This window comes from Sphingomonas kyeonggiensis, assembly GCF_030812785.1.
Lineage (GTDB): Bacteria > Pseudomonadota > Alphaproteobacteria > Sphingomonadales > Sphingomonadaceae > Sphingomonas > Sphingomonas kyeonggiensis_B.
Map to the genome: position 1 here is coordinate 949102 of NZ_JAUSTJ010000002.1, position 112113 is coordinate 1061214.

Below are 112113 nucleotides of genomic sequence, written 5' to 3' on the forward strand. Positions count from 1 at the left end.
CGTTCTGCGCGGTCGAGAAGGCCTGGGCCTGCGCGGCCATCCGGGTGCGATAGTCGCCGCCCCAGGTCGGCTCCTCGGCATGGAGCGAGTCCATCGCGCGCTTCCGGTCGAACAGGAAGGTCATGATGTCGCGCCCGATCATCGGGGTATCGAGGTTGCGGATCGTGTGGCCGTTATGCTCGAGCACGATGCCCGCGGCATATTTGGGCTTGTCCGCCGGTGCGAAGCAGACGAGCAGTGCGTGGTCGCGCAGCTTGAACGGCAGCGAGGCGTTCTTGAGCACGCCCGATGCGCGCTCCGCCATGGTGATGCGCCGCACCTGCGCGGTGCCGGTCTTGCCCGCCAGGGTGATGCCGGGCACCTGGATGCGCGCCGCGCCGCCGGTGCCGCCCGAATTGATCACGCCGAACATCGCATCGCGGATGATCGCCAGCTGCTCGGGCGTGGCGGCGAGGGGCGGGGCCTCCTGGCGGGGCGTGTCGGCGAGCAGCCGGGGGACGAGCTGGCGCCCCGAGGCGAGCCGGCTCGCCATCACCGCCAGCTGCAGCGGATTGGCGAGCACATAGCCCTGGCCGATCGAGGCGTTGAGCGAATCCGCCACCGTCCAGGCCTGTTTGTAGCGCTTCAGCTTCCAGGCACTGTCGGGCACGGTGCCGAAGCGCTGGGTGGAGAAAGGCAGGTCGAACTTCTGGCCGAGGCCCAGCGCGCGCGCCATCGGCGCCACCGCGTCATAGCCCACGCGGCGCACCATCTCGTAGAAATAGATGTCGCAGCTCTGCATGATCGCGTTCTTGAGGTCGAGCGGACCATGGCCACCGCGCTTGTGGCAGTGGAACACGCCATTGCCGACGCGCATCGCGCCCGAGCAGACGACGCGGGCATGCGGATCGACGCCGGCATGCATCAGCGCCAGCCCATTCATCGGTTTCACGGTAGAGCCGGGCGGATACAGGCCCTGCAGCGCCTTGTTCATCAGCGGGACGTGGTCGTCCTCGCTCAGCATCTTCCATTCGTTGCGGCTGATGCCGTCGGAGAAGCTGTTGGGATCATAGGCCGGCATCGAGACCATGGCGAGGATGTCGCCATTCTCCACGTCGATCACCGTCGCCGAGCCGGAGTTGGTGCCCAGCCGCCGTGCGACATATTCCTGGAGCAGCGCGTCGATGGTGAGTTTCACCGTCTCGCCGGGCTGGTCGGGCCGGGTGGCGAGCTCCTTGACCAGCCGGCCATGGGCGGTGACCTCGACGCGCTTGGCGCCCGGCGTGCCGCGCAGGCGATCCTCCAGCGTCTTCTCCAGCCCGTCCTTGCCCAGCTTGAAGCCGGGGGCGACGAGCAGCGGGTCCTTTTCCTTCTGATACTGCTCGGCCGAGGCCGTGCCTACATAGCCGACCAGATGCGCCACGCCCGCCGCCAGCGGATAGTTGCGCGAGAAGCCGCGGGTCGGCTGCACGCCCGGCATCTCGGGCACGCGCACGCTCACCGCGGCGAAGCGCTCCCAGTCGAGGCTGTCGGATACCTGCACCGGCTGGAAACCCGAGGCGCGCTTCAGGTCGGTGCGGATTCGCGCCATCTCCTCCTCGGAGAGGCTCAGGATCTGCTGGAGCAGGCCCAGCGTCTTTTCCTTGTCCTCCATCCGGTCGGGGATCATGTCGACGCGGAACGCGGTGCGGTTGTTGGCGATCGGGATGCCGTTGCGGTCGACGATCCAGCCGCGTCGCGGCGGGGTGAGCGTCAGGCGTACGCGGTTGCTCTCGGCGGTCAGCCGGTAGCGCTCGTTCTCGAATACGGCGAGCCAGGTCATCCGCCCGGCCAGCACCAGCGCGGCAGCACCCTGGATCCCGCCGAGCACAACTGCGCGGCGGGAGAAACTGTAAGCCTGCGCTGCTTCGGTGATCCGGACCATCAGTTCTGTTTCTTATCCCGATCCAGCCACGCGCAGAACCGGGCAATTACGGGAAATAATGCCGCCGAGACGACGATCTGGAGCAGCAGCGCCGTATCGACATGCGCGCTGAACGGTACCGCGATCAGCCGCCCGCCGACCAGCACCATGGCGATCGCCCCGCTGGCGATCAGCCAGTCCTGCCAGAAATCGCGCCACACCAGCCGCGTGTCGAGCACGTCGACCATCAGGATCGCCAGCGTCCACAGCACCATCGCGCTGCCCGGCGGCTGCCCGCTCAGCATGTCGTCGACAAAGCCCAGCGGCACCGGCATCCACACCTTCATCGCGTCGCCGCGCACCAGCCGCCAGCCGAGCAGCATCATCAGCCCGAACGGGGGCAGGAAGGGCACGGTGGCGACGACCGGGAGCAGGGTCATCATCGATCCCAGCACCACCGAGAGCGGCGCGAGCCAGATGCTGCGCGGCAGCTTCTCGCTTCGGCCGAGGGGAATGAAGTCGGTCACCGCTATTTCTTCGCGGAGGCCGGCTTGGCGCTGGACGAAGGGGAGGGTGTCGGGCTGGGTGCCGGCTCGGGCAGGAAGGTCTGCTGGACCAGTGCGAAGTCGAGCGCGTCGGGATTTGCCGATGGCTCGGCAACGGCAATGTCGCGCGAGGTGCGGATCACCCGGGCCACCGGGATGTTCGGCGAGAAGATGCCGCCGGTGCCCGAGGTGACGAAGGTGTCGCCCGGCTGGAAGATCATCGTCGCCACGCTTGCCGAGCGGATGTCGAGCAGCCCGTCGCCGCGGCCGGTGGCGATCGCGGGCAGGCCGTCGCGGGTGCGCCGCACCGGCACGATGCTCTCGGGATCGACGATCAGCAGCACGCGCGCGGTATTGGGGCTGGTCTCGGTCACCTGGCCGATCAGCCCGTCGGGCTGGCGCACGGGCTGGCCGCTCTTTACGCCCTGCCAGTTCCCGGCGTTGAGCGTGGCATAGCGCCGGGTGCTGCCGAGCGAGCTCGCGACCAGCCGCGCCACCACCACCGCGTCGGTGGAGACGTCACGCAGCTTGAGCATCTCGCGCAGATGCCGGTTTTCCTGGTTCAGCGTCCGTGCGCGGCTGACCAGCAGCTCGTTATCGGCGATCTGCTTCTTCAGCCGCGCATTCTCGCCGCGGACGTCGACATAGCTAGAGACGCCGCCGGGCACTCCGGCCACGCTGGTGCGGATCCAGGTGAAGCCCGAGGCGATGGGGGTGGTGATCTCCGAGAAGAAACCCCGCACCGCCGCGAAGGCCGGCGGGTTGAACGTCGAGAGCAGCAGCAGGGCCACGCCGATCAGCATCCCGCCGACCGCGCCCACGTAACCGAGGAAGAGCCCGTATTGCGCCCGTCGCGAAAAACCCGAGCGCCGGTTGCGTGGCGGCGCCATTGCCCCCTGCCTTCCGAATTAGACCGAGATGAGCACGCCGCGGAACACCGGATCCTCGAGCGCGCGGCCGGTGCCGAGCGCCACGCAGGTCAGCGGGTCCTCGGCGATCGTGACCGGCAGGCCGGTCTCGTCGCGCAGCACTTCGTCGATCCCCTGCAGCAGCGCGCCGCCGCCGGTGAGGACGATGCCCTGATCGACGATGTCCGCGGCCAGTTCCGGCGCGGTGTTCTCGAGTGCGATACGCACGCCCTCGACGATCGTGCCGACCGGCTCCGAGAGCGCCTCCGCGATCTGGCCCTGGTTGATCTGGATTTCCTTGGGCACGCCATTGACCAGGTCGCGACCCTTGATGTGGATCGTCTGGCCGATGCCGTCCGCCGGCGGCTTGGCGACGCCGACTTCCTGCTTGATGCGCTCGGCCGTGGCTTCGCCGATCAGCAGGTTGTGGTTGCGGCGCACGTACGAGACGATCGACTCGTCCATCTTGTCGCCGCCGACGCGGACCGAGGTGGAATAGGCGAGGCCGCGCAGCGAGAGCACCGCGACTTCGGTGGTGCCGCCGCCGATGTCGACGACCATCGAGCCGATCGGCTCGGTCACCGGCATGTCGGCGCCGATCGCGGCTGCCATCGGCTCCTCGATCAGCCACACCTGCGAAGCGCCGGCGTTCGACGCGGCGTCGCGGATCGCGCGGCGCTCGACCGAGGTGGAGCCCGAGGGCACGCAGATCACGATCTGCGGCCAGCGCATGAAGCGCCGCTGGCCGTGCACCTTGCGGATGAAGTGCTTGATCATCTCTTCGGCGATGTCGATGTCGGCGATCACGCCGTCGCGCAGCGGGCGGATCGCCTCGATGCTGCCCGGGGTCTTGCCCATCATCAGCTTGGCGTCGTCGCCGACTGCCTTGACGCGCTTGACGCCGTTGAGCGTCTCGACCGCCACCACCGACGGCTCGTTGAGGACGACGCCCCGCCCGCGGAGATATACCACGGTGTTCGCCGTGCCGAGGTCGATCGCCATGTCGTGGGACATGAAATTGAACAAGCGGGAAAATGCCATCTATGGTTCCGTCCTGCGGCGCGGGCGCCCGCCGCGCAGCTCTTCAAAAATCTAGTCCTGCCCCTTCCGGGACGGACTGAAGAATCCGGCCTGGTGCGATGCGGTTGGGGTCGCGGGATGCCGTCGCTTGGGCTAGAGCAACGACCATGTCAATACGCCGTCTGCCCGAACATCTTGTCAACCGAATTGCAGCGGGAGAAGTGGTCGAACGCCCTGCCAGCGCGCTGAAAGAACTGGTCGAAAACGCCATCGACGCCGGAGCCACCCGGATCGCCGTCAAGCTCGCCGGTGGCGGCACCGATCTGATCGAAGTGACCGACGACGGATGCGGCATGTCGCCCGCCGAGATGGCGCTCGCGCTGGAGCGCCATGCCACCTCCAAGCTGCCCGACGACGAGATCGACCAGGTCACCACCCTGGGCTTTCGCGGCGAGGCGCTGCCCTCGATCGCCAGCGTCGCGCGGATGACGCTGGAGAGCCGGGTGCGCGGCGCCGAGGGCTGGCATCGCATTGTGGACAATGGCGCGGTCGTCTCCGAAGGTCCCGCGCCGCTGCCGCCGGGCACCCGGGTGCGAGTCGAGGCGCTGTTCGCCCGCGTCCCTGCGCGCCGCAAGTTCCTGCGCTCGCCGCGTGCCGAGTACGCCGCGAGCCTCGACGTGATGAAGCGCCTCGCCATGGCCCGGCCCGACATCGCCTTCTCGGTCGAGCATGACGGCCGCAAGGCCTTCCATGTCCAGGGCGGCGAGAGCGGCCCCGAGCGCGTCGCCGGCCTCACCGACCGTGCGCTCGCCGAGAACAGCGTCGCGATCGACTTCGAGCGCGAGGGGCTGGTGCTCGGCGGCGTCGCCGGCCTGCCGACCTTCAACCGCGGCGTGGCCGATCACCAGTATCTGTTCGTCAACGGGCGTCCGGTGAAGGACCGCCTGCTGATCGGCGCGCTGCGCGGCGCCTATGCCGAGATGCTGGCGCGCGACCGCCACCCGGTGGTCGCGCTCTTCCTCGACGTTCCGCCCGACCAGGTTGACGTCAACGTCCACCCTGCCAAGACGGAGGTCCGCTTCCGCGACCCGGCGCTGGTGCGTGGCATGATCGTCTCGGGCCTGCGTCGCGCCCTGGATGAAGCGGGGCACCGCAGCGTCCAGCGCCCTAGTGAAGCGGCCTTGGGGATGTGGACCAGCGAGACGAGCGCACCGGTGGCCCCCGCGCCGCAGCTCTGGGATGCCGAGCCGGCCTTCACCCCGGCGCCGCAATACAATCCCGCGCCGTCCTACAACTACACCAGCGTCCAGGATCGCCGTCCGAGCTTCGCCGCCCCGCCGCCGCTGGCCCGTGCCGAGCCGGCGGTCGCGCCGGTGCCGCAGAGCGTCCAGCACCCGCTTGGCGTCGCCCGCGGGCAGGTCGCCAAGACCTATATCGTCGCCGAGGCCGAGGATGGCCTGGTGCTGGTCGACCAGCACGCCGCGCATGAGCGCCTCGTCCTTGAGCGGATGCGCAAGGCGATGGCCGAGGGCGGCGTCGCCAGCCAGGGGCTGCTGGTGCCCGAAGTCGTCGAGCTGGACGAGCCGGCCTGCGACCGGCTCGAGGCGCGGATTGCGGAGCTGTCCGAGTTCGGTCTCGACCTCGAACGCTTCGGCCCGCACGCGATGCTGGTCCGCGCAGTGCCGGCAGCGCTCGGCAAGGGCGACGTCCATGCGCTGGTCACCGACCTCGCCGACGAGCTGGCCAGCTTCGACGAGGCGCTGAGCCTCAAGGAAAAGCTCGACCATGTCGCCGCGACCATGGCCTGCCATGGCTCGGTGCGCGCGGGCAGGGTGCTCTCGGTCGCCGAGATGAACGCATTGCTCCGCGAGATGGAAGTCACGCCGCACTCGGGCCAGTGCAACCACGGACGCCCGACCTGGGTGAAGCTGGCGCACGGCGATATCGAGAAGCTGTTCGGGCGGAAATAGCCCGGGTTATCGCGGTGTCGGGCCCTCGCGGCGTGCGCGAAGCGTCGCGTCCGCTTCGTCCGGCGATGGCAACGGGCGATTGGTGCGCATTACGTGGAAGGCGCCGCAATTATCATCCGGACAGCCGCATGAAATGGTATCCACATGATATCGCGGCCCGCCGCTACGAGCCTGCAGGCTGTTCATCTTCTCTTCGCTCCTGATCGTGTCGATGATCGCGTTGCGTTTGAGAAATTTTCCAACCACTTGCAGTTCCTTCGCTGGATCAGTTCAGGGCAATTACCGCCGAACCTTCCCGAAATACCAGGCGATATAGCTCCCCAGCGCCAGCCATCCCGCGATCACCGGCCATACGCCATAGTCCCGCAGCGAATAGCTGAGCAGCGCCGAGATGCCGATCAGCAGGTTCGCCGATCCCCAGTAGAAGTTCATCAGCGGCGAAGAGCGGCTCACCCCGCGCGGCCTTGCAAAGGGAGTGGGAAAGGGCTCGCCGCGCAGGCCGGCGGCAAGATGCGGGATCGCGTTGCAGAGCAACGCCCCGGCGAGGAACAGCACGACATAGCCCATCGGGCGCGATCCTCACCGATATGGCGGTATCTGGCAATGCGGCTTCTGGCGGGCGCCTCAGCGCTTGGTCGTCGCCGGCATCCGGAAGACCTGGCCGCCGCGTGCCTTGGCCCAGCCCGGCAGCACCGGCGAGCCGTCGGCGGTGCCGCTGAAATCGACCACGCAGATATTGCCGAAGCGGCGATGCGCGCCGCAGCCGACGCCGGCGTAGCGGAAGTCCGCCTGGAACAGCAGCGCGCGGTGCCCGCGGCCGCGCACGCCGTCATCGACGATCAGGCTGCGCACCACTGCGCCCGCATCGCCATTGCCGTACCAGATGCCTTCGCCGACATAGATGTCGCCGCCGCGCCGCTTCACCCGGTCGCCCGGGCTCGACCCGTCGCGCGAGACGTGACCGCTGCCGCCATAAGCGCCCTGGTCGTCGGCATGGTCCTGCGCCGCCAGCACGAGCAGCTCGGCGCGGCTCAGCGGCGGCAATGGCGCCTGGCGCTCGAGAAAGTCGATCGCCTCGTCGACGGCCGGAATGCCTTCATTGGTGATCACGCCGTTCGGGTCGCCCGGCAGGAACAGCACGCGGCCGTCGAAGAACTCGCGATATTCGCGCAGCATCTCGGCATATTCCTGCGGATGCTCGCGGGCATAGTTGATCTCGGTGAGCACGTCGCGCTCGAGGCGGGAGACGTCGTTGGCGCGCTCGCCAGCATGGGCGGCGGCATTCGTGAGGAACATCGCACACGCGCCCAGCGCGGCGGTCCAACGGGCGGTCTTGGCAATACGCACGTACACGCTCCCCCCGGAGCCGGCCCGGGCCCCGCGCCCGTCCGTCATTTCACCGGTAGCGATACACGCTTAACCGGCTGAGAAGGCAAGCGGATATTCGGGAGTTAACCGTATGAGGCTCAGGGGTGCCCGTCGGCCTTGCGGCCCAGATCGGCGACGCACATCACCCGGTAGCCGCGATGCGGCCCGCAGGCGACGCCGGCATAGCGCATCTCGGCGGCGAACAAGGTCTTGCGGTGGCCGCGCCCGGGAACCGCATCGTCGACGATCAGCTGGCGCACCACCTCGACGGCGCTGGGCGGGCCATAGGTGATCACCTCGGCGACATAGCTGCCGCCGCCGCGCCGCTGCACCCGGTCGCGCGGATTGGCGCCATCGGCCGAGTAATGGCCGGTGCCGCCGCTCGGTCCCTGCTCGCGGACATGGTCGCGCGCGGCCCGGGCGAGCAGGGTGGCGGGCGCGATCGGCTCCAGCGGCGCCTGGCGCTCGAGGAAGCGGATGGCCTCGTCCACCGCACGCACGCCTTCCTCGGTGCGCAGCCCGTCGGGATTGCCGGGATACCAGACGATCTTGCCCTTGAAGAACCGGCGATAGGCGCGGAGTTGCTCGGCATAGTCGCGCGGTCTGGTGCGGGCGAAGTTGATCTCGGCAAGCACGGCGGCCTCGATGCCCGACTGGGCGGGCATGGCGAGCGCCAGGGCAAGGGGCAGGAAAGGCGGCATCGCGGCCCTATAGACCAGATCGAGGTGAACGCTTCCCGAACAAAAGATTAACGCTCGCTGCAACCTTGCTCGGCTGGGCTCGTTTTATGCCCCGAGCGACAAACAAAGGTTCGGGTTGAGATGAACAAGGTTCTGCCAGTTGTCCTGGCCCTGATCCCGCTGGCCGCGGTGATCGGCGCCTGTGTTTCGTGTCCGTAACGCGATTGGTTTGACTCGCCAGGTGCGGCGGATGGATCCAAATTACTTGCCCCGGGTTACGGATACATCGGAATACTGAAACCCCCAGCGGGTCGCGCAAAGAAAAGGGCCGCTCCGAAATGTCGGGGCGGCCCTTTCATTTTTCCGTGCGGAGGCTGGATCAGCCCTCGGCGGTCTCGCCTTCGTCGGCGGCCGGAGCTTCCTCGCGGACCTCGGCGGTCGCGCCCGGCTCGGCGTTGGGGTCGTATGCCTCGACGAAGCCCGCGGTGTCGCGGCCTTCCTCGAACATCGCGGCCATCACGTCCACGCCCTGCGCCTGCATGTCCGCCTCTTCCGGCGAACGGGCAACGTTGACCTTGACGGTCACGGCCACTTCCGGATGCAGCGCAACCTTGACCTCGTACACGCCGATCGCCTTGATCGGCTTGTCGAGGACGACCTGCGACTTGGTGACCTTGTGGTTGTCGGCGACGAGCGCCTCGACCAGGTCACGCACCGCGACCGAACCATAAAGCTGGCCGGTGTTCGAGGCCTGACGGATCAGGGTGACCGAAACGTCCTTGAAGCTGCCGGCTTCCTTCTCGGCATCCGAACGACGCGAAGCGTTGTCGGACTCGATGCGGGCGCGGTTGGCCTCGAAGACCTTCTTGTTGGCTTCGTTGGCGCGCAGCGCCTTCTTGCGCGGCAGCAGGTAGTTACGGGCGAAGCCGTCCTTGACCTTCACCACGTCGCCGATGCCGCCGAGCTTCTCGACGCGCTCAAGCAGAATAACGTCCATGGGGTGCGCTCCTTACTTAACGATGTAGGGCAGCAGGCCCAGGTGGCGGGCGCGCTTGATGGCCTGGGCCAGCTCGCGCTGCTTCTTGGCGCTCACCGAGGTGATGCGCGACGGGACGATCTTGCCGCGCTCAGAGACGAAGCCCTGGAGCAGACGGACGTCCTTGTAGTCGATCCGGGGAGCGTCCTTCGCGGAGAAGGGGCAGCTCTTGCGACGGCGGAAAAACGGGCGTGCCATGGTCTATATCTCCCTTATTCGCCGCCGAAACCGGTGTTGCCGCCGGCTTCGTCACGATCGCGACGGCCACGGCCGCGCTCACGGTCGCCCTTGCGCATCATCACGGTCGGACCCTGCTCCAGCTCGTCGACCTTGACGGTCATGTAGCGGATCACGTCTTCGTTGATCTGCGTCTGGCGCTCCAGCTCGGCGACCACGCCGGCCGGCGCGTCGATCTCGAGCATCACGTAGTGCGCCTTGCGGTTCTTGGCGATGCGATAGGCGAGCGAACGAAGACCCCAGGTCTCGGTCTTCACGACCTTGCCGTTATTGTCCTCGACGATCTTGGTGGCGGCTTCCGCCAGTGCGTCCACCTGCGCCTGTGCCAGATCCTGGCGCGCAAGGAACACGTGCTCGTAAAGAGCCATGCGTCTTTCTCACTGTTGGCCGATCGCTGACGCCACCCCGTGTGACGCCCCTCCGGCTGTCGTCTCGTATTCAATGGTCGCGCGAGCGGGAATCGCGTCCCCACGTCGAACGAAGGCGGGCCCTTAGCGGGAAGCGCCGCCGCTGGCAACCGCAATCGCTCCCAAAGGCGGGAGAGGATTGGAGCGGGCACACAAAGGCCGCTTACGGCATGGGAAGCCGAGTGGCCGATATTGGGTGGACAGCGGTACGGCCGCTTTCTCACCAAGATGCGAGTTTCTGGTACCGGTCACGCTAGGGGAGCATGGCCTTCTTGGTCTTGCGCCGCGGATCGGTAATCGAAAGGCTGGCCATCATCATCCGCGGATATTGAAACATAATGGCTGATAATGCCATTAGGTACACCGAATATCGCGACCCGACTGAGGTCGAATGAGTGATCATCGAAATTTGTACCTAGTGGCTGGTTAGATCGATCGGCATCCGTGACAGCATAGGATCGGTCTTCCGCAAGCGGCATCGATAGCCAACCGCAATTCGAGCAATAAGCCGGACTCGAAAAGTTTCCCTTGCAGCCTGAGGTTACTAGCGCGTCACACTTGCCACACATGAAGTCCCAGTCGCCCCAACCAAGCTGCGGGCACGCGCGACGCTCTCTTGGATTGGCACGTCGCAAGGGGCGTAGCCGCTTAAAAAGGCGCTGCTGGCGCGGAGTACCACCAATGCCCGTCACAACCCGATATGCGGGAAAGCCAAGGTCGCCAAAGAGGCGAACGACGACCGTTAGAAATCTTCTACCGTTCGCCTGAGTGATTTCGCAGAAAAGCTCGTGCCTCTGAGCCGAGGACTCTAACGGTCCGAAGAAACCGCCGACTAGGTGATCCTCCGGGAAATCATCTCGGACCGCCTGGAAGACCGACTGCGGCACGACATCTCGGAAGCCCGGAAACTTGTTTCTTTGGGTCGCGGCAAAAGAATGCGCGATCTTGAGCAATAGGGCACCAAAGGCCGCATTGATGAAGACCGCCGCGGGGATATTCAGCCGTGTAGCCCCTAGAGAGTCCCGAAGATCATCGATTTCTTTGGGCCGTTCGCTGCCGAACACCCGAAACTTGTGCACTTTCCGGTCAGCCACCCGCCTAGCCAGGATGCGGGGTTCTTCAAGCGCGGGGAGCTGTACGATCACGGGAAACTCTTTGATCGACAGCGGGTGAACAACCCACTTTCCTTTGATCTTGGCAAAGACGTTTCTGGTTCGCGCCGCTTGCCGTTTCTTTCGTTTAGACTGCACACCAAACTGGATGCGAAACGGATCGAGCATCGCTTGGGCAATCAATCGCTCGATCTTCGATGTCTCCTTTGCGCAATTGGCGCAGCTGGCATTTTCGAGAATCAGCTTGCCGCCCAATGCCTCTGGGACGACGTGCTCATCCGACAGCTCTTCGCCATTTCGAAAGCGGTCGTCGCAGTAGATGCAGGCTCCCAAACCCGGCAATCGCAAAGGCTGAGACGCATCCATGACGGTCTTTATTCTCCACGCTTTGCGAAATTCTGAGCCTGACGAGCCTCCGCCATGCTCATTTTGCGAAATCCGGTAACCTTTTGCCGCGTGATCCTGAACGACCGCAATCGAGGCGATCACCGACAGGCAGCTATCATGAGCCTTCGACCTAGTACCGTTCGCCATTCCCCCGCGGTCGCGGCACCGGCCGCGTGTCGCTTGGCACGATCGGGGCGGGGCTGCGCGAGAGCCAGCCGCCGTCATCGTCGAGGCGCGGCTTGGGGAAGTCCGCAGGCGGATGGATCGGGCCGCAGCCCTCGTCGTCCCACTGGATGCAGCGGATCCGGTCGTTATAGACCACGCCGCGGACATTGCCGGTGCTGCCGTCCGGCCGCGTGTAGCTGCTGTCGAGATACCATTCGCGGTTCTTCTTCGGCTTGCCCGAGCGCGCCGGCTCGGAGACCCGCCCCATGTCGATGCCGCGGAAGTTGCGCGAGAAGCTGTCGAGCTCGATCGCGGCGCGGAAGCGGCTCTCGGGCGCGCCTGGCCCGTCGAGCCGCTGGGTCAGCCAGTTGATCCGCCGGTCGCGCCGCGCCTCTTCCTCGCCCAGCCGGGTGATCCAGCCGGTGTCGCGTACGAACATGCCAACGGTGGAGAAGGTCACCTCCGACTGTTTCGGGATGCCGCGCACCGAGACGATCTGGCCCTGGAAGCCCTTGGCGCCGCAGGTCGTGGCCTGCCACATCGTGCCGTCCGCCTCGTAGAGCTCGCAACCGACCGAGGTGCGCCGCCCGATCAGCGTGCCTTCGCGCAGGCCGTTCGGCCCCTCGAACCCGCCGACCGAATAATAGAAGCCGGTGACGTGCTCGCCGTCGAAGCTCAGCACCACCTTCACGCCGCCGCCGACGACCTGCTGGTAGCAGCGCTGGTCGGGATAGGGGCAGGGGGTCTGCTCGCGGCGGCGCAGGTCGGCGGTGACCGAGGTCTTGCCGGTGTAATTGCCGAAATAGGCGACCTGGCCTTCGAAATCGGGAGCGAGGCTGCCGTCCTCGCGGTCCGCGGCAAGCGCGGCGAACGGCATCAACACGGCCGCGGCAAGGGCCGTGAGGGCTGTTGCCCTGAACATCCTGCATTCCTCCCTGTCGACGCCCGTTAACCATAACACTAACGGAGCCGAAACGAGGAGTCGGATTCTTGCTGCGAATGTAAAACGGCAGGGCATGGCCCTGCCGTTTCATCACTGCTTTTGGCGTTCTGCTTAGCCGATCGCGTTGGCGATCACCGCCGCGATGATGCCCGAGGTGATGCCGACCAGCACCGCGTCATTGCCCGACTGGACATAGCGATAGCCGCGCGGCGGGGCCTTCAGGCCGCGATACTTGCGATAGTCGATCTGGCGATAGTTGCGGGCATAGCGGCTGTCGAAGCGATCGCCCTTGTGCCAGCTGCGATAGCTCGGCTTGGTGACGACCTTCTTCTTGACCACCACCTTCTGCACCGGCGGGCGGCGATCATGGTGCTGCGGGGCGGCGGCGAGCACCGGCGTGGCGACCATCGACATGGCGACGGCGGCGAGAATGAACTTCTTCATGACTGCACTCCTCTTTTCTCGTTGGCGCCGGCTTGTCTCCGGCGTTGATCTCAATCTGGGGGTGCCGTGTCGCAGAGGTTTGTCCCGCGGGTTGCGAAATGGTCGCAATGTTTCGCAATCCTGTCCGCAGCGTTCATGTCGGGCAGGGTTGCGTCGAAGAGGGCGCAGGCCTAACGCGCGGCCCCAATCGCACGCAGCCGCTATCCAGGAGAGACATATGCGCGCCTTCATCTTCCCCGGTCAGGGCAGCCAGGCCGTCGGCATGGGCAAAGCACTCGCAGACGCCAGCGCCACCGCCCGCGAAGTCTTCCAGGAAGTCGACGATGCGCTGGGCCAGAAGCTGTTCAAGCTGATGAGCGAAGGTCCCGAGGACGAACTGACCCTCACCGCCAATGCCCAGCCGGCGATCATGGCCAATGCCATCGCGGTGCTGCGCGTGCTCGAGAAGGAAGGCGGCATCCGCCTGGCCGGCAAGGCCGATTTCGTCGCGGGCCACAGCCTTGGCGAGTATACCGCGCTCTGCGCCGCCGGCGCCTTCGATCTCGCCACCACGGCGAAGCTGCTCCGCATCCGCGGCGACGCGATGCAGGCGGCGGTGCCGGTCGGCGTCGGCGCGATGGCGGCGATCCTCGGTGCCGACCGCGAAAAGGCACAGGCGATCGCGGATGCCGCGGCCGAGGGCCAGGTCTGCACCGTCGCCAACGACAATGATCCGTCGCAGGTGGTGATCTCGGGCCACCGCGAGGCGATCGAGCGTGCACTGCCGATCGCCAAGGAGATGGGCGCCAAGCGCGCGCTGCTCCTGCCGGTCTCGGCGCCCTTCCACTGTCCGCTGATGCAGCCCGCCGCCGACGCGATGGCCGAGGCGCTGGCGGCGGTGTCGCTGCAGGCGCCACTGGTGCCGGTCTACGCCAATGTCACCGCCGCGCCGGTCGCCGATCCGGACACGATCCGTACGCTGCTCGTCGAGCAGGTGACGGGCATGGTCCGCTGGCGGGAATCGGTCCTGGCGATGTTCGCGGCGGGGGTGACCGACTATGTCGAGTTCGGCGGCAAGGTGCTCGGCGGCATGGTCAAGCGCATCTTCCCGGACGCGGCACCCGTGAGCGTGGTGACGATGGACGACATCGAAGCGCTGGTGAAGGGACTGTAATAGGCAGAGAGTGGTTCACGCGGAGACGCGGAGGCGCGGAGATTGGGCTTGCGGGACCTTGAGCAGATCAGCGGTGACGTCGTGGATGTGGCACTGCGGCTGCATAGGGAGCTCGGTCCCGGCCTGCTCGAAAGCGTCTACGAGGCCATTCTTGCCAGCAAGCTGGCCTCAATGGGCTATGCCGTTGCGCGCCAGCGGCCGATCGACATCGAGTTTGATGATCTCCGCTTCGAAGCTGCGTTCCGCATCGATTTGCTCGTGGAAGAGCGATTGCTCGTCGAGATCAAGTCGGTCGAGCGGCTGACCGCTGCACATGGAAAGCAGCTTCTCACCTATTTGCGTCTGACCAAACAGCCCGTAGGGCTGCTGATCAACTTCGGCGGCGCAACGCTGAAGGAGGGGCTCAGGCGAGTCGTGAACGACTATTCCCCCTCCGCGTCTCCGCGCCTCCGCGTGAACCAATAACTTCTTTCTTCTGGAGACCCCAATGTTCGACCTCACAGGCATGACCGCACTCGTCACCGGCGCTTCGGGCGGGATCGGCTCGGCGATCGCGAAGGCGCTGGCCGCGCAGGGGGCTCGGCTCGCCGTTTCCGGCAGCAATGCCGAGAAGCTCGAGGCCTTCCGCGCCGAGCTCGGTGGCGACCATGTCGCGCTGCCGTGCAACCTGTCCGACGCCGCCCAGGTCGATGCGCTCGTGCCCCAGGCCGTGGAAGCGCTCGGCAAGCTCGACATCCTCGTCAACAACGCCGGCGTCACCCGCGACAACCTCACCATGCGGATGAAGGACGAGGAGTGGGACCAGGTCATCACGGTGAACCTGGAGGCTGCCTTCCGCCTGATTCGCGCCGCCGCCAAGCCGATGATGAAGGCGCGCTTCGGCCGCGTCATCTCGATCACGTCGGTCGTGGGCGCCACCGGCAACCCGGGCCAGGCCAATTACGCCGCCTCCAAGGCCGGGCTGGTCGGCATGTCCAAGGCGATCGCCCAGGAGCTCGCCAGCCGCAACATCACGGTGAACTGCGTTGCCCCGGGCTTCATCCGCTCGGCGATGACCGACGTGCTGCCCGAGGCGCAGAAGACCGCCTTGCTCACCCGCATCCCGGCCGGCGACCTCGGCAGCGGCGAGGATATCGGCGCGGCCGTCGTCTATCTCGCCAGCAAGGAAGCCGGCTATGTCACCGGCCAGACCTTGCATGTGAACGGCGGCATGGCGATGCTGTGAGCCGGTCCGGGGGCTGGAGTTTGAAGTCTATGCGTCTTTTCGGAATTGCAGCCCTCGCCACCCTGGTCGTCGCGGTCCCGGCCCATGCCGCCGATCTCGCGACGATCGATTGCGTGATCGGCAAGCTCAAGCCCGCGCTCCAGGCGCAGATCTCCAAGGACGTAACCCGCAACATGGGGGAGGGCGCCGGCGTGCGCCCCACCTATGATCCGGCGGTCGGAAGCGGCATCTCGGTCGCCGCCAGGGAATGCTCGGACGAACATAAATGGTCCGAAACGGCGCTGGAGGCGGCGCGGGTCTACACGCTCGCCAAGCTCGGCCAGCCGATCGCGGAGACCTTCGTCGCGGCCCAGGGCTTCGACGTCGGCGAGCTTGAGTCGCAGTTCGACGCGCTGCCCGAGGACGCCCGCAACCGCCCGCTCACCACCGAGGAGATGCAGAAGCTGGTGATCGCCTCGGTCACCGACGAAGCGAAACAGACTCGCGCCAACGCGGCGCTGCTCAACAAATATTTCCTCTTTCTCAGCACCGTCCGCTACGCGGCATGGCAGTTTTCGGAAGCCTGACCGTCGGCGCCGGTGCGCGCACCCTCTTGCAACGGCACCATGTGCGATCTAGGTGCGTTCCAACGATATTGAGCCCCTAGCTACAAAGGAAAACAGGGACCATGGCCACTCAGGAAGAGATCACCACCCGCGTGACTGCGCTCGTCGTCGATCACCTCGGTGTCGACGCAGGCGACGTTTCGCCGACGGCGAGCTTCATTGATGACCTGGGCGCCGACAGCCTCGACATCGTCGAGCTGGTGATGGCGTTCGAAGAAGAATTCGGTGTCGAGATCCCCGACGACGCGGCTGAGAAGATCAGCACCGTCGGCGACGCGGTCTCCTACATCTCCGAGCACCAGGCGGGCTGATCGCCCTCCAGGCGATCGCGCCCTTATGGGCCGAGCTTGAGAATCCAGCGGCTCCCCGTCCTTGGCTCGAAAAGAGTTGGGCGGGGAGCCGTTTTGTTTTGGCCATGAAACCCGGTATTTAGCCCGTATTCATGCGCGATATTTTGAAGTTTGACGGAGAAATCGGATGCGCCGTGTAGTTGTCACCGGCCTTGGCCTCGTCACCCCGCTGGGCGCGGATGTCGAGACCGCCTGGAAGAACATCATCGCCGCAAAGTCGGGCGCTGGCACGATCACGCGCTTCGACGCGACCGATTTCCAGAGCAACTATGCCTGCGAAGTGAAGGGTCCGGACCATGAATATGGCTTCGATCCCGGCAAGCGCGTCGACCACAAGGTCCAGCGCCAGGTCGATCCGTTCATCGTCTACGGCATCGATGCCGCGGGCCAGGCGATCGAGGATGCCGGCCTGCTCGACATGGACGAGGCGACCCGTTTCCGTGCCGGCTGCTCGATCGGCTCGGGAATCGGCGGCCTGCCGGGCATTGAGAGCGAATCGCTCGTCCTCGCCGAAAAGGGCCCCAAGCGCGTCAGCCCGCACTTCGTCCATGGCCGCCTGATCAACCTGATCTCGGGCCAGGTCAGCATCAAATACGGCCTGATGGGCCCGAATCACGCCGTTGTCACCGCCTGCTCGACCGGCGCCCACTCGATCGGTGACGCCGCGCGGATGATCGCGATGGACGATGCCGACATCATGCTCGCCGGCGGCGCCGAGAGCACGGTCTGCCCGATCGGCATCGCCGGCTTCGGCCAGGCCCGCGCCCTGTCGACCGGCTTCCGCGACGAGCCGTGGCGCGCCAGCCGTCCCTGGGACCAGGACCGTGACGGCTTCGTCATGGGCGAAGGCGCCGGCGTGGTCGTGCTCGAGGAATATGAGCACGCCAAGGCGCGCGGCGCGAAAATCTATTGCGAAGTCGTCGGCTATGGCCTGTCGGGCGACGCCTATCACGTCACCGCGCCGCATCCGGAAGGCTCGGGCGCATTCCGCTCGATGCAGATGGCGGTGAAGAAGTCGGGCCTCGCCCTGTCGGACATCGATTACATCAACGCGCACGGCACCTCGACTCCGCTCGGCGACGAGCTCGAGCTGGGTGCGGTCCGCCGCCTGTTCGGCGACGATATCGGCGGCCTGTCGATGAGCTCGACCAAGTCGGCGATCGGCCACCTGCTCGGGGGCGCCGGCGCGGTGGAGAGCATCTTCTGCATCCTGGCGCTGCGCGACCAGATCGTCCCGCCGACGCTCAACCTCGACAATCCGAGCGAGAATTGCGCTGGCGTCGATCTCGTCCCGCACAAGGCCAAGGAGCGCAAGGTGAAGGCCGTGCTGAACAACTCGTTCGGCTTCGGCGGCACCAACGCCAGCCTGGTGATGAAGGCTGTCTGAAGACACGCCAACGCCGGCACCGGCCGCGAAACCTGCCAAGCCCCGGAAACGGCGGCTTGGCGGTTGCGCGCTGCTCGTCGCTATCCTGGTGCTGGTCGCGCTCGGCATGGGCGTGCTCCAGCTTTGGGGCGGGGCGGGGCCTGCCCGGCAGAACATCTCGGTCCTGATTCCCGAAGGCTCCAGCCTGTCGCGCGCTGCGACCGAGCTGGAAAAGGCCGGCGCGATCGGTTCGGCCCGCCAGTTCCTGATCCTTGCGAAGGTGCTGGGCAGCAGCGATCCGATCAAGGCGGGCGAATATCGCGTGCCGGCGCGGCTCAGCCAGTCCGACATCCTCAAGATGATGCAGGGCGGCCGCACCCTCCAGCGCTTCGTGACCATCCCCGAGGGCACGCCCTCGATCCTGGTCTACGAGACGCTGATGAAGGCGCCCCAGCTCAGCGGCGAGATCCAGGTCCCGGCCGAAGGCAGCGTGCTGCCCGACAGCTATGCCTATAATCGCGGCGACACTCGGCAGGCGGTGCTCGATCGCATGCAGAAGGCGATGGCCAATTATCTCGCCAAGGCCTGGGAAGCCCGCAAGCCGGGCATCGCGGTCAGCAGCCCGACCGATGCGCTCAACCTTGCCGCGATCGTCGAGAAGGAAACCGGCAAGCCCGAGGAGCGCCGCACGGTCGCCGCGGTCTATTCGAACCGCCTGCGCCAGAACATGCCGCTCCAGGCCGATCCGACCTTCATCTACCCGATCACCAGGGGCAAGCCGCTCGGCCGCCGTCCGCTCTACTCCGAGGTGCACGCCAAGAACGCGTACAACACCTATGAGAAGACCGGCCTGCCGATCGGCCCGATTACCAATCCGGGCCGCGCCAGCATCGACGCGGTGCTCGATCCGGCGAGTGCCACGGCGCTGTACTTCGTCGCCGACGGCACTGGCGGCCACGTGTTCGCCGACACGCTCGAGCAGCACAATGCCAACGTGCAGAAGTGGTACGCCATCCGCCGGGCACGCGGCGAGATGTGATCCCAATCTCCCTCTCCCATCGGGAGAGGGAAGGGGCCCGCTCGCGTAGCGAGTGGGAAGGGTGAGGGCAGCCGATGCCCGCAACTCTCGACCCTCACCCTTCCGCCGACTGCGTCGGCTCCCTCCCTCTCCCAATGGGAGAGGGAATCGCCCAGCTTGCCTCCCCCATCCCCGCATGTAACATTGTTGCGCAATCGCCACGAACCGGGGGAATCGCCGCATGCATCGTCTCGTCCTGACCAGCCTTTTGCTCGCCACTGCTGCCCCAGCCTGGGCACAGGACAAGCCCGAGCAGCCGGCGAAGAAGCAGGACTATCGCGAGCAGATGAAGGCGGAGGCCGAGGCGGCCTGGGCTCGCCCGCCGGTCGAGGAAGCCAGCGCGGTCAGCCATGGCAATGTGACGGTGGGCGGGCAGGCCATCGCCTATACCGCCACCGCCGGCACGCTCACCATCCGCGACGACGAGGGCAAGCCGACCGCCTCCTATTTCTACACCGCCTATACCCGCGACGGGGCGAGGGGCGCGCGCCCGGTCACCTTCTTCTACAATGGCGGCCCGGGCTCGCCGACGATCTGGCTGCACATGGGCAGCTTCGCGCCGGTGCGCGTGACCACCGCCAATCCCGAATATATCCGCCCCGCGCCCTATGGCTTCGGGCCCAATCCCGATTCGCTGATCGACAAGACCGACATGGTGTTCATCGACGCGATCGGCGCCGGCTGGTCGCGGCCGCTCGGCGACAAGACCGGCAAGGACTTCTGGGGCGTCGACCAGGACGCCGACGGCTTTTCCCGGGCGATCCTGCGCTACACCAGCAAGTTCAACCGCTGGGCCTCGCCCAAATTCCTGTTCGGCGAGAGCTATGGCACGCTGCGCAACCCGGTGGTCGCCGCCAAGCTGGAGGCCGCCGGTCTCAGCCTGAACGGCATGGTCCAGTTCTCGACGATCATGAACTATGGCGTGCGTCAGCCGGGCTACGACCAGAATTACCTCACCCTGTTCCCGACCATGGCGGCAACCGCCTGGTATCATAACCGGCTGCAGAACCGCCCGGCGGACCTGCGCGCCTTCCTCGACGAGGTCCGCGGCTTCACCAGCGGCGCCTATGCCGCGGCGCTGGCCAAGGGGTCGACGATCTCGCCCGAGGAAAAGGCCGCGGTCGCGAAGAAGATGGCCGAATATACCGGCATCGGCGAGGCCTATATCCTGCGCGCCGACCTGCGCCTCACCCTGCCGCGATTCCAGACCGAGCTGCTGCGCGATCGGCGCCTGGCGGTGGGCCGGCTCGATTCGCGCTATCTGCTCAACGTCACCGATGCCAATGCCGACAGCCCCGAGGACGATCCCGCTTCGACCGCGGTGTCGGGCGCCTTCGTCGCGACGTTCCAGGACTATGCGACCCGCGTGCTCGGCTACAAGACCGACATGCCCTATCGCATGACCGCGCGGGGCCCGGGCTTCGACTGGGACTGGAAGCACCGTGCGCCGGGCGACGGCACGCATCTGGCGCCCGACAGCGCCGTCGATCTCGCCTATACGATGCGCACCAATCCCTATCTGAAGGTGCTGTTCATCAACGGCTATTATGATTTCGCCACGCCGTTCTACGGGGCGGAGTTCGACGTCAACCACATGCTGCTCGACCAGCAGCTCCAGAAGAACATCCGCTTCACTTACTATGACGCGGGGCACATGGTGTATCTGAACCCGGCCACGATGCCCGAGATGCACCGCGACCTTTCGACCTGGTATGACGACGCGCTGCGCGCCGCGGCCTCGAGCAGCCTGCCGGCCCGTCCGGAGGCGAAGGCCGGCAAGAACTGACGCGCCCGCTTGGCTGGGGCCTCAGGCGAAGCCTTCGCCGGGCTGCAGCCCCATCTTCCCGTGATGGTGGACCGCGATCCCGTTGAGGAAGCTGTTCGCGATCATCCGCGCGCGTTCATGGACATGCTCGGCGGCATCGCCGCCGCCGATCTCGGCCAGCGTCGCGGCGAACAGGTCGAGCCAGCGCGCGAACATCGGCTTGTCGAGCCCCGGTATGCCGAGATGGAGCGGCATCGGCCGCCCGAGATACTCGCCGCTGCTGAACAGCACCGAGCGCCAGAAGCGCTTCATCTGGTCGAGATGCGGGCCCCAGTCCTTGATCCGCTCGCCAAAGACCGGGCCGAGCACCGGATCGGCCTGGATCCGCCCATAGAAGCGCTCGACCAGCTCGGAGACGAAGGCATCGTCGATCCCCATCTCGGCCGCCGCCTGGCGCTTCTCCTTGCGCATCGCGGTGGCGTGGGGGGAGGGGGTACCGGTCTTTTCCATGGCGGGTATTTGGGGTGGGTGGCGCGCGATGGAAATGGGACATTCGGTCCCAGCGAGACCCCCGCTCCCTTTGGGAGCGGGGAGGGGCCCGCGAGGCGAAGCCGAGTGGGAGGGGTGAGGGCAGAATTGCCTCTCGACCCTCACCCTTCCGCCGACTGCGTCGGCTCCCTCCCTCTCCCAACGGGAGAGGGAATTAGGAATTACCGCCCCAGCGAAGCCGCCTCACGCGCCAGTGCCTCGACCTGCTCGTAGCTCGCGCCCTTCGGCGTGACCCACGACCCGCCGACGCACAGGATCGGGTCGAACGCCAGCCATTCCGGCGCGGTCGCCGCGGAAATCCCGCCGGTCGGGCAGAACTTGCACTGGTAGAAGGGCGCGGCGAGCGCCTTCAGCGCCTTGAGGCCGCCCGAGGTCTCGGCCGGGAAGAACTTGAAGTGGGTGAGGCCCAGGTCGAGCCCGCGCATGATGTCGCCGGCATTGGCGACGCCCGGCAGGTATGGCACGCCGCTGCGGGTGATCGCATCGCCCAGGCGATCGGTCAGGCCCGGCGAGACGATGAACTCGGCATCGGCCTTCATCACCTGCTCGAACTGCTCGGTGTTGACCACCGTGCCGGCGCCGACGATCGCGCCCTCGACCTTCTTCATCTCGGCAATGGCTTCGAGCGCCGCGCCGGTGCGCAAGGTCACCTCGAGCACGCGCAGGCCGCCCTTCACCAGCGCCTCCGCCAGCGGACGGGCCGTGGCGGCGTCTTCGATCACGAGCACCGGGATCACCGGCGCGGTCTGCATGATGGCTTCGATATTCAAAGGGCGTGCTCCTGCGCGAATGCCGCGGCGGCGCCGTACAGGCCCGGCTGCGGGTGCGTGATGAGCTTCACCGGGATGGAAGACATCAGGCCCTGGAACCGGCCCTTGGCGACGAACCGCTGGCCGAAGCCCGACTGCAACAGATGGTCCTTGAGTCGCAACCCCAGACCGCCCGCGATCACCACGCCCTTGGGGCCATGGCACAGCGCCAGGTCGCCGGCGACCGCGCCCAGGCTGAGGCAGAAGCGGTCGAGCGCGGCCACCGCCACCTCGTCCTTGCCTTCCAGCGCCAGCGCCCAGATCGCCTTGTCGTCGAGCCGGTGGACCGGCTTGCCCTCGAGCTCGGCCAGCGTCTCGTAGAGCGAGACGATCGCCGGCCCGGCCACCACGCGCTCCTTGGAGACGCGGGTATAGGTCTTGCGCAGCCGCTTCACGAGTGCGTCCTCGATCGGGTCGAGCGGCGCGAAGTCGCTATGGCCGCCTTCGGTGGCGATCACGTCATATCCGGCGCGGTGGCGGAACACCTGCGCCACGCCCAGGCCGGTGCCGGGGCCGCATACGGTGATCGCGCCCTTTTCGGGCAGCGCCTCGTCCGGCCCGCACAGATGGAGGAAATGTTCCGGGCCCATCTGGGCGACGGCATGGCCGATCGCCTCGAAATCATTGACCACCGTCCAGGTGTCGGCGCCCAGCCGGTCGGGGATCAGCGCGGGGCGGATGATCCAGGGATTGTTGGTGAGCTTGATGATCTCGCCGCCCACCGGCGAGGCCACCGCCAGCGCCGCCGCCTTGGGCAGCGGCCGGCCGAGTTCCTCGCCATAAGCCTGCCAGGCGAGCTGCAGGCTGGGATGCTCGGCGACCTTCTGGGTCATCGGCTCGCTGATCGAGACGACGCGGCCTTCCGCTACCTCGGCAACGGCAAAGCGGGCATGCGTGCCCCCGATATCGACCGCGACGACTTCCATTCGGGCTCCTGATCCTCTCGTCCGCCTGGGCCTGTCAACGTTGCCAGACCCGGCGTGGCCCTTCTTCCCGTGTGCGGCGCAGAAGTAAAGGGTAACCGTGATCCAGGGTCTTCTCCGTCATCCCCGCGAAAGCGGGGACCCATCTCCCGGGCTATCCTCCGCGAACTACCGCGGTTGTCTGGCCTGGCACGTGCGCGAGATGGGCCCCCGCTTTCGCGGGGGTGACGGTCTTGGTTTTTACAGCCCAGCTTCCGCCAGCATCGCCGACGCGCCCTTCTCGGCTTCGTCGCAATGGTTGCGCAGCATCGCGAACAGCTCGCGGCCGGTGCCGATCGCGGGCGGCGGCGGGGAGACGTGCTCGCGCGCTTCCCATTCCGCCGCATCGACCAGGGCGGTCAGTTCGCCGCTCTCGGCGCAGACCCGCACCACGTCGCCGTCGCGCAGCTTGGCGATCGGGCCGCCGCCCAGCGCCTCGGGGCTGAGATGGATCGCGCACGGCACCTTGCCGCTCGCGCCCGACATGCGCCCGTCGGTGACCAGCGCGACCTTGAAGCCGCGATTCTGCAGCACGCCCAGCGGCGGCGTCAGCTTGTGCAGCTCGGGCATGCCGTTGGCCTTGGGCCCCTGGAAGCGGACCACGACGATCACGTCGCGCTCCAGCTCGCCGGCCTTGAACGCCGCCTGCACCTCGGCCTGGTCGGCGAAGACGCGGCACGGCGCCTCGATCGTCCAGCGCTCCCGCTCCACCGCCGAGACCTTGATGCAGGCGCGGCCGAGATTGCCCTTGAGGATACGGAAACCGCCCTCGGGGGAGAAGGGATTGTCGGCGGTGCGCAGGATCGTGTCGTCGCCGCTCGCCGCGCCATGCTCGGTCCAGACCAGCGCGTCGCCGGCCATCTCGGGCTTGCGGCCATAGTCCGCCATGCCGCCCTTGCCGACGGTCAGCGTGTCGCCGTGCATCAGACCGGCCTTGAGCAGCTCGCGGATCACGAAGCTCGGCCCGCCGGCATCCTCGAAGCCGTTCACATCGGCCGAGCCGTTCGGATAGACGCGCGCCAGCAGCGGCACGATGCGCGAGAGCCGGTCGAAATCGTCCCAGTCGATCGTGATCCCCGCCGCCCGCGCAAAGGCCGGGACGTGGATCAGGTGGTTGGTCGAGCCGCCGGTCGCCAACAGCACGATCGCCGCGTTCACGATTGCCTTCTCGTCCACGACATGGCCGATCGGGCGGTAATCGTCGCCGTTCCAGCCGATCTCGGCCAGCCGGTGCACGGCGGCGCGGGTTAGCTCCTGGCGCAGCTTGGTGCCCGGATTGGCGAAGGCGGCGCCCGGCATGTGCAGGCCCATCGCCTCCATCATCATCTGGTTCGAATTGGCCGTGCCGTAGAAGGTGCAGGTGCCCTTGGAATGGTACGCCGCGATCTCGGCGTCGAGCAGCTCGTCGCGGCCGATCTTGCCCTCGGCATAGAGCTCGCGGATCCGTGCCTTCTCCTTGTTGGCCAGGCCCGAGCGCATCGGACCGCCGGGGATCAGCACCATCGGCAGATGGCCGAAGCGCAGCGCGCCCATCAGCAGGCCGGGCACGATCTTGTCGCAGATGCCGAGCAAAGCCGCGCCCTCGAAGGTGCGGTGCGAGAGCGAGACGGCGGTGGACAGCGCGATCGTGTCGCGGCTGAACAGCGACAGCTCCATGCCCTGATAGCCCTGGGTCACGCCGTCGCACATCGCCGGCACGCCGCCCGCCACCTGCGCGGTGGCGCCGGCCTCGTGCGCCCAGACCTTCATCTGCTCGGGATAGCGGTAATAGACCGCATGGGCCGAGAGCATGTCGTTATAGGCGGTGACGATGCCGATGTTCATCGAATGCCCGGCCTTGAGCTGGTCGCGCTGCTCGTCGGTGCCGGCATAGGCATGGGCGAGGTTGGCGCAGCCGAGCTTGGGCCGGTCGTTCCCCGATTCGCGCTCGGCATCGAGCAGCGCGAGATAGGCGCGGCGCTTGGCCTTGGAACGCTCGATCACGCGATCGGTGACGGCGGCGATTTCGGTGTGGAGGGTCATACGCTCATTCCATTTGCACTACCGTTCCCCGGCGAAAGCCGGGGCCCAGGGTTTCTCGGCTGAATCGCTTGTGACCCTGGGCCCCGGCTTTCGCCGGGGAACAGAAGAAAATTCTACGCCGCCCAGTGGATATCCACCGGCAGCTCGACATCGGCGAGCACGCGGCCGACCGGATAGCTCGACGACGCGCCCTGCTCGATCGCCGCTTCCAGCACTTCCTTCTTGGCCTCGCCGGTGATCGCGATCATCAGCGCACGCGCCGTGATGATCGCCGAACGCGACAGGGTGACGCGGGCGACGGGAGCCTCAGGCGGCAGCGGATCGGGCATCACGCCCAGCGCGCGGCGCTCCTTGGGGCCGTTCAGCGCCTCGTCGAAATCGGGCCCCGGGAAGATCGAGGCGCAGTGCCCGTCACCGCCCACGCCGAGCAGGCAGAGGTCGAGCGGCCAGTGCACGTCCTGCAGCAGCGCGTCGGCCGAGCGTCCCGCCGCCTTGTAGTCCGGCGCCTTGTCCGAGACGAGCGGGATCACCCGCGCGCCCTTGGGGATGAAGATCTTGCCGATCGCCGTGACGTTCGACAGCGGATCGCCCAGCGGCACGATGCGGTCGTCGCCCGGAATGATCGTCACGCGCTTCCAGTCGATCTTCGCCTTGGCGAGCTTCTCGTAGATCGGCAGCGGGGTCTTGCCGCCGGCCAGCGCGATAACCGCCGCGCCGCGGGCGTCGATCGCGCTCTCGATGATGAAGCCGATATCGCCGGCGACGGCCTCGGCCATCTCGTCGGCGTCCTCATAGTCCCACCATTCGATTTCGGTCGTCATGTTCGTTCCTGCTTCTTTCTCCCTCTCCCGCTTTTGCGGGAGAGGGCAGGGGTGAGGGCACTTCTTCTTCTAACGCACCGCACAGCAAGGGAGGGCCCTCACCCTCCCGCCTTCGGCGGGCCCCTCCCTCTCCCGCGAAAGCGGGAGAGGTGTGCAGGGCCTTATTCGTTCCACGTCACCCCGTCGCGCTCGGTCAGCGCGATCGCGGCGCTCGGGCCCCAACTGCCCGAGGCATAGGGCTTGGGCTTCACCGCGGCCGTCTTCCAGCCTTCGCGGATCGCGTCGATCCAGGCCCATTGCGCCTCCACCTCGTCGCGGCGGACGAACAGCGTGGGGTCGCCTTCGATCAGGTCGAGAAACAGCCGCTCATAGGCGATGCGGCGGCGGGTGCCGGCGAACTCGTGCTCGAGGCTGAGGTTCAGCGGCACTTCCTTCAGCCGGATGCCGTCGCGGTCGAGGCCCGGCTCCTTCGCCATCACCAGCAGCTGGATATATTCCTCGGGCTGCAGGCGGATCACCAGCACATTGGGCTTCAGCGCGCCGCCGCGCTCCTCGAAGATCGAGTGCGGCACCGGCTTGAAGGTGATCACGATCTCGCTGCGGCGCTCGGCCAGGCGCTTGCCGGTGCGCAGGTAGAAGGGCACGCCGTGCCAGCGCCAATTGTCGACATGCGCCTTGATCGCGACGAAGGTCTCGGTGTCCGAGCTCTTCTCCAGGTCGGTGTCGTAGGACCGCACGATCTCGCCCTTCACCGCGCCGCCGCCATATTGGCCGGTCACGGTCAGGTTGGGCACGTCGTTGCCCGCGACCGGACGGAGCGAGCGCAGCACCTTCACCTTCTCGTCGCGGATCGCAGTGCCGTCGAAGCGGGCGGGGGGCTCCATCGCGACCAGCGCGAGCAGCTGGAGCATGTGGTTCTGCACCATGTCGCGCAGCGCGCCGACATCGTCATAATAGCCGGCGCGGCCTTCCAGGCCCACCGTCTCGGAGACGGTGATCTGGACATGCTCGATGCCCTGGGCGTTCCACACCGGCTCGAACAGCGAGTTGCCGAAGCGCAGCGCCAGGATGTTCTGCACCGTCTCCTTGCCGAGATAATGGTCGATCCGGAAGGTGCGGTCCTCCGGGAAGGCCTCGGCGACGATGTCGTTCACTTCGCGGCTCGACTTGAGGTCGACGCCCAGCGGCTTCTCCAGCCCGATGCGGACGTTCGATCCGGTCAGCCCCGCCGATTCGAGTCCCTTGATCGTCGGGCCGAACAGCGACGGCGCGGTCGACAGGAAGATCGCCAGCCCGCCCGAGATGTCGCCCAGCTTCTCGGCCAGCGCGGCGAAGCCCTCGGTCTTCGAGGCATCGAGCCGCTGGTAGAAGACGCGCTCCAGGAAGCTCCCGACAGCGCTGTCATCCTTACGGTCAGCGGGAAGGAAATGGTCGAGCGCATGGCGGGCGAATTCGCGGAACCCTGCATCGTCGTAATCGGAGCGCGCGGTGCAGGTGATGGTCAACCCGTCGGGCAGCAGCCCGTCCGCGTGCAGGCCATAGAGCGAAGGAAGCAGCATCCGCTGGGAAAGGTCGCCGGTGGCGCCGAACAGGAGCAGTTTGCCCGCGGATTGTCGCATGCTTTGCCTCGCTATCTTCGTTTCGGCCTCGCGAGACACCAATGGCGCGCAAAGATCAAGGCCGGGCGGCGGGTTCTAGATAGGGTAACCGGTGGCAGCGGCAAGCGAAGCGGCGGGAGATTATTCGAGCGGAGGGGCGAGGAGGAAGAAGGACGAGGTTCGCGCAGAGGCGCGGAGGACGCAGAGGGGTTGGTCCCAAGGACTCCTAGGCGCCTTGCCCCATAGCCGTCATCCCGGCGAAAGCCGGGATCTCGTGCGGCTCCTTCCCGCGCCGTCGCCTGAGATCCCGGCTTTCGCCGGGATGACGGTTTGAGGCACGGACTGAGCACGCGATTCCTCTGCGTCCTCCGCGCCTCTGCGCGAACAAACTCTTCTTCGTCGCGCCGTTGCGTCGTCGCGCGAACAAAAAAGGCCGGACCCAAGGGCCCGGCCTCCTCAAAACCCAGAACCGAACCGGCCCCTACAGCACCAGCCCCGCGGTCTGGTCGAACCCCGCCATGATGTTGAGGTTCTGCACCGCAGCGCCGGCAGCGCCCTTGCCGAGATTGTCGAGCGTCGCCACCAGCCGCGCCTGGCCGGTCTCGGCATTGCCGAAGACCCGCAGGGAAAGCCGGTCGGTGCCCGCATCTTCCTCGATGCTCACCGTCGCCACGTCGCCCGGCAGCACGCGGACCAGCGGCGAATCCTTGTACGCCTCGCGCAGCGCGTTCTCGATCGCCTCGAGCGAGGGCCGGCGGGTAAAGGCGTGGAGGGGCAGGGGCACCTCGACCAGCATGCCGCGATAGGTCCGCACCACGGCGGGCTGGAAGATCGGCGGGTGCACGATGCGAGCGTGCTTGGTCATCTCGGGCACATGCTTGTGCGCGAGGCTGAGCCCATAGTTGCGGAACGCCGTCTCGGTATAGCCGGCCGCGCCCTGGTCCTCGAACTCGGCGATCATGCTCTTGCCGCCGCCCGAATAGCCCGAGACCGCGTTGACGCTCAGCGGATGGTCGTGCGGCACCAGCCCGGCACGGATCAGCGGGCGGACGAGTGCCAGGAAACCGGTCGGGTAGCAGCCGGGGTTGGAGACGCGCGTCGCCTCGGCGATCTGCGCCGCCTGGCCGGGCTCCAGCTCGGGAAAGCCATAGGTCCAGCCATCGGCGACGCGGTGCGCGGTCGAGGCGTCGATCACGCGGACCTTGGCCGCCTTGATCATGTCGACCGCCTCGCGCGCGGCGTCGTCGGGCAGGCACAGGATCACGAAGTCCGCCGAATTGAGCGCGTCCTCGCGCTTGGCCGGGTCCTTGCGGTCCTTGTCGTCCAGGATGATCTGCTCGATCCCGTCGCGGCCATCCAGCCGCTCGCGGATCTCCAGCCCGGTGGTGCCGACGGCGCCGTCGATGAACACGCGAATCGTCATGCCGCGGGGCGCTCCAGGATCGAGGCGGGGACATAGCCGACCAGCTTCTGTCCGGGCGCGACGCCCCAGGCATGGTCGCCGGCCAGCTCGAGCACTTCGAACGAGTCGCCGCCCGCAAGCTGGGCGAGCGTTTCCGAATCGGATTTGGAGCCGGCGCGCAGGGGCACGGACGAGGAGATCATGCGGAGCATAGGCGCCGCATAATGGGGTGCGAACACGCGATCCGCCAGACGTACGTCTGCCAGGTCACGACGAACCGCATCGACCCTGGGATCGATGGGAACCGAACGGCCCTTCAGCGCGAAACGCTTACGCGCTGGCCCTGCGGGCGACTGGTTCGGCGATGTGCCCCCCAGTGAGGAAATGCCCGAATTCTGCAAGAAACTCTGCCCCTTCCGCGGTCTTGGCGACGAAGATGTTCCGCTTGTCGGTGTCGTCGCGCTGGCGGCGCAGATAGCCGAGCGTGCCCAGTCTATTCAAGGCACGCGTGACGACGGGCTTCGATACGTTCAAAGCCCGGGCCAGGCCGCGTACGGTATGGGGGCCAGGTTCCAGATAGACGAGCATCAGCAAGGCCATCTGCCGGTTGGTCAGGTCCGGTTCTCCCGATCGCACATAGTCGATCAGCGTGTTCTTCCACGAAGAAAGCGAGCTGTCGGTCATTGCGTTCACGGCATCTACTCTGTTGTTACGCCCCCGATACGCCAGGGCCAAAGCTCATAACGCGCGTGAACCGATCCGGTTTCAGTCCGGATGCGAAATGTTACAGCTTTGTTGAGCATCTGAGATGGGCCGTTGTCGGAAATGCGCTGAAGCGCGCATTTCCGGGGCGGCACCGGCCCGCTCCCCCGCCCGGCCACCCATAAAATACTGCCGTTGGGTGGCCGGGCGGGGGAGCGGGCTGGTGCCGCAACGCGCCGTCAGGCGCGTTCGAACAGGTTGATCGAAGCGGACGGGTCCCCTATGTGCCGCCTTTCTTCAAGAGGTCCGCGCATTTCATGTTCACCTTCCTGCTCATCGTCCAGGCCTTCATCGCCGCGGGTCTCGTCGGCGTGATTCTCCTGCAGAAGTCGGAGGGCGGCGGCCTCACCTCGAGCGGCAGCCCGTCGGGCCTGATGTCGGCGCGCAGCGCGGCGGACTTCCTGACCCGCACCACCGCGATCCTCGCTACCGCGTTCATCGCCATGTCGATCCTGCTCGCCTTCCTGGCGGCGAATCGCCACGGCGCGACGATCGACGCCTCGCTGCAGCGCTCGACCCCGGCCGCGGCGCCCCAGGCACTGCCGACCACCGCCCCTCCGGGCGGCGCGGCGCCGTTCGCGCCGGGCAACGCGACTGCCCCGGCGGCTCCGGCCGCGCAGGGCAACAGCTCGGTCCCGCTGGCCCAGTAAATCCGCCGGTCCCGGCCTGGTCCGGGGCTGTCCACATAAATTTGTGCCCGGTTGCGTGATTCGCACGCTTCCGGCGCGCGTCCATTCACGTTAGGCGTTTTCTCCCATGGCGCGGTATATCTTCATCACCGGCGGCGTGGTCTCCTCGCTTGGCAAGGGTCTCATGGCAGCGAGCCTCGCGGCTTTGCTCCAGGCCCGTGGCTATCGGGTCCGCATCCGCAAGTTCGATCCCTATCTCAACGTCGATCCCGGCACGATGTCGCCCCACCAGCATGGTGAGGTCTATGTGACCGACGACGGCGCCGAGACCGATCTCGACCTGGGCCATTACGAGCGCTTCACCGGCGTCGCCTCGCGCCAGTCGGACAACATCACCTCGGGCCGGATCTACAAGACGATCATCGAGCGCGAGCGCCGCGGCGACTATCTCGGCGCCACCGTCCAGGTGATCCCGCACGTGACCGACGCGATCAAGGCGTTCGCCCAGGCCGACACCGAGGATCTCGATTTCGTCCTGTGCGAGATCGGCGGCACCGTCGGCGACATCGAGTCGCTGCCCTTCGTCGAGGCGATTCGCCAGCTGCGCAACGACCTCGGCCGCGGCAACTCGGTCAGCGTCCACCTGACGCTGGTGCCGTACATCGCCGCCGCCGGCGAGCTGAAGACCAAGCCGACCCAGCACAGCGTCCGCGAGCTCGCCTCGCTCGGCGTCCATGCCGATGTCATCGTCTGCCGCAGCGAGAAGCCGCTGCCGGCGAGCGACCGCGCCAAGATCGCGCTGTTCTGCAACGTGCCCGCCTCGTCGGTGATCCCCGCGCTCGACGCGAAGACCATCTACGGCGTGCCGCTCCAATATCATGCCGAGGGTCTCGACGTCGAAGTGCTCAAGGCCTTCGGCATCGACGTCACCGGCTCGCCCGACCTCACCCGCTGGGAAGAGATCGAGGACCGCGTCCTCAATCCCGAGGGCGAAGTCACGATCGGCGTGGTCGGCAAGTATATGGGCGTGCCCGACGCCTATAAGTCGCTCACCGAGGCGCTCACCCATGGCGGCATCGCCAACCGGGTGAAGGTCAACATCCGCTGGCTCGACGCCGAGCTGTTCGAGCATGGCGACGAGGGCGAGATCACCGCGCAGCTCGAGCCGCTGCACGGCATCCTCGTCCCCGGCGGCTTTGGCGAGCGCGGCAGCGAGGGCAAGATCGCCGGCGTCAAGTTCGCCCGCGAGCGCAATGTGCCGTTCTTCGGCATCTGTCTGGGCATGCAGATGGCCTGCATCGAAGGCGTCCGCGCCGGCGGCATCGCCAATGCCTCGACAACCGAATTCGGCCCGACCGAGGAGCCGGTTGTCGGCATGATCACCGAATGGATGACCAGCGAGGGCCTGCAGAAGCGCGAGGAAGGCGGCGACATGGGCGGCACGATGCGCCTCGGCGCCTATACCGCGAAGCTCGGCGGCAACTCGGTCGTATCCTCGATCTACGGCGCCGACGAGATCAGCGAGCGCCACCGCCACCGCTACGAAGTCAACACCGCCTACAAGCCGGTGCTCGAGCAGGGCGGCCTCGTCTTCTCGGGCATGTCCCCCGACGGCTCGCTCCCCGAGATCGTCGAGCGGCCGGACCATCCCTGGTTCGTCGGCGTGCAGTTCCACCCGGAACTCAAGTCCAAGCCCTTCGAGCCGCACCCCCTGTTCGCCAGCTTCATCGAAGCGGCGGTGCGGCAGAGCCGGCTGGTCTGAGCTACTTCCAGCGGACAACGAAAGAGCCGGGCCTGGCGCCCGGCTTTTTTTGTTCGCGCAGAGGCGCAGAGGACGCAGAGAAGTCTCGCGCAACCAAAGCCGTGATCCGGGCGCCATAGGCCCCCACACAGCCGTCATCCCGGCGAAAGCCGGGATCTCATGCGGCTCCTTCCCCGCGATACGGCCCGAGATCCCGGCTTTCGCCGGGATAACGATTGGGGAGAGTGCCGGCCAAGCGCGCGACATCTCTGCGCTCTCTGCCCCTGCGCGAACAAATCTTCCTCTTCGCGCCTCCGCGCCTTCGCGTGAGCAAATTCTTCTGCGTCGCGTCGTTGCGCGAACAATATTTGCCCCGCCCGAACCCGACACGCTACAGCCTCTCAAAAGGGGGCCATACATGTCGGATTTCGAATTCATCTTTTCGCTGTTCGGCCTGCTGCTCGGCCTCTCGCTCGCCGAAGTGCTGGGCGGGCTGGCGAAAGCGATCGAGGCGCGGCTGCGTCCCGGTTCCGCGATCCGCATCGGCTGGCTGACCCCGCTGCTCGGCGCCTTCGTGATGCTCGACCTGCTGTCCTTCTGGCAGGCCGCCTGGGTGGTGCGCGACGTCGTCCATGTCTCGGGCAAGCTGCTGATGGCGATCACCGTCTTCGCCGCCGCCTATTATCTCGCCGCGCATCTCGTCTTCCCCCGCGACATCGAGGAGCAGCCGGACTTCGACGCGCATTTCTTCCGCGTCCGCCGCGTTGTCATCGGCGTGATGTTCGGCCTGCTGCTCTGCCAGCTCGCCTTCTACGCCAGCATCCCCGCGATCGCGCCGCACCTGATCCGCCCGCTGGCGCTCGGCCTCACCGCGGTCCTCGCGCTGCTGATGGGCGCGGCGCTGTTCGTCCGCGGCGAGCTGTGGGCAAGGGTGGTGATGCTCGCCCTCGTGGCGCGCTATGTCGTGGTGTATCTGCTGTAGAAAAGGCGAAGGCGGGTTTCCTTCTCTTCGTCACCCCGGCCTTGTGCCGGGGTCCACCGGGAGGCGAGCCGTGGACAAGAGGTTCCAGCTTCAATCCAGGAGGCTTGGTGGACCCCGGCACAAGGCCGGGGTGACGGGGAAGGGGTGCTATCTCCCTGCCGCCATCTCCCGGATCCGCGCCGCCACCTCGGGCGCCACCGGATTGTAGATCATCATGTTGAGCTCCGGCCGGCCCTCCACCGCAAAGGTCGAGAATTCCAGCTCGATCGTGCCCAGCTCGGGATGCCGCAGCCTTTTCACCCCGTCGCCCTGCTGCCCGGCCACGTCATTGTCCCGCCACAGCGCGTCGAACTCGGCGCTGGTCCGCGACAATTCCTCGACCAGCGCGCTGATCTCCTGCGATGCGCCCGCCCGCGTCACGTCGGCCCGGAACGAGGCGACGACATAGCGCGCCACGCTCAGCCAGTCCTCCTGCGCCGCCTGCAGCCGCGAATCGGAGAACATCCGCCGCAGGATGTTGCGCTGTTCCACCGGCACCGCGCCATAATCGGTGAGCGCCACCGCCGCCGCGGCGTTCCAGGCGACCACGTCCCAGGTCGCGGTACGGATCATCGCCGGCACCGGCATCGCATCCAGGACCCGCTGTAAGCGCGGCGTGATCCCCTCGGCCCCGCGATACCTGGCTTCCGGCGGATGCCCGAAGGCGAGCATGTACATGTGCTCGCGCTCGGGCTCGGTCAGCATCAGCCCCGAGGCGATCCGGTCGAGCACATCGGCCGAGGGCGCGCCGCCGCGGCCCTGTTCCAGCCAGGTATACCAGGTCGGGCTGATGTTCGATCGCTGCGCCACTTCCTCGCGCCGCAGGCCCGGCGTGCGCCGCCGCCCGCTTCCGAAGCCAAAACTGGCCGGATCGAGCCTTGTGCGCCGGTCGCGCAGGAACTTGCCGAGCGGGGTAGCACTGTCCTGGGGCATAGCCTGTCAGTCTTTATACTAGGATAAGATCACTACTTTAACAGGAAACGGGCAGGGCCCACAAGCGCTCCGAACAATGAACGGAGTATCCCTCATGCGTGTCTTCCTCACCGGCGCCACCGGCTTCATCGGCTCGCGCATCGTCCCCGAGCTGCTGGCGGCAGGCCATCAGGTGCTCGGCCTCACTCGCTCCGATGCCGGCGCCGCCGCGCTCGCCGCCCAGGGTGCCGAGGCGCATCGCGGCACGCTCGAGGACCTCGAGTCGCTGCGCGCCGGAGCGGACGCCGCGGACGCGGTCATTCACACTGCCTTCGATCACGACTTCTCGAACTTCGTCGCCAATTGCGAGAAGGACGGCCGGGTGATCGCCGCGATGGGCGAGGCGCTCAAGGGCACGGGCCGCCCGCTGCTGATCACCTCGGGCACCGGCATGGGCAATGCCGTCCCCGGCCAGCCCGCCGACGAGGACGTCTTCGCCCGCGAGCATCCCAATCCCCGCATGATCTCCGAGCAGACCGGCCAGGCGTTGCTCGAGGCGGGCGTCGACGTCCGCGTCGTCCGGCTGCCCCAGGTCCACGACACGGCGAAGCAGGGCCTGATCACCCCCTATATCGCCAATGCCCGCGAAAAGGGCCTGGCCGCCTATGTCAGCGAGGGCGCCAACCGCTGGCCCGCCGCGCATGTCCTTGACGTCGCCCGGCTCTACGTCCTCGCGCTCGACCGGGGCGAGAAGGGCGCCCGCTACAACGCGGTGGCGGAGGAGGGCATCGCCGCGCGGGAGATCGCGGAGGTCGTCGGCGCCGGTCTCAACATTCCCGTCCGCTCGCTCACCTCGGAGGAGGCGGGGCAGCATTTCGGCTGGCTCAACATCTTCATGGGCCTCGACATGCTGGCATCGAGCGCGAAAACCCGCGCCCGCCTCGGCTGGGAACCGGTCGGCCCAGGCCTGATCGAGGACCTGAAGCGGATGGACTATTCGGCCGCCTAAGTTGGCACCCCTCCACAATCGTCATCCCGTCACAATTGTCAGCCCACCCCACGTCCGTCATCCCGGCGAAAGCCGGGATCTCAGGCGATGGCGCGGAAGGCGGGACAGGAGCCGCACGAGATCCCGGCTTTCGCCGGGATGACGATTTGGAGTGGCAGACGGCTCCACGGCGCTCCTCCGCGCCTCCGCGTCTCCGCGCGAACAATCTCTTCTACTTCTTCCGTCGCGTCGTCGCGTCGTCGCGCGAATCCAAGCCTTCCCTTTCCCCACCCGCATCGACTAGCGGGAACGCCATGCGTACCCTGCTTGCCGTCCTCGCCCTCTTCCTCACCGCCGCCGCGCCGCCGCAGGAGCCTGCAACGGTCCGCGTCCGGATCGTCACCTCGGCGGGCAACATCACCGTCGCGCTCGATGCGAAGCGGGCGCCGAAGACGGTCGCCAACTTCATGGCCTATGTCGATGACGGCCGGCTCGAGGGCACGCAATTCTACCGCTCCGCCCGCCGCAAGGGGAACCCGAGCCAGGGCTTCGTCCAGGGCGGCATCGGCACCGATGCGCGGCGCATGCTGCCCTCCGTGCCGCTCGAATCGACCGCGCAGACCGGCATCCACCACCTCGACGGCACGATCTCGATGGCGCACGGGCCGAACCCGGACGGCGCCAATTGCAACTTCTCGATCATGGTCGGCCCCAATCCCGGGCTCGACGCGCGCGGCCCGTTCAAGGGTTTCGCGGCGTTCGGCAAGGTGATCTCGGGGATGGACGTGGTGAAGCGCATGCTCGCCATGCCGACCGGTGGCGGCCGCGACGCGATGCGCGACCAGATGATCCTCAAGCCCGTCCAGATCCTCCGCGTCGAGCGCCTCGACGGCAAGGCCAAGCCCACCGGCTATGTGAAGCCCTGGCTGATCGGCCCGGCACGCTGAGGCGGGGCGGCGTCCCTCATCTCCCACGCCAAATAGCCGTCACCCGGCGCCCAAAGCCGTCTCCCGCCGCCCCTAACCGTCATCCCGGCGGAAGCCGGGATCTCGTGCGGCTCTTGTCCCGCGCCATCGCCTGAGATCCCGACTTTCGTCGGGATGACGGAGGGGCGCGCCTTATCGGCGGCGGTCTTCCGCTGCTGCTGGGCCCTCTCTCGCGTAGGTGGGGCTGTCCTACAATCCAATGTTCTGCTAATGTTCCAAGCAACTGCCGCAAGGCCGCTCTTTGAACCGGTGCAGAAAAGCGAAGCGCGAACTTCCGTGTCCGCGGGTGTCCGCTCGCGCGCCCTTCCGCTCTCCCCGGAGCGGAACGGAAACGCCGCGCAAGGAGAGGGACGGGCGTAAACGCCGCCAACTTCCGCGTCCGATGCGTCCGCTCGCGTGCGAATCGCGCGCAAACACAAAGGGCGCCCGAACCGAAGTCCAGGCGCCCCCCGCTGCGACGTCCAAAGGGAGGAAGACGTCGCGAGCCGTGGTGGGTCGGGTCAGGCCGCGTCGGCCTCGCGATGCACGATCGGGGTCGGCTGCGTGCCGTTCACCGCGATCTTCTTGGGCTTCATCGCCTCGGGCACCTCGCGGACCAGCTCGATCACGAGCAGGCCGTCGGCAAGGTCGGCGCTCTCGACGCGGACGAAGTCGGCCAGCTCGAAGCGGCGCTCGAAGCTGCGGGTGGCGATGCCCAGGTGCAGGTACGCGCCCTGGTTGTTCTCGTTCTCCTCGCGCTTCTTGCCGGCCACGAGCAGCAGGTTCTGCTGCGCGGTGATGTCGATCTCGTCGGCCTTGAAGCCGGCGACGGCGATCGTGATCCGGTAGCGGTCCTCGGCGACGCGCTCGAGGTTGAACGGGGGATAATTCTCGGAAGCCTGGGCTCGGGCGCTGGCCTCGAGCAGGTCGAACAGCCGGTCGAACCCGATGGTCGAGCGGCGGAAGGGAGTGAAATCGAACTGGCGCATATCAAGACCTCTATTCTTGAGCGAATTGATCAACTTAACCGGCGCCCGGAGGTCCGCGACGCCGCGGTTTTCGCGGCCCTTCACGGCGCCGCTTGACTCAGATCGTGTTGGAGATTGCGGCTTTCAAGATGCGTCGAAGCGGGGGCCGGAAGCGGCGATCAACCAGCGCTAGGCATGGCTAAACATCTCCTTGCTCGCTAATATCCATCAATTGAGTGGAGATTAAGCGCAACACGGCCAAAGGGGATGATGATGAGCCTTGCTTCGCTTTCGCTGCTACTTCTAGCCAGTACCGCGCCGGCACCCGCCGGGGCCCTGCGTGACGATCCGGTTGCCTCGACCTCCACCGACGATCAGCAGGCCAAGCCGGCCCAGCAGCAGAGCGGCAGCGGCGAGATCGTCGTCACCGCCCGCCGCCGCGAGGAACGGGCGCAGGACGTGCCGATCGCCATCTCGGTGATCGGCGGCTCGACGATCGAGAACAGCGGCAACACCAACCTCAACCGGCTCCAGACCGCGCTGCCGGCGGTGCAGTTCTATTCGAGCAACCCGCGCAATTCCGCCATCAATATCCGTGGCTTGGGCGCGCCGTTCGGCCTCACCAACGACGGCATCGAGCAGGGCGTCGGCTTCTATCTCGACCAGGTCTATATCGGCCGCATCGGCGCCTCGACCTTCGACTTCGTCGATGTCGAGCGGGTCGAGGTGCTGCGCGGGCCGCAGGGCACGCTCTACGGCAAGAACACCACCGCCGGCGCGATCAACATCACCACCCGCGCGCCCAGCTTCACGCCCGAGGCGAAGATCGAGTTCGGCATCGGCAGCTACGACCAGATCACGGCCAAGGCCTCGGTCTCGGGCCCGCTCAGCGACAAGGTGGCGCTGCGCATCTCCAGCGCGCTGACCAGCCGCGAGGGCACGATCGAGAATGTCCGCACCGGCGAGGACCTGCACAAGCAGCGCACCAGCAGCTTCCGCGGCCAGCTCCTGTGGAAGGTGAACGACGATATCGACCTCACCTTCGCCGGCGACTGGAACCTCCAGAACCCGCTGTGCTGCGTGCAATATTATGCGCGGGTCGGCGCCACCCAGCGCCCGCTCACCCGCCAGTACGCCGCGCTGGCGACGGCGCTCGGCTATGCGCCGCCGAGCACCGATCCGTTCGACCGCAAGACCGATCTCGATGCCGCGATCAACTCGCGCCAGGAGATCGGCGGCGCCTCGCTGGTCGCAAACTGGAACCTCGGCCCGGCGACGCTGACCTCGGTCACCGCCTGGCGCTATTGGGACTGGCAGCCGAAGAACGACCGCGATTTCATCGGCTTGCCGATCACCACCGTGTCGCAGAACCCGTCGCAGCAGAAGCAGTTCAGCCAGGAACTGCGCCTCAGCTCGAACGGCGACGGCCGGCTCGACTATACGCTCGGCGCCTTCTTCTTCCACCAGACGATCGACACCCAGGGATCGCAGGTGCAGGGCGCGGCGGCGAGCCGCTGGCTGCTCTCGGGCGCCGATGCGTCGAACCCGAACGTGCTGAACGGCCTGACCTCGACCAACACGATCAATTTCGACAACACCAGCTTTGCGCTGTTCGGCAAGCTCAACTGGGAGCCGGTCGACGGCTTCCACATCGCGCCGGGCCTGCGGCTGAACTACGACAAGAAGTCGGGCTATTACGATTCGGTCGTCAGCATCCACAATTCGCAGTTCAACTTCACGGCATCGGCCGACAATGTCGCCTCGCTGCTCGCAGCGGCCACGGCGACCAGCGCGGCGGCCCGCACGACCTTCCTCAACCAGACCAACACGCTGGCGCCGCAGCGCTACAGCCCGCGGTTCAGCGACTGGAACGTCTCGGGCGACATCACCGTGTCGTACGACTTCACCCCCGATATCCACGCCTACGCAACCTATGCGCGCAGCTTCAAGTCGGGCGGCATCAACCTGTCGGGCCTGCCGCTGAACTCGACCAATACCGGCGTCGATCTCAGCACCCAGACGGTGAAGCCGGAAAAGGTCAATCACTTCGAGATCGGCCTCAAGACCCAGTTCCTCGATCGCCGCCTGACCTTCAACGCGGCCGGCTTCTGGACCGAGATCACCGACTATCAGGCGACGGTGAACAACAACGCGATCAACGTGATCCGCGGCTATCTCGCCAATGCCGGCAAGGTCCGCTCGCGCGGGTTCGAATGGGACGCGTCGTTCCGCCCGAGCCGCCAGGCGAATTTCTACTTCAACGGCGCCTATACCGACGCGAAGTACGTCGACTTCAAGAACGCGCCTTGCCCGCCCGAGCTCTCCGGCGGCACGGCGCTGAGCGTCGACGCGAACGGCAATCTCAGCGGCACGCCCTCGGCACCGGGCACCCCGGGCGGCAACAGCCGGCCCTATTGCGACATCTCGGGCCAGGTGCTGCCGGGCATCTCCAAATGGTCGCTCAGCTGGGGCGGCGAGGTCCGCCAGCCGGTGGGCGATGGCGATGTCTATCTCGGCTATGACGGCAGCTGGCGCTCGAAATTCTCGTCCAACCCGTCGCAGTCCGCCTATACCTGGATCGACGCCTATTCGCTGTCGAACGTCCGGCTCGGCTGGAAGCGTGCCGACTTCAACATCTATGGCTGGGTCCGCAACGTCTTCGACAAGCAGTATTTCGAGCTGCTCTCGGTCCAGTCGGGCAGTACCGGCCTGATCGTCGGCCAGCCCGGAGACCCGAGAACCTATGGTCTGACGGTCAGCAAGACCTTCTGATCTTGACGAGACTGACCTCCTGCCATGGCCGGGGGAGGTTGGGGAAGGGAGGCGGCGCCCGCACCGCCTCCCTTCTTATTGCAAGTTCATTCCGGATGATTTGAGAAGGTCTTAACCGACGCCCGCTATAGTTATCGCCTATAGTGGGAAGATGATGCGCGTGTCGTCGAGATCCATGCCGAGCTTCAGCAGTGCGGGCCTGCTCGCGGCGCTGGTCTCTGCCTGCCAGATCGTCGGCGGGCTGATCTGGGTAAGCTCGCCGGCCTTCGCGACGGGGGGCTATGCCAAGATCGCCCTGATCGCGTCGCTCTGCATCTCCGTGGTGGTTCTCTCGCGATTGACCATCCCCAACGCCGTCCGCGCGGTGTTGGTGCTCGGCGTGATCGCCGTGCTGCTCGGCGTCGCGGTCCGCGGCGACGTCACCGGGGTGAAGCAGGTCAGCGATGTGGTTTCCTCAATCGTGCGCCAGCGTCCAGTCGAAGTACGGCTGCCGGACGATCAGGACGTGGCTGCGGCCAGATCGCGCTCCGTCGCTGCTGCCAGGGTTCAACTCCAGCCGGGCGAGGGCGGGGACGGTGGCTGGGCCGCCCGCCTCAACGACGCCGCGCGCGTCCAGAACGACGGTGGCGCGCCGGCCGAGATCCATGGCAATGTCACGCTCGCCGGCGGCGATGTCGCCAGCCCGCGCATCGGCTGGGCGGTCACCTGGGCGGGCGTGACCCTGTCCTGCGGCAAGCTCAGCGCGGTCGCTACCCGACCCGACGGCCTGACCAACCAGGTGATCGGGACGTTCAAGCGCTCGATAGCGCGCACCGCGACGCTGAAGCGCCCGTCCTGCTACTGAACCGTTTCCGCACCCGGATCGAGCGTGATGATCACGATCGCACCGCCTACGGCATAGCCGCTGGCGAGCGGCGCGATCGAGATGCGCGCGCCGATCTCCTTCGCCCCGCCGCACAATAGCCGCGCGTCGAATGCCTCCGCTTCGGAGCGACCGCTCAGCACCTGCTCGACGGCATCACGCGCCGCGGGCCGGTCGGGCACCGCGATAAGGTCGGCGAAGCGCAGCCCGAGGATGCGCTCGCGCGGCAGCCCGATCAGCCGGGCGAACTCGGCTTCGGCCATCGACACCGTGCCGCGCACGCTGAGGCGGATCACTTCGATCCGTCCATGCGCGACGCGTGCCTTCTCGAGCGCGGTCTGCTCGGCGAGGCGTGCCTCTTCGTCCCCCTCGTAGTTGAGGCGCACAAGAAGCGCGATGCCTTCCACCCACGGAACCGCGCGGACCCGCAGCCGGGTGCCGTTCTCTTCATCGAGCGTCAGGTCGAACTGCGCCTGCTCGCCGCTGCGCAATACGTGGCGCAGGCTGGAAAGCACGGTGGCGTGGGTGGAGGAGGGCAATGCCTCCGTAATCGGCGAGCCGACCAGCGCGCTCTGTCGCTGACCCAGGATCAGTGCCGCCGCGCTCGAGACGTCGGTGATCTTGAGCTCCGGGTCGATGACGAGCAGCCCGCCGTCCATATGCTCGACCAGAAACTGGTATTCGAGCTCGCGGTGGCTGCTGTCCCGATCCCCCGTATGTTCCGCATCCCAGCTCTCGGCTGCCAGCAGCACATAGCGTGGGCGTCCGTGATAGGTGATCGTCACAGGGCCGTGCGCGGCGCGATCCTGCCAATATGCAAAATTGCGCGTAAGTTCAGCCGATGAAACGGTTTGTGCTGATGGGCGCTGCATAATTGTAACCCCCTGGTTGCTTTCGGGCATCATAAATTGTTGTTTGCGACCCTGAAGTGAACCACGAGAATTTTGCAAATTATCCAAATTGATCAAGACATGAAGGATATCATGCGATTAACGTAAATCAAGTTGGCGTTGATCGGGAATGGATATAAAAATCAAAAGGATCGCCGCTGCATGAGACTCCTCTGTCGGAATCGCGGCGGGCAAAGTTTACTGAAAATACGGAAATCCTACTTTCGCAGATGGGAGCATTTTGGAAGCTATCCTGTGCGAAGAAACGCACATGTATCCGCGTCTTCTCCTGTCGCCCTTCAGGGTGCGTCTCGCCGGTCCCCGGCTGTGGCGAGACAGGCGCGGTGCGGCTGCGATCGAGATGGCCTTCTCGCTCCCCATTCTGCTGATGCTGATCTGTGGCATCGTCACCTACGGCGGGTGGTTCCTCTGCGCCAACAGCGTGCAGCAGGCGGCGAACGAAGCGGCGCGAGCCGCGGTCGGCGGGCTCGACCCGACCGAGCGCGCCGCACTGGCCCGCACCGCGCTGGACGCCAATGTGCGCAAGACCGGCACGCTCAAGCCCGAGCATATGAACACGCTCGTCGATGATGACGGTCATACGCTGACGGTGCGCCTCTCCTACGACGCGTCGAGCGATCCGCTGCTTTCGATCAAGCTGGTGCCCCTGCCGAGCAAGGTGATCGAGCGCAGCGCGACGGTGGTGATTTCGGCTCCATGAGGCGCGCGATGGTACTTCCGTCCCTCTTCCGTGCCCTCAATGCCGATCGCCGCGGCAATATCACAATGCTCTTCGCCGGCGGGTTCGTGATGCTGGCGGGGTCGGCGGCATTCGCAGTCGATACGGGCTCGCTCTATCTGGAGAAGAGGCGGCTGCAGGGCGTGGCGGATGCGGCGGCGCTCAGCGCGGCGAACAGCCAGGCGGCGGATGCCGCGGCCCGCACTGCGATGACGGCGAACGGCGCCGACGACGCGAGCATCGAGAAGCTCGAGCGGGGCAGCTATTCGCCGGACAGTTCGGTGGCCCATTCCGCGCGCTTCGTCGCCTCGGGCAGCGACGGCAACGCCGTGCGGCTGATCATGGGGCGGGACGTGCCGTTGTTCTTCGGGCGGTTCCTTACCGGGCGGCCGACGGCACGTGTCTCCGTGACCGCGATGGCGGCGCGGGTGGATCTTGCCTCCTTCTCGATCGGTTCGCGCCTGGCGTCGGTGAGTGGCGGGCTGCCGGGGCAACTGCTCTCCGGGCTGGCAGGAACCGAGCTGAACCTCAACGTGATGGATGCGCAGGGACTGGTGAATGCCGATCTCGACGTCCTCGCCTTTGCCGACGCGCTGCGCACCCAGGCCAACCTCCAGGGTCTCACCTTTGGCGAGACGCTCGCGAGCAACATCACCCTTCCCAAGGCGCTGAACGCAATGGCGGCGGCGACGGGGAGTTCGAGCGCGCAATCGGCGTTGCGCGCCATGGCCATGCGGGTGCCGCCGGTCACGGTTCAGCTTTCCAGGTTGATCGATCTGGGGCCGCTGGCGGGCGAGAGCAGCACCGATCCGTCGCGACCGATCAAGGCGGACTCCTATGCCCTGGTGCGCGAGATGCTGCAGATCGCCACCGGCAAGCGTCAGGTCGATCTGGATCTGGCGGCGGGGGTGCCTGGCGTCGCTGCGACCAAGGTGACGCTGGCGATCGGCGAGCGGCCGGCGCAATCGCCCTGGCTTGCCGTTGCCAAGGACCGCAGCGTCAAGGTGCGCACCGCGCAGACGCGGCTCTATGTCGATGCCAAGGTCGGCGGTTCGGGACTGCTCGGCCTGGCCTCGATCCATCTGCCGCTGTTCGTCGAGCTGGCCAATGCCGAGGCCTCGCTCCGCAGTATTTCCTGCCCGACGCCGTCGACGGCCACGGTGAGCCTCGATGTGACCACCGCCGCCGGGCAGGTGGCGATCGGCGATGTCGACACGGCTGCGCTGGGGAATTTCAACGCCGCGATCACGCCGAAGCGAACGACGCTGGTGAAGGTCGCGCTCCTCGCCGAGGTGACCGGCCAGTCGAATATCGGGCTTGGCGGGGCCGGGGCGCAGCGCGCCACCTTCACCGCGCAGGAGATCGCAGCGGGCAAGGCGCACACGGTGTCGACCAACGATCTGAGCCAGGGCGTGGCGGCGTCGCTGATCCGCAACATGGACCTCCAGGCCAATGCCTTGGGGCTGGGGATCAATCTTTCCCTGGTGACGTCGACTGTCGGCTCGGTGCTGCAGGGCGTCGCTGCGCCGCTCGATTCGGTGCTTTCGGATCTGACGGGGCTGCTCGGAGTGAATGTCGGGCAGGCGGACGTTCGGGTGAACGGGTTGCGCTGCGGCAAGCCGATTTTGGTGGGGTAGGGGATTAGCGTTGGGGTTGGGGAATGCGTGGCGATCGTAGAGGATTGAAGATTACCCAGGGTGTGGACCGGCGCGAGGCGATGCGCTGGCCGGTATCGCTGGCGGCGAGCGTGAAGGAATCGCGCCTGTGCTTCCAGAATGTCAGGCTGGTCGAGATCTCGCGGGCGGGCTGCCGGATCGAGACCGGCTTCCTGCTTCCGCCGGGCATGGAGACGGTGCTTCGGCTGTCCGGGTTCAAGGCACTGAACGCGACGGTGGTGTGGAGCAATCGCGAGGCGGCGGGACTGCGCTTCGCGGCACCGCTGCATCCGGGCGTGGTGACGCACCTGATGAGCCTGCCCTCGACGCAGGAACAGGCCGAGTATCGCCCACTCTCGGGGCTGCGCTGAAAAGCGGAATTCCGGAAGCCTGAAACGGCAAACGCCCGGACCGTTTCCGATCCGGGCGCCTGCGTGACGAATGCTCGTCAGCCCCCTTTGTCAGGCCCAGCCCGCACACTCGTACTTGCCTACGAGCGGGGCTTGGAGCCTCCCCGAACCACGGCCTTTCGCCTGCGCTTCGACGAGAGTTTTGCTAGGCGCACGGACCCGGTTTGTCACTGGCATTACAAGGGGTAGACGCAGTTTGGTGTCACCCTGTGTTGAATCGGCAACATAAAGGTTGGCAGTAGGAATTCGCGGTCATCTGCCCTAGATCAGGTGCCGAGCTGATTTCTGGGTGAGTGCCAAGACCCGCATGCTGCTAATTTCACGTTACGAGCGGATGATCGCCCGCCGCTATCTCCTGCCGGGGCGGAGCGAGGCGTTCATCGCCGTCGTCGCCGGGTTCAGCCTTGTCGCCGTCATGCTCGGCGTCGCCGCGCTGATCGTGGTGATGAGCGTGATGAACGGCTTCCGCGCCGAGCTGTTCGACAAGATCACCGGGCTCAACGGCCATGCCGTGATCCAGGGCTATGGCGGCCAGCTGCGCGACTGGCGCAGCGTGCTGGAGGAGGCGCGCAAGACGCCGGGCATCACCAGCGCGACGCCGCTGATCGAGCAGCCGCTGTTCGCCACCTATAATGGCCGCGCCGAGTTCATCCAACTGCGCGGCATGCTGATGGAGGACATCCTCGGCAACCCCACGCTGAAGGGCAAGGAGATCATCGGCTCGCTCAAGAGCCTGAAGCCCGGCGGCGAGCAGGTGGCGATCGGGTCGCGGCTGGCGGAATCGCTCGGCGCGACCGTGGGCAGCGAGATCTCGATCCTCAATCCCGCCGGTGCCGCCACCCCCTTCGGCACCATGCCGCGCATCGTGAAGTACAAGGTCGCCGCGGTCTTCGAAGTCGGCGTCTACGATTATGACAAGGTCTTCGCGGTGATGCCGATCGAGGATGCGCAGACCCTGCTGCTGCTCGGCGACGGAGTCTCGATGATCGAACTGGAGACGACCGATCCGGACCGCGTGTCGCAGATCCTTCAGCCGCTCAGCGACAAGGTGAGCAGCGTCGGACAGATCACCGACTGGCGGATGATGAACTCCGAGCTGTTCGAGGCGCTGGCGGTGGACCGCACCGTCTCCTTCACCATCCTCTCGATCATCCTGGTGGTCGCCGCGTTCAACATCGTCTCGTCGCTGATCATGCTGGTGCGCGCCAAGACGCGCGACATCGCCGTGCTGCGCACCATGGGCGCGACGCGGGGCGGGCTGATGCGCATCTTCGTCACCGTGGGCACCGCGATCGGTGCGCTTGGCGTGGCGGCGGGCGGCGTGCTCGGCTTCCTGTTCATCACCTTCCGCGAGGGGGTGGTGAAGTTCATCGGGCTGGTCACCGGCCAGAATATCTGGGATCCGCAGATGCGCTTCCTCACCGAACTGCCGGCCAAGACCGACCCGTTCCAGACGATCGGCATCTGCGCGATGGCGTTGATCTTCTGCTTCCTGGCCACGCTCTATCCGGCTTGGAAGGCCGCCAATACCGATCCGGTCCAGGTGCTGCGCTATGAGTGAGGCTGTTCTCCAGACGCGTGGCCTCAAGCGCAGCTTCAGCCAGGGCGGCGAGACGATCGAAGTGCTCCGCGGCGTCGATCTCGACGTGCAGCCGGGCGAGATCATCGCGCTGCTCGGCCCGTCCGGCTCGGGCAAATCGACGCTGCTCCAGGCGGTCGGCCTGCTCGAGGGTGGGTTCCAAGGCTCCATCCGCATCGCCGGCAAGGAAGCCGCGCAGCTCGACAGCCCGGGCCGCACCGCGGTGCGCCGCGATCATCTGGGCTTCGTCTACCAGTTCCACCACCTGCTGCCCGACTTCAACGCGTTCGAGAATGTCGTGCTGCCGCAGATGATCCATGGCGCGCTGCGCGCCGATGCCGACAAGCGCGCGGAGGAACTGCTTACCGCGCTCGGCCTCGGCCACCGTCTGACGCACCGGCCGAGCCAGCTTTCGGGCGGCGAGCAGCAGCGTGTCGCCGTCGCCCGTGCGCTCGCCAACAAGCCGGCGCTGGTGCTGGCGGACGAGCCGACCGGCAATCTGGACGAGCTGACCTCCGACAAGGTGCTCGCGGAGTTCCTCGGGCTGGTCCGTACCCAGGGCTCGGCCGCGCTGATCGCCACCCATAACGAGCGGCTCGCGGCGCGGATGGACCGGGTGGTGCGGCTGCACGAAGGGCACCTCGCGTGAACCCGTGGCGTGATGTCCCGACGCTATCGGGCCGCCACGTCACGCTTCGGCCCATGACGCGCGCGGATCGCGCCGATCTGCTGAATGCCTTTGAAGGACTCCGCCGGCTCTTCCACACCACCGTGCCCGATGATGCGAACATCGATGCCTGGATGGACCGGATCGAGAACGACGTGGCGGCCGGGCGTGGCCTGCCCTTTACCGTGCTGGACGCGGGCGGACGGATCTCGGGCGTCACCCGGTTCCTGCGGATGAGCAAGGCGCACCGCCGCGTCGAGATCGGCGGCACGCTCTATGCGCCGCGCGTCCAGCGTACCGGGCTCAACACCGAGGCGAAGTACATGCTGCTCCGCCACGCCTTCGAGGCGCTGGACGTCCACTGCGTCCAGATCCGCACCGATTTCCTCAACCACGCCTCGCGTCGCGCGATCGAGCGGCTCGGGGCGCGCTTCGACGGGGTGCTGCGCGGCCATCTGATCCTGAACGGGCACATGCGCGACAGCGTGGTCTATTCGATCCTCGCGCAGGAGTGGCCCGGGGTCCGCCGCAATATCGAGCTGCTGATGGCGCGGTACGAAGGAGAGGGTGCATGACTGCGATCACCGATATTCCCGTGACCAGGGCCGGCGGCGAGCAGGCCACGCTCGCCGATCATGCCGGCGAGGTGCTGCTCATCGTCAACACCGCCTCGAAATGCGGCTTCACCCCGCAATATGCCGGGCTCGAGGCGTTGCACCGCAAATACAAGGATCGCGGCTTTTCGGTCCTCGCCTTCCCGTGCAACCAGTTCGGGGCGCAGGAGCCGGGCGATGCCGCGGAGATCGCGAACTTCTGCTCGCTGACCTATGACGTGACCTTCCCGGTCTACGCCAAGATCGACGTCAACGGCGCCGATGCCGCGCCGCTGTTCGAGGCGCTGAAAAAGGCGGCGCCGGGCGTGCTCGGCTCGAAGGGGATCAAGTGGAACTTCACCAAGTTCCTGGTCGACCGGAACGGCAATCCGGTCGAGCGGTTCGCGCCGACGACTAGCCCCGACGCGATCGGTCCCGAGATCGAGAAGCTGCTCTAGCGGGCAGCTGCACCGACTGCGACGCCGCGGGCCTGGCCGGGCGGTGCAGGCGCTCGAAGATGCTGTCCAGCACGAAGCGACCGGTGAGCTCGAGCAACGCGCTGCGATGCGGCCGGGCGCGACGCTGGCCGCGCGTTTGCGCGGGCGCGGGGTTACGCGGCGTGTGCCGGCGCGGTGCGGGAGGCGTTGCCATGCGCGCTGCTACGGCCGAGGCGCTGTACCCCAGGTCGCGGCGGCGCCAGTCGACTGCCTCGCCGGCAGGAACTTCGCGCCATGTCTCGGCGCCGATCTCGCGCCACAGGTCCTTGCCGCAGCGCATGCACATCGCGAATTCGTTTCCGCCTTCCCGAAGACGGCCCGGCATCGCCGCGTGCTCGAGCAGGCGGCAGCGCAGCGAACGCATCAGAAGCGGGCCGGACGGAAGCGGCGGGAGCCGCCGCGCGGCGGATGGCGGTAGGTCACCGCCGGGAATTCGTAGGCGCCGGTGCTGACGCCGTTCTGGGCGGCGGCAAGCTGCGGATTCCAGATTTCGAACCGATCCCCGGCGCCAACGACAAGCGCGACGCTTTCAATGCGGCCGTGCTGGCGCATGCCGGCGGGAAGGGTGAGCCCGCGCGCATTGCGCGGCTCCATCTCGACCATTCCCAGCACGCGGCGCATGCCGGCGTCCGTCGCCTGCGCATCCACCCCCGAGCGCGTGCGGATTTCCTGCAGGTCGGCACGGGCATAGCCGACAAGACATTGGTCGCGCTCATGGGCGGAAAGAACCAGGGGTTCGTCGGTGGCGGGCAGGCCCAGGGCCTGGGCCGTGCTTTCGGTCAGCAGCAGATTTCCATCCGCATCAACCTCGCAAAGCGCACATCCGCGAAACAGCGACCCCATGTTTTTGCCCCTTCAACGCAACGATTTACCTGAACTGTCCACAAACTTATGCACAGGGTTAACGCACATCAACCAAAATGTATGCGACAAGGTGGTTAACGCCAGCGACGGGCTGCTGAAACACTTCCTTACGAGCGGGACGGGAGCCGCTCTGTTAAATGCGCGTTCATCGCGGAACAGGCATCGGCTTCCGCGATCGGCTTGAACGGCGCGTGAGGGGCAACTAGAGGTGCGCCGAAAGCCCCCGCTCATTCCCCGTCTATGGAGAGTTTCGCATGAACTTCGCTTCCAAGCTCGCGCTGGCCGCCGTCCTGTCGCTGGGCACCACTGCGCTTACCGTGGCACCCGCCGCCGCGCAGAAGAAGGACGACAAGAAGGCAGATCCCAACGCGCTCAAGGTAAGCGACGAGTTCCGCAAGCCGGCCGCCGTCGCCGAGGCCGCGGTCAAGGCCAAGGACTGGGCCACCGCCGAGCCGTCGATCGTCACCGCGGAAGCCGCGGCCAAGAATGACGACGAGAAATATTATGCGGCCTGGCTGCGTCTCCAGCTCGAGCTGTCGCGCGGCAACGAGAATGCCCAGATCCCGGCGCTCCAGATTCTCTCGGTCAACCCGCGCACCGCGCCGGATGCGAAGAATGCCTATAACGCACGCCTGAACTTCCTGCTCGGCAAGGCGGCTGCGTCGCAGAAGAAGCACGCCGAGGTCATCACCTACATGGCCAAGGCCCGCGAGCTCGGCGAGAAGAACCTCGACATCCCGCTGATGATGGCGAACGCCTATGCCGCCACCGGCAAGAACGTCGAAGCCGCGGCCGAAGCGCGCAATGCGATCGAAGCCGCCAAGGCCACCGGCCAGAAGGCGCCGGAAGCCTGGTATCAGTTCGCCATCCCGAAGGCGATCGCCACCGGCAACCGCGAGACCTCCTATGACTGGCTGGCCTATTACCTGAAGGACTATCCGACGGTGAAGAACTGGCGCTGGGCGATCGAGGTTCTCGGTCAGGGCGCCAAGGGTGCCGACCGCGCCGGGAAGATCGAGCGCATCGATCTTTATCGCCTCCGCCGGATCACCAACTCGCTGGCCGATCGCGGCGACTATGCCGACTACGCCTATGCCGCCCAGTCCTCGGGTCTGCCCTGGGAAGCGATCTCGGTGATCGAAGAGGGCCGCAAGAACGGCAAGCTGCCCACGACCGATCCGGACGGCAACCGTACCTTCACGGCGGCCCAGGCCGGCGTGAAGAGCAGCCCGTCGCTCGCCACGCTGGCTTCGCAGGGCGGCGTGGGCAATGCCGACGCACTGCTGGCCGCCGGTGACAATGAGAACGCGCTCAAGCTCTATGACGCGGCGCTCGCCAAGGGCGGCGATGCCAATGAGATCAACCTGCATCGCGGCATCGCGCTGCAGCGCCTGGGCCGCAAGGACGAGGCGAAGACGGCGTTCCAGGCGGTGAAGACCGGCCCGTTCGTCAACGTCGCGCTGCTCTGGCAGGTCTCGCTGGACACGCCGCCGCTCAGCTGAGCGCGGCTTCGAGCCTGAAAAAGAAAGGGGCGGCTTTCGGGCCGCCCCTTTTCGTTTCTCCCGCTCGTAAGGATCAGGCGACCGGGACGCCCGGCAATGCCTTGGAGGTGCGGATGGTGAGCGAGGTCTTCACATGCTCGACATTCGGCGCCGGCGTCAGGCGCGTCGTCAGGATGTGCTGGAAGCTTTGCAGGTCGGGCGCGACGATCTTCAGGATGAAGTCGATCTCGCCATTGAGCATGTGGCACTCGCGGACTTCGGGAATGTCGGCGACCATCTGCTCGAAGGCGCGCAGATCCGCTTCCGCCTGGCTCTTCAGGCTGACCATCGCGAATACGGTGAGGTTGTAGCCGAGCGCAGCCGGATCGAGCGCGGCGTGATAGCCGGTGATCGCCCCCTGCTGCTCCAGCGCGCGCACGCGCCGCAAGCAGGGCGGGGCGGTCAGCCCAACGCGTTCGGCTAGTTCGACATTGGTCATCCGGCCATTATCCTGCAGCAGGCCGAGAATCCGTACGTCGATGTCGTCGAATCGCATTTATGTTCCTTCTTTCTTTTGATTCGTTTCCGTGTGTTGCGTTTAGACATAATATTATTACGCCGCAACGCAATTGTCCCACAATGCGACGTGCCGAAATGGACAGTTCCGAAGGGGCGTTCGGCGAGTTAAGGAATCGTTACGGCGTGCGTTGCTACGCCGGGTAAAGGGTAGGCACGCGTTGCGCTTTGACGACACTCTGGAGACCGTACTCGCGTCCGATCTGGGCACGCCGTACGGCGTCCAGTCGGCGTGGCGTCAGCTGGTCGACCTGATCGGCAGGCGCCGGGCGACGGCGGGTGCCCGGGCGATGGGGGTGCTCCGCTCGATTCGCGATTCGGTGCCTCTGGCGGTCCGCGCCGCCAGCGCCCGCGCGCTCGAATATGCCGATCCGCCGCCGCCGCTCGTCCGCCTGTTCGCGCTCGATGAGCTGCAGGTCGCGTTGCCCGTGCTGCGCAGCGCCCGGATGAACTCGGCCGAATGGATCCAGCTATTGCCCGAGCTGGCGCCCGCCGGCCGTGCAGTGCTGCGCAATCGCCGCGACCTGAGCCCGGTGGTGCGCCGCGCGCTGGAGAGCTTCGGACCGATTGATTTCGTCCTGCCCGACGAGACGGTGAAGGAGGTTCCCGTCGAAGTGGCGGCGCCTGGGTCCGAGGCAGCGATCGCCGAGCAAGCCGTCGAGGTGATGGCGATCGACTGGGCCGATGTCGTTGACGCGCATCCCGTCGAGCCGGTGCCGACCGAGATCGAGGCGGTGGAGCCCGAGCCCGAACTGGCGCCCGAGCCGGTCGCCGAAGCGCCAGAGCGCGAGCTTGAACCGGTGCTGGCGGCCGAGGCCGAGGAAAAGCCCCTCATCTATTGGAGTGCTACGAACCCGCAGCCCTTGCCTGCGCGTGAGGCCAGCCTTTCCGCGCTGCTCGCCCGGCTGCCGGACCCCGCCTTGGCGGCCGAGATCGCGGGAGACGGCGCACTCAACGGCTTCGAGTCGGTAGATCCGGAACTTGCGGAGGCCCCCGAAGCGGTCGCCGAGCTGGAGATTGCGCTGGCTCCCGCAATTGTGCCGCACGGGGTTCCCGACATCGAGGATTTCTCCTTCGTCGCGCTCGCCGGCCTCGCGCCGTCGCTGAGTGCTGCGGCCGCGCAAGAGGGTGAGAGCCACCAGAATCCACTCCGCCCGGTCCAATCCGGGACAGACGAGTCAGCCTCCGTTGTCGAACCGATTGCACCGCCGGAGTCCGCGGCGCAGGGTCCGGCCATGGAGTATAGTGACAGCCTGGTCGCAGAAGCGCGGCAGATCGCGGCAGAAGCCGTGGGGGACGACGACGGCACCTTCGAGATCGCCGATGTCGTCGCGCGGATCGACGCGTTCTGGCGGCATCGCGAGGAAACCGGCCCGAAGGAGCCGGCGCCGCTGCGCCCGGCCGACGACTTCCGCTTCGAGACCGATGCCAAGGGCATGATCCGCTGGGTCGAGGGTGTCAGCCGCGCGCCGCTGGTCGGCGTGTCGCTAGACAGCCAGGCCGGCCCCGGCGCGCCGGACAGCTCGCGTGTCGACGGTGTCGCGGCTGGCGCGTTCCGCCGCCGGGCCGGCTTCTCCAACGCCCGGCTTTCGGTGGAAGGCGAGTCGGATGCAGCGGGCGACTGGCTGATCTCCGCCATCCCGGTCTTCGATCCCGGCAATGGCCGTTTCACCGGCTATCGCGGCACCGCGCGCCGCCCGCGGGTCGACGAGCGCGCCGAGCCCGTGCGCATCGCCGCCGGCCCCGCGATGCCCGCGGATTCGCTCCGCCAGCTCGTCCATGAACTGCGCACGCCGACCAATGCGATCGCCGGCTTCGCCGAGATGATCGAGGCGCAGATGCTCGGTCCCGTGGGCGACGCTTATCGCGACCGTGCCCAGGTGATCCGTTCGCAGGCGCGCGAGCTGCTCGGCGCGATCGACGATCTCGATCTCGCCGCGCGGATCGACAGCGCCGCGCTTTCACTCGTCCCCGGCCAGATCGCCCTGCGCCCGGTGCTGGCCTCAATCGTCGATGACCTTGCGCCGCTCGCCGAGCTGCGCGGCTCGGTGATCGCGCTGCCGATCGCCGACCTGTCGGTCACCGGCGATCGTCGCGCGGTCGAGCGGCTGCTCGCGCGCCTGCTCGCCACGCTCGTCTCGGCCAGCGGGCAGGGTGAGCGGATCGGCGTGCACATGGCGCCCGAAGGCACCGACGTGGTGGCGATCACCATCGACCGGCCGCAGGCACTCGCCGACTACCCGGGCGATTCGGTGCTCGACATCGACGACGAGCGCGAGGATGCGACCCTGCTCGGCACCGGTTTCGCGCTGCGCCTCGCGCGCAATCTCTCCCGCGAGCTGGGCGGCGCGCTCGTCATCGGCCGGGAAAACTTGACTTTGCGGCTGCCGGCCGCCGTAAACGAGCAGGTGGGCCAGGCACATCTGAGCTGAAGTGGGGGACGGGGCCTCAGGTCGCCGCGGTTATCGCGTGCCTGCGCCCGAGCCTGGCGCGCGCGTCGATTGGCCCGACGATTTCGGCACTCGCTTCACGATCTTCGTCGATACCGAGGAAGAGTTCGACTGGGGCGCGCCGCTCCGTGCCGATGCGGACGGCACGCGCCACATGGCCGCGCTGCCGCCGGTCCATGCGCGCTTCGCTGCGGCAGGCGCAGCGATCACCTATCTGGCGGACTATCCGATCGCGACATCGCCGCTCGCGGTGGAGGTGCTGCGCGAGGTGGTGAAGGACGGCCGCTCGGCGATCGGCACGCAGCTCCATCCCTGGGTCAACCCTCCGCATGTGGAGGAAGTGAACGGCTTCAACAGCTTCACCGGCAACCTGCCGCTCGCGCTGCAGCGGGCCAAGCTCGCGGCGCTCACCGATGCGGTGACGCGGATCGCCGGCAAGCGGCCGCTGGTCTATCGTGCCGGGCGCTATGGCATCGGGCTCGATACGCCGGCGTTGCTCGCCGAGCTCGGCTACCGGATCGATAGCTCGATGCGCTCGGCCTATGATTATTCGGGCGAGGGTGGGCCCGATTTCTCGGCGGTACCCAGTCACGCCTTCCATCTGGGCGCGCTAGTCGAGCTGCCGTTCACCACCGTGTTTACCGGCCGTTTGCGCAGGGGCGGGGCGGGGCTGCACCGGAGCCTGGGCCGGCTACCCAAGGGTATCGGCATCGCCGCGCGCCTCAAGCTGCTCTCCCGGGTCGCATTGACGCCCGAAGACATGCCATTGCACGAAGCGCAGGAGGCAATCCGTATCGCGGCAGGCGAGGGCCTGCGCCTGCTCAACTTTGCCTTCCACTCGCCTTCGGTCGAGCCTGGCCACACGCCCTATGTCCGCACCGCGGCAGATCTCGCTGCGTTCCTGCACTGGTGGGACGAGGTGCTCCTGCTGCTCGACAAGCTCGGCGTGCGCTCTGCATCTGTGGATGAGATCGTCGCAGCGACTTGCGGGCTAGCCTGACCTTCCGCTAGTGCGGGCCTGACTGCTGGGGGGCCTGTAGCTCAATTGGTTAGAGCTGGCCGCTCATAACGGCTAGGTTGCGGGTTCAAGTCCTGCCGGGCCCACCAGCGGTATCTTTGCGCCTGCTGGCGTCTGGGCCGCGACTTCGCGCCGATTTCGATCGTACCCGGGTTCGCGCGATGCGCGCCGTTCGTATGGCTGCTGCCTTCGATATATTCGCCGATCGTCACAGCCGCGTAATATCTCTTCCCCACCCGACCCCGCGAAAGAAAAGTTTCAAGTCGAGACGCGTCAGGGCCGTCGTCAGGCTTGGAGGAGCGGAGAGGGAGGCGTGAAGGAGCCGACGGGTTCCTGAGCGCCGACAAGAATGGAGTTTGAACAACGTCGCCATCCCGGTCTCTCGAAGGCCGGGAAACGCTGGCGCTCGTCCGCAGGACATGCGGCGGGAGGCACATATCCAGAGGGGGATAGATATGCATACCAAATCCAGTCATCGTACCCATGCCGCACAGCTTCTGCTGGGTGCGGCGTTCGCGGCGCTCTGCGTCGCCCCGGCCGCCGCGCAGACCGCGCCGGCGTCGGAGCCGGCCGCCGAGGAAGACGGCGCGATCGTCGTCTCCGGCTATCGCCGCAGCCTCGAAGACGCGATCGACATGAAGCGCAACACGATCGGCTTCTCGGATTCGATCGTCGCCACCGACATCGCCGACTTCCCCGAGCAGAACCTGTCCGAAGCGCTGCAGCGCGTGCCGGGCGTGACGATCGAGCGCGAAAAGGGCCTCGGCACCCGCGTCAACGTGCGCGGCCTGCCGACCGAGTTCACCTTCGTCTCGATCAACAAGCTCGCCACCGCTTCGGGCTCGGGCGGCCGTGACGTCGAGTTCGACATCTTCGCGTCCGAACTGATCCAGTCGGTCACTGTCCAGAAGTCGCCGACCGCGGCCGACGAGGAGGGCGGCATCGCCGGCTCGGTGCTGATCCGCACCGCGCGCCCGTTCGACAATCCCGGCCTGCGCCTGGTTGGCAGCGCGGAGGGTGCCTACAACTCGATCTCCGAGAAGGTCGACCCGAGCTTCTCGTTCCTCGCCAGCAAGACCTTCGGCGATTTCGGCGCGCTGATCTCGGTCGCCAAGCAGCAGCGCACCAACCGCACCGATTCCAATTCCGGCATCAACTTCCGTCCGATCGCGCGCTGGACCGACCGTACCGGCACGGCCTATCGCAACCAGGCGATCGCGGTGCTCCAGCGCGATGCCGGCATCACCTTCACCGACGCGATGAAGAACAAGATCGTCTTCCTCGATAAGGTGGGCGACCGCGTCTATCAGAACGACCAGGACCGGCTCGGCATCTCGGGCTCGCTCCAGTACAAGCCGGGCGACAATTTCAACCTCGCCCTCGACGCGTTCATCGGCTCGTACGACACGACTGAGGACGAATATGACGCGGCGGGCTATTCGGCATCGAGCAACTCGACGCTGGAGACGATCCACGACTTCGACGCGAAGACGCTGTCCGACTCCGGCATCGTCGTGCTGCGCGACGTGTCCTACACCAACACCCAGCACGAATTCCTGAGCAAGCAGTACCTGACCGACACCGACTATCGCCAGTTCAGCGGTGAGATGAACTGGAAGGTCGGCAACCTGACGGTCAACGCGCTGGGCGGCTATTCGGGCGCCAAGCGGGTGCTCGACTATGCCAACCTCAAGCACGTCGCCTATGCGCCGTCGCGGACCCGCTATACCGAGACCGGCGGCGAGACGATCCCGAGCGCCAACCCCAATACGATCGACATGTACAATGCGCCGAGCAAGTACCTGTTCGAGGCCTATGAGACGACGCGCGAGGAGATCCAGGACGACAAATATGCCGGCCAGATCGACTTGAGCTGGGACTTCGGCTCGTCGGTGTTCAAGCGCCTCAACTGGGGCGGTCGTTACACCAGCAAGACCAATGAGCGTCAGTATGGCGAGGAGAAGATCCAGGGCCCGACGCGCGGCAGCACCGCCTATGTCAACGTCCGCAAGCTCGGCGACAGCCCGCTGACCAACGTGACCGACATCGTGGGGGGCAAGGACTATCAGGCGCGCAACCTGAGCTGGTCGCAGATCTCGAACGACTATGCCCGCAGCTTCTTCCGCCCGGCCGGCTTCGTGACGCCGTACCAGAACGCCAACTACTACAAGGTCAAGGAAGACACGGTCGCGGGCTATGCGATGCTCGACCTCGAGTTCGACGTTTCCTTCCCGATCTTCGTGAACCTGGGCGGCCGCTACCTGCGCACCTCGATCACCTCGGAAGGGTTCCACCAGATCCAGAACCCGAACGGCACCACCGGGCTCACCGGCACGCCGATTTCGAGCACGGGCCGCTACGAGAAGTTCCTGCCCTCGTTCAACGCGCATGCCGAGCTGACCAGCAGCCTGTACCTGCGCGCCGCCGCCTCGAAGACGCTGATCCGGCCGGCGCTCACCGACCTGGCGTACAAGCGCACCGCGAGCTTCAGCAGCTTCCGCTACACCGACGGCAATCCGGGCCTGAAGCCGACGCTTGCCGATCAGTGGGAAGTCGGCGTCGAAAAGTATCTCGGCAATGACGGCGGCATCCTGGCGGCGTCCTATTTCTGGAAGAAGATCAAGGGCGTGGTCCAGAGCCGGCTGACGGGCGAAGTGCCCAATGTCACGGTGTACAACGCCAATGGCACGATCAACGGCGTCTATGATTTCGACGTCTACCAGCCGGTCAATGCCGAGGGTTCGTACGACGTCAGCGGCGTCGAGCTCAACGCGGTGATCCCGTTCGGCATGTTCGCGAAATGGGCGGACGGCTTCGGCATCAATGCCAACGCCACCTTCCTCAACAGCTCGCTGACCGGCCAGTCAGACCTTGGTGTGCCGACCTCGCCGATCGGGCTGGCCGACAGGACGTACAACGCGACGGTGTTCTACGATAAGGGCCCGATCTCGCTGCGCGTGTCGTACAACCGCAAGGGCGCCTATGTGGAGCGGATCGAGCGGAACATGTATCCGGTCTATCGCAACGCCTATGGCCAGTTCGACTTCGCGGCCAGCTACCAGCTGACCCGCAACTTCCGGGTCGAGCTGCAGGGCATCAACGTGGGGAACGCGAAGACCACGGGCTACACGATGGATCCGTCCTTCCCAACCACCTACGAATTCTCGGGAAGCCGCATCACGCTGGGCGTTCGCGCCCAGTTCTAAATCTCTGACCGGGCCGGCATGCCATGCGGTGTGCCGGCCCACCCTGTTGCTGGAGTAACGCAATGTTCTGGCTGTTCGCCCCGCTTGCCCTTGCTGCTGCCGATACGCCGGTGCGGATCAACGACCTGGTGATGCTGGGCACGCACAACAGCTACAAGCTGGCGATGCCGGCGGAGCGCATGAAGCAGCTGCGCGCATTCGATGCGAACAGCGCCGACGCGCTCGACTATTCCCATCGCCCGCTGGTCGAGCAGCTCGATGCCGGCGCGCGCCAGCTCGAGCTCGACATCTGGTACGATCCCAGGGGCGGGCTCTATGCCGATGGTTCGACCGACCCGGCGATGCAGCGCCCGGGCTTCAAGGTCCAGCACATGGCGGGGTTCGACAACCGGTCGAGCTGCCTGACCCTGGTCCAGTGCCTGACGATCATCCGCAGCTGGTCCGACGCCCATCCGGGCCATGTCCCGATCCTGCTGATGTTCAACACCAACGACAATGGCCGCTTCATCAAGGGCGAGCCCTATAGCGAAGCCGCCTATGACGCGCTCGATGCCGCGGTGCGCTCGGTGCTGTCGCCGAAGAAGCTGATCGTGCCTGATGAGGTGCAAGGCAGATATCCGACGCTGCGTGACGCGGTACTCGCCAACAACTGGCCGACGCTCAAGGCATCGCGCGGCAAGTTCCTGTTCGCGCTCGACGAGACCCCGGCCAAGGTCGCGCTCTATCGCGGTGCACGCAAATCGCTGGAGGGGCGGGTGTTCTTCGTGAACACCGACGAGGCCTCACCCGCAGCCGCATATATGACGATCAACGAGCCGGTGCGCGACGCCGGACGGATCGCCAGTGCGGTGAAGGCCAATTTCCTAATCCGCACCCGCGCCGACGCCAATACGCGCGAGGCCCGCGTCAACGATATCGCCCCGCGCGACGCCGCCTTCCGCAGCGGCGCGCAATATATCTCGACCGACTATCTCTGGCCCGATCCGCGCTTCGCCGGCGGCTACCGGGTGACGATGCCCGGTGGCGCGATTGCGCTGTGCAACCCGGTGCGCCGCCCGCAGGGATGCGGCGCGCCGATCACCGAACCCAAGACCCGCTGACCTTCCCGGAGTATTGCCATGATCTCGCGTATCGCCCTCGTCGCGCTTCTCGCGCTCGCCAGCCAGCCCGCCTTTGCCCAGAAAGCCGCGCCCGACCTGTCGCGTGCCGCGCGTGGTGACGTGCGCGAACCGGGCGGCGCGCGCCGCCTGCCGGGCGACATGCAGGCACTCTATGCGAAGCTGAGCAAGCAGGGCGATGTCCGCAACGTCATCCTGCTGATCGGCGACGGCATGGGCGATTCCGAGATCACCCTGGCGCGCAACTATGCCGAGGGGGCCGGCGGCTATTTCAAGGGCATCGATGCGCTGCCCTTCACCGGCCAGTACACCCATTATTCGCTCGATCGCGAGACCGGCACGCCGAACTACGTCACCGACAGCGCTGCCTCGGCCACGGCATGGGCATCGGGCGTGAAGAGCTATAACGGCGCGATTGGCGTCGATGTGAACGGCAAGGCGCAGCGGACCCTGCTCGAATATGCCAAGGCCGCCGGGCTCGCCACGGGCGATGTCTCGACCGCCGAGATCCAGGACGCCACTCCGGGCGCGCAGATCGCCCATGTCGCCTTCCGCAGCTGCTACGCGCCGGTGGCGACGCTCAAGACCTGCCCGCAGAACGCGCTGGAGAATGGCGGCGCCGGATCGATCACCGAGCAGCTGCTCGATGTCCGCGCCGATCTGGTGCTGGGCGGCGGCGCGAGGAGCTTCGCCGAGGCGGCGAACGCCGGCAAGTGGAAGGGCAAGACGCTGGAGCAGCAGGCCCAGGCACGCGGCTATCGCATCGTGCGCAACGCCTCCGAGCTCGACGCAGTCACCCGCGCCGACGACAGGCAGCCGCTGATCGGCCTGTTCGCCGAGGGCAACATGCCGGTACGCTGGGTAGGGCCCAAGGCGAGCTTCCACGGCAATATCGACAAGCCGGCGATCACCTGCCAGCCCAATGCCGCGCGCGATGCCGGCATCCCGACGCTCGCGGGGATGACGCGCAAGGCGATCTCGCTCCTCAAGGGCAATCGCAAGGGCTTCTTCCTCCAGGTCGAGGGCGCGTCGATCGACAAGGAGGACCATGCCGCCAATCCGTGCGGCCAGATCGGCGAGACGGTGGATCTCGACGAGGCGGTGCAGGTCGCGCTCGAATTCGCCCGCAAGGATGGCCACACGCTGGTGATCGTCACCGCCGACCATGCCCATACCAGCCAGATCGTTGGCAACGGCACCAAGGCCCCTGGCCTGACCGCCGCGCTCAACACGCGCGAGGGCGGGGTGATGACGGTCAATTACGGCACCGCCGAGGAGGGCTCACAGGGCCATACTGGCACCCAGCTGCGCATCGCCGCTTTTGGTCCGCGGGCGGTGAACGTCAGCGGCCTGCTCGACCAGACCGACCTGCACTACATCATCCGGGACGCGCTCGGCCTCAAGTGAACCGGGGGAGGGGGCCTGGCCGGGCGCCGGCCCCTCTTGTGTCCCGACTATCTTGCGACTAGGGCCGCAGTCCGCGTCGGGGAGTGGCGCAGTCTGGTAGCGCGCCTGCTTTGGGAGCAGGATGTCGCAGGTTCGAATCCTGTCTCCCCGACCATTTCAATAAAATGCTGTAAAATCAGTTACTTAGCGCCAAAACCGCGCTCGAAAATATACAGTAAAATATACAGGAAATATACAGCGCGCGCCGATCAGAACGGCAGCGCCGGCGCGCTCGACTCCACCAGCTCCGGGTAAGCCATCGTCATCTCGGCGGCGATCATCTCGCCGAGCGCGGCGGCAGCGTCGTCGCGGGCATCGGAGTCGGCAAGCTCGACTAGGGTGCGCGGCGGCACCCGCCGAAGCCATGACGCGATTGAGCGCGCGAGCTGGGTGTCGGGAACGGGCGGCATGGGTTCGGCGAGTCTGGGCATGTCGCAATGAGAACATTTATAGAACGGAAGTGCAAGCTCGGCGCGAGCATTTCGGTGAAATCGCTGGACGGTCGCGATTATCGACGCATACTTCCGTGATGGAAGCGGGGAACTGGATAGTAGCTGGATTCAGCACGGTCATTGCGGGCGTGCGAGCGATGGACGCGGGCGACTGGATAGCTGTTTACGCCGCTGGCCTCAGCACCGTTATCGCGGGCGTCCAGTGGCGAGGCGCTAGACGGCACCTGAAAATGTCGAGCTGCCACGCTTACAACAGCGCCGAGCATCCACCCGCCGGAACATTCACGCGCGTCACGATAGCCAACCATGGGTCGCAGACTGTGTTTGTCCGGACGATCTATATGGAGGTGCATGTCCGCGCGCGGCGCTTTCATGAGACTTTGGTGCATCTCTACCGATACTGGCGCTGGCAGCGCGGATCGTGGGTCGGCCAAGCGCTGCCGGCCACGACGATCAACGAACCTGCTCTACCTTCGGAAATTCTGCCAGGCCGGTCGTTGACGGTCTGGTTGCGTGCCGATGATCTTATGACAATTTCCAAAGGTCGGCGCATTCGTCTTGTTGTTCAGGATGAGATGGACCGAAGTATGCGCAGCCCGGATTTGGCTTTGCATCACCAAATCTGAGTGGGCGTTGTGTCATTAGACACGCACCCGCCTTCCCGCATAGCTGCCTTGCCCAGGCCGATTCGCCCGCCGATGTGTGAGCGGGTGTCGGCGGGGGAACTGAGATGCAGAACACCAAACTTTCCGCCAGCGACATGACGTTCCTGAGCGCCCTTGCTGATTTGCTGATGGAGGCAGGCCGCGACGTTGCGGCGGACGCAATCTATGCAGCAATGGAAGCAGAGGCCGCGCCCACGCCGCGCGTCGTACTTAAGCTTGTGCATAGCGCGGACTAGCGCTTCTTGGTCGGCGCTTTTCGCGCCGAGATGGTTGGATCGGCTAGACAGCGGTACGCGGGCCTCTATCCCTTCAGGTTCAGTGTTTAAGGGGGGACTATGCATAAGTTCATTTTGGTCGCCGTTGCGACATTCGTCGCAAGCGGTTCTCAAGCGCATGCCCAGACTAAGCCAGTACAGGCAGCCCAGCCGGCAACTGCTGGTATCTGTGCCAAACTTATGGCCGACTATGAACATGTCTCGCAGAACATGGCCGACAACCTGGCATCGTCGGTGACGGACAACAGCGCGCCTCGCGCAACGTTGCGCGCCATGGAGGATTCAAACGATTTGGCGAAAGCTAGGCTCGCCCTGGACATCATGCGGGATAATCGCTGCACTCTACCTAAGTATGTTCCAAATCCGGCACGCTATGCGCTGGCAGCGTTGAAGTGCAAAACCGCGCGATACAGCGCGAAGATCAATGAGACGCCCGCCGAGTGTAAGCGTGAGCTTTGGAAGCCCGAAATCGAGTAGAGGGCCGAGGTGGAAAGGCCCGCAGATTGAGATCATCGGCGCGGCCTTTTTTCCTTTTCTAATGAATTTCCCGGCGTTGTGTGGTAGTATTTTGGCGATGATCGCAACCACCGCAAAGCCCGATTTCCATCAAGAAAACGCCAGCTTCCTCGATCGCGAGAACTTCCTTGAGGCACTCTGGGCGTCCTATCAATGCGTGCAAATTCTTGAAAGCGCGGAGGCGTCGCTTAGCAATCGCCCTTATCCCAAGCGCTTTACAAACACGCGAGAGCAGTTCTTTGCCGCCGCGCGCCCTCTATCATTGCGTTGGCACGCCGAAATCATCGGCAGGGGCGGCGCGGCCCGAGATGCGGTCTTGATGTTCCTCTACGGTCTGCGCTGCCATATGGGACGCCCGGACGATAACGCGCTTCCAATGGAATGGCTGGCGCTCTTCGAGGGCGCCCACCGTGCCGGCGAGTTGTGCGTGATGGCGTTGGGAGCCGCCGTGCGGGCGGTCTACACGAGTTGCGGCCCGACGCCCCACGAAATGGGGCGCAACCACGAACGCTACTTGCGAATAATGCGCAGCGTGCCGCGCGCTGCCCTTATGACCGGAGACGAGCTTGGGCGTTTTGAAGCACTCCCCGAAGTTGTGACGCTGTATCGCGGCAGCGTCACAACTTCGAACGAGGTCGGCGCGAAGGGTATAAGTTGGACGATCGACAAAAGGCTCGCCCGCTACTTCGCGGGCAAGCGGCACGCCACGCTCTTGGTTGGATGGGTAGCCATGCAGCGGCACAGGTAGGGACGCCGCGCGTTTTGGCGGCAGACGTGCCCAAGGCGCTCATATTTGGCTGTGTGAGCTTGTTCTTGGAAGATGAAGAGTTCTTGGTAGATTGGGAGGGCCTGAAACCCGACGCGCTACAATCGCTGGCGCATGAGGGGGCGCCGGGTCATGTGGACGTCTTCACCAAGATGCTCAGCAATATGAGCCGCCGCCTGTCCGGCGTGTAGAGGGAGCGCAAACTATTTCCGGAGCGCTAGGGGTCAGGGCTTGACAGCTTTGCAAATTGAGGTCGCGAGTCGTTGCCTTGACTTCTAGATCTTGGTGTTCGTCGCTTCCGCCTTGAGATTTGTTTGAGCTCTTTCAAAGTCATTGAGTATTGCTCGGGAAATCGCGCGCTTTGTCGTTTGCGATCCTAAGTTGCGCAGTAGCGGGCCACGGTGGCACGGCTGATACCGAAGTGGGCCATGGTCGCGGGGATCGTGGCGTTATGCTCACGCCGCCACGCTGCCACCTCTGCGGCATCGGCAGCCTTGGGGCGGCCCAGGCTGACCTTGCCCCGGTGCGTGCGTCCTGTAGCTTCCAAGGAGGCCCTGGCCGCAGCACGGCCGCTATCGCACCGCTCCTTGATCCGTTCACGCTCCATGTCGGCGATCTGCGCCAACACGGCCACAATCAGCTCGCCCACGCCGCGACCGATCGGCCCAAGCCCCAGCACATCAAGCGTGACGCCCATGCCGAGCAGCCGGCGCACCGTGGCCTGCACGTCCAGAGCATCGCGCCCCAGGCGATCTAGGGCATAGACATAAATCGTGTCACCCTCGCGGACATAGGATAGCAGGCGGGCGAAGCCTGGGCGTGACGCTGCCGGCGTGGTACCGCTTACCCCTTCGTCGGCAAACTCCTTGTCGAACCCGCCGCCTAGAGCTTGACGCTGGGCCTCGACGCTCTGATCGCCGGTGCTGACGCGGTAGTAGGCAATGCGGCTCATATCGGCTCCACGAGTCTCAAAAGATACCGTCTCATATCGAGATGGTGTCACAAGTCAATATGCTATCTTTTGAGACTGTATCGCGGGGGTAATTTGGGGGTCCATAAAGTTAGAACTTCTGAGCCCCTACTCGTTGGCACAATATGCAGCGGCAGCCTGAAAACCAGTTAGCCACGTGGTCCAGCCGGGCTTGCCGGCATAGGCGCTGCGCCTTGGGTCTTTGCCTTCGACGAAGGCGCACCACCCTTTCTCGGCGATGTTTATGGGGTTGTTAAGGTCGCGGGGCGGGATCATGTCGGACTCCTGATTGATAGGAGGCTGGACTTGGCCGCCGGCCGCTAGAGATAGCCAGTGGAAGTAGGATGAACCGCCGACAACCGCTCGCGGTTCGTGGGCGAGCGGTGCGGGTGAGGCCCGCTTCTTGGATTAGGGCGGGCGCCCTTACTCATATTTCTCTCGCTGGCGTGCGGCGGTTCCCGCAGGGTCGTTCAGCATATCAACAAGCTCAGATAAGATAATCAGATCGCAGAGCTTCGCGCCAGACTCCAGGTCAGTGAGTATGTGGGTAAGACCATGATATTGGCGCTGATCGGAGTTTTCGGGGATCAAGAGAGACGTGATCCCATATCTCTCCTTGTATAGATTCCCCGTTTCCCACGCGACACAGAGATCAACATCCACGATATTTTTGTCGAGGGTGTCGAAGTCCTCAACCAGCCCGTCCAGGCTGAACTTGAACTCCAGAATTTGGGGGTCAGTCACTCGCCCATGCAAAGCTTCTGCAATTTCCTCTGAAACCCCGAGCGGATTCTCAACCGCGTCGTAGATATATAAGGGGGTGTCGAGATCGAAGCTGATCTTGACCAGGCCGTCATAGGTGAAGCGCTCGTTCGTGGACATGACCACGATCCCGCGAATGACACCGCCAGCGATCAGTTGGTTGAACAGGGCAATCACATCCTGCTCGCGAGTCGGGCGTGACGTAATCGAGACGCGCTCTGTGGGCTTGAAAAAATGGCTGCTAGTCAGCGTCAAAGGACTCTTGCCCTCGTGCTCCAGCATCTCCTTTTTCCAGTCGCTAATTTTCATCTCGCGCACCAGGTCCGGGGCAACACCAGTGTTCGCCTTCAAAAGGTGCCTCAGTCGAGCCAGGTGATTCTCAGTGATATGCCGCGAGGCGCTCTTCGCGAAGTCCGTTAGCTCACGATGGAAGCCTTTTCGGCCCATATCAGGCGAATAGTTGTCGAAATGCACTAGAAAATGGAGCTGGTTTTGCCGGCCGATATTCCTCGTTAGAGGGATTAGGATCGCCTCCCCCTGTGGCATATTATTGGCTGCTAACTGAATGCCGCTGTTTAGTACCCGATAACCTGCACGAACTTCCAGGGCTTCGTTGAAACGTGTCCACAGCTTGGCGGTGTAGCCAAATTCGACGGCCATTGTGGGCGTGTATTTCTCCAACACCTCGATTTCCTCGGCGTCGAGATTTGAGCCAATCAGAGCGCGCAGCTCCGCAGAGCTCCAAGAGTCGTAGAGAAAGTCCAGATTTCGATATTTGTCCGGCAGTGCCCGCCCTGCGCCGAATTTTTCGAACAACGCCTTCGTCGCCGCTTCCACCTCACGAACGCGGGCAGTCTTCTTGGCGTCCTTATATAGCCAGAGATATGAGGTTCCCTCAGGCTTGGCGGTGGTGGTGACGCCGTCCGCAACAACCTTGATCGTGATTTCTATGTTCGGATCGGCTATGATTGACCCTAGCCCCGTCTTGATCGCCAGTATCTTCGCCCATTTTTCGGCGCTGTTCGCTCGTGTCCAATCCAGACGCTTCGGGTGAGTGCTGTCATCGAACCGCACTGTTATGCTAACGCCGCGATCATAACCTTCGTACGCCGCGTCCGACATGGGGGAGCCGTCCGGTTCAATCTTGGGATTGGCGCCTGTAGCGTTGTCTTGCAGCCAGTTTTTGGCGCCGATGATCCGCCCCGACGCCGAGAAGCCGGGGACTTTAGTGGTCACCCGCATGTAATTGAAACCATACGCCACGTAAGTGGCGCCGACGCCTTTGTGGCCCCGCGTTTTCCCGGATTTGAATGAGAAGTTTGGAGCCAGGAATTGCTCGAATTTCTCCTTGTCCAGGCCGATGCCGTTATCCGACACGGTCAGGGCATTGCCGTCGAGGTCGATCAGAATATCAATCTTCGGCTTGTAGCCCCCGTCTGCACCCGCTGCCTTTTCCTGTGCGGCGCGGGCCTCAACAGCGTCGAGGGCATTTTGGATCAACTCACAGAACGGATCATACCAGCCGACATAGGAGCTCAGGATATTCGCGATCTCGCGCTTTAAAGCGCCGAGGGCTGCATCATTCACCTTGGTATTCTTGAACTCCAAGGGGTCGAATGGAGTGAATGTCATTGCCGCACCTGCTAGGGAGAATGATCCTCTTTATAGGCGTGGTACGTATCGCGTCGAGGGGATCGGCGTCACTGGCCATTCGCCTCGATCAGCGCCGCGCCGAAGTCGTCCGGGCCGGCGCGGTCGCGCTTGGTTACGTCGCGGCTCTTGGCTGCCATGCCTAGCTTAATGAGGATGGCGGATAGCGCGGCGACGTTGCGGCGATAGGGCTCTTCATCCACCGGCTTCCCTTCCAAGAGGTCCGCCGTGAAGCGCTCGCACATCGTCGCCAGCGTGGCCGCGTTCAGCAGCAGCAGGCGTTCGGCGGGCGATGGGCCGCGCTGGAGCTGGGCGGCAAGATCGGTTGCCAGGGCACGGAAGCGGCGGGCCTCCATGGTGCGCCCGTCTATCTTGCGGCCGGCAATCACAAGCGGTTCGTTGGCGAAGGTTTCGAGATCGGTCACGCTGCCTTTCTTTCTGTTCGATTAGTGCTGCGGTTGCTTCGGCGCGAGGCAGGCATCGGCTTCCCGCTGGCGGCATAGCGCAGCACCGCGCGACGGGTGTTGAGCGGGTCGAGGCCGGCAAGATGACAGACAGTTTGGAAATCCGGGCTGCCGGCGCGGAACCACGCCAGCGCTTCTCGTCGCACCTTATCGCGCTCGACGGGGCGATTGACCGCGCCATTGCCCAGGGCATCGGCAACGGCGTTGGCTATTGTCGCCAACATTAAGCGCCGCTCAGGGGTAGTGTGGCTAGTGCGATCGTCGAAGGCACGCAGGCCGTGGGGAAGCATGGCTTCGGTCAATGCGCGGCTCCCAGGGTGGCCTTGCAGCGGCAGCCCCATTCCAGCGGTGCGTTCATGCGCTTGCCGAAGGGGGTGTTGAACGGCTGATCGAGCGGCACGCCGCCAGGGTTCATGCCCGGCACCTGTGCATGCGTATGACGCACCCGCTCATCGCCAGCGGTGCGCCAGTGCCGACGCTGGTCAGCGGGCAGCGCGCCGAAGCGCTGTGCGATGCGCCAACCGGTGAGCTTGCCAGTTTCGGCCAGGTCGTGAATTCCTTCGCTCGAGACGGCGCGGATGCGAAAGTGCCGCATGGCGCGGGCGTGGCCGTCCAGCAGCGTGTCGGCATCGGCTTGGGTCAGTTTCGGATTAGCCATCGCGCGAGCGATCAGTTGCCGTTGAGCAGCCGAGATCCTGCCGCGCGTGCTCGCCAGAATCGCGCGGGTATTCGCTTGCCGGGTGTAGGTTGGCGGGATGCGAATGCCGGCGGTATCGGTTCGTGCCGGCGTGAGCGTACGCGGCGTATCGAGAAAGTGCTGTAACGCAGCCTGCATCACGTCCAGGGATGCGCCTTGACGAACGGTGAGGCCCAGGGAACGCTTGAGCTGGGCCGCGCGTGCCTGGGGCGTGCCGGAACCGTAAATGGCGGACTCGATCGCGGCGCCGATCGCCGTGGCGGTGTCGGCGAGAAAACGGCCCAGCATCGCGATGGCATCGGCCCGCATGCTGGCGAGGGCCGTGCCGTTGGTATTCAGCGAGTGCTTTGCCTGGGCAGACGCAAGGGCGGCGACGGCGGCAACAAACGACGCCAACAAGGCACCGGGGCTGCCCATGCCATCGCTGAGCACCTGGGGCGTGCCGGTGTCGTCCAGGTCCAAGATGATTGCCAGCTGGGCGCGGATGTGGTCGGCCCCCATGTCGTCCAGTGCACTTGCGAGCTGATCGACGTTGACGGTCGCCAGGAACTGTAGGAACGCGGCTTCGATCTGGTCGGCAAGCTGCATCTCATGTGACGCGATCAGCGCGTCGATCTGATCGTCGGACACTAGAAGCGCACCTCCGCCACGTTCGCCGAGCTGACGCGCAGAAAGGGTTCGATCAGGCGGCGGACGTGCTTCGGCAATTCGTCGGCCACATGGGCGAAGTGCATGACCATGCTGTCGCCAAGCATGCGCTGCATGATGGCAGGGCCGCCCGGCAGCTCACCGTTGCCTAACAGGAAGATTGCCAGCTCAACCGTAGCCGCCGCGATCGGCGTGGGAATGTCGGCAGTGAGCGGAAAGCCTTCGGGGCAGCGATCGGCGACGCGCGGCCACGCAAGCGGCTGCGTCGGTGCCAGGCGCCGTCCTTGCCACTGCATGCGGTCTAGCAGCGCCGTCGCCGTCATGAGTGCCTGGGCGCGGGTGTCGCCGGTTGCGGCGGTCCAAGCAGCGGTGAACAGACGTCCGGATGCGAGCGCGTTGGCGGCGTCGAGCGAGACGTAGGAATTGGTGCCGGGGGTGGGCAGGATCATGAAAGGAAAACCTTGCTAACGGTGTCGGCGCCCGAGGTGCGGCGTTCAGCGCGAATGACGTTCAGCGCTTCGCCGGTCGGCAGCTCGAAGGTGTCGCCAATGGCGATTGGGCGGGGGTGGTTCAGCAGCCAGACAATCGCCGCGGCGTCGCCAGTGCGTTCCCGAGACGCGGGGCCAACGAGAGTGCCGGGGGTGTAGGTGATGCGGGCCGCGTGTGGTGTGCTGCCGGCCTTCGCGGGCTTGCCGTGGATGTCACGCGCAGGTGGAAGCCAATGCTGCACCTGGGCATTCAGCAATGGGCGTAAGGCGGCTGCGATCATTGTGCGTTCTCGAAAGCGGGTGAAGTGCCGGCCACGCCCCAAGGAGTAGAGAGGGGCCGCCGGAAGTCGGGGTTGTTCGTATGCTCGGGACACTCGCCGACTTGTCCCGTCCCGGCGTGAACCGGGCCACTGCTTCCCCTCACCGATGCGCGCCGCCAGCGATCACATGGCGCACCGGATATGAGGGAAAGCCATTACTGGCGGTGGGGTGGCTTACTGGAGCTTGACGCCCTTCAGGCGGGCCGCGCACTTCGGGTGCTCCAGCACGATCGTATTGTAGTGCTCGACGCGGGTACGGAACGCCGGCTTGCTCTGAAGCTCGCCGAGGTCGCGGACGCTAATCGGAGCCGTCTGCGCGCCGAACATGCCATCGGGGCCGAAGCGGATGGCATAGATGCTGGCGGTGTTGTTCGCCGTGCCCTGCGCTTCGTCGAAGCCGAGGATGGCGTTGCCCTGAGCGTCGTCCTCGACGATGCCGAACGGCACCCCGTAATAGAGGTCGATTTCGCGGCCCAGGTCGTCCTTGGCGATGGTCAGCGCCTGAACGCTCCGCGCGAGCTGTCGGATAACCTGCCGAGTCTTCTTGTTCATCAGCAGGATCGACGGCGAACCAGAAACCGCGTCAACGAGATCGTCCAGCATGTTGAGGGTCAGCACGCCGCCATTGGTGCCGGCGCCGAGCACCTGTGCTCCGGTCAGGCGGGCGTTCAGGCCATCGAATTCCTTGGGGTTGGCGGCGCTGTCGCCGTCGAACACCGTCTTAAGGTGGGAAAGCGACAGGGCCTTCACCTTCATTGCGTCCTGCACAGCGCGAGTGTCATTTGCGCCAGTGCTCCAGGCGATCAGCGCGGCATCGACATCGAGGTCGCCGCCGAGGATTTTGAGGGGGTCGGCGAGCTGATTGATGACGCCGGTGGATTCGTCATAGGACTCGTTGATGCCTCGGAAGGCGATACCCGGCAGAGCCTGTTCCCGGTTGTAGACATACGCGGCGCCCGCGATGTTTTGGAAAGGCATGTACTGCATGATCGGATTGGTGGTGGCGAAAATCTCCACAACACCGCTCTGAAGCGGGTCCGGGTTCAGCTTTGCCCATTCGGTCTGCGTAAGCACTTGTTGAGTATTCCTCTTGTTCGGGTGTGCGCGTTAGTTGGTGTAGCCGGCTGCCAGGCGCGCAAAGACCGGCAGGTTGGACGTGTCAGGCGCCTTCGGCGTGATCGCGGGCGGCGGCGTGTCGGTCGCTGGGACGGTCGGCGCGGCGGGGGTTTCCGTCTTAGCCGGGGTCAGCGCTGCGATGTCGGCGCGAAGCGCCGCCAGCACATCCCTGAAGGCCGCCAGCTCCAAAGCGGCGTCGGGGGTGGCTGGCGGCGACGCCGGGGGCGTCTCGGGTTCTGCGCTGGGCGCTGGTGTCGGAGTTTCGGTGCTCATGGTGTTTCCTTTCAAAGTGGGACGGCCAGCTCGGCGGACTCGTCGCGGCGGCGTTGCAGCTCGCGGAAAGCGGACTCGCGATCGGGGAAGCCGTCCGGGTTCGTGCTCATCAGCACATCGACCGGCGACCACACGCCCAGCTCGCTTTTCGTGCGGGCGTTATCGAGCGCTTCGGCTTCGCTGAGCTGGTCTTGCTGCTCGGCGAAATCGACGCCTACCGTAGCGTCGTCGGGGATTGTGCCGGGCCGGTGCGTGTTGACCACGGCGCGCAGCGTGTCGAACAAGCGCGCTTCCATGGTGCGGGCCTGGGCAATCTGATCCTGCCGTACCTCCTTGAGATCGAGGCGACCGGCGTGCTTCGCCGAGCCGGACTCCGCGACCTTGCTGAGATCGAACAGGTCAGCGCCGACGCCGTGCGTGGCTGCCGTTTCCCGCAGGACAAATTCGATCGCCGATAGGATCGACGCGATAGGTGCGTTCGGGGCGGCGAAACCAAACTGCCCGCCCTGGGGAAGTGCGACGGCACGATCGGGACCGAATTGCAGAACCTCGTTCGCCGAGATGCCCGATGCCCAGGCTTGGCCATGGCTGTGCAGCTCGACCGCGCGCCACAGCGACGCGAGCGCGACGTTGACCGCATCCTGGGCAGCATAAAGATCGTCGCCACCCGGGAGCCAGAACGAGTCATCGGGCAACCGGTCGAACCACGGCACGAACGGCAGCACGCCGTAGGGGTTGGCGTTGCCGGGATTGCCCAGCACCGGCGTGGCCGCGCCGCTGTGGTTCAGCATGCGGAAGCCGGTCGGCGTCCAGTCGGCAAACGTGGTGTCTTCGGCGCGCTCGCCGGGATAGGTGACGATGACGCGCTCGGGCCGCTCTGGGTCGGAATACACCACGTCGAGCACGTTCGGCGTGAGCACGCGCAGCGTCGGCGCGCCGGTCGTCTCGTTCCAGCCCACTTGCAGCGCGACAGTCTTGCAGACTTCCAAGTATCGCGACGCCTTCTTGAGCACCGCGTCTGCATTCATGGCCTTGTAGAGCGAGTCGCCGGCAGCCTGATCCATGCCGACGAAGGTGCGGCGTGGCGGCATGCGGTAGGTGCTGGCGCGTTTGTCGGCGATGGCGCGAACGATGTTGACGCAGAATATGCGGAACTGCTCAGGCTTGGCGAAGCGCTGGGCGATCAGCCGATAGGTCGCGTCATTCTGGCGGTCCCAATAATAGGCCAAGCGCCGTGCAGTGTCGCTTTTGCGAACACGCGAAGCGGCGGTGATGCGGACCACATCGGTTGTTTGCGGGCGGCGGAAGGCGAGCAAAATTCTCTCCGTTACCGGGGCAGCGTGTGCGCGCCGGTGTTGCGCAGCTTGCTTGCGATGAAGGGGGCGAGGTCGAGCGGGACCAGCGGCGAGCGGGCCAGATAAGCGCCGTGAAGGTGGCGAGCTTCGGCCATCGAACGGCAAGCGTCCGCGCAGGGCGGGACGTGATCGCCGCCATTGAGCGCGCAATGCACGATGCTCGCGCCGATACCGGTGCAGTTCACTCCGGCAATCTCGTATGGATTCAGGGTGATGCTGCGCAGCGAGTAGACTGCCCAGGCCAGCGCATGCACGAAGTCGTCATGCCCGCCGCGCGGATGGCTGAACTTGGGCACGGCGGCTTCGCCATCGGTTGCCTTGCCGTCTTCGTTAACCTCGAAGGCGCGCAGCTCGGCAATCAGCTCCTTGAACTTGGGGCTGATATGCAGCCGACTTTCGGCTGCCGCCTGATAGAGCGCGAGGAACGCGGCATACTTCGTGCGCCGGGACGGGTGGACGACTTCGGTGCCAGCGCCGAAAGGGCGTGTGCCTGCCCAATCGGCAACATCCTGCGCGCCGTAAGACTCTAGCACTAGGCGCTTCATGCCATGCGCGGCATGGTAGCCGTCGAATCGCGACTTGATGCCGGCCATGCGGCTAAACGGCACGGATTCGGCGTCCAGCACGTAGATGTGCTCTTCGTCGTCGATCGCGATTTTCGCGACGCACGAGGTTGCGGTCTTATCTCCCCGGACGGTGCCGCCGAACGCGCGGTCCAGGCCAGCGCCGACGATCGAAGCGGAACCCGCCGCCAGTGCATCTAGGTCGAGCGGGTAGCTCTCAATGCAAGGATCGAGCACGGCGGCGGGAAACAGGAGGTTCGCCGCGTCACCCCAACGGTTGAGGTGCAGGAGGGCAAACTTGTGCGGGAGCATCTGGCGGGCCAGCGACCGCAGCTTTGCCGGTGCAATCCACGCCGGTGACTTGGCGCAGGCCTCGTCTAAGTCGGCGTAGGCAATGTGGCTGAACGCGATCGATGTGTCGGGGTCGGTCGAGTGCGTCGCGGCAGCATACAGCTCCCACAGCTTCGACGACTTCGGCGCTACCGTAGAGTCGATCAGCAGCAGCGAACCGGCGGTGTCCAGCAGCGAGCCGGCCAGCGCCTCGAACACATCATCGCCGCCATTCTTCGCGGCATGGATTTCGGAAATCTGAGCGGCGCTGAGCTTCTTGCCCCAGAGCGCCGAGGGGTTCGAGCTGAACGCCTGAATGACGCTGCCGGTGCTTGGCAATTCGATACGATCAGCGCCAACCTTGACGGTGCCCGCCGCAACCAATTGCTTGAGCAACGGCGTGTGCTCGAACGCCTGCTTGATCGTGCGGAAGGCAGTATCGACGACCTGTCGTTCCGAGTTGGCGACAACGGCAATGTTCTCGGCGGTCCGCGTGACGAACCGCCAGATGAGGATCATTGCGCTGGTGAGCGTTTTGCCGTGGCGACGGGGCCAGCAGAACACCGCGACCGATACGTCGGTGCCGTCCAGGGCCTTCGCAATCTCGGCGCGCTCGACGGGGCCAGGATTGAAGGGGACAAATCCGCCGGTGCCGCTCGGCACGCGCGGCTGCACGTCCGCCAGGAAGCGGAAAAAGCCGTCGCTGCCGTCTCGCCATGAGGCGATCGACGCGGCAAGGGTAGGCTTGGACGTGGCGGGAGAAACGGACAAGGAGGCACACCGGAGCTGCGTTGGGGAAGCGCTGCGTCACCGTCACGGTGGAAAGCGGTTCGCCGTTAGCGTCCGGCTGGACGGCCCATGTCACGGGCGTGCCCCACGGGGCAGGTCGAAGTTGCCTAGCGGCGCTGCGCGCCTAGTGGCTCAAGGTAAAAGCTGATTGATAGCTTGCCGATGGCGGTCACGCCGATGGCTAGGAGGTCGGTTTTCTAAGAGCGCGCCGTCAAGGTCATGGCCGCAGACCTTCCCAGTTAGCCTCAGGAGGAGGATCGAACGCCGAAGCTGTCGATGGCAAGAATTGTATCACGAAATCGAAGGAGCGGAAAGCGGAAAGCGCTGTGCACTCCGCATCCAGCAAGATTTTCGCTCCGCGCTGTTGTGCTTGTTCTGACACCAATGACAAAAAATCGGGACGCAGTCCGTTCTCCGAAGGAGAACAACGTTCATGGGAATCTTCGAATCTGAATCTAAGTATATTATTTGTTTTATAGACGCAGGCGAGAGCGCGAGGGCGCGCGCGTAATCAGACTTCCAGTGGAACGTCAATCCCCCTCGCGGCGGGTATAAAACGCACCCTCAGCCGGTTTCCGACACGCTACGCCGCCAGCTTCCGAGCGTCCTCTGCGGCGATCAGATGATCGAACGTCACGCCGTCGAATCTCACCGCGTCCATATAGCCCTTGAGCATCTTCACCGTGCCCTGGGGAATGCTGCCATACCCTCCAGTCGTGGTCTTTTCGCTGTGCCCCAGGCACACGGCAATCTGCGGGTCTAGTAGCTCGGCTTCGACGCGCAGACGGTCGGTGAGCGTATGCCGGAAGCTATGGGCACCGAAGCCGTCGCCGCCTTGGGCGTCGCCATCCTTCACGCCGATCGCGGCGAGATATTCGCGCCACCAGCGCGACGCCATGCCGCTGATCTGCCCGCGCGCATTCGGCTCCAGCTCCGGGAACATCGGTGCGTCGAGATCGCCGCCCACGGCCTCAAGCCGGCGCTGGTGGAACGCGAGGAAACCGACGCGCTCAAGCATCGGGTGCACCGCCGCGAACCGGCTCTTGCCGCTCTTGGTCGTGAGGCCGTCCTTTTCCTCATGGCGGATATGGATGAACCACACCCCGAACTGCGTGTTCACGTCGCCGACGCGGAGCTGAGCAATCTCGCCGAGGCGCGCGCCGCTGAACATGGCCGCGAGCGGCAGCCAGTAGCGCCAGTCGTCGGCGCGCATGGCACCTGGCACATGTTCCCGACCGGTCGCGAGAAACCCGTTGAACAGCGGCGAGCCGAGCATTTTGTTGAGCGCGGCGGTGTTGAACGACGGACGCCGGTTTTTGCCCTTCACCTTGGCATGAAACAGCCCATCGCAGGGATTACGCATGCCCGCCCATTTCGGCTGTCCCGCCAGCCACTTGTAAAGCGGCGAAATCGTCGAAAGGTGCTTGTTGATCGTGGTGTAGGCGGTTTGCGGCATGCACTGGGCGCGCGCCGTCGCGGCAGCCGTGCGCATATCCAGGTCGCGCAGCTCGCGCTTGCTCATCCACTTCGGCGGCAGGTGGCGCATGGTGTCCCGATAGTCCGCCACGTCTGCCGGCGTGATCGAGCGCACGTCGCGGTCCGCACCGACAAACGCCGCAAACTGCGCAAGCACCTTGCGGTCTTGATTGATCGTGTCGGCACGCTTTTCGCCCTTGGCGAGCATTTCAGTGCCCCAGGCATCGAACAGCTCGGCGATCGTTTCGCCATCCTTGGCCTTCGCCGCCTCGCGCTCACGAACGCGCTGGACCAGCTTGCTATCGGTCTCGGCCTCAACGTCGCCAAGGTTGCGCTGGTGCTGCTCGCGAAGGCCGGCAAGCCGCGCCGTGTTCAGGAGGTCGCATAGCTTGGCATAACCCTCACTCTCCGGCGCGATGTCGAAGCCCAGGGCGTCGATCGCAGCGTCGGCGAGATCGCGCACCGGGGCGTGATCGCCAGTGTTGGCGGCAAGGGTCTGGGCCTCCAGCTCGCCGCGCGTCCAGGCGACGTGCCCGCGATACATGTTCGGGCCGCGCAACGTCCGCCTACCGGCCTCCGCGTCGGCCCTGGGCAGCTCATAGCCGAGCACAACGGCTGCATGCTCCAACTCGGCGTCGGTCGGTGCGCGTCGCAGCGGCACCGGAAGCTGCGACGCCGGGGCAGCCATTAGCCCCCATGCCTCGAACAGCTGGGCGCGCTTCTTGCCGGCGAGCACGACAGCTTCGCGCGGGTCGCTGGTGCCGAGCGGGCATGTGTAGAGCTTCTTGCCTACACGATCCTGGGCCTCCTTGGGGACGGCCATGCGGAACCAGATGTTGCGGGATTCAGGACGGAACCAGAGATAGCGGTCGGAGGGCTTCTTCATGTCGGCATGGTAGCCGATCAGCTCAAAAATATACAGGAAAATATACAGGTGGACGCCCGATAAACCGCAGAAAACCGCGACTCCTGGGCAATCCTATGTCAAGGGGCTTGGCAGTTTCCCATCCTGTCTCCCCGACCACTCAATCCATATCGGTTTCACTTGCGATCCGGGGCGGTATATTTTCCGCCTTGCCGTCCAGTGCGCGCTTCAGGGCGTCGGCATCGAGCCGTCCTTCCCAGCGCGCCACCACGATAGTCGCCACGGCATTGCCGATGAAGTTGGTCAGGCTGCGGCATTCGCTCATGAAGCGGTCGACGCCCAGGATCAGCGCCATGCCGGCGACCGGAATGGTCGGCACGACCATCAGTGTCGCCGCCAGCGTGGCGAAGCCCGCGCCGGTCACCCCCGCAGCGCCCTTGGAGGTGAGCATCGCGGTGCCGAGCAGGATCAGTTGCTCGCCGAGCGAGAGGTGGACGCCGGTTGCTTGGGCTATGAACAACGCTGCCAACGTCATGTAGATGTTGGTGCCGTCGAGATTGAACGAATAGCCGGCGGGTACGACGACGCCGACGACTTCCTTGTCGCAGCCGGCCCGCTCGAGCTTCTCCATCAACGCGGGCAGGGCGGCCTCGGACGAGGAGGCGCCGAGGACGAGGAAGAGCTCGCCCTTCAGGTAGCGCAGCAGCTTGAGGATCGAGAAGCCGGCGAACCAGCCGACCAGACCGAGCACGACGAGCACGAACAGGGCCGAGGTGGCGTAGAAGGTCGCGACCAGCCCGCCCAGGTTCCACAGCGCGCCGACGCCATATTTGCCGATGGTGAAGGCCATGGCGCCGAACGCGCCGACCGGAGCGGCGCGCATCAGGATCGCCACCAGGCGGAACACGACGAGGCTCAGTTGCTCAAGCAGGTCGACCAGCGGGCGGACGCGCTCGCCGAGCCCGGCAAGGCCCACGCCGAACAGGATGGCGACGAACAACACCTGCAGGATCGAGCCGCTGGTCAGCGCCGAGGCCAGCGTCGTCGGGATGATCGCCATCACGAAGCCGGTGATGCTGGTCTCATGCGCCTGCTTCTCATAGCCGGCGACCTTGGCCTCGCTCAGCGTGTGCGGATCGATGTGCATGCTCGCGCCGGGCTGGACGACATGGGCGACGATCAGGCCGACGACCAGCGCCAGCGAGGAGAAGAACAGGAAATAGGCGAGGGCCTTGATCACGACCCGGCCCAGCGAGCCGAGCTCGCGGGCGCCGGCGATGCCGGTCACCAGGGTGAGGAAGATGACCGGGGCGATGATCATCTTGACCAGGTTGACGAAGGCGAGGCCGAGCCACTCCAGCGAGGCGCCGAAGGCCGGCCAGAGCGCGCCGACCAGCACGCCGGCAGCGATGCCGATCAGCACCTGGACGTAGAGCATCTGCCACCAGGGCTGGGGCCTGGGCGGTTCTCCGGCATGGCTGGTGGCGACTGCGCCCATTCACTTTTCCCCCAATATTTCCACCGGCCCCAATATTTCCACCGGCATAGCGGAGCGCGCGAAAGCCCCAAACGGAAAAGGACGCCCCCTTGCGGGAGCGTCCTTCCTATCTCTCGGTCCGGCCAAAGGCCGGGTGCCGAACAGAGATCAGTGGGCGTTCGCCTCGGCGGCGTCGGCCTTGTTCTCTTCCACGTTCGCGGCGTTCTCAAGGGTCGCCTCGGCAGCAGCGTTGGTGGTGTTGTCGGCAGCGGCTTCGTACGCAGCGGCATTCGCCTCGTGCGAGTCGGCAACGTTCTCGGCGGTGGTGTTGGTGGTGCCGCCGTTGCAAGCCGCGAGCGACATCAGGCCGGCGGTCGCAGCAACAATGAGGATCTTCTTCATGTGGTGCTCCTAAAGGAACTCAAACGTTTCGCAGCCGGCCCGATTAGCCGTCGCGAACCGCTGGCATAGCGGTCGTTGCGTTTGCGTCAATCGCAAATTCACCCACTGGCAAAATTTAGGACATTTTTTCGCCCAAATCTTGCCAGCTGGCGGCCATCAATGCGCGAGGCCGCCTCCGGTTCCCTTACTCGCCCTCACCCTTGGGGATCGGCCCGATGTCCTCCGGCGCGTTCGCGGTCACCGCGAGCATCGCGGTCCAGGCTGCCACATTCTGGCGTAGCTGCTCCGGATCGATCTTGTCGAGCGTGTCGTCGGGCGTGTGGTGATAATCGAAATAGCGCAGGCCCGACTGGCTCAGATCGATCACGCCGACGCCGGTGTTGATGACCGGCCCGACATCGGTGCCCCCATGTGCGGTGCCACGGCCGCGCGAGATGCCGAGCGGGGAAAGCACGGTGGCGAGACGGTCCGCGATCGGCTTGGCGCCCTCGGGCAGGTTCACTTCGAACTTCCAGACGCGATCGGCGCCGAAATCCGATTCCTGGGCGAGCACGTGGCGCTCGGTGGCATGCGCCTTGGCATAGGCCGTGCCGCCGAAGCCGCCGACTTCCTCCGCGCCGAACCAGACGACGCGGATCGTGCGCTTCGGCTGGCCGGCATCCATGATCCGCTTGGCTGCTGCAGTGGTGATCGCCACGCCCGAGGCGTCGTCGATCGCGCCGGTGCCGAGATCCCAGCTGTCGAGATGGCCGCCGACCAGGATGATCCCCGCCGAGGGATCGCTGCCCGGCACATCGGCAATGACGTTGCCCGATTCGGCCTCACCCTTGACGCCTGCGGTGATCTGCACGCGCAGCTTGACCGGACCGCGCTTGAGCAGTCGCTCGAGTTGGTCGGCATCGGGGAGCGACAGCGCGGCGGCGCCGATCGGCTTGACGCCCTGGGTCCAACTAGTGACGCCGGTATGGGGATTGCGGTGATGATCGGTGCCGATCGAGCGGATCAGGATCGCCGCTGCGCCCTTGGTCGCCGCGACATTCGGGCCGGCACGCCGCGCGGCGCCGTAATAGCCATATTGCGAGCCGTCCTGGGTGGGCGTCATCGTGTTGCCGACATAGACGATCTTGCCCTTCACGGCGTCAGCCGGCGCTGCCTGGAGATCGGCGAAGGTCGGGAAGAACGCCACTTCGGCCTCGATCGGCTTGGGGCCGGTCGAGCCCGAATTGCCGAGCGCCGCGATGACGAGCTTCTGCGATGCGGAGCCGAGCACCTCGGCGGTCTCGATGCCGCGTTCCCAGAGCGGCATCTTGAAGGTCTCGATATGGACGTTCTTGAAGCCGAGCGCGGTGAGCTTCTTCACCGCCCAGGCGCGGGCACGCGCTTCCGCCTCGGTCGCCGCCAGGCGCTGGCCGACCTCGGTGGTGAGGCCTTCGGTGATTTCCCAGGCAAGGTCGTCCTTCAGAGCCGCGTCGCGCAGTGCTGCTGCGTCATGCGTCTGGGCCAGAGCGGGGAGGGGCAGGGCGAGGGCGGCGACGGCCGCGAGCAGGATGCGCTTGGTCATGGCCGGCGACGCTAGTCGCAGGTGAAACATTCGGCAATGCACCGAGGGTTTCCACAGCGTTTCCGAGGCGGTTTCGAGCCGATATTCAACCGAGTGGTTGAGCAATTCGTTGAATCCCTTGAATCACCTTGTACATGTGTGGCTGGGCATTCAACCGATCGTTGAACGACGCCCGCCACTGCCCGCCGGGCCCGGGAAGAGGGCAGCAGAGGAAATCCTACATTGCAAGCGGGGCGTTCCGGCGCGGCTGCGTTGCCATTTTGCCAACCCCCCGCTACATCGCCGCCAAACTTCCTGCATATCCAGACCTGCGAACGGAGACCGCCACGTGGCCGCCCAATACGCCTTCGTCATGAAGGACATGACCAAGACCTTCCCCGGCGCTCCCAAGCCGGTGCTGAACAACATCAACCTGCAATTCTATCAGGGTGCCAAGATCGGCATCGTCGGCCCGAACGGCGCCGGCAAGTCGACCCTGATGAAGATCATGGCGGGCATCGACAAGGACTTCTCGGGCGAGGCCTGGCCGGGTGAGCACATCACCGTCGGCTATCTGCCGCAGGAGCCGCAGCTCGATCCGACCAAGAACGTGCTCGAGAACGTCAAGGATGGCGCACGCGAGACGGCCGACCTGGTCGATCGCTTCAATGCGATCTCTGCCGAGATGGGCGATCCGAAGGACGACACCGATTTCGACGCGCTGATGGAGGAGATGGGCGAGCTCCAGGCCAAGATCGACGCGGTGGATGGCTGGACGCTCGACAACCAGCTCGAGATCGCGATGGAAGCGCTGCGCTGCCCGCCGTCGGACTGGGAAGTCGCCAACCTCTCGGGCGGCGAGAAGCGCCGCATCGCGCTGACCCGGCTGCTGATCCAGAAGCCGGACATCCTGCTGCTCGACGAACCGACCAACCACCTCGACGCCGAGAGCGTCGAGTGGCTGGAAAACCACCTCAAGGAATATGCTGGCGCGGTGCTGATGATCACCCACGACCGCTACTTCCTCGACAATGTCGTCGGCTGGATCCTCGAGATCGACCGCGGCAAGTACTTCCCGTACGAGGGCAACTACTCGACCTATCTGGAGAAGAAGGCCAAGCGCCTCGAGCAGGAGGACCGCGAGGAGTCCGGCCGCCAGAAGGCGATCAAGGACGAGCTCGAGTGGATCCGCCAGGGCCCGAAGGGCCGCCAGACCAAGTCGAAGGCGCGTATCGCCAAGTTCGACCAGCTCGTCGCCAGCCAGGAGAACCGCAAGCCGAGCGGCGCCCAGATCGTCATCCAGGTGCCCGAGCGCCTGGGCGGCAAGGTGATCGAGGTGGAGAACGTCTCCAAGGCTTACGGCGACAAGCTGCTGTTCGAGAACCTCTCGTTCACGCTGCCGGCCGGCGGCATCGTCGGCGTGATCGGCCCGAACGGCGCCGGCAAGTCGACCCTGTTCAAGCTGATCACCGGCCAGGAGACCCCGGACGAAGGCACGATCGAGATGGGCACCACCGTCCGCCTCGGCTATGTCGACCAGAGCCGCGATCACCTGGACGACAAGAAGAACGTCTGGGAGGAAATCTCGGACGGCCTCGACTACATGAAGATCAACGGGCACGACCAGTCGACCCGCGCCTATGTGGGTGCCTTCAACTTCAAGGGCGCCGACCAGCAGAAGAATGTCGGCAAGCTCTCCGGCGGTGAGCGCAACCGCGTGAACATCGCCAAGATGCTGAAGCGCGGCGGCAACGTGCTGCTGCTCGACGAGCCGACCAACGACCTCGACGTGGAAACGCTGGGTGCGCTGGAAGAGGCGATCGAGAATTTCGCGGGTTGCGCCGTGGTGATCAGCCACGATCGCTTCTTCCTCGACCGTCTCGCCACGCACATCCTCGCCTTCGAAGGCAACAGCCATGTGGAGTGGTTCGAAGGCAATTTCGAAGCCTATGAGGAAGACAAGCGCCGTCGCCTGGGCGATGCCGCCGATCGTCCGACCGCGCTGGCCTACAAGAAGCTGACCCGCTGAGGAAAAGCCTGCTCCGGCAAGCTGCTGGAGCGGCTTTCTGACCAAGATCGACAAGCGCCCGGGTGGAAACGCCCGGGCGTTTTTCGTTGCGGTTCCGCGCTTCGTTCCGATTCGGCTCTATAAATTCCGTAATTTACGATGCGCCGGAGTTGAATCATGACGTTGAAGCAGAAGCTGCTCTCCGCACTGGTGATGTTGGGGCTCGTCCTCGGCGCCGTCATCGCGGGCTTTTCCTGGTCGGCCACCACCAGCCGCAACGCGCTGGATACGGTGCTGGCGGACCGCGTGATCCCGCTCAAGGACCTGAAGCTGGTCGCGGACAGCTACGCCGTGGGCATCGTCGATTCCGCGCACAAGGCCAGGAACGGCAATATCAGCTTCGACCAGGCAGTGCAGAACATCGAGAAGAGCAAGGCCGATATCGACGCGGCGTGGAAGCGCTATGCCGCGACCGACGCCACCGAGGACGAGGAAGCGCTCGCCAAGCAGGCCGAGGCCGCGATGGCCAAGGCCAATCAGGGCGTCGCCCGCCTGCAGACGATGCTGCGCAGCGGCGACCGCGCCGGGCTGGACCGGTTCGTGATGGGCGAGATCTATGCGGACGTGGATCCGGTCTCCGATACGGTGGGCAAGCTCGTTGCACTGCAGATCAGCGTCGCCAGCGACGTGACCACCAGCGCGCTGTCCAGCGCCAACACCGCGATGACCGTGGTGATCGTGCTCGGCCTGATCGCGCTCGGCGTGCTGGGCGGCGCCTTCTTCATCGTCAGCCGCAAGGTCGTGGCGCCGATCAAGGGCCTGGCCGAAGTGATCCACGGCATGGCGCGTGCCAGCGGCACGACCAAGGTGCCGCACACCGACCAGCGCGACGAGATCGGCGACATCGCCCGCTCGGTCGACGCCTATCTGGAATCGGTGATCGCCAAGGAGCGCGACGCTTCCGCCGCTGCCGCCGAGACCCAGCGGATCGTCACCACGGCGCTGAGCCAGGGCCTGTCGGCGCTGGCCGAGGGCGACCTGACCGAGGAGATCTCGGTCGCGTTCCCGGAGAGCTATGCGACGCTCAAGACCAACTTCAACAGCGCGCTGATCGCGCTGCGCACGCTGATCTCGACGGTCAACGAAGGCGCCGCCGCGATCCAGACCGGCTCGCGCGAGATCGCCCAGGCTTCGGAAGACCTGGCGCGCCGTACCGAGGGCAATGCCGCGAGCCTTGAGGAGACCTCGGCCGCGCTTGCCCAGATGGACCAGCGCCTGCGCGGCACCGCCGAGGCGGCGAACCAGACGGTGCGCAGCGCCGACGAGGCGATCCGCGTGGTCGGCGACGGCCGTTCGCTCGCCCATCAGGCGGTCACCGCGATGGGCCGGGTCAGCGAGAGCGCTCGCGGCATCGACGACGTGATCGAGGGCCTCGACAAGATCGCCTTCCAGACCCGCGTGCTTGCGATGAACGCCGCGGTGGAAGCCGGGCGCGCCGGTGAGGCCGGGCGTGGCTTCGCGGTGGTCGCGGATCTGGTCTCGGCGCTCGCGATGCGCGCCGAGGAAGAGGCCAAGCGCGCCCGCGAGCAGCTGACCGTGACGCAGGACGAGGTCGGCTCGGCCGTGGAGGCGGTGCAGCGCATGGATACGGCGCTGGAGGCGATCTCGGGCGGGGTGGGCGCGGTCCACAAGCTGCTCGACGCCATGGCGGCGGACAACCAGGCCCAGTCGACCGCGATCACCCAGATCGTCACCGCGGTGAACGAGATGGACCAGTCGACCCAGCAGAATGCCGCGATGGTGGAAGAGACTTCGGCTGCCTCGCGCAACCTGGCCGAGGAGGTCGGCAACCTCGCCGACCAGGCGGGCAAGTTCCGCACCGAGGGTGGACGTGGTGCCGCGCCGCGGAGCCAGGTCGTCCAGCTCCACAGCGTCGCTGCCTGAGTTTTGCCCGGGGGATCGCTTGCCGCTCAGAAGCGGCGGGCGATCCCCATATAGAGCTCCACGTCCGGGCTGGCATGATTGAGCCCGGCGACGGCACCCATGTCGAGCTGCAGATTCGACTTGGGCTGCCAGGCGACCGAGAGGCTGGCGAGCGCCTGGGTGGCGTGGCCGGCGGGATCGCGGTCGCGCACCGCCTGCAGCTCGAATGCGCTGCTCACCGTCTGGGTGAGGGCCGCGGTGAGGCCGATGGCGCTGCCATAGGCGAGGTGGCGGCCGTGCCGGTCCTGGTCCACCGCCGCATCGATCTCGGGGGTCAGCGACAGGCCGAGCTTGTCGGTGAGGCTGTAGCTGAGCGGCACGATCAGGCCGGCACCCCAGTCCCCCGCGCCGATCGTCGCGCCGCCCACCGGCAGCGTGGCATAGGGCATCACCGCGGCGGCGAAGCCCGAGCCGTCCGGATGCGACAGGTTGCGGCGGACGGCGAGGGTGATGTCGCCGGTGCCGCTGTCGTGCGTCACTGCGCCGGTGGTGCGGTCATGCGTGCGGACGGTGCCGAGGGCGGTCCAGCCGAGCTGGACTTCGGCATGGTCCGCCACGCCGTAGCGCAGCAGCATGTCGCCGAATGTGAAGCTGTCGCTGCGCTGGCCGGCATCGCGGTCGAGCGACCAGTCAATCGCGCCCATCTCCGCGACCAGGTGCCCGGGATCGACGGTGCAGGCTGGCGTATCGAGGCCGGGACGGTCGGGGCAGAGCGGGCGCAGGTCCTGCGCGTTGGCGGTGCCGATGGCGGCGAATGCGGTGGCTAGGGCAAGGGTGAGCTTCATGGCGGCGGCATAGACGGTTCGCGGGCGGCAGGGTAGCGTCCGTCCGAGGGGGAGCTGCATGCGCGAATGGATCAGGGAAAATGCCGGGCGGATAGGGGTGCTGGCGATCCTTGCCGCGCTGTTCCTGTCACCCGTTGTGGCCTTGCGCTGGATGACTTCGGTGCCGGGCAAGTCCTGGGAGGGGCCACTGCCGCCGCTCAACGCTGTGGAGCGCGACCTTGCCGGGCGGCTGCGCGGGCATGTCACGGCGATCGCCAGCAAGCCGCATAATGTCGGCCATGCGACGGGCTATGCCGCGGCGGTCGGCTATATCGAGCAGCGGCTGGCGGCTTCGGGCTATGCGGTCACCCGCCAGGCCTTTGACGAGGGGCTGGCGGTCAATCTCGAAGCGGTGATCGAGCCGCGCTCGGCCGATGCGCCGACGCTGGTGGTGGGCGCGCATTACGACAGCGCGCGCGGTGCGCCGGGGGCGAACGACAATGGCAGCGGCACCGCGGCGCTGCTCGAGCTCGCCCGGCTGCTCGCCGACCTGCGCGGCAAGGCGGATGTCCGCATCCGGCTGGCCTTCTTCGCCAATGAGGAGCCGCCCTTCTTCAAGACCGACCGGATGGGCAGCCTGGTCTATGCCCGGGCGCTGGCAGCTAAGGGGCAGAAGCCCGATGCGATGTTCTCGCTGGAGACGCTGGGCTTCTACGACGATGCGCCGGGGAGCCAGCATTATCCGTTCCCGCTCGGCGCGCTCTATCCGGACACGGGGAATTTCGTCGCGTTCGTCGGCACCGTTTCGTCACGGCCGCTGGTGCGCAAGGCCGTCGGCGGGTTTCGCGAGGTGGCGCAGTTCCCGAGCGTGGGCGGCACCGCACCGGGCTTCGTCGAGGGGATCGACTGGTCGGATCACTGGTCGTTCGGCGAGATCGGCGTGCCGGCGCTGATGATCACCGACACCGCGCCGTTCCGCTATCCGCACTATCACAAGCTGACGGATACCCCGGACAAGCTCGACTATGACCGGCTTGCCCGGGTTACCCTGGGTATCGAGCGGCTGATCCGCCGCTGGCGTTAGGCCTTCTTGGCCGTCGCCGCGTCTGCGCTCCACGTGCCGCCGCCGGCGGCCGCGAGGTAGAGGAAGATGAAGCAGTAGAGCATGATCGCCTCGCCGCCGTTCACCGCCGGGAAGAAGCCGCCCTTGGCGTGGACGAGGAAATAGCCGACCGCGCACATGCCCGAGGCGATGAAGGCGACCGGGCGCGTGAACAGGCCGATGACGAGCAGCGCCCCGCCGACCAGCTCGATCGTGCCCGCGGCATAGAGCAGCGGATTGAGCGGCATCGGGAAGGGCGGCACGTTGAAGAACTTGGAAAGGCCGTGCTGCAGGAAGCCAAGGCCTGCGAAGATGCGCAGGACGCTCAGCAGCTTGCCGGACCAGCTTGCGGGAATGGGCATGCAATAGTCTCCCTCGACCGGCGCGCGTCCTTGCGGGCCGTTTCGAGAGAGAAATGTTTCACTTCATGTCCGATCGGTCAACTGGACGCCCGGGAAACCGAATGTTTCCGATCGGGCGCCATGCGTTCCGCCTCAGGCGGTGAAGCGCTTGGTAAATCCCTTGGCGTGCTTGTCCTCGGCGGTCTGGAAGGCCTCGACATGGTCGACCACTGCCATGGGCGGGCCCTCGCGGAGCGCTTCGGTGAGCGAGGACAGCGCCTCCTCATCGCCCTCTGCGAGCAGCTCCACGCGCCCGTCGTTCAGATTGCGGACCCAGCCCTTCACGCCAAGCTGCTTGGCGGTACGCACCGCCCAGTCCCGATAGCCGACGCGCTGCACGCGGCCCGACACATAGATACGCTGTGCCGTCATATGTCCCCACGCTCATTTTTATACCCGGCCGCAACCCTTCGGCCTGGACACAGTTCTATCATTTTGAAGATGCGAGGGAATCCATTCGCGCGGCGACTCGTCGCGCCTCAGGGGTAAGTGATCGCAATCACTTCATACTCGCGCTCGCCCGCGGGCAGGCTGACGCGGCGCAGGTCGCCGATACCGGCGCCGCGCAAGGCACGGGCGAGGGGGGCGTTCCAGCCGACCAGGCCCTTGGCGGCATCGGCCTCGTCGTCGCCGACCAGGGTCAGGGTGCGGTGGTTATCGTCCTCGTCGGCGATGGTGACAGTGGCGCCGAAATAGGCGCGGCTCTTGTCCTCCTGCTGCGCCGGATCGACGACCTTGGCCGCCTTCATCCGTTTCGACAGCCAGCCGAGCCGGCGGTCGATCTCGCGCAGGCGCTTGCGGCCGTAGATGTAATCGCCATTCTCCGAGCGGTCGCCATTGCCGGCGGCCCAGCTGATCGTCTCGACCAGCGCGGGGCGTTCCCTGGCGAAGAGGGCTTCGTATTCGGTCCGGAGCGCGGCGTAGCCGGCGGGAGTGATGTAGTTGGGGCGGTCCATTTCCGTCGCTTTTCGACCTGTGTTCCCCTTCCGCTTGCGGGAGGGGTTAGGGGAGGGGCTGTCTCGAAGCACGACCGTATGGCCAGCGGATACGCCCTCCCCCGACCCCTCCCGCAAGCGGAAGGGGAGCGCAAGTGGCTATGCGGTCCCTAGCCCGGCTTGTTCTTGCCCAGATACCAGCTGGTGTTCGCAGGCCCCCTGGAGCGCGCGCGTTCCGGGTTGAGCAGATCGTAGACCACCGCGTTCTCGATCACGCGCTGGACATAGTTCTTCGTCTCGAAGATCGGGATCTGCTCGATCCACTGGACGATGTCGCCGCCCGGCAGGCGCGGATCGCCATTGGCGCGGATCCATTTGTTCACGTTGCCGGGACCGGCATTGTAGGCCGCGATCGCCAGCGGATAGCTGCCGTAGAGATTGTACATCCGCTGGAAATAGGTCGAGCCGAGCTGAATGTTGTAATCGGTGTCGGAGTTCAGCGTGCCGGGGCTGTAGCTCATCCCGAGCTTGGTCGAGACCTCGCGGGCCGTGCCCGGCATCAGCTGCATCAGGCCGCGTGCGCCGGCATGGCTGACCGCGTCGCGATCGAACTGGCTCTCCTGCCGCGCGATGGCGTGGACGATCGTCCAGTAATCCTGCTGCGAGGCGGGCACCGCCACGGTGGGATAGCCCGCGGCGGTATAGTCGGAGAGGCCGTTCTGCAGCGCGCTCTTGCCGACCAGCACGCCCAGGTCCGGGCGGCCGATCGCGCGGCTCAGCTCGGCGGCGAGGATGTGGTCGCTGTCCGACGTCGCGTCATTGGCAATCTGGCGGATGAACAGGCTCTGGTCCTGCCGGTTGCCCATCGTGCCGAGCAGCTGCGCGGCGCGCACCGTCTCCTTCTTGAAGAAGGCGTCGCGCACCGCGGGATCGCTGACCCGGGCGTTGAAATCGGGTGGGCGCTTGAGCGGATTGCCGAGTCGCTCGGTGGCGAGCTGGCCGTAATAGACGTCGGGGAAGCCCGCGGCCTTGGTGTAGAAGCCGGTCGCTTTCGCCTGGTCGCCCGAGACCTCCGCCGCGCGGCCCGCCCAGTAGAAGCCCTTGGACTGGGTGGTCGGCGTCTTCGAGCCATGGCCGTAGCGATCGAACATGCCGATCGCGTCGCGGCTGCGGCCGAGATTGTTGAGCGCCACCGTGCCGGCGAGCCAGGTGAGGCTGGTATAATCGTCGCGCTCGCCGAGCGGCAGCTGGCTGATGTCGGTGCCGGTGGGGAAGGCATCGTCGACCTGGCTGGCGATCTGATAGGCGAGGCTGAACTGGCCGTCCGACTGGGCGCCGCGTGCCGCGGTCAGCAGCACTTCATACCATTCCTCGGCATCGCCGGGATAAGAGGCGAGTTGGCGCGGCTGGGCGAGATAGGACCGCATCGCCGGGCTCTGGCCGGTGTCGCGCAGCCACATCGCGCGATCGGCGATGTAGCCGGGATTGGCGCGGCCGGTCGCAATTGCAGCGGCGCCCTTCGCATCGGCATCGGGCGCCTTGGTGCGGAAGGCGATCCGCGCGTCGAACACCGGGCGCATCGCCGGCGAGACATAGGAAAGCTGGCGCTGCGCGGCACTGAGCGAGCCGGCCCAGAGCAGCATGTCCATACGTGCGTCATGATCGGCCGGGGTGAGCACGCTGGCGAAGCCGGCGAGCAAAGCCGTCTCGTCGCGCGGGCGCAGCACGCCGTGGCGCCAGGCGCGGCGGGCCTGTTCCTCGGCTTCGGCACGGCGGCCCGAGGCGGCGAGCCCCTCGGCATAGCGCAGGCGGCCGGCGGCGGTCAGCGGCGCGAAGCGCTCGAAATAGCGGACGACCAGGCCGGGCGCCCAGGTGCCGCTCTCGAGCACGGTCTCGGCAGCCGCGCGGCGGCTCTTCTCGCCAGGCCAGCCGGGATGGAGCAGCAGGAAATTGGCATAGTCGGAGAAGGGGTAGTTATCCGACTGCTGGAGGCGCTTCCATTCGACCAGAGCGTCACCGAGCTGATCGGCCTGGATATAGGGCGGCGGCACGCGGGGAACGCCCGCTTCCAGCGCCACCTTGTACCACTGGATCTGCTCCTGCGTGAGCTGCGACGAGACGGCGAGCCCTGAGACGCCCGCGAACAACAACGCACTTTTCAACAGCGGAGCAAGCATACTGGACATGATAGATGACCCGCGCCTATCTGCCAGCCCCGATTTGGGGAATTGAGGAAGATTTTCGGACCATGTTCTGGGGCTCCATTCCCGCGCTGGTGACGCCGTTCCGTAACGGCATCTTCGCGGAGGAAGACTATCGCACGCTTGTTGAATGGCAGATTGCCGAAGGCTCTGCCGGGCTGGTGCCGTGCGGCACCACCGGCGAGGCGGCGACCATGCCCAAAGACGAGCATTTCGAAGTGGTGCGCGTCTGCGCCGACCAGGCGAAGGGCCGTGTGCCCGTGCTCGCCGGCGCCGGCTCGAACGACACGCTGGTCGCGATCGAGAATGTGAAAGCTTCTGCCGACGCCGGTGCCGATGCGGTGCTGATGGTCCCGCCCTATTACAACCGACCGAGCCAGGAAGGCATCTTCCAGCATTTCGCGGCGATCGCCGAGCGGGCCGAGCTGCCGGTGGTGCTCTACAACGTCCCCGGCCGCACGGTGACCGACATCCTGCCGGCGACCATGGCGCGGATCGTCAAGGCGTTCCCGGGCAAGTTCATCGGCGTGAAGGATGCGACGGGTGCGCTCGCCCGCGTTTCCGAGCAGCGCGCCGGCTGCGGGCACGACTTCATCCAGCTCTCGGGCAATGACGAGACGGCGCTGGCCTTCAATGCGATGGGCGGTACGGGCTGTATCTCGGTGACCGCCAATGTCGCGCCGAAGCTCTGCGCCGAGTTCCAGGCGGCCTGGGCGGCGGGCGAGCATGCGAAGGCGCTCGAGCTGCACGACCGTCTCTATCCGCTGCACCTCGCGATGTTCACCGATGCCTCGCCGGGCCCGGTGAAATATGCGCTGGGGCGGGTTCGGGAAGGCTTCCCGCAGGAGCTGCGCCTGCCGATGACGCCGGCCGGAGAGGCGAGCCGCAAGGCGGTCGACGCCGCGCTGGAATTCGCGGGGCTGGTCTAGCGACGCCTTCTCCTCCCTGGTGGGGGAGAGTCGATGGTGGCAACTAAAATCCAGTGCTCCTGCGAAAGCGGGAGCCCAAGGTTGGTTGGCACTTCGCCATCCTAGGCTCCTGCTTCCGCAGGAGCACATGATATTGTTGGTAGATCAGGCCCGCTGCTCGCCGCCGGCATAATAGGTCGGCACATGGCCGCGGATCCAGGCGTTCTCGCGGAACCATTTGGTGACGATGTACTTGGTGCCCTCGAGCACGCGCATGCCCTCGTGCAGCGTGTCGTAATTGGGCGTGCCGTCTTCCATCATGTTGTTCCAGATCAGCAACAGGCCCTTTTTCGGCTTGAAGCGAACCCCGGCACGCGGGAACCAGGTGGCGCCGCCTTCCTCGACATCGTTGAGATAGGCCATCGCGGTCCAGGTGCGCTGGCCGCCATATTCGAGCATCTTCTCCCAATATTCCGCACCTTCGTGGAAATAGTCGCAATGCGCGCGGAACTGCTGGCCGGGTGCATATCGCTGACCCTGCAGCGTCTCCGCATTCTCGGGCGGCAGGCCGAGGAGATGGGCGATGCGGTCGTCGATCTGCCAGACGAGATCGGACCAGCGGTCGAGGTCGGTCGAGCTGCTGGTGCGGAACTCGGGATCCTCGTGCGCCGCGAGCAGCGTGGAGGGGCGGGCCGATTTGTCGATCAGGGCGACCAGCGCGTCGCACTCCGCCTCGCTCAGGAAATCGGGAAAGGTGTAGAGCTGTGCGGTCTCCACCTTTGCCCGCTTGATGCCGGGATGGGACTCCAGCTTCGCCGTGACTTCGCGGGCGATCCGCGCGCGGTTGGGCGAGGGAGATCCCGATACTCTGCCGATATTCTTGCTCACAAGGGCCAATTTGCGCCTGAGGGCCTCGCGGTCAATAGGGGTGGTGCCCCTTGCCAAAGGCAAGAGGCCCGGTCCTGACGGGCCGGGCCTCCCACTTCTGGCAAGATGCGGGCTGGCTTACCAGAAGATGTCGTAGATCGTGTCGACGATCTCGCCGGTCTCGACATCGACGAGCAGCGCGTCGTTGTAGTAGCGCACCCAGCGATACGGGCCGTAGACCTCGGGCAGGCGGTAATAATAGGGATCGTTGATCCAGTATTGCGACGAGAACAGGATCGAGCTGAGCGTGAAGCCGATCCCGAAGCGGCGATAGCCATAGCCCCAGCCCGACGGCGCATAGTAACGCGGCAGGCGGTAGAGGCCGCGGTTGGAGCTGCGATAGCCGCGCCAGTCGTAGCGGCGGTCGTTGCGCCAGCTGTTGTTCCAGCGACCGCGGTCGTTGCCGCCCCAGCCGCGGTTGTTGTCCCAGCGGTTGCGGTCGTTTCCGCCCCAGCCGCCGCGGTTCCAGCCGCCATTGTTGCGGTTGCGGTCGTTGTTCCAGTTGCGGTCGCGGTTGCGATCGTTCCAGTCGCGGTTGCCGCGATCCCACTGGCCGCTGCGATTGCCGTCGCGGTTCCAGTCGCGGCGGTCCTGGCCGTTCCGGTTCCAGTCGCGCCGACCGTCGCCGCCGCGGTTGCCGTCCCAGCGCTGCTGCGGCTGGGCCTGGGGCGGGGAGGCCTGGGTCTGGGGCGGGCGGGCCTGGCCGCCATTCCATTGCGGACGCGCGCCGCGGTCGCCGCCGTTCCAGCCGCCACGGTTCCAGCCGCCGCCATTGGCGCCGCCACCATTGGCGCCGCCGCCGTTCCAGTCGCGGCGCGGCTGCTGCTGCGGCTGTGCCTGTTGCTGGGGCTGGCCCGAGGACTGGCGCCAGCCACCGCCGCGATTGCCGCGGTCACCACGGTCCTGCGCCGGCTGCGAGGCGCCCGAATTGCCGGAACGGTCGCCGCCGCCCCAGCGATGCCCGCGATCCTGCGCCAGTGCCGGCGGGACCAGGGCTGTTGCGGCGATGATCGCCGCTAGCAAGGTCTTCTTCATAAGAGTGTCTCCGCTGGACCGGCACACGCGCCGGGCTTCGAGGGTAGCACCTCTCTAGAACCCGGCGGCTGACATGACTCTGAATTCATCTGTCAGCCAATTGAAAGCATCTGAAACATCTAGGGTTCCGACTGGGCGGGCGTCGGCGCGTCCTGCCCGGGCTCGGGGGCCGGCGCGTCGCCCCGGGCGATGCGGGCGGCGTTCTGGATCGCCTCGATCAGCCGCGGATAGATGCCGCAGCGGCAGAGATTGGGGATCGCATCCTTGATGTTCGCCTCGCTGGGATTGCGGTTGCCCCGCAGCAGCACCGAGGCGGCCATCACCACGCCGGGGATGCAATAGCCGCATTGCGGCACGTTGGCGGCGATGAAGGCCTGCTGCACCGGGTGGCTGCGATCCTTGGACAACCCCTCGATCGTGGTGACGAACGTGCCCTCGAGCGCGCCGATCGTCTCCTGGCAGGCGAGGCGGGCGGTGCCGTCGACGTCCACGGTGCAGGCGCCGCAATCGCCGGTGCCGCAGCCATATTTGGTGCCGGTGAGGTTCGAGGCGTCGCGCAGCGCCCAGAGCAGCGGCGTGCGCGGATCCATCTTGTACGCGACCGGCTGGTTGTTGACGGTGAAACGAGTCATGCGAGGGGTGTAGCGGGAAACGCGGTGTTTCCGAAACCGGCATTGTGCCGGGCCGCCCCGGGCGCGACATCAATCGCATGACACTTCCCACGCTCTTCATCCCGCATGGCGGCGGCCCCTGCTTCTTTATGGACCCCGATGGCGGCCCGGCCGATCCGATGTGGCAGCCGATGCAGGCCTATCTGGCCGGGCTGATCGACTCGCTGCCCGAGCGGCCAAAGGCGATCCTGCTGGTCTCGGGCCATTGGGAGGAGGAGCAGGTCACGGTACATGCCGGCAACGGCCAGCCGCTGCTGTTCGACTATTACGGCTTTCCCGAGCACACCTATCGCCTGCGCTGGGACGCACCGGGCTCGCCTGGCTTGGCGGCGCGCGTGAAGGCGCTGCTCGAGGGCGCGGGCTTTCCCGTCGGCGAGGAGCGCGAGCGGGGGTGGGACCACGGTGTGTTCATCCCGATGATGGTCGCGGTGCCGGGCGCCGACATCCCGCTGGTCCAGCTCTCGCTGCGCAAGGACCTGGATCCGGCCGACCATATCGCGCTGGGCAAGGCGCTCGCGCCGCTGCGCGAGGAAGGCGTGCTGATCGTCGGCTCGGGCATGAGCTTCCACAACCTGCGCGCCCGCGGGCCGCAGGTGACGCCGGTCGCCGACGAATGGGATGCGGCCCTGACCGATGCCGTGACCGATGCCGATCCGGCGCGCCGGGCAGCGCGCGTCGCCGCCTGGGACCAGCTTCCGCATGCCCATTTCGCCCATCCGCGCGAGGAGCACCTGCTGCCGCTGATGGTCGCACTCGGTGCGGGCGGCGAGGGAGCGGCGGTGCGCGATTACCGCGACCATGTGCTGGGGTGGACGGTCTCGGGGTATCGGTTCGGGTGAATTACCCTAATTGGGTGCGAAAGTTCACTAAAGTCACGACATCCACAGCTACCGCGCAGCGGCTTTCCGAAGCGGCGGATTTACCCGTCCGGGTGCCTTCGCGTCCGGCTTGATATTCGCGATGAGAAAGAGCGAAGCGAGGGTGGCAGGCGAAATCCTATTTTGGAAGTGAGTGCGTCCGCTCTGGACGTAACTCCGTCATCCCGGCCTTGTGCCGGGATCCACCGGGCCGCAGACAATGTCCGTCGTGATCGAAAGAACGCTTGCGTCTATATCCTGGCCAGCCGCTATAACGGCGCGATCTATGTAGGCGTGACTTCGAACCTGCTGGGTCGGATCATCCAGCATCGCGAAGGCGCGTTCGAGGGACATGCGAAGAGGCTTGGGCTTCGGCGGCTGGTCTATTTCGAGACCGGCGAAAGCATGGAAGGGGCGATTGCGCGCGAGAAGCAGCTCAAGCGCTATCGGCGCGAGTGGAAGCGCAATTTGATCGAGCGGCAGAACCCGATGTGGAACGACCTTACTGTTGGGTTAGGGCTTGAGCCGTTGCCGGTATGACTCGCTGCGCGGTGGACCCCGGCACAAGGCCGGGGTGACGTTTAGGGGCGTAGAGAGGGGTCCCTACTCCCGCCAGCTCTTGTCCGTGCGGTCCACCAGCCGGACCATTGCGGCGAAGTCCGCCGCGCCCGGGCCGCCGGGGACCTGGGCCATGTGGAGGTCGCGCTGGTGGACGGCGATCACTTCGTCCGGCACCACCAAGGGCTCGCCCATCGAGGCGGTGGCGATCTGGATCTCGCAGGCGCGCTGGAGCGACCAGTGCTTGATGAACGCCTCGGGCAGGGTGCGGCCCATCACCAGGATGCCGTGGTTCCGGAGCAGCATCACCCGCTTGTCGCCGAGATGCGCGAGCAGCCGCTCGCCTTCCTCGTCGCGCACCGTCACGCCCTCGAAATCGTGATAGGCGATCTGGCCGGCGAAGTTGCAGGCGTAGAAATTGGTGGGGCGCAGGCCGCCCTCGACGCTGGCGACCGCCATGCCCGCGGTGGTGTGGGTGTGTGCAATGCAATGCGCGTCAGGCAGGTGGCGGTGGAACAGCGCGTGCTGGACGAAGCCGGCGCGGTTCACCGGATAGGGCGAGTCGTCGAGCTTGTTGCCGTCGATGTCGATCTTGACCAGATTCGACGCTTTCACCTCGCTGAAGTGCAGCCCGAACGGGTTGATCAGGAATGCGCCTTCCTCGCCTGGCACCTTCAGCGTGATGTGGTTGTAGATCATCTCGGACCAGCCGAGCATGTCGAACACCCGATAGCAGGCGGCGAGCTGCTGGCGCGCCTCCCACTCGGCTTCGGTCATCACTTTGGTTGCCAGCGCGGTGGCCATGTTACCTCTCCCAAGGCTTTTTCGTTTTTCGGGTATGCCACAAGCTGCGCTCCTGCGAAAGCAGGAGCACATGCTCGATGGATCGAATGCGCGCGCAGTGCGTTTCGCCGGCGCAACGGTTGAGGGGTGTTTTCCGCATGCTGAAGTTGAAGGTGCGCCAGGGTGTCGTCCTGGCGGGGTTGTTCACACTGGCCGCCTGTGGCGGCGCAGGCTCGGGGGGCGGCAACGGATCGGCGGCGGTGGCGACTTCGCCCGATGCCGCGGCCAAGATCAGCGCCTATACCGAGGCGTATAACGGCCTGATCGACACCTTCGGCCTGCCGGCGACGGCGGACACCTACAAGCAAGCCAAGATCCCGAGCCGATCGCCGTCGGACAGCATCAACGTCAGCGACGGCTGGGTCGAGACCGGCGAGGGCAAGCTGAAGGCGGCGATCGCGCTGCCGGGCTCGCTCGGCGATCTCGACAAGAAGGCGGAGGCGCTGGACGCCGCGCTGGTCAAGGTGCTCGCCCGGCTGGGGCCGCTCTATCAATATTACAACACCAAGGCCTATCGCGAGGACGCGCTGAAGCGCGGCAAGGCCGAGGACGCCCAGATGGTCGCCGAGTTCGATGCGGCGCTGAAGGCGATGGACGATTTCAACGCCGAGCTGGTCAAGCAGCGGCGGGCCGGCGCCGAGGCGGAGCTCGCCAAGCTCAAGGCGGACGGCAACATCGTCGGCTACAACAACAAGCAGGCGATGCTGCAGGCCGAGGAGCTGGTCGGGCTGTTCGACAAGCCCGAGGACCTGAAGGACGCGGCGATCTTCGCCAAGGGCGATGCGCTGGCGTCGTCGCTCGACAAGCTGCTGACCGAGCAGCAAAAGGCGATCGCCGAAGCCAAGACCAAGGCGACCGAGCCGCTCGAGAAGAGCCGGCTGGGTACCTATGAGCTGGTGGCGGAGATGCTGGGATCGATGATCGGCCAGTATCGCGAGCTGAAGCAGTCGCATTCGTCGAGCGACATGAAGTCGATGATCGACTCGTACAACAATGCGGTGGGGTCGGCGAACCGGATCAGTTGAGCTATTCTCGCTTTAATCATCGTCATCCCCGCGAAGGCGGGGATCCAGGGTGGCAGAGCAATGTCCTTTGTGACTCTGGATCCCCGCCTTCGCGGGGATGACGGATATTGATAGCGGCGGGGTCCTTCCTCAACTGAACGCGTAAGGCACGACGCTGCGCCGGTCCGGATCGATCGCGATCGCCGAGGCCGCGGGGGGGAAGGCGCGTTGGTCGCAGTCCACCCGCGGGCAGATGCGGCAGCTGGCGCCGATCGGGGTGGCCGCGCCGCCCGGGCGGAGGTCGTCGGCATAGACGAAGTCGGCGGCGTGCAGCTCTTCGCAGCCCAAGGCCACGGCATAGCGGCGCGAGGGGCGGGCATAGCTGCCCGAGGGCTTCACCAGCCCCTTGGCCATCGAGACATAGCGGGTGCCGTCGGGCATCTCGGCATGTTGGACGAGGATCCGGTCGGGGATCGCCACCGCCTCGTGCACCACCCAGAGCGGGCAGGCGCCGCCGAGCGCGGCGAATTGCAGGCGGGTGGCCGAGTGGCGCTTGGTGATGTTGCCGGCCATGTCGACCCGGCAGAAGAAGAAGGGCAGGCCGGCGGCACCCGGGCGCTGGAGGGTCGAGAGGCGGTGGCAGGCCTGCTCGAAGCTCACCCCGAAGCGCTGGCGCAGCCGGTCGATGTCGTGGCGGACGGTGCGCGCGGTGTCCTTGAATGGGGTATAGGGCATCAGCAGTGCGCCCGCTGCATAGTTGGCGAGGCCGATGTTGAGCAATTCGCGCGCCGCGGGGGAGGCGAGGCCGGAGTCCTCGACCACCTGGCGCATCTCGTTCTCGAACTCGTAGCGGACCAGCCGGTGGGCGAGCAGGAAGGCGCGGCTCTCGGGCGGGAGCGCGCTGTTCACCGCCAGCGTGCGGTCGCGCGGGTCGAAGCGGCTGAGCTGGCCGCCGTCGCCCTCCTCGCCGGTGACGCGGACGCCGTGCCAGCGCAGCCGGTCCTCGAGGCCGCGGGTGGGGCGATCGGGGTCGAGATCGGCGGAGAGCGTCTCGGCCGAGCGGTCGATCGCGTCGATGTAATTGCCCTCGGCCTGGAACCAGTCGCGCACCTCCTCCCAGGGGAGCGGGGCGGTGCCGGTCGAGCCGCTGTCGAACCGGTCGTCGAGGACGCGGAGCTGCTCCTGGCTGCGGCGCCAGGCCTCGTGCAGCGCGACCATGCGGCGGGCGAGGAGCGGCTGCTGCTCGATGCCGCGGCGGACATCGGCTTCGTCGAGCCGCCCGGCGGGGACGCTGGCATCGGTGGCGGCGTCGATCGTGCGGAGGAGGGCTGCGCTGTCCTCGACATCGCCGAACGCCTCGAGCGGGAATTCGCGGGCGAGCGCGACGAGGACGATGTCGGTGATCGGCCGGTCGTTATTCTCGATCTGCGAGAGATAGGAGACCGAGATGCCGAGCCGGGCCGCCATCGCCGCCTGGCTGATCCCGGCGCGGCGACGCAGCTCGCGCAGGCGGAAGCCTTCGAAGACGCGGCGGCGGGGTGTGTTCATTTTCCAAACCCGTCATCCCCGCGCAGGCGGGGATCCAGAGTAACAAAGGGCATCGCTAGCGACTCTGGATCCCCGCCTGCGCGGGGATGACGGGGAAAGGGTGAGGGGAGCGATCTGCGCATATCCGCAGTATATCTGCAAACCGGCGCGCTGCAACTTTGCAACATTGCATTTGCCGTAGGGGCATGTCCCGATGCAGAGGCGCAGCCACCTAAGGGGAACCGCATGTCGTCGACGATCGAGGAACTGGAACGCCGCCGCGCCGCCGCCCGCTTGGGCGGAGGGCAGAAGCGGATCGACGCGCAGCACGCCAAGGGCAAGCTCACCGCGAGGGAGCGTGTCGAAGTGCTGCTCGACCAGGGCTCGTTCGAGGAGCTCGACATGTATGTCGAGCATAATTGCGTCGACTTCGGCATGCAGGACCAGATCGTCCCCGGTGACGGCGTCGTTACCGGATCGGGCACGATCAACGGCCGCCTCGTCTTCGTGTTCAGCCAGGACTTCACCGTGTTCGGCGGTTCGCTCAGCGAACGTCATGCACAGAAGATCTGCAAGATCATGGACATGGCGATGAAGGTCGGCGCGCCCGTGATCGGCCTCAACGACAGCGGCGGCGCGCGCATCCAGGAGGGTGTCGCGTCGCTCGGCGGCTATGCCGAGGTGTTCCAGCGCAACGTGCTGGCATCGGGCGTGGTGCCGCAGCTGAGCCTGATCATGGGCCCCTGTGCTGGAGGCGCAGTTTACTCCCCCGCGATGACCGACTTCATCTTCATGGTGAAGGATTCATCGTACATGTTCGTCACCGGCCCGGATGTAGTGAAGACCGTTACAAACGAGATCGTCACGCAGGAGGAACTGGGTGGTGCGGTGACGCATACCACGAAGTCGGGGGTCGCTGACGTGGCCTTCGATAACGATATCGAGGCGCTGCTCGCGGCCCGCGACTTCGTGGACTTCTTGCCAGCCTCGAACCGCGAGCAGGTGCCCGAGCGGCCGTGCGACGATCCCTGGGATCGCCTGGAGCCGAGCCTCGACAGCCTGATCCCCCCGAGCGCCAACCAGCCCTATGACATGCACGAGCTCATCAAGAAGACGCTCGACGAGGGCGAGTTCTTCGAGCTGCAGCCGAGCCATGCCGGCAACATCCTGATCGGCTTCGGCCGGATCGAGGGGCGCACGGTGGGCGTGGTCGCCAACCAGCCGATGGTGCTGGCCGGATGCCTCGACATCAACTCGTCGAAAAAGGCCGCGCGGTTCGTGCGCTTCTGCGACGCGTTCGAGATCCCGATCGTGACCTTTGTCGACGTGCCGGGCTTCCTGCCGGGTGTCGGCCAGGAGCATTCGGGGATCATCAAGCACGGCGCCAAGCTGCTCTACGCCTATGCCGAGGCGACGGTGCCCAAGATCACGGTGATCACCCGCAAGGCCTATGGCGGCGCCTATGACGTGATGGCCTCCAAGCATCTGCGCGGCGATCTGAATTACGCCTGGCCGACCGCCGAGATCGCGGTGATGGGCGCTAAGGGCGCGGTGGAGATCATCTTCCGCGGCAAGACGCCGGAAGAGATCGCCGAGCGGACCGCCGAATATGAGGCACGCTTCGCCAATCCGTTTGTTGCAGCTGCGAAGGGTTTCGTGGACGAGGTGATCATGCCGCACTCCACCCGCCGCCGCATCGCCCTGGGGCTCCGCAAGCTGCGGGGCAAGCAGCTCGAGAATCCGTGGAAGAAGCACGACAACATCCCGCTGTGAGGTCCGAGATGGCCAGCTATCGGCAAATTCAGGATCGGGTGAAGGCTACTGACGGCTACGTGCCGAAGACCTGCTGGATTGCTGATATTAAAGCCGCGCATGGACTTACCACTCGCCAGGCGCCCAATCGGCAGTCAGCTAACTCGCGACTACATCCCTGCCCCGATAAGAAGCGTCCATCGATAGAAGCGGCGCTCCGTCACTATGGAATGGTGAAATGAAACTCGGCCGCCTCAACCATGTCGGCGTCGCGACGCCTTCGATCGAAGCGTCGATCGCCCTTTACCATGACGTGATGGGCGCGGAAGTGATCCGCGAACCCTTCGACCTGCCTGCGCAGGGGGTGAAGGTCTGCTTCGTCGACACGCCGAACAGCCAGATCGAACTGATCGAGCCGCTGGGCGAGGGCTCGCCGATCCACGGCTTCCTGGCCAAGAACCCGGCGGGCGGGCAGCATCACCTCTGCTACGAAGTGCCCGATATCCACGAGGCCAAGGCCTGGTTCGAGGCCAAGGGCGCCAAGGTGCTCGGCGAGCCGCGCATCGGCGCGCATGGCACGCCGATCTTCTTCGTGCATCCGAAGGACATGGGCGGGGTGCTGACCGAGATCATGGAGACGCCGCGTGACGGGCATTGATCGACTGTCCCTCTCCCTTTGGGAGAGGGAAGGAGGCGCGCAGCGCCGGGAGGGTGAGGGCGGCTTGGCTTCGTACTCGACCCTCACCCTTCCGCGCCTTCGGCGCTCCCTCCCTCTCCCAAAGGGAGAGGGATTGTGAGCGACAAGCCCACCCTCGACCAATGGTCCGCCGCCGCTTCGAAGGAAGTGAAGGGCCGCGACCTGAACTGGCACACGCCCGAGGGCATCGAGGTCAAGCCGCTCTACACGGCCGAGGACACCGCGCATCTCGATCCCGGCCTGCCGGGCTTCGCGCCGTTCACCCGCGGCGTGCGCGCGTCGATGTATGCGGGGCGGCCCTGGACGATCCGGCAATATGCGGGCTTCTCGACCGCCGAGGCGTCCAACGCATTCTACCGCCGCAACCTCGCGGCGGGGCAGAAGGGGCTGAGCGTCGCCTTCGATCTCGCCACCCATCGCGGCTATGACAGCGACCATCCGCGCGTCACCGGCGACGTGGGCAAGGCGGGCGTGGCGATCGACAGCGTCGAGGACATGAAGATCCTGTTCGACGGCATCCCGCTCGATCAGATGTCGGTCTCGATGACGATGAACGGCGCGGTGATCCCCATCCTCGCCTTCTTCATCGTCGCGGGCGAGGAGCAGGGCGTCGACAAGAGCCTGCTCGACGGGACCATTCAGAACGACATCCTCAAGGAGTTCATGGTCCGCAACACGTACATCTACCCGCCCGAACCGAGCATGCGGATCATCTCGGATATCTTCGCATATACCAGCGCGAACATGCCGAAATTCAACAGTATTTCGATTTCCGGCTACCATATGCAGGAAGCCGGGGCGACGCAGGTGCAGGAGCTTGCCTTCACCATTGCCGACGGCATGGAATATGTGAAATACGGTGTCGCCTCGGGCCTGGATATCGACAAGTTCGCCGGGCGGCTGAGCTTCTTCTTCGCAATCGGTATGAACTTCTTCATGGAGATCGCGAAGCTGCGCGCTGCCCGCGTGCTGTGGCACCGGGTGATGACCAGGCTGGGCGCACAGGACGAGCGCTCCAAGATGCTGCGGACGCATTGCCAGACCAGCGGCGTGTCGCTTACCGAGCAGGACCCGTACAACAACGTCATCCGCACCACGATCGAGGCGATGGCGGCGATGCTCGGCGGCACGCAGAGCCTGCACACCAATGCGCTCGACGAAGCGATCGCGCTGCCGACCGACTTCTCCGCCCGGATCGCGCGCAACACCCAGCTGGTCATCCAGGAGGAGACCGGCATGTGCAATGTCGTCGATCCGCTGGGCGGCAGCTATTATATCGAGAGCCTGACCCAGGAGCTGGTCGACAAGGCCTGGGAGATCATCGAGCGGGTCGAGGCCGAAGGCGGCATGGCCAAGGCGGTGGCGGCGGGCTGGCCCAAGGCGATGATCGAGGAGGCCGCAGCGGCGACCGCGGCGCGGATCGATCGCGGCGAGCAGGTGATCGTCGGCGTCAACAAGTATCGCAAGGCCGAGGAAGAGCCGATCGACATCCTCGATGTCGACAACCATGCCGTCCGCGAGGCGCAGATCGCGCGGATCAAGCGGGTGAAGGCGAGCCGCGACGAGGCGGCGTGCCAGGCGGCGCTGTTCGCGCTGCAGGAAGGCGCGCGAGGCAGCGACAATCTGCTGGCGCTGGCGGTCGAGGCCGCCCGCGCCCGCGCCACGCTGGGCGAAATCAGCGCGGCGATGGAGGCAGGCTTCGGCCGCTATGCCACCAAGCCGACCCCGGTGCAGGGCGTCTATGGCGGCGCCTATCAGGACGACGCGGTGTGGGAGCGGCTCAAGGACGGGGTGACCGCCACCGAGCGCCGGCTTGGCCGCAAGCCCCGCATGCTCGTCGCCAAGATGGGGCAGGACGGGCATGACCGCGGCGCCAATCTGGTCTCCTCGGCCTTTGGTGACCTCGGTTTCGAAGTGGTGCCGGGGCCGTTGTTCCAGACCCCGCAGGAAGCCGCAGCGCTGGCGATCGAGAGCGATGTCGACGTGGTCGGCGCCTCCAGCCTCGCCGCAGGCCACAAGACGCTGATCCCCGAGCTGATCCGCGAATTGCAGGACGCGGGCAGGGCGGACATCAAGGTGGTCGCCGGCGGGGTGATCCCGGCACAGGATTATGAATTCCTGCGCGAAGCCGGCGTCCAGGCGATCTTCGGGCCGGGCACCAACCTTGTCAAAGCCGCCGAAGAAGTGCTCAGGCTCCTCGGGCACAACATGCCCCCTGTGGAGGAAGCCGCCGAATGACGGAGATCGAGGAAGAGCTGGTCGGAGCCGGAGACGGCGAGGCCCTGCTCTACGACTATTTCAAGCACCTCACCTCGCTGTGCATCGTCTCGCTGGGCGGGGTGCTGGCGCTGGTGCCCTATGGCAAGAGCCTTTCGCCCAAGGCGGTCATCCTGGTGCTGATCGTGCTGGCGGCGGCGGGATTGCTCTCCTTCTCTGGCGCGGGCGAGATCGTGCGTGCGCGGTTCAAACGCAAGCCGCTGAACAACAACGTCAATTTCTGCCGGATCGGTGCGCCCGTGCTGCTTTCCATCGGCGTCGGCATGTTCGTCTATCTCTTCACCCGGACCCTGCTACCATGACCCGTACCGACTGGACCCGCGACGAGATCGCCGCGCTGTTCGACCTGCCCTTCACCGAACTCGTCTTCCGCGCCGCCGAGGTGCATCGCACGCACCACGCGCCGAACGAGGTCCAGCTCTCGACCCTGCTCAGCATCAAGACCGGTGGCTGCCCCGAGGATTGCGGCTATTGCAGCCAGTCGGTCTCGGCCGAGACCGGGCTCAAGGCCACCAAGCTGATGGACGTGCGCCAGGTGCTGCAGGCCGCGGCCCAGGCCAAGGATCACGGCTCGTCGCGCTTCTGCATGGGCGCTGCCTGGCGCAATCCCAAGGACCGCGACATGCCCGCCATCGTCGAGATGGTGCAGGGTGTGCGCGCGATGGGGATGGAGACCTGCATGACGCTGGGCATGCTCAGCGAGAAGCAGGCGCAGATGCTCGCCGATGCCGGGCTCGACTATTACAACCACAATATCGATACCTCGCCCGAGCGCTATGCCGAGGTGATCACCACCCGGACGTTCGAGGAGCGGCTCGACACGCTCGAGCATGTCCGCGAGGCGGGGATCAACGTGTGCTGCGGCGGCATCGTCGGCATGGGCGAGACCCGGCCGGACCGTGTCGGCTTCATCCATGCTCTGGCCACTCTGCCGGTGCATCCGGGCAGCGTGCCGGTGAACGCGCTGGTGCCGATCAAGGGCACGGTGCTGGGCAACATGCTGGCGGATACGCCGCTCGCCCAGATCGACGATATCGAGTTCGTCCGTACGATCGCGGTGGCGCGCATCACCATGCCGGAGAGCATGGTGCGCCTCTCCGCCGGGCGCGAGAGCATGAGCGACGCGACCCAGGCGCTGTGCTTCCTGGCCGGCGCCAACTCGATCTTCACCGGCGACAAGCTGCTGACCGCGGGCAATGCCGGCGACGACAAGGATGCGGCGCTGTTCGCGCGGCTTGGCGTGAAGCCGATGCAGGCCGAGGTAAAGGTGGAGCTGGAGGCGGCGGAGTGAACTTCCGGCGGATGATCCGGGCCGGCCATGGGCTCTTCCGGATCATCCGGATGCGAGGCGGCGGATGAAGAGGAGATCGGCGCTCAACCCGCTTCCGATGGGCCCGCGCAACCCGACGAGTCTCACGCTCGTGCGGATGCGGGGCATCTTCAAGGATATCGGGGTTCTGCGTGCCGATCAGGACATCGATGAAGAGCGTACGGTCATGCGGATCCGCCTGACGGGGCTGAGCATGCTGCCCCGGACGGATGTGCTCCGCCTTCGCCTCGATCGGGATGAGGAAATCGAAGTGGCGCTGCCGCGTAGGCTGCGCTGGCGCAAGAAGATCGATCTGTACGAAATCACCAATTGCGACGGAGTGCGCCAACGCTGGGCGCGGATCGCGGGAACCTAGGCGAGGAAAGATGTTCAAGAAGATCCTGGTCGCCAATCGCGGCGAGATCGCGTGCCGCGTGATGCGCACCGCCAAGAAGATGGGGATCGCCACCGTGGCGGTCTATTCGGACGCTGACGCGCGTGCCCCGCATGTGCTGATGGCGGACGAGGCGGTACGGCTCGGGCCGGCGCCGGCGGCGGAGAGCTATCTCAAGGCCGAGCTGATCCTGCTCGCCGCCAAGGAGACCGGGGCGGACTGCATCCATCCGGGCTATGGCTTCCTCTCCGAGCGCGAGAGCTTCGCCAAGGCCTGTGCCGAGGCCGGGATCGCCTTTGTCGGGCCTCCCCCGAACGCCATCGCGGCGATGGGCGACAAGATCGAGTCCAAGAAGCTCGCCAAGGCTGCCGGCGTCAACGTGGTGCCCGGTTTCGTCGGGGTGATCGAGGATACCGAGCATGCCGTGCGCATCTCGAACGAGATCGGCTATCCGGTGATGATGAAGGCCTCGGCCGGCGGCGGCGGCAAGGGCATGCGGCTCGCCTGGAGCGAAGCCGATGTCCGTGAAGGCTTCGAGGCGACCAAGCGCGAGGGCCTGGCGAGCTTCGGCGACGACCGCGTGTTCGTCGAGAAGTTCATCGAGAGCCCGCGCCATATCGAGATCCAGGTGCTGGGCGACCAGCATGGCAACATCGTCTATCTCGGCGAGCGCGAATGCTCGATCCAGCGCCGCCACCAGAAGGTGGTCGAGGAGGCGCCGTCACCCTTCGTCACGCCCGAGATGCGCAAGGCGATGGGGGAGCAGGCCGTCGCCCTCTCGCGCGCCGTGGGCTATTTCAGCGCGGGCACGGTCGAACTGATCGTCTCGGGCGCCGACAAGACCGGGCAGGGCTTCTACTTCCTCGAGATGAACACCCGCCTGCAGGTGGAGCATCCGGTGACCGAGGCGGTTACGGGCCTCGACCTGGTCGAGCAGATGATCCGCGTTGCCTATGGCGAGAAGCTCGCCTTCGGTCAGGACGACATCAAGCTGACCGGCTGGGCGATCGAGAACCGCGTCTATGCCGAGGATCCCTATCGCGGCTTCCTGCCCTCCACCGGGCGGCTGGTGCGCTATCGTCCCCCGGCTGCCGAAGAAACGCCTTATGGCGCGCCCGGCACCCGCGGCGACCACGGCTATGTCCGCGTCGATGACGGCGTGACCGAGGGCAGCGAGATCTCGATGTTCTACGATCCGATGATCGCCAAGCTGATCACCTGGGGCGAGACGCGCGACGAGGCGGCGGACCTGCAGGTCGCGGCGCTCGACCGGTTCCGGATCGACGGCATCGGCCACAATATCGATTTCCTCTCCGCGCTGGTCCAGCATCCGCGCTTCCGCGAGGGCGCGCTGACCACCGGGTTCATCGCCGAGGAATATCCGGAAGGCTTCCACGGCGCCCCGGCCTCCGGCGCGCTGAAGCGCAAGCTGGCGGCGCTGGCGGCCGTCATCGACATCGAGCGCGCGGAACGGGCGGCCGCGACTTCGGGCCAGCTCAACGGACCGGTTACCGTCGGCGACGAACGTGTGGTGCTGATCGATGGCGAGCGGTTCACGGTTGTGGTCGACGAGGACGTCACCGTCGATGGCGAGCCGATGGAGATCGACGGCGAATGGCAGGCGGACAATCTGATCCTCTCCGCCATGGTCGACGGCGCGCCGCTCAGCGTGGGGGTCGCGCGCAAGGGGGCGGCCTGGAAGCTCACCGCGCACGGTGCCTCGCACCTGGTCGAGGTCTATCCGCCGCACATCGCGCAGTTCCGGCACCACATGATCGAGAAGGTGCCGCCGGACATGAGCAAGTTCCTGCTCGCGCCGATGCCGGGCCTGCTCACCCAGCTCCATGTCTCGCCCGGCGACAGGGTCGAGGCCGGCCAGCCGCTCGCGGTGGTCGAGGCGATGAAGATGGAGAATATCCTGCGCGCCGAGCGGGCAGGGGTGGTGAAGGCCGCCAATTTCGGCGCGGGCGACAGCCTGGCCGTGGACGCGGCGATCCTCGAGTTCGAATGAGCGTTGGCGCGGGGAACGCTTGACGGTGGCGGCGCCAGATGATGGAACCGGCGCCGTGAGTGATAGCGTTCCCCCGCCCGAGCCCCCCGTCCAGACCCAAGCCGAGGAAAGGGCCGAGGCGCGCGCCGCCGAGACCGCCGCTATCCGGCGCCGCTGGATAACCCTGGGCGAAGTGCTGGCGGTGATCGCCGTGATCATCTCGGCGCTTACCCTGTGGAATAACTGGAGCGAGCGGAGCGACAGCAAGGCGGCCGAAAGCGCAGTCGCCGAGCGCGCCTCCGCCAAGGCCGCCGCGCTGGTGCTCACCACCGCGGATATCGGCAAGCGCTCGCTGACGCTGAAGCCGGCGGCGGCCGAGCAATCGATCCAGAGCCAGGAAATCCTGTTCCCGACCGCTCTAGGCGCTGCCTCCGCGCGTACTACCGGCGAGCCGCGGATCGAGGTGAGCTGGTTCGAGCATGCGCTGGAAAAGGCGCGCGAGGCGGCCAGGCTGCCCGATAACAGCCGTGGCGACGAAAGGCTGCCGGTGGCGATTGTGACGCGCTTCATCGTCGATGGCGATCCACACGAGGATGTCGCGCTCTACGATATCGGCTACACGATCTCGGGGCGCCTGCTCGGCGGCCACAGCGTGGAGCTGCGCGGGCTGTCGTTCGTCACCCGCGTGAAGAAGGGCGCGGCGCAGGCGAAGCTCGATGCGCGCTGGAAGGATGTGCTTCCGGTGAAGTGATTTTGCGGAGAGTGCTGGCGGCGGCTTGTTTGCTGGCCGCGGGCGAAATCGCAGCTTGCGCGATTTCGTTTCCGCTGGTGACCCCTACGAGCAGACTACCCTCATAGCAAGGTGTTCCAATGCGTCTCAACCTATTGAGAATGCTTGAGAAGTGTTGCTGGGTGTGTATCCCTTGATTCCACTTTGTCTCGCGAAATCGCGGACTCTTCGTGGGGCAGGGCGGGGTACAGAAAAATGAGGGAATCCTGACTTGGCACTCACAGCTCTCAAGGTTCGCACGGCCGGTCCTGGACGGCATTCTGATGGCCATGGCCTCTATCTGGTGGTTCGCCCGCCAAGCTCTCGTGCCTGGATGCTTCGGATGCAGTTCAAAGGTAGGCGGCGCGATTTCGGCTTGGGCCCAGTCCATGATGTGTCGCTATCGGACGCGCGATGCCTGGCCGTCGAACTTCGAAAGATGATCCGCAGCGGCAAGGACCCGGTGAAGGAGCGGGGCTTGCGCCGCGCGAGCTCCCCGACCTTCGAGATGGTGACACGCCGTTGCTACGAGGCGATGAAGAGTGGCTGGAAGGATCGGCGAAACGTCTCCTGGATTGCCAGCTTCGAAAACCATGTGTTCGGAGAGATCGGTGCCAAGCGAATAGAGGCGATCGATAGTGTACAGGTGCTCAAGGTGTTGGAGCCAATCTGGCTCGCGAAGCCGGATACGGCACGGCGCCTTCTGCAAAGGATCGGGACGGTTCTCGATTACGCGCACATCAAGGGCATGATCCCGGCCGAGATTTCCCTACGCTCGGTCACGCGAGGTTTGCCGCGTCAGAACCGGCAGGTCGAACACCGCGCTGCTATGCCCTACGCCGACGTCCCGGCATTTTTGAAGAAGTTGACGCGGCAGGATCGCAGCATTGGGCGGGACGCCTTGCAACTGACCATCCTTACTGCGGTGCGCTCGAACGAGACGCGATATGCGACTTGGGAGGAGTTCGATCTGGATGCCTCGACATGGTCGATCCCGGCGGCGCGCATGAAGATGAAGCAGCCCCATGTCGTGCCGCTATCCGCGCCCGCATTGGCGCTGCTGAAGCGACTGCGTGCGGAGCACGAAGCCTTGGACGGTCTAATCTCTGTGGGAAGGATGCTGTTCACTCAGAGCGGAAAGAAGCCGATCAGCGATACGACTATGCTCAAGGCGATCCGTGACATGAAGATTGAGACGATAACAGTACACGGTTTCCGAAGCAGCTTTGCCGACTGGGCGGCGGAGTGCACAAGCTTCCCCAAGGAAATCGCCGAGAAGGCCTTAGCGCACCGGGTGCCGAACGCCGTGGAAGCGGCCTATCGTCGGACGGACTTTTTCGAAAAGCGTCGAGCGCTGATGGCAAAATGGGCCGAATATCTCCGCGCATAAGCGATGACTGCTGGGGGGAGCTGTCATTCACCAGGGTCGTCCTAGCTACCCTCCTGCGTGTAAGATTTGACCGCGTAGCCCCGCATGTCGCGCGGCGTATCGATGAAGCCGGCGGCAACCGCCACGGTTGAGAATCGGACGGAGCTCGCCTTTCTCTTTAGTGAACGCAGTGGCTTTGTACGGATCGGAAATGTCGTGGGTTGCTCGAAGACGCTGTGAGCGCCCGAAGTGGGCGCGCAATCCGCTCTGAGGTACGCTGGTGGTGGAAATGAAAGGTCTTCTGAGAAGGGTACTCAGGTAGGGTCGGACCGCGCGCAACCGGCCCCCTTGGGCAAGTAGGAATAGGAACGGGCCGGCGGCAGGGGATGTCGGGTCGTCCGAGAACTGCGAATTGGCAGGGCGCCGCGTTTACGACACTCGTAATGCGCGCGTGGCACCCCCATATGATACGCATCGCTCCACCTTGCCACGAGCATGGATGCGACTGAGAGATGGTTCGTGCTCCCGCTCTGCGTGGAGCCATGTATGCCCCAGATCTCGCCACCACCTCTTCTCCGCTCGCCCGAACCTGATCCGAAGATCGTCCGGCGGAAACTCACCCTCTTTTCGCGGGAGGCCGGTCCCACATCCGGCTCGGGCAAACGATCGTGACGCGAGCTGTCAACGTTGATGCGGCGATCGATCACGTCATTGCCACTTCGGCCAGGCTCAACGCGGTGATCAGCGCAATCGAACCGCTTGTTCCCAGCGGGACGCGAGTGGTCTTCGTCAACGCGGACGACGCGGCCGCGGTGAGCCGGGCCTATGGCTCGAAGGTTCTGACCGGCGCGGTCACGCGCAGTCACTGGGCCCAGCGGCGCGTCAGCTGACTTCTCTCCACTGGCTCTCAGTCGAACGAAGGAACCCCCCATGGATCTGACAGCTATTAACGCGCCGCAACGTGTGCATGACACTGAAGAACTGATGGCAGCCTATGGCATCGAGTGCGTGCCCGTGGCGTATTTCCACTGGAACGGCTATCGTTACACCGCGCTCAGGGACGCGATCGCGGCCGCGAAACGGGCGGCCGCCGGTGGCATCGCCGATGCTTGATCACCTCCATCGGTTGTTCGGGAGCCAGGTCCCTGCTCCGGTCCGCAACCATTACATTTCACGAGCGCCTGCACGCGGTGCGGGCGGGACAGGGGGCGTCTGCCCGGCCTGCCCTGGCGCGCCGGCCGTGCCGAATAATCTGACCCGACCCTACACAGCCTTCCGTCTCGAAAGGACAATCTGATGCAACCCACCGCCATCATGTGCCGCGCGCAGCAGGCTCGGCAGCTTACTCTTGCCGCCAATGCCGTGCTGCCCAATGTTCGGGCCATTGCGACGACCGCGGCTGCGGCCTGGGCCAAGGAGGCGCTGGACGCCGACAAGCGCGACAAGCGGGCGGCCGTGCGACAAGGCGCGACGGATGCTGCGAAGGCGCTCGAACTGGTCGCCCACAAGGGTCGCGGCCTCAGCGAGAATCCCGATCGCGGCTTCGCCGATGTGGGGAATGTTGAAGTCTAGGTTGCATATCGCAGACGCCACCCCATATCCGTATGGCTATCGTCGCCTGCGACGGAAACCGACGCCTCCGGGCCGACCCTTCCTTTTCTCGCTTCTTGGCTCTGCGCGCAGCTTCGCGCGGACAATCCCATGTTCGCGAAAGGAACATCCCATGCCCATCGGCACCGTGAAATTCTTCAATATCGACAAAGGCTATGGCTTCATCTCGCCCGAGGGCGGGGGCAATGACAGCTTCGTCCATATCAGCGCCGTCGAGCGCGCCGGCATGGCGACGCTGAATGCGGATCAGCGCCTGTCCTACGAGATCGAGAACGACCAGCGCGGCAAGTCGTCCGCGGTGAATCTCCAGGCGGCCTGATCCGGCCTGCTGAATGAATGGGGCGGGTCCGGCGTGCGCCGGGTCCGCCCTTTCGGCATCTGTTGCAGAAAGTCCAAGATGACAGCCTATCGAGCACCCGATTTCAACGAGCGCGCCGCGCTTTCCCGCACCGCGAAGCTGAAGTCGCTGGCATTGCTGCGGGCCAAGCCCGCACCCAGCGAGGCGGAGCTGGCCGAGAGCAAGGCCGCCGCACTCAAGCGTGAGACCGCGCAGGCCGCCCGGCGTGCCCAGCGCGCCGCCGAAAAGCAGGCGGTGTGCGATGCGCGCGCCCAGGCGGCCGAGATCGCTGCCAGTGCTGCGGAGGAAATCGTCTCGGCGAAGAGCGACGCCGAGCGGAAGGCGGAACGCGATGCACGCTACGCCGCCCGCAAGGCACGCAAGTAACTCGCTACTTGGTGGCGATTTGATTGGCTTCGGCGCGATATTCCTCGCGCACGAACACCTTCGCCGCGGTTTGTGTCTTGAACGCGTCGTCCAGGACTTCGGCCGAGACCAGCGGATAGCCCTGTGAATTGAAGCGTGTGGTCCGCACCGTGACGCGGAAAATGCCTTCCTCGTCTTTGGTAACGAGATAAGGGCGAAGGGGAACTCGTGACATTGTATACACTCCTGGGGTTCGTGGCCGGCGGATCAGAAGCCGGCTGGTGCCATCGCCTGATTAGTGGGTGAGTTTTCCGAGCTGCCGACGATCGCCACCTCGGTGGTGAGCAGCAGCCCAGTGACCGAGGCAGCATCCTGCAATGCTGATCGGACGACGAGCGTGGGATCGACGATCCCGGTCGCCACCATGTCCTCGTAGCGGCCCGTCTGCGCATTGAAACCGATATCGCGGTCGTTGCCGTCGATCAGCCGGCCCGCGATCACGCCGCCGTCGTGTCCTGCATTTTCTACGATCTGGCGAAGGGGTGCCGATAGAGCCCTGCGGATGATGTCGATGCCGCGGGTCTGGTCGTCGTTCTCGCCCCTGATGCCGTCGAGGCCCCGGGACGCATAGAGGAGGGCCACGCCGCCGCCGGGCAACACGCCTTCCTCCACTGCGGCGCGCGTCGCGTGTAGCGCGTCGTCGAGCCGGTCCTTGCGCTCGCGCATCTCGACTTCGGTCGAGGCGCCGACCCGGATGATGGCGACGCCGCCGCCCAGCTTGGCCATCCGGTCCTGGAGCTTGCCCTCGTCATATTCGCTCGTGCTGAGTTCGATCTGCTGCTTGAGCGCGGCGATGCGACCGGCGATCGCCGCGGGATCGCCCGCGCCGCCGATGATCGCTGTGTCGTTCCGGCCCATTGTCACCCGGCGGGCGGTGCCGAGCATGTCGAGCGTGACGCTGTCCAGCTTGATGCCGAGATCCGGCGCGATCAGCGTGCCCCCGGTCAGGATCGCCATATCCTCGAGCATGGCCTTGCGCTGAGCGCCGAAACTGGGCGCCCTCACCGCGGCGACCTGGAGGCTTCCGCGCATCTTGTTGACCACCAGCGTGGCGAGCGCCTCGCTCTCCACGTCTTCGGCGATGATCACCAGCGGGCGGCCCGACTGCGCGACTGCCTCCAGCACCGGAAGCAGTGCACGCAGGTCCGACAGCTTCTGCTCGTAGAGCAGGATGTACGGCTCGTGCAGATCGACGGTCATCTTGCCCTCGTCGGTGATGAAATAGGGGCTGAGATAGCCGCGGTCGAATTCCATCCCTTCGACGATTTCGAGCTCGAACGCGGTGCCGCGCGCATCCTCGATCGAGATCACCCCTTCCTTGCCGACCTTGTCCATGGCCGCCGCGATCATGTTGCCGATCTCGGCGTCGCCATTGGCGGAGACGATGCCGACCTGCGCGATTTCTCCGGTGCTCGAGACGGGGCGCGAACGGGCCTTCAACTCCTCGATGACGCGCGCGACGGCGATGTCGATTCCGCGCTTGAGTTCGATCGGGCTGACGCCTGCCGAAATCGACTTCATCCCTTCGCGCAGGATCGCCTGCGCGAGCACCGTCGCGGTGGTGGTGCCGTCGCCGGCATGGTCCTGCGTTCGCGTGGCGACGGCACGAAGCATCCGCGCCCCCAGGTTCGCAAATCGGTCGCTGAGATCGATCTCCTTGGCGACGGTGACGCCGTCCTTGGTGATGTGCGGGGCGCCATAGCCCTTGTCGATCACCACGTTGCGGCCTTTCGGCCCCAGCGTTACGCGTACCGCGTCGGCCATCCGGTCGACGCCGCGCGCGATGCTTTCCCGCGCGTCGCGCGAGAAGCGTATGTCCTTGGCTGCCATGGATGGGGACCGATCGGGTTGCTGGGCCGCGACGGGGCGTCGCTGTCACAACCGGAAGCCAGCGCCGCCGCTATGCGAACGGGCCCGCTTCGATCGCACACCCATAACTGAGCATGTGGGCCCTCCTGTGCCCCGTGGCAAGTGGCCGTCCGGGATTACCGATCGTCGGAGGCCAACGCGGCGGCCAGATCGTCAGCTTCCACGGTGCAGACGCGGATGCCCGATGCGGTAGGGACGTAGAGGAGCGTGGCAACTCGCCGAAAGACGGTGCGCTCGTTCCCTTCCACGCCTTCCTCGTCGGTCTCGACCCGGTAGGTGCCGGGGGGAAGGAGTTCGTCGACGCCTTTCAGCCGAAAGGGCGAAGCGAACGTGGCCGTGCTGGACGTGGTGCGGATCGACACGAGGTGCTCCTTGAGATCCCCGGCTCGCCGGCTTTGTAGCATGGTCAAGCGCCAAGCATGCTGCTATATATGCAGGATCGTCGCAGATTTTTTTACAAGCACGCGACGCCAGAGAGAAACGGATTGCTCCCGCTTGTTCGATGGGAGAATCATGTGTCCGCCAGCATGGCACTTAGCGAATTCGCACCGCCGCGCCGTGATGCCGGGGAACTGCCCCGGGACATCACCACAGCCCTGTTCCGCATCGGCCGTTCGCCGGACGCGCCATCCAATAGCGAAGGCCAGCTTCACCCCGAGGCGGACGGCGAGTCCTATTTCGAGATCTATCGAGCCGAGCGCGTCAGCCTTACCTCAATCCTGTTCTCCGGCGGCGACTGGCGGTGGCGCTTCTGCTCAGCGAGCGGCGTGCCGATTGCATTGAGCATCGGCTATTCCAGCGAGCATGCGTGCGCGGCGGCGGTTGCGGCACTGCGCAACGGCGCCGCCACAGCAATGGTGCGAGGTTCCCCGGACTGAGCCGATGAATATGTCGGCACCTGTCCGCACCGTCGCTGAGAGGAAGTCCGGCTACCTTGCCGGGGAAACGCTGCTGACGAGGAAAAGCCGGGTGACCATTGCCAGTGGCGCGAGCCGTTCCCATATTCACGAGGCTATCGTCGCCTGCGACGGACTTGAGGTCTCTCGGGACCAGCATCTCCCTTTCATGCTGCCTGGCTCCGCACGCATGTCGTGTGCGGAACGGACGGGAGT

General features: G+C 65.8%; 114 protein-coding genes and 2 tRNA genes (1 of these 116 only partly in view). 58 read left to right on the plus strand and 58 right to left on the minus strand.

Going from position 1 to position 112113, the window contains the following annotated elements; translation table 11 throughout:
• The 4 genes in view from mrdA to J2W22_RS14000 are tightly spaced (at most 18 nt apart) and all read right to left on the minus strand, a layout consistent with a single transcriptional unit that may run on beyond the window.
• On the minus strand, positions 1-1903 hold the 5' portion of the coding sequence (gene mrdA / locus J2W22_RS13985; protein ID WP_307118853.1) for a penicillin-binding protein 2. It extends 131 nt beyond the left edge of the window; the window shows 1903 of its 2034 coding nt (coding positions 1-1903); the start codon lies at positions 1901-1903; its stop codon lies beyond the left edge, outside the window.
• Entirely contained in the window at positions 1903-2409 is a 507-nt protein-coding gene (gene mreD / locus J2W22_RS13990) for a rod shape-determining protein MreD (RefSeq protein ID WP_307118854.1), read from the minus strand. The genes mrdA and mreD overlap by 1 nt, the downstream gene beginning before the upstream one ends.
• A gap of 2 nt (positions 2410-2411) precedes the next feature.
• Positions 2412-3317, minus strand: a complete 906-nt coding sequence (gene mreC, locus J2W22_RS13995; RefSeq protein ID WP_307118855.1) for a rod shape-determining protein MreC — start codon at positions 3315-3317, stop codon at positions 2412-2414.
• An 18-nt stretch (positions 3318-3335) separates the two neighbouring features.
• Positions 3336-4376: a rod shape-determining protein gene (locus J2W22_RS14000; RefSeq protein WP_307118856.1), complete on the minus strand. Its 1041-nt coding sequence runs from the start codon at positions 4374-4376 to the stop codon at positions 3336-3338.
• Positions 4377-4522: 146 nt separating this feature from the next.
• Here J2W22_RS14000 and mutL point away from each other — a divergent pair, with 146 nt between their 5' ends.
• The gene (gene mutL / locus J2W22_RS14005) at positions 4523-6325 is read left to right on the plus strand and encodes a DNA mismatch repair endonuclease MutL (protein ID WP_307118857.1); all 1803 of its coding nucleotides are present in this window, start codon (positions 4523-4525) and stop codon (positions 6323-6325) included.
• Between the two features lie 279 nt (positions 6326-6604).
• On the opposite strand, the gene J2W22_RS14010 is transcribed toward mutL, so the two are convergent.
• The 9 genes from J2W22_RS14010 to J2W22_RS14050 form a co-directional block, all read right to left on the minus strand.
• Positions 6605-6892 carry a hypothetical protein gene (locus tag J2W22_RS14010; RefSeq protein WP_307118858.1) on the minus strand — a complete coding sequence of 96 codons (288 nt, stop codon included), beginning with the start codon at positions 6890-6892 and terminating at the stop codon, positions 6605-6607.
• A gap of 57 nt (positions 6893-6949) precedes the next feature.
• Positions 6950-7672 carry a CAP domain-containing protein gene (locus J2W22_RS14015; protein ID WP_307118859.1) on the minus strand — a complete coding sequence of 241 codons (723 nt, stop codon included), beginning with the start codon at positions 7670-7672 and terminating at the stop codon, positions 6950-6952.
• A 119-nt stretch (positions 7673-7791) separates the two neighbouring features.
• The gene (locus J2W22_RS14020) at positions 7792-8394 is read right to left on the minus strand and encodes a CAP domain-containing protein (protein WP_307118860.1); all 603 of its coding nucleotides are present in this window, start codon (positions 8392-8394) and stop codon (positions 7792-7794) included.
• A gap of 358 nt (positions 8395-8752) precedes the next feature.
• On the minus strand, positions 8753-9370 hold the full coding sequence (gene rplI, locus J2W22_RS14025) for a 50S ribosomal protein L9 (protein WP_307118861.1): 618 nt from the start codon (positions 9368-9370) through the stop codon (positions 8753-8755).
• A gap of 12 nt (positions 9371-9382) precedes the next feature.
• Positions 9383-9607 carry a 30S ribosomal protein S18 gene (gene rpsR, locus J2W22_RS14030; protein ID WP_010543816.1) on the minus strand — a complete coding sequence of 75 codons (225 nt, stop codon included), beginning with the start codon at positions 9605-9607 and terminating at the stop codon, positions 9383-9385.
• Between the two features lie 14 nt (positions 9608-9621).
• Positions 9622-10014 carry a 30S ribosomal protein S6 gene (rpsF, locus tag J2W22_RS14035; RefSeq protein WP_307118862.1) on the minus strand — a complete coding sequence of 131 codons (393 nt, stop codon included), beginning with the start codon at positions 10012-10014 and terminating at the stop codon, positions 9622-9624.
• 287 nt (positions 10015-10301) lie between these two features.
• Positions 10302-11654: an HNH endonuclease gene (locus tag J2W22_RS14040; protein WP_307118863.1), complete on the minus strand. Its 1353-nt coding sequence runs from the start codon at positions 11652-11654 to the stop codon at positions 10302-10304.
• Between the two features lie 28 nt (positions 11655-11682).
• Positions 11683-12639 (minus strand): hypothetical protein, encoded by a 957-nt coding sequence (locus J2W22_RS14045; protein ID WP_307118864.1) that lies wholly within the window; start codon positions 12637-12639, stop codon positions 11683-11685.
• A gap of 132 nt (positions 12640-12771) precedes the next feature.
• On the minus strand, positions 12772-13104 hold the full coding sequence (locus J2W22_RS14050; RefSeq protein WP_307118865.1) for an RcnB family protein: 333 nt from the start codon (positions 13102-13104) through the stop codon (positions 12772-12774).
• Between the two features lie 217 nt (positions 13105-13321).
• On the opposite strand from J2W22_RS14050, the gene fabD reads away from it, so the two are divergent.
• The 8 genes from fabD (at position 13322) to J2W22_RS14090 (ending at position 20667) form a co-directional block, all read left to right on the plus strand.
• The gene (gene fabD, locus J2W22_RS14055) at positions 13322-14257 is read left to right on the plus strand and encodes an ACP S-malonyltransferase (RefSeq protein ID WP_307118866.1); all 936 of its coding nucleotides are present in this window, start codon (positions 13322-13324) and stop codon (positions 14255-14257) included.
• A gap of 48 nt (positions 14258-14305) precedes the next feature.
• Positions 14306-14722: a GxxExxY protein gene (locus J2W22_RS14060; protein ID WP_307118867.1), complete on the plus strand. Its 417-nt coding sequence runs from the start codon at positions 14306-14308 to the stop codon at positions 14720-14722.
• A 22-nt stretch (positions 14723-14744) separates the two neighbouring features.
• Complete coding sequence (fabG, locus tag J2W22_RS14065; protein ID WP_307118868.1) at positions 14745-15482, plus strand: 3-oxoacyl-[acyl-carrier-protein] reductase; 738 nt, start codon at positions 14745-14747, stop codon at positions 15480-15482.
• A 29-nt stretch (positions 15483-15511) separates the two neighbouring features.
• Positions 15512-16048 (plus strand): hypothetical protein, encoded by a 537-nt coding sequence (locus tag J2W22_RS14070; protein WP_307118869.1) that lies wholly within the window; start codon positions 15512-15514, stop codon positions 16046-16048.
• 101 nt (positions 16049-16149) lie between these two features.
• A complete protein-coding gene (locus J2W22_RS14075) occupies positions 16150-16398 on the plus strand; it encodes an acyl carrier protein (RefSeq protein ID WP_086129474.1) in 249 nt (82 codons plus the stop codon).
• A 166-nt stretch (positions 16399-16564) separates the two neighbouring features.
• Positions 16565-17824 carry a beta-ketoacyl-ACP synthase II gene (gene fabF, locus J2W22_RS14080; protein ID WP_307118870.1) on the plus strand — a complete coding sequence of 420 codons (1260 nt, stop codon included), beginning with the start codon at positions 16565-16567 and terminating at the stop codon, positions 17822-17824.
• A gap of 106 nt (positions 17825-17930) precedes the next feature.
• The gene (gene mltG, locus J2W22_RS14085) at positions 17931-18842 is read left to right on the plus strand and encodes an endolytic transglycosylase MltG (RefSeq protein WP_307119587.1); all 912 of its coding nucleotides are present in this window, start codon (positions 17931-17933) and stop codon (positions 18840-18842) included.
• 220 nt (positions 18843-19062) lie between these two features.
• Entirely contained in the window at positions 19063-20667 is a 1605-nt protein-coding gene (locus tag J2W22_RS14090) for a S10 family peptidase (RefSeq protein ID WP_307118871.1), read from the plus strand.
• A 21-nt stretch (positions 20668-20688) separates the two neighbouring features.
• Here the strand turns inward: J2W22_RS14090 and J2W22_RS14095 are convergent, their stop codons facing one another.
• The 9 genes from J2W22_RS14095 to J2W22_RS14135 form a co-directional block, all read right to left on the minus strand.
• Positions 20689-21156 (minus strand): group III truncated hemoglobin, encoded by a 468-nt coding sequence (locus J2W22_RS14095; RefSeq protein WP_307118872.1) that lies wholly within the window; start codon positions 21154-21156, stop codon positions 20689-20691.
• A gap of 200 nt (positions 21157-21356) precedes the next feature.
• Positions 21357-21947 (minus strand): bifunctional 4-hydroxy-2-oxoglutarate aldolase/2-dehydro-3-deoxy-phosphogluconate aldolase, encoded by a 591-nt coding sequence (eda, locus tag J2W22_RS14100; protein WP_307119588.1) that lies wholly within the window; start codon positions 21945-21947, stop codon positions 21357-21359.
• Positions 21948-21961: 14 nt separating this feature from the next.
• Positions 21962-22930, minus strand: a complete 969-nt coding sequence (glk, locus tag J2W22_RS14105; protein ID WP_307118873.1) for a glucokinase — start codon at positions 22928-22930, stop codon at positions 21962-21964.
• A gap of 237 nt (positions 22931-23167) precedes the next feature.
• Positions 23168-24988 (minus strand): phosphogluconate dehydratase, encoded by a 1821-nt coding sequence (gene edd, locus J2W22_RS14110; RefSeq protein WP_307118874.1) that lies wholly within the window; start codon positions 24986-24988, stop codon positions 23168-23170.
• A gap of 113 nt (positions 24989-25101) precedes the next feature.
• On the minus strand, positions 25102-25809 hold the full coding sequence (gene pgl / locus J2W22_RS14115; protein WP_307118875.1) for a 6-phosphogluconolactonase: 708 nt from the start codon (positions 25807-25809) through the stop codon (positions 25102-25104).
• A gap of 161 nt (positions 25810-25970) precedes the next feature.
• Complete coding sequence (gene zwf / locus J2W22_RS14120; RefSeq protein WP_307118876.1) at positions 25971-27428, minus strand: glucose-6-phosphate dehydrogenase; 1458 nt, start codon at positions 27426-27428, stop codon at positions 25971-25973.
• Between the two features lie 460 nt (positions 27429-27888).
• Positions 27889-28830 (minus strand): N-acetyl-gamma-glutamyl-phosphate reductase, encoded by a 942-nt coding sequence (gene argC / locus J2W22_RS14125; protein ID WP_307118877.1) that lies wholly within the window; start codon positions 28828-28830, stop codon positions 27889-27891.
• Positions 28827-29048: an SH3 domain-containing protein gene (locus tag J2W22_RS14130; protein ID WP_307118878.1), complete on the minus strand. Its 222-nt coding sequence runs from the start codon at positions 29046-29048 to the stop codon at positions 28827-28829. Before J2W22_RS14130 ends, argC begins: the two co-directional genes overlap by 4 nt.
• Before the next feature lie 91 nt (positions 29049-29139).
• On the minus strand, positions 29140-29493 hold the full coding sequence (locus J2W22_RS14135) for a MarR family transcriptional regulator (RefSeq protein WP_307118879.1): 354 nt from the start codon (positions 29491-29493) through the stop codon (positions 29140-29142).
• Positions 29494-29828: 335 nt separating this feature from the next.
• Between J2W22_RS14135 and secG the strand changes: the two genes are divergently transcribed.
• The 3 genes from secG to J2W22_RS14150 all read left to right on the plus strand — a co-directional run bounded on the left by secG (position 29829) and on the right by J2W22_RS14150 (position 32923).
• Positions 29829-30221 carry a preprotein translocase subunit SecG gene (gene secG, locus J2W22_RS14140; protein ID WP_307118880.1) on the plus strand — a complete coding sequence of 131 codons (393 nt, stop codon included), beginning with the start codon at positions 29829-29831 and terminating at the stop codon, positions 30219-30221.
• 106 nt (positions 30222-30327) lie between these two features.
• Complete coding sequence (locus J2W22_RS14145) at positions 30328-31962, plus strand: CTP synthase (RefSeq protein WP_307118881.1); 1635 nt, start codon at positions 30328-30330, stop codon at positions 31960-31962.
• 397 nt (positions 31963-32359) lie between these two features.
• Positions 32360-32923, plus strand: a complete 564-nt coding sequence (locus J2W22_RS14150) for a hypothetical protein (RefSeq protein WP_307118882.1) — start codon at positions 32360-32362, stop codon at positions 32921-32923.
• A gap of 147 nt (positions 32924-33070) precedes the next feature.
• On the opposite strand, the gene J2W22_RS14155 is transcribed toward J2W22_RS14150, so the two are convergent.
• Positions 33071-33895: a helix-turn-helix transcriptional regulator gene (locus J2W22_RS14155; RefSeq protein WP_307118883.1), complete on the minus strand. Its 825-nt coding sequence runs from the start codon at positions 33893-33895 to the stop codon at positions 33071-33073.
• A 94-nt stretch (positions 33896-33989) separates the two neighbouring features.
• On the opposite strand from J2W22_RS14155, the gene J2W22_RS14160 reads away from it, so the two are divergent.
• Together J2W22_RS14160 and J2W22_RS14165 are read left to right on the plus strand one after the other, a co-directional pair.
• Complete coding sequence (locus J2W22_RS14160) at positions 33990-34883, plus strand: SDR family oxidoreductase (RefSeq protein WP_307118884.1); 894 nt, start codon at positions 33990-33992, stop codon at positions 34881-34883.
• Between the two features lie 293 nt (positions 34884-35176).
• A complete protein-coding gene (locus J2W22_RS14165; RefSeq protein WP_307118885.1) occupies positions 35177-35809 on the plus strand; it encodes a peptidylprolyl isomerase in 633 nt (210 codons plus the stop codon).
• Between the two features lie 539 nt (positions 35810-36348).
• Here J2W22_RS14165 and J2W22_RS14170 read toward each other — a convergent pair.
• On the minus strand, positions 36349-36816 hold the full coding sequence (locus J2W22_RS14170) for an Hsp20 family protein (protein ID WP_307118886.1): 468 nt from the start codon (positions 36814-36816) through the stop codon (positions 36349-36351).
• Between the two features lie 252 nt (positions 36817-37068).
• Here J2W22_RS14170 and J2W22_RS14175 point away from each other — a divergent pair, with 252 nt between their 5' ends.
• Both J2W22_RS14175 and J2W22_RS14180 read left to right on the plus strand, forming a co-directional pair.
• A complete protein-coding gene (locus J2W22_RS14175; RefSeq protein WP_307118887.1) occupies positions 37069-39567 on the plus strand; it encodes a TonB-dependent receptor in 2499 nt (832 codons plus the stop codon).
• 160 nt (positions 39568-39727) lie between these two features.
• On the plus strand, positions 39728-40411 hold the full coding sequence (locus J2W22_RS14180; protein ID WP_307118888.1) for a hypothetical protein: 684 nt from the start codon (positions 39728-39730) through the stop codon (positions 40409-40411).
• On the opposite strand, the gene J2W22_RS14185 is transcribed toward J2W22_RS14180, so the two are convergent.
• On the minus strand, positions 40405-41214 hold the full coding sequence (locus J2W22_RS14185) for a PAS domain-containing protein (RefSeq protein ID WP_307118889.1): 810 nt from the start codon (positions 41212-41214) through the stop codon (positions 40405-40407). The genes J2W22_RS14180 and J2W22_RS14185 overlap by 7 nt on opposite strands.
• A gap of 376 nt (positions 41215-41590) precedes the next feature.
• Here J2W22_RS14185 and J2W22_RS14190 point away from each other — a divergent pair, with 376 nt between their 5' ends.
• The 7 genes from J2W22_RS14190 (at position 41591) to J2W22_RS14220 (ending at position 47420) form a co-directional block, all read left to right on the plus strand.
• Positions 41591-42040 carry a TadE/TadG family type IV pilus assembly protein gene (locus J2W22_RS14190; RefSeq protein ID WP_307118890.1) on the plus strand — a complete coding sequence of 150 codons (450 nt, stop codon included), beginning with the start codon at positions 41591-41593 and terminating at the stop codon, positions 42038-42040.
• Between the two features lie 8 nt (positions 42041-42048).
• Positions 42049-43695, plus strand: coding sequence for a pilus assembly protein TadG-related protein (locus J2W22_RS14195; RefSeq protein ID WP_307118891.1), 1647 nt, complete (start codon positions 42049-42051; stop codon positions 43693-43695).
• A gap of 23 nt (positions 43696-43718) precedes the next feature.
• Entirely contained in the window at positions 43719-44084 is a 366-nt protein-coding gene (locus J2W22_RS14200; RefSeq protein WP_307118892.1) for a PilZ domain-containing protein, read from the plus strand.
• 349 nt (positions 44085-44433) lie between these two features.
• Positions 44434-45684 carry a lipoprotein-releasing ABC transporter permease subunit gene (locus tag J2W22_RS14205; protein ID WP_307119589.1) on the plus strand — a complete coding sequence of 417 codons (1251 nt, stop codon included), beginning with the start codon at positions 44434-44436 and terminating at the stop codon, positions 45682-45684.
• Entirely contained in the window at positions 45677-46351 is a 675-nt protein-coding gene (locus tag J2W22_RS14210; protein WP_307118893.1) for an ABC transporter ATP-binding protein, read from the plus strand. The genes J2W22_RS14205 and J2W22_RS14210 overlap by 8 nt, the downstream gene beginning before the upstream one ends.
• The gene (locus J2W22_RS14215; protein ID WP_307118894.1) at positions 46348-46944 is read left to right on the plus strand and encodes a GNAT family N-acetyltransferase; all 597 of its coding nucleotides are present in this window, start codon (positions 46348-46350) and stop codon (positions 46942-46944) included. The genes J2W22_RS14210 and J2W22_RS14215 overlap by 4 nt, the downstream gene beginning before the upstream one ends.
• On the plus strand, positions 46941-47420 hold the full coding sequence (locus tag J2W22_RS14220; RefSeq protein ID WP_307118895.1) for a glutathione peroxidase: 480 nt from the start codon (positions 46941-46943) through the stop codon (positions 47418-47420). Before J2W22_RS14215 ends, J2W22_RS14220 begins: the two co-directional genes overlap by 4 nt.
• A 402-nt stretch (positions 47421-47822) precedes the next feature.
• On the opposite strand, the gene J2W22_RS14225 is transcribed toward J2W22_RS14220, so the two are convergent.
• Complete coding sequence (locus J2W22_RS14225; protein ID WP_307118896.1) at positions 47823-48302, minus strand: hypothetical protein; 480 nt, start codon at positions 48300-48302, stop codon at positions 47823-47825.
• A gap of 275 nt (positions 48303-48577) precedes the next feature.
• Here J2W22_RS14225 and J2W22_RS14230 point away from each other — a divergent pair, with 275 nt between their 5' ends.
• Positions 48578-49825: a tetratricopeptide repeat protein gene (locus J2W22_RS14230; protein ID WP_307118897.1), complete on the plus strand. Its 1248-nt coding sequence runs from the start codon at positions 48578-48580 to the stop codon at positions 49823-49825.
• Between the two features lie 73 nt (positions 49826-49898).
• Here the strand turns inward: J2W22_RS14230 and J2W22_RS14235 are convergent, their stop codons facing one another.
• Entirely contained in the window at positions 49899-50360 is a 462-nt protein-coding gene (locus J2W22_RS14235) for an Lrp/AsnC family transcriptional regulator (protein WP_307118898.1), read from the minus strand.
• Positions 50361-50541: 181 nt separating this feature from the next.
• Here J2W22_RS14235 and J2W22_RS14240 point away from each other — a divergent pair, with 181 nt between their 5' ends.
• From J2W22_RS14240 to J2W22_RS14270, 7 genes are all read left to right on the plus strand, one after another.
• The gene (locus J2W22_RS14240) at positions 50542-52812 is read left to right on the plus strand and encodes a histidine kinase dimerization/phospho-acceptor domain-containing protein (RefSeq protein ID WP_307118899.1); all 2271 of its coding nucleotides are present in this window, start codon (positions 50542-50544) and stop codon (positions 52810-52812) included.
• A 37-nt stretch (positions 52813-52849) separates the two neighbouring features.
• Positions 52850-53830, plus strand: a complete 981-nt coding sequence (locus J2W22_RS14245) for a WalW protein (protein WP_307118900.1) — start codon at positions 52850-52852, stop codon at positions 53828-53830.
• 30 nt (positions 53831-53860) lie between these two features.
• Positions 53861-53937 (plus strand) — tRNA-Ile (locus tag J2W22_RS14250).
• Positions 53938-54303: 366 nt separating this feature from the next.
• Positions 54304-57054, plus strand: coding sequence for a TonB-dependent receptor (locus tag J2W22_RS14255; protein ID WP_307118901.1), 2751 nt, complete (start codon positions 54304-54306; stop codon positions 57052-57054).
• A gap of 62 nt (positions 57055-57116) precedes the next feature.
• A complete protein-coding gene (locus J2W22_RS14260; protein ID WP_307118902.1) occupies positions 57117-58154 on the plus strand; it encodes a phosphatidylinositol-specific phospholipase C1-like protein in 1038 nt (345 codons plus the stop codon).
• 18 nt (positions 58155-58172) lie between these two features.
• A complete protein-coding gene (gene phoA, locus J2W22_RS14265) occupies positions 58173-59579 on the plus strand; it encodes an alkaline phosphatase (protein ID WP_307118903.1) in 1407 nt (468 codons plus the stop codon).
• 77 nt (positions 59580-59656) lie between these two features.
• Positions 59657-59733: transfer RNA gene (locus J2W22_RS14270), tRNA-Pro, on the plus strand.
• A gap of 94 nt (positions 59734-59827) precedes the next feature.
• Here the strand turns inward: J2W22_RS14270 and J2W22_RS14275 are convergent.
• Positions 59828-60049, minus strand: coding sequence for a hypothetical protein (locus J2W22_RS14275; RefSeq protein ID WP_307118904.1), 222 nt, complete (start codon positions 60047-60049; stop codon positions 59828-59830).
• Positions 60050-60207: 158 nt separating this feature from the next.
• On the opposite strand from J2W22_RS14275, the gene J2W22_RS14280 reads away from it, so the two are divergent.
• From J2W22_RS14280 to J2W22_RS14300, 5 genes are all read left to right on the plus strand, one after another.
• Positions 60208-60696, plus strand: coding sequence for a hypothetical protein (locus J2W22_RS14280; RefSeq protein WP_307118905.1), 489 nt, complete (start codon positions 60208-60210; stop codon positions 60694-60696).
• Positions 60697-60800: 104 nt separating this feature from the next.
• Complete coding sequence (locus J2W22_RS14285) at positions 60801-60971, plus strand: hypothetical protein (RefSeq protein WP_307118906.1); 171 nt, start codon at positions 60801-60803, stop codon at positions 60969-60971.
• 99 nt (positions 60972-61070) lie between these two features.
• The gene (locus J2W22_RS14290; protein WP_307118907.1) at positions 61071-61487 is read left to right on the plus strand and encodes a hypothetical protein; all 417 of its coding nucleotides are present in this window, start codon (positions 61071-61073) and stop codon (positions 61485-61487) included.
• Between the two features lie 97 nt (positions 61488-61584).
• Positions 61585-62274, plus strand: coding sequence for a hypothetical protein (locus J2W22_RS14295; RefSeq protein ID WP_307118908.1), 690 nt, complete (start codon positions 61585-61587; stop codon positions 62272-62274).
• Between the two features lie 26 nt (positions 62275-62300).
• The gene (locus tag J2W22_RS14300) at positions 62301-62483 is read left to right on the plus strand and encodes a hypothetical protein (RefSeq protein WP_307118909.1); all 183 of its coding nucleotides are present in this window, start codon (positions 62301-62303) and stop codon (positions 62481-62483) included.
• A 185-nt stretch (positions 62484-62668) separates the two neighbouring features.
• Here J2W22_RS14300 and J2W22_RS14305 read toward each other — a convergent pair whose 3' ends face one another.
• From J2W22_RS14305 to J2W22_RS14380, 16 genes are all read right to left on the minus strand, one after another.
• On the minus strand, positions 62669-63244 hold the full coding sequence (locus J2W22_RS14305) for a recombinase family protein (RefSeq protein WP_307118910.1): 576 nt from the start codon (positions 63242-63244) through the stop codon (positions 62669-62671).
• A gap of 126 nt (positions 63245-63370) precedes the next feature.
• A complete protein-coding gene (locus J2W22_RS14310) occupies positions 63371-63538 on the minus strand; it encodes a hypothetical protein (protein WP_307118911.1) in 168 nt (55 codons plus the stop codon).
• A gap of 147 nt (positions 63539-63685) precedes the next feature.
• Positions 63686-65656, minus strand: a complete 1971-nt coding sequence (locus J2W22_RS14315) for a hypothetical protein (RefSeq protein ID WP_307118912.1) — start codon at positions 65654-65656, stop codon at positions 63686-63688.
• Positions 65657-65724: 68 nt separating this feature from the next.
• Entirely contained in the window at positions 65725-66099 is a 375-nt protein-coding gene (locus tag J2W22_RS14320; protein WP_307118913.1) for a hypothetical protein, read from the minus strand.
• A complete protein-coding gene (locus J2W22_RS14325) occupies positions 66096-66440 on the minus strand; it encodes a hypothetical protein (RefSeq protein WP_307118914.1) in 345 nt (114 codons plus the stop codon). The genes J2W22_RS14320 and J2W22_RS14325 overlap by 4 nt, the downstream gene beginning before the upstream one ends.
• Complete coding sequence (locus J2W22_RS14330; protein WP_307118915.1) at positions 66437-67465, minus strand: hypothetical protein; 1029 nt, start codon at positions 67463-67465, stop codon at positions 66437-66439. Before J2W22_RS14330 ends, J2W22_RS14325 begins: the two co-directional genes overlap by 4 nt.
• Positions 67465-67932: a DnaT-like ssDNA-binding protein gene (locus J2W22_RS14335; protein ID WP_307118916.1), complete on the minus strand. Its 468-nt coding sequence runs from the start codon at positions 67930-67932 to the stop codon at positions 67465-67467. Before J2W22_RS14335 ends, J2W22_RS14330 begins: the two co-directional genes overlap by 1 nt.
• Positions 67929-68252 carry a hypothetical protein gene (locus J2W22_RS14340; protein ID WP_307118917.1) on the minus strand — a complete coding sequence of 108 codons (324 nt, stop codon included), beginning with the start codon at positions 68250-68252 and terminating at the stop codon, positions 67929-67931. Before J2W22_RS14340 ends, J2W22_RS14335 begins: the two co-directional genes overlap by 4 nt.
• 213 nt (positions 68253-68465) lie before the next feature.
• Entirely contained in the window at positions 68466-69365 is a 900-nt protein-coding gene (locus J2W22_RS14345) for a major capsid protein (RefSeq protein WP_307118918.1), read from the minus strand.
• 33 nt (positions 69366-69398) lie between these two features.
• Entirely contained in the window at positions 69399-69680 is a 282-nt protein-coding gene (locus J2W22_RS14350) for a hypothetical protein (protein ID WP_307118919.1), read from the minus strand.
• Positions 69681-69691: 11 nt separating this feature from the next.
• Complete coding sequence (locus tag J2W22_RS14355; RefSeq protein ID WP_307118920.1) at positions 69692-70996, minus strand: hypothetical protein; 1305 nt, start codon at positions 70994-70996, stop codon at positions 69692-69694.
• 11 nt (positions 70997-71007) lie between these two features.
• Positions 71008-72699 carry a terminase large subunit domain-containing protein gene (locus J2W22_RS14360; protein WP_307118921.1) on the minus strand — a complete coding sequence of 564 codons (1692 nt, stop codon included), beginning with the start codon at positions 72697-72699 and terminating at the stop codon, positions 71008-71010.
• Between the two features lie 601 nt (positions 72700-73300).
• Entirely contained in the window at positions 73301-75079 is a 1779-nt protein-coding gene (locus J2W22_RS14365) for a DUF6538 domain-containing protein (RefSeq protein WP_307118922.1), read from the minus strand.
• A gap of 139 nt (positions 75080-75218) precedes the next feature.
• Positions 75219-76556, minus strand: coding sequence for a C4-dicarboxylate transporter DctA (gene dctA / locus J2W22_RS14370; protein WP_307118923.1), 1338 nt, complete (start codon positions 76554-76556; stop codon positions 75219-75221).
• 147 nt (positions 76557-76703) lie between these two features.
• Entirely contained in the window at positions 76704-76937 is a 234-nt protein-coding gene (locus tag J2W22_RS14375; protein WP_307118924.1) for a hypothetical protein, read from the minus strand.
• A gap of 184 nt (positions 76938-77121) precedes the next feature.
• Positions 77122-78498 carry a M20/M25/M40 family metallo-hydrolase gene (locus J2W22_RS14380; protein WP_307118925.1) on the minus strand — a complete coding sequence of 459 codons (1377 nt, stop codon included), beginning with the start codon at positions 78496-78498 and terminating at the stop codon, positions 77122-77124.
• Positions 78499-78826: 328 nt separating this feature from the next.
• Here J2W22_RS14380 and ettA point away from each other — a divergent pair, with 328 nt between their 5' ends.
• Together ettA and J2W22_RS14390 are read left to right on the plus strand one after the other, a co-directional pair.
• On the plus strand, positions 78827-80506 hold the full coding sequence (gene ettA, locus J2W22_RS14385; protein WP_307118926.1) for an energy-dependent translational throttle protein EttA: 1680 nt from the start codon (positions 78827-78829) through the stop codon (positions 80504-80506).
• Positions 80507-80662: 156 nt separating this feature from the next.
• A complete protein-coding gene (locus J2W22_RS14390; RefSeq protein WP_307118927.1) occupies positions 80663-82429 on the plus strand; it encodes a methyl-accepting chemotaxis protein in 1767 nt (588 codons plus the stop codon).
• A gap of 26 nt (positions 82430-82455) precedes the next feature.
• Here the strand turns inward: J2W22_RS14390 and J2W22_RS14395 are convergent, their stop codons facing one another.
• Positions 82456-83253, minus strand: coding sequence for a transporter (locus J2W22_RS14395; protein WP_307118928.1), 798 nt, complete (start codon positions 83251-83253; stop codon positions 82456-82458).
• A gap of 58 nt (positions 83254-83311) precedes the next feature.
• On the opposite strand from J2W22_RS14395, the gene J2W22_RS14400 reads away from it, so the two are divergent.
• Positions 83312-84316, plus strand: coding sequence for a M28 family peptidase (locus J2W22_RS14400; protein ID WP_307118929.1), 1005 nt, complete (start codon positions 83312-83314; stop codon positions 84314-84316).
• On the opposite strand, the gene J2W22_RS14405 is transcribed toward J2W22_RS14400, so the two are convergent.
• From J2W22_RS14405 to J2W22_RS14420, 4 genes are all read right to left on the minus strand, one after another.
• Complete coding sequence (locus J2W22_RS14405) at positions 84313-84696, minus strand: DoxX family protein (protein WP_307118930.1); 384 nt, start codon at positions 84694-84696, stop codon at positions 84313-84315. The genes J2W22_RS14400 and J2W22_RS14405 overlap by 4 nt on opposite strands.
• A 132-nt stretch (positions 84697-84828) precedes the next feature.
• Positions 84829-85107, minus strand: coding sequence for an acylphosphatase (locus tag J2W22_RS14410; protein ID WP_307118931.1), 279 nt, complete (start codon positions 85105-85107; stop codon positions 84829-84831).
• Positions 85108-85214: 107 nt separating this feature from the next.
• Complete coding sequence (greB, locus tag J2W22_RS14415; RefSeq protein ID WP_307118932.1) at positions 85215-85691, minus strand: transcription elongation factor GreB; 477 nt, start codon at positions 85689-85691, stop codon at positions 85215-85217.
• Positions 85692-85840: 149 nt separating this feature from the next.
• A complete protein-coding gene (locus J2W22_RS14420; protein ID WP_307119590.1) occupies positions 85841-87847 on the minus strand; it encodes a lytic transglycosylase domain-containing protein in 2007 nt (668 codons plus the stop codon).
• Between the two features lie 71 nt (positions 87848-87918).
• Between J2W22_RS14420 and dapA the strand changes: the two genes are divergently transcribed.
• Entirely contained in the window at positions 87919-88800 is an 882-nt protein-coding gene (gene dapA / locus J2W22_RS14425) for a 4-hydroxy-tetrahydrodipicolinate synthase (RefSeq protein WP_307118933.1), read from the plus strand.
• A 144-nt stretch (positions 88801-88944) separates the two neighbouring features.
• Here dapA and J2W22_RS14430 read toward each other — a convergent pair whose 3' ends face one another.
• The 3 genes from J2W22_RS14430 to J2W22_RS23500 form a co-directional block, all read right to left on the minus strand.
• Positions 88945-89667, minus strand: coding sequence for a 2OG-Fe(II) oxygenase (locus J2W22_RS14430; RefSeq protein ID WP_307118934.1), 723 nt, complete (start codon positions 89665-89667; stop codon positions 88945-88947).
• Between the two features lie 117 nt (positions 89668-89784).
• Positions 89785-90741, minus strand: a complete 957-nt coding sequence (locus J2W22_RS14435; protein ID WP_307118935.1) for an RcnB family protein — start codon at positions 90739-90741, stop codon at positions 89785-89787.
• A 119-nt stretch (positions 90742-90860) separates the two neighbouring features.
• Positions 90861-91373: a (2Fe-2S)-binding protein gene (locus J2W22_RS23500; protein ID WP_373422977.1), complete on the minus strand. Its 513-nt coding sequence runs from the start codon at positions 91371-91373 to the stop codon at positions 90861-90863.
• Between the two features lie 77 nt (positions 91374-91450).
• Here J2W22_RS23500 and J2W22_RS14450 point away from each other — a divergent pair, with 77 nt between their 5' ends.
• Together J2W22_RS14450 and J2W22_RS14455 are read left to right on the plus strand one after the other, a co-directional pair.
• Positions 91451-92251 (plus strand): DODA-type extradiol aromatic ring-opening family dioxygenase, encoded by an 801-nt coding sequence (locus J2W22_RS14450; protein ID WP_307118936.1) that lies wholly within the window; start codon positions 91451-91453, stop codon positions 92249-92251.
• A gap of 168 nt (positions 92252-92419) precedes the next feature.
• Positions 92420-92809: a GIY-YIG nuclease family protein gene (locus J2W22_RS14455; RefSeq protein WP_307119592.1), complete on the plus strand. Its 390-nt coding sequence runs from the start codon at positions 92420-92422 to the stop codon at positions 92807-92809.
• Positions 92810-92872: 63 nt separating this feature from the next.
• Here J2W22_RS14455 and J2W22_RS14460 read toward each other — a convergent pair whose 3' ends face one another.
• Positions 92873-93631, minus strand: a complete 759-nt coding sequence (locus J2W22_RS14460; RefSeq protein ID WP_307118937.1) for a class II aldolase/adducin family protein — start codon at positions 93629-93631, stop codon at positions 92873-92875.
• Positions 93632-93768: 137 nt separating this feature from the next.
• Here J2W22_RS14460 and J2W22_RS14465 point away from each other — a divergent pair, with 137 nt between their 5' ends.
• Positions 93769-94695, plus strand: coding sequence for a DUF3829 domain-containing protein (locus J2W22_RS14465; protein ID WP_307118938.1), 927 nt, complete (start codon positions 93769-93771; stop codon positions 94693-94695).
• A 129-nt stretch (positions 94696-94824) separates the two neighbouring features.
• Here the strand turns inward: J2W22_RS14465 and J2W22_RS14470 are convergent, their stop codons facing one another.
• The gene (locus J2W22_RS14470; protein WP_307118939.1) at positions 94825-96222 is read right to left on the minus strand and encodes a helix-turn-helix domain-containing protein; all 1398 of its coding nucleotides are present in this window, start codon (positions 96220-96222) and stop codon (positions 94825-94827) included.
• 225 nt (positions 96223-96447) lie between these two features.
• Here J2W22_RS14470 and J2W22_RS14475 point away from each other — a divergent pair, with 225 nt between their 5' ends.
• The 9 genes from J2W22_RS14475 to J2W22_RS14515 all read left to right on the plus strand — a co-directional run bounded on the left by J2W22_RS14475 (position 96448) and on the right by J2W22_RS14515 (position 106779).
• Positions 96448-97974: an acyl-CoA carboxylase subunit beta gene (locus tag J2W22_RS14475; protein ID WP_307118940.1), complete on the plus strand. Its 1527-nt coding sequence runs from the start codon at positions 96448-96450 to the stop codon at positions 97972-97974.
• A 217-nt stretch (positions 97975-98191) separates the two neighbouring features.
• On the plus strand, positions 98192-98611 hold the full coding sequence (gene mce / locus J2W22_RS14480; protein WP_307118941.1) for a methylmalonyl-CoA epimerase: 420 nt from the start codon (positions 98192-98194) through the stop codon (positions 98609-98611).
• Between the two features lie 135 nt (positions 98612-98746).
• Positions 98747-100888, plus strand: coding sequence for a methylmalonyl-CoA mutase (gene scpA, locus J2W22_RS14485; RefSeq protein ID WP_307118942.1), 2142 nt, complete (start codon positions 98747-98749; stop codon positions 100886-100888).
• The gene (locus J2W22_RS14490) at positions 100885-101229 is read left to right on the plus strand and encodes a hypothetical protein (protein ID WP_307118943.1); all 345 of its coding nucleotides are present in this window, start codon (positions 100885-100887) and stop codon (positions 101227-101229) included. The genes scpA and J2W22_RS14490 overlap by 4 nt, the downstream gene beginning before the upstream one ends.
• Complete coding sequence (gene bioB / locus J2W22_RS14495) at positions 101226-102218, plus strand: biotin synthase BioB (RefSeq protein WP_307118944.1); 993 nt, start codon at positions 101226-101228, stop codon at positions 102216-102218. Before J2W22_RS14490 ends, bioB begins: the two co-directional genes overlap by 4 nt.
• A gap of 64 nt (positions 102219-102282) precedes the next feature.
• Complete coding sequence (locus J2W22_RS14500; protein WP_307118945.1) at positions 102283-102612, plus strand: hypothetical protein; 330 nt, start codon at positions 102283-102285, stop codon at positions 102610-102612.
• Between the two features lie 10 nt (positions 102613-102622).
• Entirely contained in the window at positions 102623-104641 is a 2019-nt protein-coding gene (locus J2W22_RS14505) for an acetyl-CoA carboxylase biotin carboxylase subunit (RefSeq protein WP_307118946.1), read from the plus strand.
• A 55-nt stretch (positions 104642-104696) separates the two neighbouring features.
• Positions 104697-105371, plus strand: coding sequence for a hypothetical protein (locus J2W22_RS14510; RefSeq protein WP_307118947.1), 675 nt, complete (start codon positions 104697-104699; stop codon positions 105369-105371).
• Between the two features lie 250 nt (positions 105372-105621).
• Complete coding sequence (locus J2W22_RS14515; protein ID WP_307118948.1) at positions 105622-106779, plus strand: tyrosine-type recombinase/integrase; 1158 nt, start codon at positions 105622-105624, stop codon at positions 106777-106779.
• 41 nt (positions 106780-106820) lie between these two features.
• Here the strand turns inward: J2W22_RS14515 and J2W22_RS23505 are convergent, their stop codons facing one another.
• Positions 106821-106964 (minus strand): catalase, encoded by a 144-nt coding sequence (locus tag J2W22_RS23505; RefSeq protein WP_373422993.1) that lies wholly within the window; start codon positions 106962-106964, stop codon positions 106821-106823.
• Between the two features lie 462 nt (positions 106965-107426).
• Here J2W22_RS23505 and J2W22_RS14520 point away from each other — a divergent pair, with 462 nt between their 5' ends.
• The 5 genes from J2W22_RS14520 (at position 107427) to J2W22_RS14540 (ending at position 109093) form a co-directional block, all read left to right on the plus strand.
• Positions 107427-107648: a hypothetical protein gene (locus J2W22_RS14520; RefSeq protein ID WP_307118949.1), complete on the plus strand. Its 222-nt coding sequence runs from the start codon at positions 107427-107429 to the stop codon at positions 107646-107648.
• Between the two features lie 40 nt (positions 107649-107688).
• Positions 107689-107871, plus strand: coding sequence for a hypothetical protein (locus J2W22_RS14525; protein WP_307118950.1), 183 nt, complete (start codon positions 107689-107691; stop codon positions 107869-107871).
• Between the two features lie 183 nt (positions 107872-108054).
• Complete coding sequence (locus J2W22_RS14530) at positions 108055-108330, plus strand: hypothetical protein (protein ID WP_307118951.1); 276 nt, start codon at positions 108055-108057, stop codon at positions 108328-108330.
• A gap of 151 nt (positions 108331-108481) precedes the next feature.
• Complete coding sequence (locus J2W22_RS14535; protein WP_116841228.1) at positions 108482-108688, plus strand: cold-shock protein; 207 nt, start codon at positions 108482-108484, stop codon at positions 108686-108688.
• Between the two features lie 78 nt (positions 108689-108766).
• Positions 108767-109093 carry a DUF6481 family protein gene (locus J2W22_RS14540; protein ID WP_307118952.1) on the plus strand — a complete coding sequence of 109 codons (327 nt, stop codon included), beginning with the start codon at positions 108767-108769 and terminating at the stop codon, positions 109091-109093.
• 4 nt (positions 109094-109097) lie between these two features.
• On the opposite strand, the gene J2W22_RS14545 is transcribed toward J2W22_RS14540, so the two are convergent.
• The 3 genes from J2W22_RS14545 to J2W22_RS14555 form a co-directional block, all read right to left on the minus strand.
• Positions 109098-109307 (minus strand): hypothetical protein, encoded by a 210-nt coding sequence (locus J2W22_RS14545; protein ID WP_307118953.1) that lies wholly within the window; start codon positions 109305-109307, stop codon positions 109098-109100.
• A gap of 32 nt (positions 109308-109339) precedes the next feature.
• Positions 109340-110962 carry a chaperonin GroEL gene (groL, locus tag J2W22_RS14550; RefSeq protein WP_307118954.1) on the minus strand — a complete coding sequence of 541 codons (1623 nt, stop codon included), beginning with the start codon at positions 110960-110962 and terminating at the stop codon, positions 109340-109342.
• Between the two features lie 155 nt (positions 110963-111117).
• A complete protein-coding gene (locus tag J2W22_RS14555) occupies positions 111118-111363 on the minus strand; it encodes a hypothetical protein (protein ID WP_307118955.1) in 246 nt (81 codons plus the stop codon).
• Between the two features lie 153 nt (positions 111364-111516).
• On the opposite strand from J2W22_RS14555, the gene J2W22_RS14560 reads away from it, so the two are divergent.
• A complete protein-coding gene (locus J2W22_RS14560; RefSeq protein ID WP_307118956.1) occupies positions 111517-111879 on the plus strand; it encodes a DUF1508 domain-containing protein in 363 nt (120 codons plus the stop codon).
• The last annotated feature ends 234 nt before the right edge of the window (positions 111880-112113 follow it).

Coding starts and splice junctions, on each gene's coding strand:
- mreC (WP_307118855.1), bottom strand. CDS start 3,317: ATGGCGCCGCCACGCAACCGGCGCTCGGGTTTTTCGCGACGGGCGCAA.
- J2W22_RS14000 (WP_307118856.1), bottom strand. CDS start 4,376: ATGGCATTTTCCCGCTTGTTCAATTTCATGTCCCACGACATGGCGATC.
- mutL (WP_307118857.1), top strand. CDS start 4,523: ATGTCAATACGCCGTCTGCCCGAACATCTTGTCAACCGAATTGCAGCG.
- J2W22_RS14010 (WP_307118858.1), bottom strand. CDS start 6,892: ATGGGCTATGTCGTGCTGTTCCTCGCCGGGGCGTTGCTCTGCAACGCG.
- J2W22_RS14020 (WP_307118860.1), bottom strand. CDS start 8,394: ATGCCGCCTTTCCTGCCCCTTGCCCTGGCGCTCGCCATGCCCGCCCAG.
- rplI (WP_307118861.1), bottom strand. CDS start 9,370: ATGGACGTTATTCTGCTTGAGCGCGTCGAGAAGCTCGGCGGCATCGGC.
- rpsR (WP_010543816.1), bottom strand. CDS start 9,607: ATGGCACGCCCGTTTTTCCGCCGTCGCAAGAGCTGCCCCTTCTCCGCG.
- rpsF (WP_307118862.1), bottom strand. CDS start 10,014: ATGGCTCTTTACGAGCACGTGTTCCTTGCGCGCCAGGATCTGGCACAG.
- J2W22_RS14045 (WP_307118864.1), bottom strand. CDS start 12,639: ATGTTCAGGGCAACAGCCCTCACGGCCCTTGCCGCGGCCGTGTTGATG.
- J2W22_RS14050 (WP_307118865.1), bottom strand. CDS start 13,104: ATGAAGAAGTTCATTCTCGCCGCCGTCGCCATGTCGATGGTCGCCACG.
- fabD (WP_307118866.1), top strand. CDS start 13,322: ATGCGCGCCTTCATCTTCCCCGGTCAGGGCAGCCAGGCCGTCGGCATG.
- fabG (WP_307118868.1), top strand. CDS start 14,745: ATGTTCGACCTCACAGGCATGACCGCACTCGTCACCGGCGCTTCGGGC.
- J2W22_RS14070 (WP_307118869.1), top strand. CDS start 15,512: ATGCGTCTTTTCGGAATTGCAGCCCTCGCCACCCTGGTCGTCGCGGTC.
- J2W22_RS14075 (WP_086129474.1), top strand. CDS start 16,150: ATGGCCACTCAGGAAGAGATCACCACCCGCGTGACTGCGCTCGTCGTC.
- fabF (WP_307118870.1), top strand. CDS start 16,565: ATGCGCCGTGTAGTTGTCACCGGCCTTGGCCTCGTCACCCCGCTGGGC.
- mltG (WP_307119587.1), top strand. CDS start 17,931: ATGGGCGTGCTCCAGCTTTGGGGCGGGGCGGGGCCTGCCCGGCAGAAC.
- J2W22_RS14090 (WP_307118871.1), top strand. CDS start 19,063: ATGCATCGTCTCGTCCTGACCAGCCTTTTGCTCGCCACTGCTGCCCCA.
- J2W22_RS14095 (WP_307118872.1), bottom strand. CDS start 21,156: ATGGAAAAGACCGGTACCCCCTCCCCCCACGCCACCGCGATGCGCAAG.
- eda (WP_307119588.1), bottom strand. CDS start 21,947: ATGCAGACCGCGCCGGTGATCCCGGTGCTCGTGATCGAAGACGCCGCC.
- glk (WP_307118873.1), bottom strand. CDS start 22,930: ATGGAAGTCGTCGCGGTCGATATCGGGGGCACGCATGCCCGCTTTGCC.
- edd (WP_307118874.1), bottom strand. CDS start 24,988: ATGACCCTCCACACCGAAATCGCCGCCGTCACCGATCGCGTGATCGAG.
- pgl (WP_307118875.1), bottom strand. CDS start 25,809: ATGACGACCGAAATCGAATGGTGGGACTATGAGGACGCCGACGAGATG.
- zwf (WP_307118876.1), bottom strand. CDS start 27,428: ATGCGACAATCCGCGGGCAAACTGCTCCTGTTCGGCGCCACCGGCGAC.
- argC (WP_307118877.1), bottom strand. CDS start 28,830: ATGACGATTCGCGTGTTCATCGACGGCGCCGTCGGCACCACCGGGCTG.
- J2W22_RS14135 (WP_307118879.1), bottom strand. CDS start 29,493: ATGACCGACAGCTCGCTTTCTTCGTGGAAGAACACGCTGATCGACTAT.
- secG (WP_307118880.1), top strand. CDS start 29,829: ATGTTCACCTTCCTGCTCATCGTCCAGGCCTTCATCGCCGCGGGTCTC.
- J2W22_RS14145 (WP_307118881.1), top strand. CDS start 30,328: ATGGCGCGGTATATCTTCATCACCGGCGGCGTGGTCTCCTCGCTTGGC.
- J2W22_RS14150 (WP_307118882.1), top strand. CDS start 32,360: ATGTCGGATTTCGAATTCATCTTTTCGCTGTTCGGCCTGCTGCTCGGC.
- J2W22_RS14155 (WP_307118883.1), bottom strand. CDS start 33,895: ATGCCCCAGGACAGTGCTACCCCGCTCGGCAAGTTCCTGCGCGACCGG.
- J2W22_RS14160 (WP_307118884.1), top strand. CDS start 33,990: ATGCGTGTCTTCCTCACCGGCGCCACCGGCTTCATCGGCTCGCGCATC.
- J2W22_RS14165 (WP_307118885.1), top strand. CDS start 35,177: ATGCGTACCCTGCTTGCCGTCCTCGCCCTCTTCCTCACCGCCGCCGCG.
- J2W22_RS14170 (WP_307118886.1), bottom strand. CDS start 36,816: ATGCGCCAGTTCGATTTCACTCCCTTCCGCCGCTCGACCATCGGGTTC.
- J2W22_RS14175 (WP_307118887.1), top strand. CDS start 37,069: ATGAGCCTTGCTTCGCTTTCGCTGCTACTTCTAGCCAGTACCGCGCCG.
- J2W22_RS14190 (WP_307118890.1), top strand. CDS start 41,591: ATGTATCCGCGTCTTCTCCTGTCGCCCTTCAGGGTGCGTCTCGCCGGT.
- J2W22_RS14195 (WP_307118891.1), top strand. CDS start 42,049: ATGGTACTTCCGTCCCTCTTCCGTGCCCTCAATGCCGATCGCCGCGGC.
- J2W22_RS14200 (WP_307118892.1), top strand. CDS start 43,719: ATGCGTGGCGATCGTAGAGGATTGAAGATTACCCAGGGTGTGGACCGG.
- J2W22_RS14210 (WP_307118893.1), top strand. CDS start 45,677: ATGAGTGAGGCTGTTCTCCAGACGCGTGGCCTCAAGCGCAGCTTCAGC.
- J2W22_RS14220 (WP_307118895.1), top strand. CDS start 46,941: ATGACTGCGATCACCGATATTCCCGTGACCAGGGCCGGCGGCGAGCAG.
- J2W22_RS14225 (WP_307118896.1), bottom strand. CDS start 48,302: ATGGGGTCGCTGTTTCGCGGATGTGCGCTTTGCGAGGTTGATGCGGAT.
- J2W22_RS14230 (WP_307118897.1), top strand. CDS start 48,578: ATGAACTTCGCTTCCAAGCTCGCGCTGGCCGCCGTCCTGTCGCTGGGC.
- J2W22_RS14235 (WP_307118898.1), bottom strand. CDS start 50,360: ATGCGATTCGACGACATCGACGTACGGATTCTCGGCCTGCTGCAGGAT.
- J2W22_RS14255 (WP_307118901.1), top strand. CDS start 54,304: ATGCATACCAAATCCAGTCATCGTACCCATGCCGCACAGCTTCTGCTG.
- J2W22_RS14260 (WP_307118902.1), top strand. CDS start 57,117: ATGTTCTGGCTGTTCGCCCCGCTTGCCCTTGCTGCTGCCGATACGCCG.
- phoA (WP_307118903.1), top strand. CDS start 58,173: ATGATCTCGCGTATCGCCCTCGTCGCGCTTCTCGCGCTCGCCAGCCAG.
- J2W22_RS14275 (WP_307118904.1), bottom strand. CDS start 60,049: ATGCCCAGACTCGCCGAACCCATGCCGCCCGTTCCCGACACCCAGCTC.
- J2W22_RS14280 (WP_307118905.1), top strand. CDS start 60,208: ATGGACGCGGGCGACTGGATAGCTGTTTACGCCGCTGGCCTCAGCACC.
- J2W22_RS14285 (WP_307118906.1), top strand. CDS start 60,801: ATGCAGAACACCAAACTTTCCGCCAGCGACATGACGTTCCTGAGCGCC.
- J2W22_RS14290 (WP_307118907.1), top strand. CDS start 61,071: ATGCATAAGTTCATTTTGGTCGCCGTTGCGACATTCGTCGCAAGCGGT.
- J2W22_RS14295 (WP_307118908.1), top strand. CDS start 61,585: ATGATCGCAACCACCGCAAAGCCCGATTTCCATCAAGAAAACGCCAGC.
- J2W22_RS14305 (WP_307118910.1), bottom strand. CDS start 63,244: ATGAGCCGCATTGCCTACTACCGCGTCAGCACCGGCGATCAGAGCGTC.
- J2W22_RS14310 (WP_307118911.1), bottom strand. CDS start 63,538: ATGATCCCGCCCCGCGACCTTAACAACCCCATAAACATCGCCGAGAAA.
- J2W22_RS14315 (WP_307118912.1), bottom strand. CDS start 65,656: ATGACATTCACTCCATTCGACCCCTTGGAGTTCAAGAATACCAAGGTG.
- J2W22_RS14335 (WP_307118916.1), bottom strand. CDS start 67,932: ATGATCCTGCCCACCCCCGGCACCAATTCCTACGTCTCGCTCGACGCC.
- J2W22_RS14340 (WP_307118917.1), bottom strand. CDS start 68,252: ATGATCGCAGCCGCCTTACGCCCATTGCTGAATGCCCAGGTGCAGCAT.
- J2W22_RS14350 (WP_307118919.1), bottom strand. CDS start 69,680: ATGAGCACCGAAACTCCGACACCAGCGCCCAGCGCAGAACCCGAGACG.
- J2W22_RS14365 (WP_307118922.1), bottom strand. CDS start 75,079: ATGAAGAAGCCCTCCGACCGCTATCTCTGGTTCCGTCCTGAATCCCGC.
- dctA (WP_307118923.1), bottom strand. CDS start 76,556: ATGGGCGCAGTCGCCACCAGCCATGCCGGAGAACCGCCCAGGCCCCAG.
- J2W22_RS14375 (WP_307118924.1), bottom strand. CDS start 76,937: ATGAAGAAGATCCTCATTGTTGCTGCGACCGCCGGCCTGATGTCGCTC.
- J2W22_RS14380 (WP_307118925.1), bottom strand. CDS start 78,498: ATGACCAAGCGCATCCTGCTCGCGGCCGTCGCCGCCCTCGCCCTGCCC.
- J2W22_RS14390 (WP_307118927.1), top strand. CDS start 80,663: ATGACGTTGAAGCAGAAGCTGCTCTCCGCACTGGTGATGTTGGGGCTC.
- J2W22_RS14395 (WP_307118928.1), bottom strand. CDS start 83,253: ATGAAGCTCACCCTTGCCCTAGCCACCGCATTCGCCGCCATCGGCACC.
- J2W22_RS14400 (WP_307118929.1), top strand. CDS start 83,312: ATGCGCGAATGGATCAGGGAAAATGCCGGGCGGATAGGGGTGCTGGCG.
- J2W22_RS14405 (WP_307118930.1), bottom strand. CDS start 84,696: ATGCCCATTCCCGCAAGCTGGTCCGGCAAGCTGCTGAGCGTCCTGCGC.
- J2W22_RS14410 (WP_307118931.1), bottom strand. CDS start 85,107: ATGACGGCACAGCGTATCTATGTGTCGGGCCGCGTGCAGCGCGTCGGC.
- greB (WP_307118932.1), bottom strand. CDS start 85,691: ATGGACCGCCCCAACTACATCACTCCCGCCGGCTACGCCGCGCTCCGG.
- J2W22_RS14420 (WP_307119590.1), bottom strand. CDS start 87,847: ATGCTTGCTCCGCTGTTGAAAAGTGCGTTGTTGTTCGCGGGCGTCTCA.
- dapA (WP_307118933.1), top strand. CDS start 87,919: ATGTTCTGGGGCTCCATTCCCGCGCTGGTGACGCCGTTCCGTAACGGC.
- J2W22_RS14435 (WP_307118935.1), bottom strand. CDS start 90,741: ATGAAGAAGACCTTGCTAGCGGCGATCATCGCCGCAACAGCCCTGGTC.
- J2W22_RS23500 (WP_373422977.1), bottom strand. CDS start 91,373: ATGACTCGTTTCACCGTCAACAACCAGCCGGTCGCGTACAAGATGGAT.
- J2W22_RS14450 (WP_307118936.1), top strand. CDS start 91,451: ATGACACTTCCCACGCTCTTCATCCCGCATGGCGGCGGCCCCTGCTTC.
- J2W22_RS14460 (WP_307118937.1), bottom strand. CDS start 93,631: ATGGCCACCGCGCTGGCAACCAAAGTGATGACCGAAGCCGAGTGGGAG.
- J2W22_RS14465 (WP_307118938.1), top strand. CDS start 93,769: ATGCTGAAGTTGAAGGTGCGCCAGGGTGTCGTCCTGGCGGGGTTGTTC.
- J2W22_RS14470 (WP_307118939.1), bottom strand. CDS start 96,222: ATGAACACACCCCGCCGCCGCGTCTTCGAAGGCTTCCGCCTGCGCGAG.
- J2W22_RS14475 (WP_307118940.1), top strand. CDS start 96,448: ATGTCGTCGACGATCGAGGAACTGGAACGCCGCCGCGCCGCCGCCCGC.
- mce (WP_307118941.1), top strand. CDS start 98,192: ATGAAACTCGGCCGCCTCAACCATGTCGGCGTCGCGACGCCTTCGATC.
- J2W22_RS14490 (WP_307118943.1), top strand. CDS start 100,885: ATGACGGAGATCGAGGAAGAGCTGGTCGGAGCCGGAGACGGCGAGGCC.
- bioB (WP_307118944.1), top strand. CDS start 101,226: ATGACCCGTACCGACTGGACCCGCGACGAGATCGCCGCGCTGTTCGAC.
- J2W22_RS14500 (WP_307118945.1), top strand. CDS start 102,283: ATGAAGAGGAGATCGGCGCTCAACCCGCTTCCGATGGGCCCGCGCAAC.
- J2W22_RS14505 (WP_307118946.1), top strand. CDS start 102,623: ATGTTCAAGAAGATCCTGGTCGCCAATCGCGGCGAGATCGCGTGCCGC.
- J2W22_RS14525 (WP_307118950.1), top strand. CDS start 107,689: ATGGATCTGACAGCTATTAACGCGCCGCAACGTGTGCATGACACTGAA.
- J2W22_RS14530 (WP_307118951.1), top strand. CDS start 108,055: ATGCAACCCACCGCCATCATGTGCCGCGCGCAGCAGGCTCGGCAGCTT.
- J2W22_RS14535 (WP_116841228.1), top strand. CDS start 108,482: ATGCCCATCGGCACCGTGAAATTCTTCAATATCGACAAAGGCTATGGC.
- J2W22_RS14540 (WP_307118952.1), top strand. CDS start 108,767: ATGACAGCCTATCGAGCACCCGATTTCAACGAGCGCGCCGCGCTTTCC.
- J2W22_RS14545 (WP_307118953.1), bottom strand. CDS start 109,307: ATGTCACGAGTTCCCCTTCGCCCTTATCTCGTTACCAAAGACGAGGAA.
- groL (WP_307118954.1), bottom strand. CDS start 110,962: ATGGCAGCCAAGGACATACGCTTCTCGCGCGACGCGCGGGAAAGCATC.